Raw genomic sequence first — 115343 nt, 5'->3', positions numbered from 1 at the left:
CTTGAAATTCTCAATATCATACGGAGTTAAGTAGAATGCTCTGTTGTTATCCTGCTCCTTATCCTCACCGGGACTGACCAGATAACACTTATCATCGTCGTCGAAGAATATGGAGCAGTCAATATCCTGAATATCTGTAATGTAATGAGGCTGCGACCAAGGTCCCTTGGGATCCTTCGCTGTTACAATGAAATTACCCTTATCCCCAAAGTTACAATTTATAATATAGAATGTTCCCTTGTGGTAGCGTATTGTAGGTGCCATAACTCCGCCGGAAAACAGGTTTGCGTCAGTATAGAAGCCGTTCTCCGGCGTCATTGCATAGCCTATCTGCTTCCAGTGCGCAAGGTCCTTACTGTGAAAAATCGGTATTCCCGGGCACAGCTCGAAGCTCGAATTTGCTATATAAAAATCATCTCCCACTCTGCATATGGAAGGATCGGGATAAAATCCCGGGATTATTGGATTTCTGATTATTTTCTCCATAGTCTTTTCCCTTTTTTTTATCTAAACAACAAATCTTTATCTTTTTCTCTGTTTGTTGTTTGGTTTTTTCCTGATACAACAAATCTTTATTGTTCTGCCCTGTTTGTTGTTTAACTATTTTTCTGATACAACAAGTCTTTATTGTTCTGCCTTTTTTGTTGTTTAGTTATTTTCCTGATACAACAAGTCTTTATCGTTTTACCCTGTTTGTTGTTTAATTATTTTTCTGATACAACAAGTTTTTATCATTTTGCTCTGTTTGTTGTTTAACTATTTTTCTGATACAACAATTCTTTATCATTCTAACCTATTTGTTGTTTAGCTATTTTTCTAATGCAACAATTCTATATTAGTTTACTTAAATTGTTGTTTTACCCTTAAAGCATATGCAGCTATGTTTTTTGCAATTCTCAATATAGCCTATATTGAGCTCCAAAAATTAAATATTAGGTATCTTTGAAAGCTTCTCATCCATCTCGTCAAACTTATCAACATCGATATTTCTTTCAGCGAGAAGATCTCTCATCTTCATTTTTCCAAGGACTCCCATCATCATGTCGTCAAAGGTGAGATCAGGTGCAAAGGGAGGTATCTCCTTTCGCATTCTGTCGATAGTGTCAGAGAGCACTTTAACGGCCTCGGGATTACCAAAGATTCTCTGAAGTGTGCAGTCAAGTGAGAGCCACTGTTCACCGTCATCTGTCACATGCGCCTTGCATACAGGCTTTACAATACCGGTCTCATCAAAATCCCCAAGAACATCGCGGAGCCAACCGATACTGTCATCAACCCAGTTCTTTGCTCTCTCGGTGATAAGCACATTCTTAAATAACAGACTTGAATCGCAGGTTGAGAAGCCGTGCGGACCATAGTCGTAGACATGACACTCAAAGGATGTGTTGTACTTGTTCAGCGCACTCATCATGTCTATAGTATTCTGGATTGGCACCACATTGTCAGTCCTTGTTGCAAACAAGAAGCAGGGACAGGTCTTCTCATCAACAGCATCCACAATTGAAGGACCGTCTGTAATCTCATGTGCAGTATCTTCTCTTAAAACTGCATATCCAAGAATTGCTGCTGCGGGACGGTTCTTTGACATTGTCGCTGCTGCGCCCGCGAGGTGTCCGCCTGCTGAAAAGCCGATAACCGCAATCTTATCTGTCATTACGTTCCACTCATCAGCTTTTTCCTTGATATAATCCATAGCCTGATCGTAGTCATTCAAAGGATTGGGCCAAGCTGAATCCTCTTTAACAGAATATCTCAAAATAAAGGCATCATATCCAGCCTTGAGATACGGAAGTGCCACCGGATCTGCTTCCCTGTCGGAGCAGAACATATAACCGCCGCCGGGGATTACAAATACTGCAGGGCGCTTGGTCACTCCTCTGAATTCTCCGCCTACATCCTGGATCATTGCGGTTAAAGTTACGTTTCTTTCTTTATTAAGTGTTATTGTTTCTATTTTCATAATGATTCCTTTTATTATGTCGGAAAGTAAGTAAAAAGCGCCGGCATGTCTTTTCACATACCGGCGCGATTACATACCAAAATCGTTACCATTAGTTTTTTGAAAAATTACTTGTTCTTTCTTGCATCAAGCTCAGCGTAGATCTGCTTCATCTTCTTAGGTGTAAGATCATAGAAGAGAACAGAGATACCTGAAAGTGCGATTACTGCTGCAGGGAAGAGGTTAACAAGTGCGTTGATACCAACCTTAACTGCTTCAGTCTGCTCTGCATTGGGAACATAACCGATAGCTGAAAGAAGTGATACTGTTACAACACCTGTAACTGCTGTAGCAAGCTTAACTGAGAAGCTTACAAGTGAGAATGTAAGACCAACCTCACGTACGCCATACTTCCAGTCGCCATACTCGATAGAGTCGCACATCATACCGGGTGCAATGTTTGCGTTAGCCATTGTAAGACCGATAACTGCTGAAACTGCAAGAATGAATGCCATGTTGTTTACAGGTACAAGGAAGAGCAATACAAGTGCTGCAACCTGGATGAATGTTGTAAGAAGCATGTAGCCCTTCTTAGAGAATGTCTTTGTTCCCCAAGGAAGTGTCAGGTTACCAAGAAGCTGGCAAACTGTCATTGTTGTGAAGATAGGTGAAATCATCATCGGGTTTCCAATTACATAGATTACATAGAATGTAAGCATTGACATACGAGCCATACATCCCATAGCACCTGAGAATGTAGAGAAAACTGTGATCATGATGTTCTTGTTCTTAATAACATAAGGAAGAGCTTCCTTGATAGGTGTAGGCTTTACGTTCTCTTCCTTCGGAACTGCAACTTCCTTACACTTCCATGCGCAAAGGAGGCAAACAGGGATAAGAAGCAGTGAGAAAAGAACTGTTGTCTTGAAATAACCCTGAGCTGTAGGCGTTGCGCTGTGGCCGAAGTAAAGGATAAGAGGCATTGCAACAGCTGAAAGAATCATGCTGATAGCACCTGAACCGATACCTCTGCAAGAAGCATAGTCCATACGAACCTGTGAATCTCTTGCGATAAAGTTTACAAGTCCCTGGTAAGGGATGCAAAGTGCTGTGTAAGCCATACCTGCGCCGATGTAGCAGATCAGGCATACAAGAACTTTCATAGCGCCCTGAAGCGGGAATACTGTAAATGTCAGTATGTTAAAGATTGCCAGGAAAATAGGTGAGAACATGATGTAAGGACGGAACTTACCGAAGCGTGTCTTTGTCTTATCACATATAGCACCCATCATAGGATCGTTGATAGCATCCCACACACGAGCTATTACGAAGATCAGTGATATAGCTGATGCTGATAATCCAACGATATCTGTGTAGAAAATTGTGAGGTAGGTATTGATCATATACCATGAAAGCTGGCAGCCAACCTCACCCATTGCGTAGAAACCACCGGTGACCCAGTTAGTCTTTTCTTTTTTTTCATTATTCGAAGCATTGTTTACCGGTGTTAACACCCTCTCATCAGATGCCTCTGTCGTAGCATGATTTACCATTTTGTCGTTTCCTCCCAAGTCATGGGATGTAAATTTCGATCCCATACCTTTATACCTTCCTAAAAATATAGTATTGCGTTAAAAGTTTTTTCTTTGCCTAACCCTTAAGGACGGGTTAAACACGTGCACGTTTGTTATGTATATACTTTATCTTTTATATGCAATTCTCTCTTGCTATACATTCCACGATTTACTGCAAACGTTTCATATTTTGGGCCAAAAAATAAGAGTGATGCAACAAATGATAAACATCGTTGCATCACCCTTTTAATCCATTGAAAAGATATGAATCATGCACACTTCGTGCGGCTCAAGGCTTGCATTAACCAAAATCGAATGATCCGAATCCTCAAGCTCCGCCTTCTCCAAAGTGAGCTTCGGGACGCTTATTGACTCAAGGTATTTCACATCGCTCCTTGTAAGTCTTGTCTCATACTGGAACTTCTGCCACTCATCAAGTATGCTTCCATGATTTCTGTTAAGAATGCGCCTTTTTATATACCAGTTACCGGTACCCTGCAAATGCCTGATGGTTACTGAAAGCTCCAGCGCCTGTCCTACCGTATATGATCCGGAACCCATCCTTTCAAGTGGCACCTCCTCCGGTCCGAGGAAATATCCCGCAGAAAACCAGGAATCATTGAAAAGCAGCATCCTTATACTGCCGCTATCTGTTTTCGTAATAATGTAATGATCACCGTGTGCCAAAAGCTTGTGTCCCAGCGCATTCAGAAAATCAAAGGAATAATAAGCAGGTTTCAGAATTCTGTCAGTGGATATAAGTCCGATACTTCCGTTTAAAAGTCCGGTGGTATCCATATAATTACTGATCCAGTCCGTAGAGCTCATTATTGAAAGCGCATCAACATGTCCGAGAAGCTTCTCAGCTCTGCCCGCTATATATGAAGCTCTGAAGCAGCTGTCATTTACATAGTTTCTGTTAGAAATAGAAATATTCCACTCGGTTATGAAAAGCTTGCTGTCCGATAATCCGGACTGTTCCATCAACTCTCTTATCTGGCGTACCTGCCGCAGTTCATTCTCAGGATCCTTGCATACACGTCTGTCATAGTTCCCTTCGTCATCAACTGAATTCACATAGGGGAACAGCAGGAAGGACACAAAATCCGGCGTCTCATCCTTTGCAACGAGACTCAAATACAGTGATCGAAGCTGCTCCCAGTCATTCTCAACCGTTCCACCGAAACCGCCGACCATTGCATCCGGTATCTTCCTTTTAACAGTCTTATACAGAAAATCGTATGCCTCTTGTACGGAATAGGAATCCCCCTGCCATAATCTGATATTGTCCTCCTGAAGAATCGGTATGGTAGATAGCTCGAAAATCCAATCAGATACTTCCTTAAGTCCGTATCTGTCGACTATATGATTGAAGAATTCCGAAACGGCTGTCTCCCAGGCCTTCCTGGACACAAAAGGAATATAGTCGTCCATTTTATATATCTCACCCGTGGACATAGCCGCCATATCAGGCTTTCTGCCAAGGCTGAGAAATACTTTGATGTGATGTCTTACAAGGAAGTCAAGCGCAATATCCACCATGTTAAAGTTGCAGGCTTTCCTTCCGCTGCCATCCGTTATCATCAGTTTTGTTGAAAAAAGTGTCCAGATACGAGCCATATCAAAATGGAGCTTGTCATGCAGATATTCAGTGTGATACTGCATGTTTGCACGTGTAAGATCATTGACACTTCCTATATTAAGCATGCGGTTCCAGATTTTTTCATAATCCTCACCGTCATTTTCGGATAAATCCACCGAAATGCTGTCAGACACTCCGACGCTTCCGTGAATAGCAACGTTGTTCTCAAGCTTTTCCCTGATCTCAACGTCAATTTTCTTCTTCTCATCCTCCTCTTTCTTCGCATCCTCGCTGTGAAGCTCACGGTACTGTGAAGGAGACATATTCATCTCTTTTCTGAAGGCGCGGTTGAAGGATGAAGAGTTGGTAAAACCGCAGGACAACGCTATCTGCGTCATGTTCTGATCGGTTGATGACAGCAAAAGAAGTGACTGCTGAAGCCTTAATCTTGTTACATAATCAGCAAAGTATACGCCGGTATTTTTCTTGAAAATTCTGGAAAGCGTTGATGCGGATACATACATGCTCTCCGCAAGCTCGGTGAGGTTAACTTCCTGATCCAGATTGCCGATGATATACTGCATCATCTGCTGCATACGCACATCGTTGTCAGGATTACCCTGCGCCTCATTGAGGTTCTGTGTCTGATAGTTCTCTATAAGAGTATCAAGAATCAGGTACAGGTTGCTGTCAATACGGCAGTCCGACTGGCGCGATCCGTAGAGATACTCCTCCGTCATATGGTAAAAAATGTTTCTTAAATCCTCGTAGGACTTACTCTTATCAGCCACCGAGTTGCAGTAAAAGAGCACATTTTTGCCCTTCATTACACTTCCGATCATCTTCATGGAAAAAAGAGCACGTCCCACAATAGACTCGCCCACATCTCCAAAACTGTACTCAACGCCGGGATTAATCATGACAACATCACCCTCGTTAAGGACGAAGCTATCCTCAAGCACGTTGACGGTAACGCTTCCCTCAATTGCAAAAAGAAGCGTCAGGCTCATAATAATGTGTTTTTCATTCTTTTCCGGTCTTACTATTTCATAAGAGCATGTATCAAAATTCATAGAAACATCCTTTTTTTATTTATTGGTGAATATTAATTGTAACATTTTGAAGATTTTTACGCAAAAAACGCCCCGATAAAGCTTACTGTAAGCTCTATCGAAGCGCTCAAAATATTACAGATTAAACAATAAGAAGACGTCTCTCATTTACGTGATGACCGAACTCGGGCATGTAAACCATGGGCTCCTTGTCGGGATCAAGTCCGTCCTGGATGATGGGCGGCATATAAGATGATGTCCAGCAGAAACCATACTTGAGGTCGTGATAACCCTGTGCAAGGCCGCCTTCCTTCTTAACCTTCAGAACAGCGGGAACTGTTGTCATCCAATGTGTATGGAAGTCTGAAGCCATCTCTTCGTTTGTGAAATCCTCACCCTTGATGTTCCAGGTGATGTTTTCCTTCTCGATCTTCTCACCGTCAACGAAAAGTGTGCCGGGACGAAGCTGTGAAAGGAAAATTCCTCTGTAATAGGGCAGTCTTACCTTGAACTGGAAGCCTGTAACATTGCCCTCTGCGTCTTTTATATTTCTGAATCCAACTGACTGGATTACCTGTTTCTCCATTGTATTTCTCTCCTTCTCTGCAAATCGGTATTAGTCACCAAGCACATCCTTAAGTAAGATGTGGTGTTTTCTGAGTGTCTGGCCTACTTCGTAGCCATCGTCATACTTGTCAGCACCTTCATACTCACTAAGGAGATATCCTTCGTAGCCGTTTTCTGCCATTACCTTGATAACCTCGCGGTAAGGAATTGTTGTCTCCTCAAAGTCATCACTCATGTTGATGAACTTAGCGTGGCAGCAGTAAATGTAAGGAAGAAGCGGGATGATATCCTCAGGCTTGTTGGGTGTGAAGTTGGGATCTACCCACTCACCGGGCTTGAACTCTGTACGGAAAACAGAGAAGTCAATGTTAAGTCCGAAGTTCTTAGTTCCTGTCTCCTTTATGAAATCAACGAAATCTGTCACAAGCTTGCCCTTCAGGTTGGAAGGTGTGTGAATCTCAGGGCACATCTGGATTCCGAGTTCCTCAGCAAGCGGAAGTGCTCCCTTGATGATCTCTCTCCAGTTATCAACAGGCTCAAGAAGGTCGTTGATAACGGGCATCTTGGTTCTCATAACTGTAAAACCAAGGCGGTGTGCGAGACGGATGTCTCTCTTAAGCATCTCAACAGACTCTTCTGTTGTAAGATCTCTGTCACCGAGAACGTGGCTGTCGATCCAGTTACCATATTCAACAGGAACGATCTCATACTTCTCGCAGAGATGATGCCATTTCTCAACCCACTCATCTGTGGGATAAGGATAGTTTTCGATATGTGTATTTGCAAGAATCTCAATACCATGAGCTCCCATGTCATAGAGATCTTCGAAGCAATCTTCAAGTGTTTTGGTAAGGCCAAACTCTGCTGAATAGCTGTAAAGAGCTACGCCGCGCTTGGGGCCTTTTTTGTTATACTGATACATTTTGAATATTCCTTTCTTTAATGTTATATCCCCTCATCCGGCACTTCGTGCCACCTTCTCCCTTGGGGAGAAGGCTTAAGGTGTTTTTTATTCGGGCTTGTACTCGTCGAAGTCGTATGTGATTACGCCGAAGTCTGTCTTCTGCTCACGAAGAGCGATGGACTTGGACATCTTCTTGATCTCTTCAGCTGTTACGCTGCGGCCAAGTTCATTTGAAAGCATAACACCCTCTGACAGGAATGCTGTCTGCATTGCGATATAGGGTGAGTCAATTCTTGTCTCATCTGTAAGATCTCCGCGGAGGTATGAATACCACTGAAGCTGGTTGTCGTTGTACATAGCCATCTCAGGGTGAAGAGCGAGCTCCTGCATACCTGTAACGTCGTCGATTGCACACTCAAGCTTTGTATCAAAGAGGCGACCCTTTTCATCAACACCAAAGTATTGAAGTCTGGGCTTCTGAAGAGCACCGCCGCCTACGATCTGTCCGCCTTCCGGAACAGCCATAGGGCCACCTGTCTGGTCAACGTCTGTAAACTTAAGTCCGCCGAGTGAACCAGCAATGAAGCTTGTTCCGATCTCATCCATGTGAATAGCCCAGTCTTCATAGATATCCATTGAAAGGCCGTTCTTGAAGCGAGCGATTGCAACTGAAAGATCTTCAACAGGTGTGTGGCAGTCTACTGCATCGTCGATTGCCTTATCTCTCCAGTAATCACAGGTTGTTGTGCCGTATACGCTCTCGAGCTCAGGCATGCCCATTACATAGAGCATCTGTGCGATGTGATATATACCAAGGTCGAAAAGAGGTCCGTGTACGCCTACGTTAGGATCTACGAAATCACGGCTGAAGAAAGGCATATCATAGCCGGGACGTCCCTGACGTCTGTGTCCAACTGATCTGCAATGGTAAATCTTACCAAGCTTTCCGTCAGCGATCATTTCCTTAGCAATTCTTGTCTGAGGGTTGTAGATTGAGCTGATCTGGATAGCGAGCTTCTTACCATACTTCTTCTGTGCATCGTAGAGAATCTTTGCATCAGCATAGCTTGCTGACATGGGCTTCTCTGAATAGCAGTCAAAGCCTGCTGCCATAACAGCTGTTGCAACAGATGTGTGAAGGTTGTTGTGTACACAAACTTCTACTTCATCGATGTCGTCTCTCTTAAGCATTTCTCTGAAATCCTGGTAGAGGCAATCCTCTGAAAGGCCATACTTTTTGCCCCAAGCCATAAGCTTGTCCTTGTCAATTTCAGCAGCAGCTACTACGCGAAGATTCTGTCCTCTCTTGTTGAGGTTCTCGATAACTGTCATGTGACGGTGTGAAATCATTCCGCAACCGATGATTGCAATTCTTAATTCCTTAGGTGTGTTCATTGTTTTCCTCCCTTATTTAAATGGAAATTGTTTTTTCCGTGAATGTACTGTTTATTGTTTTATATAATTCGATTTACCATCCGAAGATCCTGAGGTACTCGCGGCTTCTTCTTGCACACTCAAGTACGTCTGCATCGTAGTGCTCATCCTGCTCAACGATTACCCATTTTGCATTAGCCTTAACTGATGCCTCGAGAACGGGCTCCCAGATCATCTGGCCGAATCCAACGGGGCGGAATCCGAAGTATCCTGTATCTCCCTCTGACTCCTCTTCCTCGATTCCGATGAGCTTGTACATGTTCTTAACTTCACCCTTCTTGATGTAGTCCTTAAGGTGTACGATCGGGATTCTGTTTGAATACTTCTCGATGAACTCAGGTGCCTGACCTGTTGCAACATCGCACCAGCAGGTGTCAAGCTCGCACATGAGGTTGTCGTGGTCAATTGCCTCGAACATTGCATCGTATCCGTATCTTCCATCAGGAAGCTTTACAAACTCGAAGTCGTGATTGTGATAAAGGAATGTCATTCCTGCATCATGGATTTTCTTTCCTACTTCATTAAGAAGGGGAAGGAACTTTTCAAATCCTTCGGGATTAACCGGTCTGTACTCCTCAGCCATGTAAGGCATTACAAGGTACTGAACTCCGATCTCCTTGTAGTCTGCGATGACCTTATCAAGATCATCCATCATGTCTGCGAATGCAACGTGTGCACTTACAGGGGTAAGGCCAACCTCTTTAAGAGTCTCTCTTACGAAAGCGGGCTCAAGTCCGTAAAGGCCAGCCAGCTCAACGCCGTCATAACCGAACTCCTTGATCTTTGTCATTATGTTCTTGAAGTTCTCAGGTGTGTTCTCCAGAAGATCACGAAGACCGTATACCTGGATTGCAACAGGAAGTTTGCTCATTTTTATATCCTCTCTTTTCTTATAAAATACTCTCCCGGTACCGCCTCGATGCGGTATCTTATGTGTTACATGCAAGGCTTTGTTCCTTGCGTTTTTGTTATCTTATGGTCTATATATTATCGTTTTGAAAAGAGCTCCTCTTTGTTCAGATTTCTAAAAAAGGCACAAATATTGCAATAAAAAAGTGCATGCAAAAAATGCATGCAACAAATGAGCAACATATGTTTCATTTAATAACAGAGATAAGACTCAGCAATCAGAGCAGCGGCTTACGAACTCCTTGAATATCCGTCTGCTGTTGTCATCCTTTTTATATGAAAATTCAGGGTGCCACTGCAATGCCCACACAAAGCGTTTTCCCGGTAGTTCCACAGCTTCTGTCAGACCATCCTCTGATACTGCCATTACTTTTAAAGAATCGGCGACTTCCTTTACCGCCTGATGATGATAGCTGTTTACGCTGATTCTATCTGACTGAATCAGCTTATGCAGCCCGGATCCTTCTATAATATTTACTTCGTGAACAGGCACATCATAAGGTGGTTTCTGGTGATGCTCTGTCTCTGAAGGATGCTGTTTCCCCAAATCCTGATAGAGCGACCCTCCCAGATATGCATTCAGAAACTGAATACCTCTGCAAATTCCGAGAATAGGAATGTCCTTTTCCAGAGCCTGAACCAACAGCTCTTTTTCCATGCTGTCTCTTGCCTCGTAGCAGACAACAGAACTATCAAGCTTCTCTTCTCCATAAATCTCCGGGGATACATCCTGTCCGCCCGTCAGAAGAATTCCATCCACGGTATCAAGAAGCTGACGAATCGTCTCTTTATCTGAAGTTAACGGCAGCATTATCGGTATTCCACCTGCCTGCGTTATTCCATCCATGTACCCCGGCAGCATCCATAAGCTATCTTTTTCATCATCAAAAAGCGGTGATATGCCAATTATTGGTTTTCTCTTATCTATCATCTCATTATCCCCTTTATCAATCCGTCCTGTCTTACTTCCTATTATAAATAACAAAAGGCAAAGACCACGTTCGTTCTGAAAGCGTCTTTGCCTCTTTTCATAATAATATCATATTTTTTGCATTGTTTGCATTTTCTTCACACGACTTCACAGAGAGTTTTTTATCGGGCATTTGTGTTCTTGACTTTTTCACTTATTCCGCAGATTCTTGTTATCATGCACATCTGTGTTTTCAAAGAAAGACATCCTTTCACAGATATCTAAGAATAATTCATCTGTGAAAATAGACAAATTATCCATTCCACAGATTCCTAATATTTTTTCATCTGTGAAACAATCAAAGTATTCATTAACACAGATTTCCTACCAAAAATACATCTGTGAAATCCGACCAATAAGCTTTTCCGCAGATTTCCACATAACAATGCCACACAAAAAGGACCAGGCATCTATAATTTGCAAATCATAAATACCAAGTCCTTAAGATAATTCATGTATTACACAGCTACGATCCCCAATCCCCATTAAGCTTTAATCTTAAAATGTCACAGTATTTCCTGCAGGAACATATACATTTTTCTCGCCATAGGAGAACCACAGTGCCTTGGAAGTCGGATTCTTGCACATAGTCATATCAGTGTTGAAAATAAGCTGACTGAACGCATGGCAGTAATCATATGCTTCGATGTTGGTACAATACCAGATATCGTCGCGGCCGCCAATATACTCAGCGAACTCCTCGATCACGTTCCAGTTGTCGAACTGTTCGAACTCATAGGTGTGTCCCCAGAGATAGAAGAACATCGGATCCCACCAGTCCTTGGTCTCGACAAACCTCTTTGCAAGATTCATAAGCTCCGGATCAGCGTGGTGGCAGGTTGCAGGCAGTCTCATCCAATCCTTGGGAAGATGGAAATCATGTGTTGCCTCCACCGTTCTCGCATAGCAAATGCCGCAATTCTTAAGAATCTCCACACTTGTATCATCATAAGCACCATAAGGATAAGCAAAGCCTCTTACGAAGGTTCCGAAAATCTCCTCAAGTTCCTTTCTGTCCTTTGCAATCTCCTCTGTCGCAATATTCCCGGGAAGTCCCACAAGCGATGCGTGAGTGTAGGCATGCGCTGCAATCTCCCATTTACTCTTAGCATAAACCTGCTTCGTACGGTTAAGAGGCATGCGTCTGTGAATTGTGCCGGGCTCGTACTTCACATCCTCCGGAGGAAAACAACCGCTGTTAAGGTTAAAGGTTCCCTTCAATCCGTTCTTTTCTACTATTTCAATAAACTTTTCATCCTGCTCTACACCATCGTCATAGCTTAAAGTAAGCGCCTTCGGAAGGCCTCCGGGAAAGCGCATTATCATATTTGCCATAGTTCCTTCTCCTTTTTTCTATATAATAGCAGCATATTCCAAATAAGAAAGAATGCCGCTTGCGGCATTCTCGCGCCGAGCGCGGTTGCATTTATGCAACATATTCCTTTCGCGCGAGTGCGCATCCTCACGGAGTGTTTTTATATCATAGGAAAGCAATTTCCTATGATATAAAAAAGCCATATATGCTACATATTAATGTAACATATACGGCTACTGTGTTCTTGGGCATTATTGTTATGATAATGCCAATTATTGCTTTTAAACTCCTTACTCTGCGAGCATCAGAACAAGCATCAGCATAACGCCGAAATACGTCATCATAGTTGCAGTCATAAGTATCGGAGCGAAGTATAGAATGCGATTGTGTTTCATGATATCCCCCTACTATTAACACTTTTTTCAAGCATCGCTACCCTTATAATTTATCACCCCGTGTCCTACAAAAAGTCGTCAAGACAATTACTTAAATTCTTTAACCCCAAAGGATGAAAAGACGCATTGTCTGAAGGCATTAAGATCAGCAAAAGTGCGGTCTGAGAGCATCTGCGCTCCGATGTTACCGATGGCTGTTGCTTCCGAAGGGCCTGCATAAATCGTCTTGCCGGTTGCCCCCGCTGTCAGCTTATTCAGATACTCTGCGTTTGATCCGCCGCCTACTATATTTATGGAGTCAAAATGCTTCCCCGTAATCTCTTCGATTTCTTCTGCTGCCTGTTTGTAGCACGCTGCGAGAGATCTGTAAATCACGCGCGAAATCTCCCAAGGCGTGACAGGCACCGGTTGACCAGTTCTGTAACACTCATCCTGAATCGCCCTTATCATGGACTTAGGCGCAAGGAAAAGTTCGGAGTTGGCATCAACTATGGAATCGATTGTCTCCTTTTCAGCTCTTGCACAGAGATTTGCAAAGGAATAATCTGCTGCCTCCGCGTTATCACTGCAACCATCCCCGGAAGTATAGTTGTAGCCTGCCTCAAACTCCTTCTTCACGGACTGTATCATCCAAAGGCCCATGATATTTTTTAGGAATCTGTATCTGTGATCGTATCCTCCCTCATTAGTAAAATTAGCACTGCGCGCTGTTTCCGAAGTGTTCGCTTTTTCCAGCTCACACCCAAAGAGCGACCACGTTCCGGAGGAGATGTATAGAACATCCTCCGAGGTATTCGGAACACTCATGACTGCGGCGCCTGTGTCATGCGTCGCAGGTAGGATGACCTTGCAGTTAAAGCCCACTTTTTCCTGAATCTCTTTTGAAAGGTCTCCCACTTCGGTTCCGGGCATGGAGAGCTTTCCGAATAATTTTTTAGGAAAACCGAGTTTTTCAATAAGTTCGATGTCCCACTCGTTGGTTTCCGGATTTACAAGCTGCGTGGTGGTTGCATTGGTGTACTCCTGCCTTTTAACCCCTGTCAGCAGGAAGTGCAGATAGTCGGGAATCATCAAAAGCGATTCTGCCTTTTCAAGATTCTCGGGCTCCTTGGTTTTGCAAGCCATAAGCTGGTAAATTGTGTTGAAAATAGCCTTCTGAATTCCGGTGCGCGCATAAAGATCTTTTTCGGAAATAATCTTATAGAGCTCGTCGTCCATCCCATCGGTTCGGCTATCTCTGTAGGCATAAGTGCTGCCAATGATGTTGTCGTTTTTATCAAGGAGAACGTAATCAACGCCCCAGGTATCGATTCCCATGGAGGCGGGTGCTTTGCCCATCTCATGACACTTCTTCATGCCGGTAAGGATCTCTTCAAAAAGCCTCCCTGTGTCCCAAACCTTGTGACCGCTTTCGTCATCCATACCGTTGTAGAATCTGTGTATTTCTTCATATTGAATTTTGCCGTCTTCGATCCATGAAAGGATATGGCGACCCGAGGAGGCGCCTATATCGACGGCTAAGTAGTATTTTATATTCATGTTGCTATACCCTTTGTTTAATGCCCTCATCCGGCGCTTCGCACCACCTTCTCCACTGGAGAAGGCTCTTATATGTTAGCGCTCCCCGATTATGTTGCTCTTTTTCTCGTAGAGGCAGTCTTCGTTTACCTTGATTCCGAAGGGTTCATTGAGAGCCCTGAAATCATCGGGTTCGATAGTCTGACGCTTTGTGTTTGTCATGGACATAACCTTGACAAGGACCTCTGCTGCCTTCTCTACTGTGTGCATAAGTCCGAAGGTGATGTCGAAATCAGTTCCGCAGGCGAACATGCCGTGGTGTGCCCAGATAGCTACGTCCTGCTTTTTCATGATGTCGGAGGTTGCAACCGCGATGTCGCGTCCGCCGGGTACCATCCACGGTACAACGCCGATTCCATCAGGGAATACAACGGGGCACTCTGTAGCCATCTCCCATATCTCTCTTGTGAAGACTTCACCGTCAAGAGGGAGTACATAAGTAAGTGCAATGGTATTTGCAGGATGGCAGTGGTAAACAACTCTGATATCTGCGTTTCTCTTCTTGCACACTTCGAGATTCATGAGGTGTGAAGGAAGTTCGGAAGTAGGTCTTCCACCGTTCACAAGTCCCCACTGGATCTGGTATTTCTCGCCCTTGTCGTCCACTTTGATGATGCAAATATTTGCTGCGGGATCGATCTCCACGTTTCTGAAATATTTGCCTGAGCCTGTGACCATGAAGTATTCACCTGCAAGATCAGGTACGGTGGTTCCGATTTCTTTCCACTCTCCGTCTTCCTTAAGGTCTTCCTTTACTGATGCGATTTCTTCATCTTTTATTCTGTAGCTAAGGTTACCGCCGTTTCTCTCGTGCCAGCCCTGGTAGAAACCGTCTACACACATGCGGCAGAAACCTTTTGCAAATTCTGAATTAAGTACTTTCATGATATATTTCCTTTCTTTATGCTCTTTTCGTGAGCACTTCGTCCTCGTATTTCTTGCAGGCGTCGAACCACTCGTCTTCTGTGGGAACGCCCATCTTCTCGCAGTAGTAATCCCAGACATCTCCGACAGGCATCATTTTGATGCGCTCCTGAAGTGACATGAGCTCTGTGAAGTTACGCTCATTCTGAAGTGCACACAGCTTTTCATTAGGCTGAAGCTCTGCGTTCAAAAGTGCCTTCAGGAAGTTTCTCATACCATTTGTCCATGCAGATACGCGGTTGATGCTGGCATCGAAATAATCCATCCCGATAAAGAAACGGTCGGGGCCGTTCTTAACGATTTCCTGCGCGATTTCCTTCGCGTCGTCATTGTATATAACAACGTGATCGGAATCCCAGCGAACAGGTCTTGTTACGTGAAGTGCCATCTTTTCATTGAAAAGGAGCATTGATGAAAGCTTGTCCGCAACATTCTCTGTGGGATGGAAATGGCCTGAATCGATGAGGCACATGATTCCGTTCTTAGCTGCATAGCTTAAATAGAACTCCTGTGAACCTACTGTTACTGATTCCATGCCGATTCCAAATACCTTGGACTCAACTGCAACATATACCTTACTCTTGTCATAAGGAGTAGCAAGAATCTGATCAAGTGAATCCTTCAGGCGCTTTCTCGGTGAGATTCGATCCGGAATCACATCCTTGAAACCATCGGGAATCCAGATATTCATCATGCAGGGTACGCCGGTTTCTGTTGCAAAGTACTCTGATATCTTAAGGCATGCAATGCAGTGATCTACCCAGAATTTTCTAACAGTCTCATCCTCGGATGAAAGTGTTGCATTCTCTGCCATAGGATGAGAGAACATTGTGGGATTGAAATCAAGGCCAATGCCATGCTTCTTTGCAAAATCCACCCAGGCCTTGAAGTGCTTAGGCTCTAATTTATCTCTGTCTACCCATTCATCACCTTCAAATACTGCGTAGCAGGCATGAAGATTGAGCTTATGTTTTCCGGGTACAAGTGTGAATACCTCATCTATATCCTGCATGAGCTGCTCAGGTGTTGTAGCCTTATACGGATAATTTCCTGTTGTCTGAATTCCTCCGCTAAGAGGTCCCTTCTGATCAAAACCTACTACATCATCTCCCTGCCAGCAGTGCATTGAGAGACTGATTTTTTCAAGTTCGCTGATAGCCTTATCTGTATCAACGCCAAGCTTTGCATAACGCTCTTTTGCTGCTTCATATCTTTCCTTAACTATCATTTTTTGTAACCTTCCCTTCTTTTTTTGCTATCCGTTTATAATCCGGAAAAATATTGGCCAAGATAAATCAATCGTGAAAAACTCTCGTCTTAAACATCTTGAAATTATATTAAAACTCCCAGACGAAATATTTAAGGTCCTACATTGAAGAAAAATAGGTCCTTTATTGCAAATAATAAACACACATGTTAATTTAAAGACATAATCCTTCACGGAGGTCCTAAATGAACAGAGAATTACTGCAAAAGCTCAGTATTATCACAGATGAGGAGCAGTCCATACTGGATGGAAAAGAATATATAAACCGTGACTTGTACTATAGTCCTCAAGCGTCCAAAAAATCAGATGAGATTGATTCTGCGAGGGTATTAAAAAACGGACGCCTTATAGATATGCGTCCGCATGTGCGCTTTATTCACTTTCCGAAGCATACTCACAACTATGTTGAGTTCATTTATATGTGCAATGGTACTACAAGACATATCGTGGATGGTCAGGAAATTATTCTGAAAGAAGGCGATCTTCTTTTCCTGAATCAGCATGCCACTCAGGAAATATATCCGGCAGGTGAGAATGATATTGCAGTTAATTTCATGATACTTCCGGAATTTTTTGATGTGGTGCTTCCTATGATGGGAGCTCAGCCAAGCGCCCTTAGAGACTTCATAATAAGCTGCCTCACCAGAAGGGATTTGACCAGCGACTACATGTATTTTAATGTTTCGGATGTTCTTCCCATTCAGAATTTAATGGAAAACCTGATATGGAATATGCTGAACTCCGACAAAAACAGCAGAACCATAAACCAGGCCACTGTGGGACTTCTTTTCCTTAATCTCACAAATCATTCTGAGCTTATTCATATTGCTTCGAATTCCTATGAACAGGAGATAACGCTTAAGCTCCTCTCCTATATTGATACATCCTACAAAACCGCATCTCTTAAGGATTTTGCAGCAACAGAAAAAGCAGATGTATACACAATTAGTCGCATAATAAAAAAAGAAACAGGCCACACCTTCAAGGATTTCCTTCAGGAGAAGCGCCTTGAAAGGGCCTGCTCTCTTCTTGTTCGTTCAAATGCACCTATTGCCGATATCGCTATCTCTGTAGGCTATGACAACACCAGCTTTTTCCATCGTCTGTTCCGCAGAATATATGGCTGCAGTCCCAGAGACTACCGACTGGCTAATCACAGTTTTATACAGTGATTAAATATCCCAAAATACATCTGCCTGTAGCTAATATCATATTGCATTTTCAATTCTCATAAGTGCCTTTACATCAGGATCATGAGGTGCTGCTGTAAGCGGGTCTGAAAAGAAAATAACAAAATCAATTTTCCCCTCTACTATCTTAGTGCCGATCTGCTGGTCACCGCCAAGGGGGCCTGAATTATAACCGCGTACAGGAAGATTTGTTGCATCAGTTATCATACGAGCCGTTGTACCTGTTCCGCATAAAAAGTGCTTTGAAAGAATATCTGCATTATTTTTTCAAAAGAATTTTAGTATGTTATGATATAGCCATGAAAAAATATACGACTTATGGAAAATTCCAAAATGAAATGAATTCATATTACAAGCGCACAGGTATGAAGCTTCAGTTTACCGAAATGATGCAGCGCATGAATGAAAAGGGGCTTCTTAGTACATCGCCATCTTTTTTCAGGCTTCCTGCAGATGCCCTGTCAGTAAGTGATGATGAATTTGATAAGCTTGTGGATAATATACCTCTTCATTATGATGTAGAGCATGCAATCAATTCCTATGTGGGTGAGGAAAAAATCATTCCTCAGTTTTATGATGTCTACACTATTCGTCATCCGCGATTTACCAGAAATTATGCTCACAGGCATAATTATTTTGAGCTGGATTTTGTGATAAAGGGTGCGGGCACTCTGTATTTTGAGGGAACTGCCCATAAGATGCACGAAGGTGAAGTATGTATAGTTGCTCCGGGCTCCAATCATGACTACATCATAGATGATGAAACCAGCATAGTTTATACCGTTTGCATCAGGAAAAGTACCTTCGAAAGTACCTTCACTTCACTTATGCTTCATCAGGATCTTTTGTCAGGATTTTTCAGGCACATCCTTAGAAATGATGATAGGCCCAATTACCTTATGCTCTTTACTGAAAACAATATGGAATGCAGAATTTTCCTTCGAAAGCTTCTGATCGAATCAGAGGCTCCTGACGGGTATAGTAACAACTGCTGTATTAACATAATCAATTTATTTTTTGCTAATCTTCTCCGAAACTACAGCAAGACAATATCCTTTTACAACTATGATATTGATTCTGATTTTTCACTTGTACTGCAATATATTCAGCACAACTATCAGACACTTTCGTTGTCCTCTCTTGCCGAGTTTTTTCACTATTCGGAGCCGCATCTTTGCACACTCATAAAGCAGAATACCGGAAAAAACTTCACGGATCTTATTAAGAATCTTCGTATGCGTGATGCAGTAAATCTGCTTATAAATACCGACCAGAAGGTAAATGAAATAGCTGAAGAAATAGGGTATAACAGCGCCGATCATTTTTCCAGGGTATTCAGAAAAACCTATGGCTGCTCACCGGCCGATTTCAGAAAGTCCAATAAAAAGGACAGCCCCTTCATTCCATTCTCACATGAGTAATGTAAATCAAACTTCACACACTGAAAAAGGAACCGAGACCGTATGCGGACTCAGTTCCCTTTTTTCTTATCAAACAGCCTTCTTCAGACTATTCTCACTGTCCTCAGCATGCATTTTGGACTTCATCTCTTCTATCTCTTTCTTGTAGTGCTTGATTGGTCCAAATACTACACAGAGAATAACAATGCTTCCTGTAATGCTGGGTGCTCCGAACTTGATGAAGTTAAGAGCAAACATAGCTGATTCGGGCTGTTGTCCAATGGCACCTGCCACATATCCTGATACTGCAAGGATTGCAAGTATGCCTGAGCTTGTAGCTGTATTACCGCACTTCTGTGCAAATCCCTTGATTGATGAAACAAGTCCGTTTGCTGTTTTTCCTTCCTTGTACATGATGAAATCAATAGTATCATTTACAAGAATATTAACCAGTGCGTTCTGCATAGCTCCTGTTACAGATGCGATGAAAGTGAGCACGCAAAGGAAAGTAAAGTTTGTCTTTCCGAAGAAGAAAAGAACTACATATAAAGCTATTGTTGTCACCTGAGAGAAGCAAAGTGCTCTCTGTCCACTCTTGAATATCTTAAGAACGATTGGCATTGCAACAACCATTGAAATAAGTGCGCCGATTGAAATAACACCCATGTATGCACCTATAAGGTCAGGTCTCTGGTAGTAATACATCATGTAGTAAACTGATGATGAAAACATAAGTCCATATCCCATTGAAGCCATTACCCAGGCAATGATGTTAGGATATACTTCCTTGTGCTTTAATACCATTCCAATTCCCTTAAGAGGATTCTTTTCAGGCTTTGCAAGATATCTCTCCTGTCCCTTTGAAGCCTTAAAAAGTCCCCAGAAGGAAATAAATGAAAGAATACCGCAAATGATCATGTAGGGCACATAGCCATTTGAAAATCCAAGGCTGTTAAAGAAGCCTGTGATGTTTGGAGTAAAGGTGTTACCTACTGTAAATGCTGCGGCACAACATCCTGCTCCCATTGTGATTATCTTATTTCTCTCGCCGTCATTCTTAACAGCTGCAGGAAGAATTGCCATCTGAGGCATTGTGTACATAGTAACTGTCATTCCGTAGCCGATGTACATAATAAGAATGTATGCAGCCTTAGCCGTAGTATTTGTAAAGCCCCAGTCTACCCAGACCATAGTTGCAAAGAATGTAAGCAGAACCGGTGCAAACAGGAAGTAAGGCCTGTAACGTCCCATCTTTGTATGTGTACTGTCAGCGATCACACCCATCATCGGATCGTTTATCGCATCCCAGAGAGTTGCTATAAACATTATTACTGAGCATATAGCTGCCGGAATCCCTAATGTATCCGTCATATAAACAGACAGATAACTTGCCAGTACTGCAGCTACCATCATCGCGCCGCCGTTTACGGAAGTAGCATGGAACCATCTAAAGGCACCACCGACTTCTGCTTTATTTGTAGAATTACTATTGTTCCCCATTGTCCTTCTCCTTTTCATGTTTTTTAAATGTGGTAAACAATGTTTTTTGCTTTGTGAGATTATAATAGCAAGGTAATACTTCCTGCTCCATGTAATATGTTTATCGATATCCGACATTTTTTAAGATGCATAAATATAAATAAAAATCCCCAATAATAATCCGGCCTAATATTTTAGATTCCGGACAGTTATCGGGGAAACTCCATTATATTACATGATATCTCGAATTATTTAATTTTCTATCACAGTACTATTTCAGTTTTAATACCTGAATCTATACCTGCCTTGAGAACGACTTTTTTTCCCGGTATCTTACGGACAATAGCCAGGGCACGTCCATTCCAGGTATTTGAAGTATTGCTACTATAAGGCTCCTGCTCTTTGGGATTACCTGATCCAAAGCCTAAAAGCTCAGCGTCACCTTCAAGCTCAAGCGTAATACTCTGATCAGAGTTTATGAAAACATCTCCATCAGAGTCCTGAAGAGAAAGATTCACGTATACTATCTCACTATCTTCCAATATATTTCCATCTACCTCAGCAAAAAGCTTCATATCTCCCACTGCAGTAGTTAGCTCATATTCGCCTATGTTCTCGCCATCTTTGTATGCCACAGCTTTTAATGTTCCCGGCTGATAAGTTGTTTCAAAAAGAGTTCTGCAGTTATCCTCTTCCACAACCTTTTTCTTTCCTATGGATTTTTCATCAAGTAATAATTCCACCTCATCCCCTGAAGAATAAACCTCAACCACAACCGGCTTATTTTCATATCCGCTAAAGGTCCATCCTGAAACAGTATCACTCATTACCCAGGGTGTCTTTATCAGTTTCTCGCCATAGTGTGCGGGATCCTGAACTGCTATATAAGGAGCTTTTCTTAGTCCGAAAACAATCTCCCTGTAATATGATAAAGGTCTTCTAAAGCCTGTGATATCAATATCTCCTGTATAAGCAAGCTTAGCAGGGAACTGTGCGCCAAAGCCGCCCTCACCGAATTTATATGCAGGAATTCCTACGCCTGCTTCTCCCAGGTAGTCCCAGCCTGTCCAGGTGAAATCTCCGATAACCTGAGGGTATTTTGTAACCTCTCTCCAGTTTACAGCAATCTCAGGAGGATAGGTTTCACTACCGACAATAACACGGTTAGGAGCCTTTTTGGCATCAAGGCTGTAACGTGCTGTCATGTAGTTATAACCTGCTATGTCAGTTGCTGCACAGGCCTTGTCCAGACGCTTTGTGATCTCAGGATGTACGACAATTTTATCCATGTACTTATCCATGATAGTCATGAAATCATTTACGTTTATGGAATCATCACCATCTTCTACAGATGCAGCAACATCTGCAGTAATCTTAGGCACAGCATCTCCTGCCGCAAACACTCCGTTTATTGAAGCAAGGGTATATCTGTTAGGATCCAGCTTGTGGCAAAGTCCGCTGATTTCTGCAGCAAGCCTTGCGCCTTCATCTGTTCCGATCTCAGGAATTTCATTACCGATTGAATACAGAATAACGGAAGGATGGTTGTAGTCCTTCATGACCATCGCTTCCACATCACGCTCCCACCAGTCCATGAAATACAGATTATAGTCATAGTCTGATTTTGCCCTGGTCCACATATCAAAGGCTTCATCCATGATATACATTCCGAGTTCATCACAGGCCTTTACAAGTGCAGGTGCCGCAGGGTGATGAGACATTCTTATGGCATTAAAGCCGGCTTTTTTTAATATAGCAACTCTTCTGTATTCAGCTTCATAAAAAGTCTTTGCCCCTAAGATTCCACTGTCGTGGTGAATGCAGGCTCCACGAAGCTTAACACTTTTTCCGTTCACTCTAAGGCCATGCTTTGCATCAAGTCTCAGCTTTCTGATACCGAAGATCTCCGCTTCATCATCCAGAGGTTCTCCGCAGCCTGTCTGCCCGTCATTCTCTTCCACTGCTTCGAACACCGTAACTTCAGCCTTATAAAGTGCAGGATTTTCATCAGACCAAAGTGATGGCTTGTCCACATATAATCTTGAAAAAACAGTCATCTCAGAATTAGCCTTAGCGCTGATTACCTTTTGATCGGAAGCAATAAGCTCTCCATTCCTGTCCAAAATTCCAAAGCTGATAACAAGGTCTTTGGGAGCAATATCCGCATTCCTTACAGATGCCTTAAGAAGTACTGTTGCCTCTTCTTCATTACATTCTTCAGTAGTTATCAGGAAGCTGTTTTCCTTTATATAAGTATTATCCGCTTCAAGAAGGTATACGTCTCTGTAGATTCCGGAGCCTGTGTACCAGCGGCTGTTCTGACATGCATTGTTTCTCACCTGAACGCGAATTTCATTCTCGCCCTCTTCCTTTAAAAACTGAGAAATCGGAACTGTGAACTCTGAATATCCATAAGGTCTGTTAGCAGCAAGCTGACCGTTAACATAGACAAAGGTATTCATGTAAGCACCCTCAAATAAGAGCATTATATTCCTGCTTCTGTCACCCTTTTTTGATTCAAAAAACTTCACATAAGTATAGGAACCACCATCATAGAATCCTGTATTGCCACCATTAAGCGAATCAGCATGGGTCTCTGTCTCTATCATCGCATCATGGGGAAGTGTAATTTTTCTCGCATTTTCAGGAATGCTCCACACTAGAGCAAAGGCATCCTTGCTGTTCCAGAAAAGCCAGTTATCGTTCCATTTTGTTTTTTTCATTATGTTCCACCTCTTAAATACTGCGTTATGCACAAATTAGTCTGTTCATAAGCAATTCTATAATTTGAGGTTTAGATGGAACACTTCTTAATTTGCGGAGAATCCGACATTTATTAATATAAAAATAACAAATAATTAATACACGATTTATCCTCCATTACGCTATATCGCTTAAAATATAATCATGTTACTACAATCTACAATGGAGGATTATACTATGGCGAATAACGAAAACGGCACTAAAGTAATGAGCAAGCATATTACCGGGCAACTACTTGCAATCCTGCTGCCTATGGTAATATCTGCAATTGCATTTGTTACTATTTTTCTGGCTTTTAATGCAAGAAATATCATTATTGATAGCGCGAAGAACGGACTACAGCAGGAAGCAAAAAAAAATGCGTCCGACATCTCCGGAATGATGGAGGGTATTGTTTCCTATTACAATGCGTATGCCGATACACTTCAGGTTTCAGACTACGCAGATGATGCTGCAATCTTAAAATCCTTGGAACCCGGAATGAAAGCCTATCCCGGAGTAGTCAGCGATGTATACCTTGCCTTTGGTAAAGATTACTTCTATGATGGCGGCGGTTGGGTTCCTGACGAAGGCTATGATCCGACAACCAGAGCCTGGTACCAGAACGGACAGGGAAAGTCCAGCATAGTACTCGGAGATCCTTCGGTAGATCTGACAACAGGGCAAATGGTTGTCTGTGGGTCTCGCGGTGTGACACTGACTGACGGAAGATCCGGTGTCCTCTCCACAGATATCGTATTATCCGGAATTTCCGAAACTGCCAGTGCCTATAAGCCACTTGGAACAGGTTCAACAATGATGTTTGATGGAACCATAATGGTTGCATCACCCACAACAGATCAGATAGGTAAGGATGTTTCAGAATATCCTAATGATAACTTTATTCAGGAGATTTCCAAGATAACAACCTCCGGCGGAAGAAGTGATGTATTCGTTCTTCACGGAACTGATGGTGCTGATTACTACGTTTCTATTGATGCGGTAAGCGGTACAAACTGGTATCTGGCATCCTTCGTAAAAGAGAGCGATGTACTGGCTGAATTAAACAAATTTATTATCATCATTGCTGTAATTGGGGTAATAATAATACTTACCGGCTCCGTTGTTATGCTCTTCATACTTAACGCAATGATTGCAAAACCTGTCAGCAGACTTACAGATAATATCACACGTATATCCCAGGGTGACTTCACTGTAGAGATAGCTAAAGGCACACGCGGAGGCGAAAATGAAATAGGCCTTATGAACAACAATATGGCTGATTATGTTGCTCAGATGCGTGATACCCTGATAAAGATGAAAGATGTAACCGAGAAGCTCTCGGGAGAAGCGAATAATTCCAAGAGTGCATCAAGCGACCTGAATTACCAGGCCGATGAACAGTCAAAGGCCATGCAACAGATACAGGGTGCTATGGATGATATGGCAGACGCTGTAACAGAGCTTGCCAATCAGGCAACAACCCTTGCCCAGGAGGTATCAGACCTCACAGACAAGAGCCAGCGGACAAGAGATGTCATGGATTCTCTTGTTACTAAGGCAAAAGACGGACAGCGAGACATGGAAATTGTCCAGAATGGTATGACCGGAATATCACAATCAATGTCAGATATGAACGAGGTTGTTTCGGTAGTTGGAGAGTCCGCCCAGAAGATTAACTCAATCGTAGATATGATCAATTCCATCTCCAGCCAGACTAATCTCCTGTCACTTAATGCATCCATTGAAGCTGCTAGAGCAGGCGAAGCAGGAAAAGGTTTTGCCGTTGTTGCACAGGAAATTGGACAGCTTGCGCAGAACTCTGCTGATTCAACCCAACAGATATCTTCCATCATAAAGGATATCACTATTCAGATTGAGGAGCTTTCACGCAAATCTCAATCCAACATGGATGAGATTCGCTCTAACATGGATGCTGTTGATACTGCAGGCGCTACCTTTGAAGAAATCTTCAAGAGTCTTGACGAAACCAGCGATATTGTTGGAGAAATGATATCCAAAGTCGGCAGTGTAGATGAAATTGCAACCTCTATGGCAGCCATTTCAGAGGAACAGTCAGCAAGTACTCAGGAAGTAAGTGCTACCGCAACACACCTCACATCCAGCGCTGAGATGGTTGCAGAGAATTCTAAAGGTGTTGATCACAGTGCTACCGCTGTAAGTGATTCTTCAGAAGAAATAGAAAACCTTATAAATGTATTTAAAGTATAAGAATGATTTATATCCTATTTAACATAAAAGTGCCTCGTTACCAGAATACTTTTAATGGTGACGAGGCACTTTATACTATAGTTTTACCATCTCTTAAAATTGAATATCTTTTCATTCACAGGGCCTACATTTTCAGGTGTAAAGCCCATAAAGAACAGGAATGGCAGCTCGCCCAAGGTATGATTGCCGTTTTCCTTATCATGCTTACGGATTATTCCGTAGGCAGGGGGAAGCTCCTTCTCAAGAAGTGCCATCACTTCTTCGTCCTTCTCAAGCTCGGAGAGCCTGGTTTCAGGTCCGTACACGCATCGATAATCTCTTGAAGGCACGTAGCTGATTTCATACTTTCCTGCAGGAAGTACCACTGCTCCGCCTTCATCAATAGTTTCTGCACCAAAACCTGTAACTGCAAGCTTTCTTCTACTAAATCTGGGAAGAGTTACTTTAGCACTTCCGTTAAACGGAACTTCAATATTTAATGTAAATATTCCGTCCTCCCCGATCTTCCAATTGGATACATATTTTCCTGCTGCAGTTACCATAGATGAATTAAAATGTCTGAATTTCATGGAAGGCTGCGGTGCAATTATTGCACTCTTAAAGCCTTCAGTGGCAGGACGAAGTCCTCCTATGTACTCATACATAAACTGCACGACCGTTCCGTATGAATAGTGGTTAAGGGAGTTCATTCCCTCATCACATATTGTTCCATCAGGCATAACCGAATTCCATCTCTCCCAGATTGTGGTAGCTCCAAGATTTACGCAGTAGAGCCAGCTTGGGAATCCTTCATTAAAAAGGAAATGATATGCCAGATCCATTCTTCCGATTTTTGCAAGAGTGGTACAAAGAAGAGGTGCTCCCACAAAACCGCATTTTATCTGGTAACAGTCCTTATTAAGTCTGTCAATGAACTGCTCTATGAGCTTATCCCTGTCCACATATACATCGAAGGCAAGTGCAACAATATATGCTGCCTGAGTATCACAGGCAAGACGTCCTGTCTTTGAGAAGTACTCATCAAGAATTGCGCTCTTTACCTTTTCTGCAAGGGCATCATATTTTTTCTTATCCTCTTTGAGTCCAAGCCTCTCTGCCATCTGTGCTGTTATGACTGTTGAGCGATAGTAATAGATTGCAGCAAGGTAGTCGTCATTGGTCCCTCCCTTGAAGCTCTGCTCAGTTATTCCATCAAGACCAAGCCAGTCGCCAAATTGGAAAGGCAAAATGAAGAACCCCTTGTCGCCATGCTCTGCATCATTTCGATGCATGTACTCTACCCAGCCCTTCATCATTTCATAGTGTTCTTTGGTATCCTCCAGAGAACCGAAGGTATTATAAAGTACATTGGGAACTATTGTGCTTACATCTGCCCAGATGCTTCCAACTCCCGCAAGGTTATTGGCTGTATTGGGCAGGAAGCTTGCAACGCCTCCCTCATGGCGCTTTGCATCAAGTGCAAGATCGCGAAGGAACTTCCTGTAGAAGGCACGGGTATCCATGTTGTAGCTGGCTGTCTGAGAAAATACCTGCGCATCACCTGTCCATCCAAGTCTCTCATTTCTCTGCGGACAGTCTGTGGGCATATCAAGGAAGTTGGATTTTTGACCCCATATGCAGTTTTCATAGAGCCTGTTGATTTTTTCGTTACTGGTCTCAATATATCCTGTGCGTTCCATATCTGAATACAGTACACGGGATCTTATCTTGTCAGTTGTAAGTACGGTCTCCTCCGGCCAACCTTCAATTTTCAGATAGCGGTATCCGAAAAAGGTGAACCTGGGATGTACTGTCTCTTTCCTTCCATCAGATATATAAGTGAACTGAGATCTTGCTTCGCGGTAATTCTTGTTGAAGAAATTGCCCTTCTGAAGTATCTCTCCGCAGGAAATTATTATCTTTGTACCTGCAGGAAAATCAGCATCAAACTCCATTACGCCTGCATGATTCTGTCCAAAATCAACTACAGTTTCACCCGCAGGAGTATGGATTATTTCTTTTGCGGGAAGTATCTCTTTTACAATTACCGGAATACTGTATCTGTCAAGAAGTGCTCTCTCTGCCTTTACTTCGACAGCATTACCGATTTCAGTTGTTCCTGCTGTTCTATCCAGATCTTCTCCGTAATAAATTCCGGATTCAATAACAACATTTTTCAGTACCTTCCAGGTATTGTCCGTTCCGATTACTTCATGGCTTCCATCAGCAAAGTCCACATGGAGCTCAGCAATGGCCTCCATTCTGTCACCGAAATTATGGCCGCCCTCAAGACCGAAGTTACTCATATACCAGCCCCTAGCAACCTGGATATCGAGCTGACTTTTTTCACCTATTTTGTCTGTCACATCAAATGCAATAATCTGCATTCCTGTTTCATAATCATTGATGTAAGGAGTCAGAACCTCATCTCCGATTTTCTCACCATCAAGATATGCCTCAAATACGCCAAGACAGCTCACATAAAGTCTGGCCTTCACAGGCTTTTCCCTAAGTTCAATGTCTTTTCTGAAAATCGGATGATATTTAGCACCATCCTCAGCTGCAATCCATTTTCCTGTCCAGGCTTCGTCCATCTTTCCAGTCTCAAAGTATTGCACATCTGAGACTGCAGTATCTCCGTTGTCGCCTGTAATCGTCACTCGCCAGAAATATCCGGTGCGGGGCTTTAAGTCAATATTTACCTTATCTCCATTGATAACTTCACCTGTCTGATCAAGGTTAGCAGCCTCTTTTCTGCAGAGAATCTCAGTAAAGTCCCTGTCTGCAGCCACCTCCAGCACGCCATTTTTTAATGTCTTCGCATCTGTCTCTTCCACATTCCAGGATGCTATAAGATTTTTAAAATCATATCCGATTGGGTTAATTATTCCATTAAGTTTTGCTCTTGTTATTTTCATAAATACCTCTTCTATTTTTATGTCATTTCATCACAGCACTTTATTCAGCCAGGTCACAAACAGATCTTTCCACTGTGAAACGGCTGTAAGATCCGGAGGTACAAAGCCGGGATAATATATTGTATCATTCGGCTTACAGCCACCAAAGCCATGTCCTCCATAGGGGAAAACATGCAGCTCGTGAGAAATTTTCTTATCCCTGAGCGCCCTTGCAAAATCCACCATATGGTATGCATCAATCACATCATCATCAGCTGCGTTACACATAAATATTGGGCATACCTCATCATTTACATGATCCTTTAATTCGTATCTGGCAGCAAAATCAGCTCTCCTCCCGGCATCATTATAGGTTTCAGCATCAGCCATAACCACCTGGATTTTGTCATTTGCAACAGTAACAGCCGGATATATCAATCCTGCTGCATTGGGCTTTCCGTCCACCTTATCGATCTCATCTTCCACATAATCGCTAATTCCTACTGCCCCGTTTTGAGTGATAACTGCCTGAACACCTACAAGATTTCCTCCTGCTGAAAAACCTACTGTAGCTATCTTGTCAGGATCAATCCCATATTCATCTGCATGGAATCTTACATATCTGATTGCACGCTGAAGATCAAGAAACATGTAAGGAGCCTTGTATGGATATGATCTGTACCAGAGAACAAAACAGCTTATTCCTGCTGCATTTAAAAACTCGGCTATATCTGTTCCCTCGCTATCAATACTCTTGGTAAGATATGCACCTCCCGGACAGGAAATCACGCACTTCTTACTTCCGGGAACAAGGAAGGGTACAAGAAAAGGCTCATCCACATAAGTCTCATTTGCATAACCATCCTTTATTTCTTCACGATATACCATGGTATCGTTGCCACGCATATCGCCAATTTTATCTGTGGTTTTATCCCATATTCCGGGATATTTAACAAACATATCCTCGAGAGAAAGCGAATCATCCCAGTTCATTCTGTCATGCTTGGACTCTCCGGTATTTCCCGGAATATTTTCACCCCATATTTTAATTATCTCTTTCTCTTTTTCAGGACTAAATCTCATTTTTAACCTCGCTTTATATCATCATTTAAATAGCCTCGATAATATCCAATAATATTGAACTTATCTCAGCCTCTGTACTTCCCCATGAGTAATTCCGTTTTCATTAACGGCATCGACCTGAAGGTATACCTCCTGACCTTTTATAAGTGCACCGATAGATCTCGTACCCTTAGATGAGCCTTTCTCCGGGTAGTACATGCAACTGTGATAGAGCTTATTCTCTGCATGTCCCCACTTAATGTTATAACCATCCGCGCCCTCGGAAGACATTGTTATACTCATATCCAATTCGCTCTCAATAGTAGCAGTAAATGTAACCTCTCCGGGAGCCCTTCCGTTACCTTTTCCAAATACGCGAATACCTGATACTGCTGCCTTTTGATTCATTGGAAGCTCCAGAATTGTGAGCTTTATAAAACGTAACCTTTTTCCATTTTCTATAAGCAAAGTATCATGAGGAAGATTGGTATCAGCCTTGGATTTATCGCTCAGAATCTCATAGTTTTCGCCATCAGATGATCCTTCCAGCACATATCTTGTCACATATTTTCTCTCATCAATGAGTCTTGCACCGAATCCGTTTTCAGGTATCTCTCCGGGCGGAAGTGCGTCAATACTGTCATCCGCGAAATTGATCTGAATAAATCTGACGTCCTTAACTTCGCGCATATCCATGAGAAGCCATTCGCCGGGCTTGTTGTCTGCTGCTCTCCACCAGGTTCTGGTATCCTCTTCACAGGCTCTCTCAGGATTGTTATCACCTACAGGTGAAACCGTATCCTCTTTACTTACAGATGATGCACTCATCTTTGCATTCCTGCTAAGAAGGAACCATTCAGGCTCAGCCCATGGATCCGGTTTCCCGTCATTTATGCTCCTTGGCCAGTCTCCATAGCCAGTATTACAGAACAGCTCACCATCATTATCAAAGCCTGCAGGCCATATACCGACTCTTCGCTCCATGGGATCATTAAGGCTTATTCTCATGGTTGATGTATGCCAGAAATTACCGTTTTTATCCTCCATAGTTGAGCCATGTCCTGCCCCAGGCATAAATCCTCCGGGCTGATAGGAATAGGGATTGTTCTTTGCAAGCTCAAAAGGTCCAAGGGGTGAATCGGATACATATACCCCATCGTTGTAAACATTATATTCAGCACCTGTCGCTGCATACTGAAGATAATATTTTCCATCATGCTTATTCATGTATGCACCTTCAATGAAAGGATTGTTGCTGAGCATACTCCTAAAGAAAGCCTTGTCTGTATCAGAGGCCTTACTAAATGCCTCTTCTCCCATATTCTTTTTAAATCCCTCAAATACTCTGTCCAGCTCCTCGCCTTCAATAAGTCTCTTTGAATGATTCTCACCGCATCTCTCATATCCAAGTTCCTTTGGACGTCCATTAATAAGCTCTATTCTCTCTGAAAGAGGCTTCATGGTCTCAGGGTCAAGCTCCACTCCCCAGATTGGTGTCATATTAGAGCATCCCCAATAGAAATAAACTCTTCCGTCATCATCCTGAAAAAGATTGGGATCCCAGAAGTCAAAAGTTCCTTCTATCTCCTCATATGGTCCATTCTCAATATCTCTGGTGCGATAGAAGTTGCAGATTTCTCCCCTTTTTGATGCACTAAAATATACATAGTCTCCGATGACTCTTACATCCGGAGCATAGTCAAGAAGCGGAAGGTTGTCGGGAAGACGCACGCTCTTCCAATTGATGAGATCATCAGATACCCACACTGACATATTCATGGATGCAAAAATATAGTATTTCCCCTTATAAAATAAAAATGTGGGATCAGCTGCTTCTCTGGAAATGTGCTGCTCGCCAGACATTCCGTCCTTTATGAATTGGTAATGGTAATCTATGTTTATGGGATTGCAAAGTATTTTTTTCACGTTATTCTCCTTAGTAATTATCCCCTCAAGAGGAAGACTTGATATTTGCAGCGATTAGAAGCGGTATCCTGCTCTCTTTTTATAGATTCTATTATTTGGGGAATAATTACTGAACAGTTTTTATTTTTGATAATCCGGCATTTAAAAGGGCCATCACTTTACAGAAATATTAAGAAGTTCGCAAAATCCGCTTATTTTGTAGTCTGTCTTTTCGTATGCTGCTGCGTCGCCTATTCCCGCAACTCTCATGCCGGCTCTTTTACCTGCGATAACTCCGGCAACAGCATCCTCAACAACTACGCAGTTATCGGGATTTTCACTTAAAAATTCTGCTGCCTTTGAGAACACCTCCGGATCAGGCTTGGATTTTGTAATATTTGTTCCGTCAGATATAGCGTCAAAATAATCTGTAAGTCCCACCCTTTCCAGGATGTACCTTGTATTTTTACTTGAAGAACCTATCGCAAGCTTGTGTCCTCTGTTTCTAAGTTCCGCAAGTGTATTCCTTACTTCAGGTGATACGTCTTCCGGTGTCATTGTTCCCAGAAGTTCCCTGTAATATTCATTTTTCTCAGCAGCAAGATCTTCCTTTTCTTCTTCGGAAAACTTTCTGACACTGTCTTCCAGAATAATATCCAGAGATTCCATTCTGCTGACACCGCGAAGTCTTGAATTCTTCTTTTCATCAAAGCCTATTCCCAGCTTATTCGCTATCATTTTCCATCCCTGATAGTGATATTTATCAGTAAAAACAAGAACCCCGTCAAGATCAAATATAAAAGCTTTCATAATATGTCATCCTCCCGCTTTAAAATCTCAAATCCATTTTTCCGCAGAAAGGATCAACAGGTGATTTTCCCTTAAATTCACTTCTGCCTAAAATCTTGTCAATTGCTGCATCCATAACGGATTCAGAATTACAGTAACAGTTGATAAAGGTCTTTATCATCGGTGCATCGAGAAGATGATACGGATTACCGAAGCTTATAAACATAACCGGGAGCTCATGTACCATCCAGGGCATGTTATTTCCAAGTCCGAACATTGTGTGCCAGTTCATTCTTGCTGTGGTTTTGTTGGATGCAGTTTCCACATTTCCAACATAGATGATTAGATCGTATCTGGATTTTATCTTTGACACGGAGTCGGTCATTACTTCAAAGCCTTCTTTTTCATACAGCGTCACATCAAAACCTTCAGCCTTAAGTCTATCCATTACAAATTTTGTTACGCGCTCGTCAGACTCAAAACCTCCCATCATTTCAAGAAGAACTCTTTTATGATTTTCATGCTTTATGGGAAGGAGCTTCTGTGTATCCTTTACAAGGGTAATTCCTTCATCAGCACACTCCTTTGCCCAGGTCACATGCTCCTCTGATGAGAGAATGTTAAGCCCTTCCTTAGCAGGAACCAGAGTACCGTTTGCCTTCTTTTCAGGAAGATTAAGAGCTGCCTTGGTCGCAAGAATTCGCTTAACGGCCTCCTCTAATCTCTCTTCGGACAGGATGCCCTTTTCATAGCCCTTGTGCATGTATTCGTAATCTTCATCGATGTTTCTGTTAAACAGGAACATGTCGCAGCCGTTTTCTATGCAAAGTGGAACAGCATGTTCTCTGTCCATTGCACTGCAAAAGCCCACCATAGGCGTGGCATCAGACACAATAAGACCGTTAAACCCGAGCTTTTCCCTGAGAAGTTTACCGAGAAGATTTTTAGACAGCGTAGCAGGAATAATCTTTTCAGGTGCTTTTCCATCAAAGAGTTCCTCATAGGCAGGCATTGCGATATGTCCCGCCATCACGCTAAGTGTTCCAGCATCGATCATTGCCTCGTAGATTTTTCCGTAGGTTTCGTCCCACTCTTCAACAGAGAGTGAATTGACACTTGTAAGAAGGTGCTGGTCTCTCTCGTCTATTCCGTCACCCGGGAAGTGTTTTACTGCTGTAGCAACGCCCTCTTCGGCTGCTGCCTTAAGATAACCTCTTCCCATATCGATGACTGTCTGCACATCATCTGAAAATGCCCTGACATTTATAATTGGATTATGGTAGTTTCTGTCGAGATCAACTACAGGTGCAAAGGACCAGTTATCTCCTACAGCTGCGCCTTCTGAGCAGCTAACCTTCCCCAGCTCATAACCGCGTCTGGCATTTCCTGTAGCACCAACAAGCATCTCTCTGCCATAGTAGGTTCCTTCAACTGCCGAACCATTTCCGCCATACTCGAGGTTTGCAGCAATGAGGAGTGGTATCTTGCTCTCCTTTTGTAAAAAGCTCTGAGCCTTCCATATTTCCTCGCCCGGTCCTTCTCTGTAAAGTAGTCCACCTATCTTATATTTATCGAGGGTCTCCTTTAATTCGTTCTCATCCTTGCTGAAAATAACCGGACAGAAAAGCTGTCCGATTTTTTCATCAAGCGTCATTTTTTCATATGTATCCTCAACCCATTTGATTTTCTCATCGCTTAAGTTAAAGGGTTTGTCTTTGTAATTGATCATAATCATGCTCCTATCTTTCGGCATTATTGCTATGCTTATGCATTTTGCCTCGCTTAAACAATTTCATGATTATGATTCTATTATTTGGGAAATAATTACTGAACAGTTTTTATTATTGACAATCCGACATTTTTTAATGTATTAGATTCAGTTTAGCTATGGATCCAATAGGCTGAATTTTCATCCGGGATTGTCCATTACTTTTGTTTTTCTGCCATAGTTTTTTCCTCGTATAAAATAAAAAAGTGCCCACAGCACTCTCATGCTGTGAGCCCTAAAAAATCTCTTAGTCCTCATCCCTTATTTTATCAAGCGCCTCAGATATAATCTTTTCATCATGTCTGAAAATCAGGTAGGTTCCAAACCAGGATCCGATGTAGATAATCACATAAATTATTGAGGTAACGATAAAGCCGAAGATTCCGTGATACCAGTAGCAGATACGCCCGAACGACATGATAACCGCGTAGAGCAGAATAAAATGCGCCACCGTTTTCAGTTTAAATTTCAAATCCGCATTTTCATTCTTGTCGCTGTCGTTGTCGCCATAATAAAACATCACGGTTACGAGACTGCACATAAAGCTGGCAACCACAATGGATCCAGGAATATACCAGTCAAAATGATAATCAAGCGGTCTCATTACCAGAAGGCCGTAGATACCGACATAGCACAGTACCATGAAGCTTACCATCATAGTCTGTTCAATTATAGTTTTCACCTTTTTCATATCATAACCCCAATCTGTTCTTCATCTCTTTGACGTAGCTTCTGGTGATAATGACGGGCTCACCGTTTAGCAGTGTTGCGCGCATCCTCGCATTGGATTCAGCCTTCACACTTTTGATCTTCCTGATATTGCAGATCATGGATTTGGAGCACCTGAAAAATCTGTAATCCAACTGTCCCTCCACCTCATATAGTCTGCTCTTTATCTCAAGACAGTCGTCCTTTGTGTAGGCAAAGCACTTGTCATCAACCGTTTCAAAATAGTAAATCTTCGAAATGGCACAGGGTACACTTTCGCCGTCCTTGTACCCCAGAATCATCTGCTCTCCGTTTTCAAGAAGTCCTATCACGGTATCTATGGAAGATGTGCGCTCGTGAGCATTGATCACCGCGTATTCAGTTTCCCCTTGCGGAATCTTATTAAAAGTAACCCTCAAAACTTTTCCCCTTTATCTCTTGTTGTAAACCTTGGGATATATGAGCCTTATGGCTGCAATGAATATAACTGTTACTATTATTATATATATGCACGACTGATTCAATGAAAAGGTTTTTCCGAAAGTGCATTGATTAAAAGAAAAGACTTCGCGCATGGCATCCATGAATGCACCGTTATCTACTCCACCTATGCTCTCATCCATGTGACGAAGCACGCCTCCGGTCAAATAATTTCTGATAAGAATTGAGATGCCTGTAGCAGGTACGAGGTTACATACATTCTGGATAGTTTTGTTAAACTCCGAAAGCGGAATATACGCGCCGATCACAAACCCCGATACCGCAGACAGAATTCCCATGAAGGCGCTGCAGGTTCCCATGTTTCTGAAGAACATCATAAACAGCATGAAAATTGCCGTTGAAGAAACCGTTCCGAGGAAAATAACTCCCACGAGTTTAACGATGTCGGATGCCACAAGATACATGGAGCCGTTTACCGCAAGGATTCCTATTCCGCACGCCAACACTATCATTGTCTGTAAAAAAGCGGCCGTCACTGCTGCAAGAAAATAAGAAAGGATGATCTCCCACCTTTTAACGGGAGTTGAAATCATATCGAGGTCAACCTTATCCTCTCTGTCCTTAACGATGATCTCCAGTGCGTTATAAGGAATTGTAAGAAGCGCGGTGCTTATTATTCCCGTGAGCAGAAGTCCGTTTACAAACTGGTCCACATCCGCTGCACTTATGAAATTCGAAAGCCCTGCCGCAGCTCCTTCAAGTGATGAAACAAAAGTGTTTTTAAGAAAAAGCAGATAAAGCGCAAGTATGATAATAGGTGTCAGCATCGAGAAAAATATCGCTCCTTTATCATTAAAAAATACCATCATATTTCTCTTTGTAAGTCCTAAAAGTCCTCTGAGTTTAGCCATTGCACTCCACCATTTCCTTTCCTGTAAGTGTTAAAAATACGTCGTCCATTGTTCCCTTGATAACTTCAAAATCCTTGATATAATCTTTGTTTCTCCAGACAAATTCGGATATTCCCTCATCCATCGCTATGTTGTAATGATCCGCTTCGTAGCGATATTTCTGCACATTAGGATTCTCCAGGATTCTCTTGTTCTCCTCAGATTCCTCAGCGTACCAGATGAGCTTTTTGCCCGTGTACCTGCTCTTAAGTTCAGCAGGTGTCCCCTCGGCAATGATGTTTCCCTTATCCATGATCACCACGTTGTCAGCTTCCGCCGTCTCCTCCATGTAATGAGTTGTGAGGAAAATTGTTAGATTCTCATGCTTTCTTAAGTGATTGATGTAGTCCCAAACCATCTTGCGTGACATCGGATCAAGTCCAGTGGTGGGCTCATCCAAGAACAAGATGTTAGGCTTGTGGATGAGAGATCTTACTATATCAACTCGTCTTCTCTGTCCGCCTGAGAGTCTTTCATATTTTCTGTTCCAGATTTCTTCCAGATTAAATTCTTCCCAGAAATCCTTGAGCCTCTCCATTATCTCGCTCTTGGTGTAGCCGTAGTAGGCTCCCCTAGTCATAAGATTCTGCTTTACCGTGAGCTTATCATCGAGAACCGAATTCTGAAAAACGATTCCGATTTCTTTTCTGATAAGATCATCCTCTTTTCCAAGTTCATGTCCCATGAGGATCGCCTGTCCTGAAGTTCTCGGAAGAATTGTACTTAGCATGTTTATCGTTGTGGATTTTCCGGCGCCGTTCTCTCCGAGGAAGGCGAACAGCTCACCCTGTTTTACCGAAAAAGAAATATTATTTACAGCTGTCATAGCTCCGTACTTTTTCTGCAGTCCTTTTACTTCAATTGCATTTTGCATACCGTACCCCTTTCGTCAAAGCTTTTATATTTTTTCTTTCAAATTTATTTCTGTGTTCTTTCTGAAAACGATATTAACGCATTTTTGACAGAAAAAAAGTGCAACTGCGGTGAGTTGCACTTTTCATTAGGTGAAATACATTTTTTCCTTTTTGCAACAACATTGCTCACTAAAGCTTTTAAATTACTTCCTTCCCATCCACCTTAAGCATTCGATAGCCTATTCCGACATGTGTCTGAATATAAGCAGAAGAATCATTTTTATCCTCAAGCTTTTTTCGGAGAGTGGCCATAAACACACGAAGCGATGCTACATTACTGTCCCAGGCACTACCCCATATTTTTTGTGTTATATATTTGTGCGTAAGAACTTTTCCGGTGTTCTTTGCAAGAAGACAGAGAAGTTTATACTCAATAGGAGTAAGCTTCAGTTCTTCTCCGTTTTTATAAGCGCAGCCTGCCGCCAGATCAATTTTCAGTTTTCCGTTTTCATAGACAGAGCTCTCGGAAGCATCATTATCCGGCTGTAGCATGGCTATTCTTCTTTGCATTACACGAAGTCTTGCCAGAAGCTCCTCCACAGAAAAAGGCTTTGTGAGATAATCATCTGCGCCAGCATCAAGAGCTTCTATTTTATCTTCGTCCTCACTCCTTGCGCTGATCACTATAATTGGCATATTTGACCATTCACGAATTCGTTTTATCACCTCAACCCCATCAAAATCCGGAAGTCCCAAGTCAAGAAAAACAACGTCAGGATTATGTGTTGAGGCTTGAAGAATTGCTTCTTCTGCGTCCTTCGCCAACAAGTATTTATACTCATGGGTTTTTAAAGTTGTAGCTATTAGGTTTCTGATCGGAGGATCATCCTCCACAACCAGAATCTGAAATTTATTCATTTATACACACATCTTTCTTTTTCAGATAAAAAGTTATAATACACCCCGAAGGATAGTTATCCCTGATTTCAATAGTTCCTCCATGAGCCTCCACTATTGATCTGCACAAGGCAAGTCCAAGACCCATACTTCTCTTACCATCCGCAACAGTGTTATGCCCGGTATAAAACATGTCATAGGCATGCTCCTTCATATTATCATCCATACCGGGACCATTATCTATAACATTCACATAAACAAGATCGTCCTTGACTCCATATGAAATATCTATCTCGGAGTCTTTCTGGGTATACTTTATTGCATTGTTTACGAGATTAATTATAACCTGCGTAATTAGTTTTGCATCCATTTCCGCAACGACAAGATCCTCAGCGCGACTTATCTTTATCTCATGATCTACCCTGTTCCTGTCAATGTGTTTAATAGCCTCATCAACAATATCATCAAGAACTTCCAGTGATTTATTCAGCTGCATCTCGCCATTTTCTATCCTTGTTACGGATAAAAGATTCTCAACCAGCTGTATAAGCCACTCGGAGTCATCATAGATGTCAGAAAAAATCTGTTCTCTGGTCTCATCATCAAGGTACTTATAATGGCTACAGAGATTACTTGCATTTCCGGATATTGATGTCAGCGGAGTCCGTAGATCATGCGATATTGTCCTTAATATATTTGCCCGCAGCTTTTCATTCTGCGCCATTAGTGCTGCTTCTTCCTTAGCTTTCTCGTTGTTGAGGTTTTCCAAAGCAAGTGAGCATTCGCCAAGTATAGATAGAAGAATACTGTATTCAAACGAACTCAGGACCTTTTTCCCGACACGTATTCCCATTATTCCATAAACAGTTCCATTTATTCTGATAGCAAGATACAGGCATTTTGCGCTATTGAAAACCTTGGTCGTAGCCCCGGCTCTTTTCTTATTTGCAAGAACCCATTTTATAACCTCGTCTTCATCATGATTCCGGAAAGGTGTCCCATTACCGTCACCATCGCTAAGATAAATGTACCCCTCCCCAAGTTCGTCGTTTTCCACAGGATATATGATTACGTCCTTATCAAGAAGCAGAATCACCTGATTTGCCATAACATTTAAAATATCATCAGCAGTTCTCCTTTTTTGAAGAAGTTGGTTAGTATCAAATAGCACTTTGGTATGAAAAGCAGACTGTGCAGATTCTCTGGCCACATCCTTTAATCTGTAAGCAAGCGATCCGGTCAACAAAGCAGCTACCAGCATAATTACGAAAGTGACAAAATATCCGGGTTCAAATACATGGAAAGTAAGCCTTGGTTCAGTGAAAAAGAAATTAAACAAAAGGACACTACAGAATGAACTGATCAGACTGCAAAAATGGCTCCTCGTAAGGATGGCACTGAGCAGAGCCCCAAAGATGTATACCGTTATAATATTGGATTCGGTGAACCCAAGCCTGCGGAAGCATATTCCCACCAGGGTCATTCCTACCAAAAGAGCAGTTGTGATCAGAAAATCTTTTCCCGTAGGAGCAATATGTTCTGCAAACCTGCTGCTTTGCTCAATTTTACTGTTAGTCTTTGAATCGGGAATAATATATATATCGATACCCGGAGCAATTGAAATAAGCTGCTCCGTGACAGTCTGTCTCTCCCAAAAATGGTATCTCTTGGTATTGCTTCGTCCTATAACAATTTTAGTAACTCCCGAAACCCTGGCAAACTCAGCAATTGCAAAGGGTATACTCTCTGCAATTACTGTGGTTATCGTCGCACCTATATCCTCAGCATGCCTTATATTATTTTGAAGTCGGACGGAATCCTCATCAGGCAGATTATCCTCCTGTGTTTTGGAGACATAAAGTGCCGTAAAATTTGCATGAAATGCTTTTGCCAGTTTTGATGCCTCATCAATGATTTTTCTGTTTGTTGGTGAAGGTGATAGGCAGACAAGTACATGCTCAGTAGGGATTGTGCCTTCGGTTCTTGTTTCGTAAGTCATGAACTATCCCTTTCTTTTTTCGTTCACCCTTAGACCCTTCAATACCCCAAATATAGGAAAAAACCTTATTTGTAATATAAAAGGCCCCGAGGAAAAATGGAATCATTGCCAAAAAAGCTATAACATCTATCATAATTATAACCCTCCGCTCAGATGTGAAAACATCTTTGTATCGCTTTATGTTCTCCCAGTACCAGTAAAGTCTGTCCCTCCTTAATTACATCATCAGGCGAAATAGTCAGATTCATGTCACCATTCTCTTTGATAGCCATAATATTTATTCCGAATTTTTGTCTGATGTTTATTTCTTTTATACTTTTCCCTATCCAGTCTCTTGGAAGTTTCACTTCAAAGATAGCGTGATTATCGTCCAGTTTGACATAATCCAGAATATGATTTGATGTGTACCTTATGGCAGTCCACTTAGCTATCTCCTTTTCCGGATTAACCACTTCATCCGCTCCGTTCCTTAGCAGGAACTTTGCCTGAACCTCCCTGTTTGCTCTTGAAACAACTTTTTTCCCTCCAAGCTCCTTTAAGAGTGAAGTTGTCTCAAGTGAACTCTGAAAATCATTTCCTATAGTTTCGATACACACATCAAAATTATTTATTCCTATAGACCGTAGAAAGTTCTCATTTGTACTATCTCCTATAAGAGCATTTGTAACGTAAGGAAGAACCTCGTTAATTCGCTCTTCATCCTTATCAATTGCCATGACCTGATGTCCAAGCTCATGAACCTGTTTGGCAATAAGCATTCCGAAATTGCCTACCCCGATTATTAGTATAGATTTCATTTCTTACTCCTTATCCCGCCATTATGTTCTCAGTAGGATATCTGAGAATACTCTTATCCTTGTGTGAAAAAGCGGCAAATACAATGGTCAAACCCCCGACTCTCCCAAAAAACATAAGTGACATCAGCAAAATGTGCGAAAAAAACGAGAGTGACGGTGTAACCCCAAGTGTGAGGCCTACTGTTCCGATAGCTGAAAAAGCCTCAAACATGCAGGTTTCCATAGGAAGATTTTCTGTCATGCTAATAATTGTTGCAGCACCGATTGAAAAGGTCACATACATAAAAAGAATAGTAGATGCACTTTTTACAATGCAGTCCTCAATTCTTCTGCCAAAAATGTTTGCATTTGGTTTACTTCCAAATACAGCAATGGCATTGGCATAAAGAATAGCCACCGTAGTTGTTTTCATGCCTCCGGCAGTTGATCCCGGGGCTCCTCCGATCAACATGAGAATCATTGTTATCCCCTGCCCCACATCTGTCATTTTAGTAAGATCAGCTGTGTTAAATCCGGCTGTTCTGGGCGTTATTGCCTGAAAAACAGACATATATATGCGCTCATCCATAGGAGCACTTGAAAATTCCGTAAAGAAGAAAATGATAGATGGAATGATTATAAGGATCGCGGTAGTCACTATAACCACCTTTGTCTGCATTCTGTATTCATTAAAAGCATTTTTTTTGGATATAACATCCTTCCAAGTAACAAAGCCGATACCACCTATTACTATCAGCATTGAAATAACTAAACTAAGATATCCGTTAGCGGAAAAAGATGTCAAAGAACTAAATTCGCCCGTTTTATTTCCCATCAGATCGAAGCCTGCGTTACAAAAGGCAGAAACTGCATGAAACAACGACATCCATATTCCTTTTATGCCATACACAGGCACAAATACTGGAAGCAGAAGAACTGTTCCTGCCATTTCAATCAGGAAAGATATCTTAAAAATAAACCTGGTAAGCTTTACAATTCCACCTACCTGCGGAGCAGAGATTGCATTCTGCATAGTTTGTCTCTGCATAAGACTGATTTTTCTTCCTGCAAGCATCACCATCAAAGATGCAACTGTAATAACCCCCAGCCCTCCGATCTGAATAAGAATCAATATCACAAGCTGCCCAAAAAACGACCAATAGGTGGCTGTATCAACTACAACAAGTCCCGTTACACAAACTGCTGATACGGATGTAAAAAGAGCCTTATCAAAAGGTGTAAGCACTCCAATTCTTGAAGCGATCGGCAGCATAAGCATAAAGGCACCCAGCAAAATAACGCCGGCAAATCCTATAATAATAATCTGAAAGGAAGTAAGTCTCTCCTTTACACTTTTTATTAATGTCATATATAAACTCCTGTTGACCTCTGTTTTTTACATAAAATTTCTGTGAGGTCTTATTACTTATCTAGATATTAACTCCGAATCAAATAAGACTATATTAAACATTGCTCTCTCGTATTAAGATTGTATAAAGATATCAGGGAGTGTTAAGGTTACGTTAAGATTCACTTCAATTTGCAGAAATAGAAGTGGTTTAATATGATATTTTAAAAACAAAAAGTGGGTTAGAGGGAGTTATTATGGCGGATAAAAAGTACAAAGTGCTGGTCGTTGATGACGAGCCGCAGATCGCAGGTCTTCTCAAGGTCTGCCTTGAAATGCACGGAATGACTGTAAAGGAAGAATATGATGGCAGCAAAGCTTTTGATTTATTTAAATCAGAACAGTTTGACCTTGTTATCACAGATATAATGATGCCCGTTATGGACGGCTATGAACTGGTTGAGAAGATCAGAAAAGAAAGCAACGTGCCGGTTCTGTTCCTCACCGCCAAGGGCGATGTTCTTGACAGAATAAAGGGCCTTAATCTTGGAGCGGATGATTATATCGTAAAGCCCTTCGATCCCATGGAGGTTGCTGCAAGAGTGCTGTCTACGCTCAGAAGATGCTACGGCTACGATCGTCAGGAGGAAGGAAAAGAGCTTATTTGCGGATCTCTGAGACTGAATCCCGGTCTGAAACGCCTTTATAAAAATGATGAATCCGTGGAGCTTACAGCTCTTGAATACAGGATGACCGAATTTTTCATGAGTAATATCGGGCAGGTTCTCACCAAGGATCAGATATATGAGGCAGCATGGGACAGTGATAAGTTCCCGGATGATAACAGCATCATGGTCGCCATAAGTAAACTTAGAGCTAAGATCTCTGACGGGGAAAATGATTATATTCACACCATCAGAGGACTTGGATATCGGATGGAAGAAAAATGAGACTGAAATACAAAAGAAAGCTGCAAACATTTCTGATACTTATTCTGGCTTACGTTTTTTTACTTATATTATTTCTGGATAAGATCAAGGATTTCGTGACAGGGGTCATAAACAATATATACGATAACCAGGGAGTTCCTAATGATCTGAGTACTCAGATCACTCTAGCCAGTATGATTGTGACCTATCTTCTCTTCTGGTTTCTCTCCAATATTCTGGAGAAAAACATTTCGGATCCCGCCAGAAAAATTGCGGACAACATGAATCTGGTAAGTTCAGGGAATCTCGATGTTCAGATGGAAGTAAAGGACAGTTTTGAATTCGCGGAGATGGAAGAAGCCTTCAATCACATGGTTTTGAAATTAAAAGAGGCTCAGAACATCAGAGAGCAAAACGAGGAACAAAACAGGCAGTTATATGCAGGTATCGCTCACGATCTGAAGACTCCCATGACTATGGTAATGGGCTATGCCAGGCTTCTCAAGGAAAAGGATATTCCAGAGGATGAGAGGAACCATTATCTGACTATCATCGAGCAGCAGATAAAGGCAGCCAATGTCCAATTGGAGGACATGCTTGAGTACGCAAAATACGGAAGTACCGACTATAAGATTTTTCCCGAAGAAGGCAATATCTCAGGGCTCCTTCGCGGGATTCTTGCAGATATGTTCTACAGATTTGAAGACAGAAAAATCATTCTTGAACCCGATATACCAGACAAAGTTATCTGCAGCTATGACACAGAACAGATGAAACGTATCTTTACAAATCTGATAAATAACGCCATCAGACACAACCCTGAGAATACTACCCTTAAGATATCGGTAAAGGAAGAAAACGATGTTGTTATCAGCTTTTCAGATAATGGCCCGTTTCTGCAGGATGACTTAAAGGACCATATCTTTGAACCCTACAAGAAGGGGAAAAGCGGTGGCAGCGGACTTGGATTGTCAGTAGCAAAAAGAATTGCCGAGCTTCATGGTGGAAGCCTTGAATATATTGAAAACACGGATGATGGCTACAAAAGCTTTGTAGTAACTTTACCCTTGAAAAAGGATTTAGAGAGGTAAAAGAATTATGGAAACAAAAAAGGAAAACAAGGTAAAAACAGTATTTGGAGCAGTAGGTATAGCGCTCCTTTACCTGTTGATTCAATTGGTGGTATCAATAATTGCCAGTATAATTATCTCCGTTTCTGTCCCACGTGAGAGTATGGATAATGAAGCCCTGACTGCTTTTGTGATGTCATATCAGCCAATAATGGTATTTGTTTCCAATCTGATAGGTACAATTCTTTTTGGAATTTGGTACTATCTGGGATATGTAAAAAAAGATCAACTTGCCGGAACTTATGTGCCTTGCCTTGATAAAATCTGCAATATCAATGCCATAGGTTTTATTGTTTTTTCAGCGCTTACAATCGGTCTTTTTGACAGACATGTTGCTGATCTGGTAATGATGCTTTCTCCCGAAAGCGGTGAATATTTCCACCGTATAATGGCAGGTGTTTCTGACCCAACCCCCATAAATCTGATTTCAATGATTTTATTATCCTCTATGGGAACTGCGTTTGCCTTCCCGGGCATTATGATGCAGAATTTAAAGAAAACTTTTGGAATAGCCGGATGCATAATCATACCTTCCATACTGCTTGCAATTATAATGCTCAACCCTGTGCAATCGATATATGGAATTCCCTTTAGCCTTGTTATGATGTTTGTTTCCTACAAATTCAGTTCTGCAATCCCCGGTATGATGATAGGTATTATAAACAATGCAGGCGCGGTAATACTGAATGAAATCCTAAAAAAGGAGCTTCCTCCTGCTATAAGTGCATGCTTTGTTGTAATATTCCTTGGGCTTTCAATTTTCTTTTACAGAAGATTGCCTTTTTCACATAAGGATGAGTCAGATATTCCTTCTCAAAGCGAATAGAATTATCTGATAAATAAACAAATAATGTAAAAATAAGGTTACGTTAAGATTTACTTCAATCTGAGGAAATGATTCCGAATTATCATGTTTTCATCGGGCAAGGGAACGACAGAAAACGCGATACGGAATCGCCCGTACGATTGAAGTTTTTTTATGTATTTTATTAAACAATAATTTTATGTGAAAAAAGGAGAAAGAGTATGAAAACAACAAAAGGAAGTAAAGCAAAAGCAATATTGGCAGCAATCGGAATTATGCTGCTCTTTATAGGAATCCAGGCAATCATAGGTGCTGTCGGAACTGTTGGAGCATCTGCATTACATTATGCACAGACCGGCGAAGCCTTTGCAACTAATGAAGAATACATGGAATACATTTCCGGAATCTTAACAGTATTACAGTTCGTTGGTGAGATTGCATGCATCGTAATATTCGGTCTCTGGTACTATCTCGGATCCGTTAAGAAAGATCAGAAGCTTGGAACCTATGAATCAGGTCTTAAAAAGATCTCAAATGTAAATGCTATCGCATTTCTTGTATGCATCTCACTTGGTTTCTATACATTTGATTTAATCATTTCCAAAATTACTACAGTTCTTATTCCCGGAAGTTCTGAGTTATTCAGTCAGCTGATGGGGCTTGTAACAGGCGGAAATCAAATTGTAGCAGTACTCACAGTCGCACTGTTTGCACCTATCGCTGAGGAATTGGCCTTTAGAGGAGTAATGCTCAAGAGTTCTAAAAAGGCCTTTGCAATTGTAGGATGTGTCATCCTCTCTGCGCTTATGTTCGCTATCATGCACATGAATCCCATGCAGAGCTTATATGCACTTCCCATTGGCCTTGCACTTGCTTTCGTTGCTTATAAGTTTAATTCAGTAATTCCTGCAATTATTATTCACATTATCAACAATACTGCTGCTGTTGCAATCCCTTCAGTTCTCGGAAGACCTCTCAGCATGGTTGAAGCTGTAGTTGTTTGTGCAATATTTATGGCACTTACTGTTTTCACTTACAAGAAGCTTTCCGTAAAGGATGAGCAGGTTGAAGCTACAGAGCTTTCTGCATAATAATATTGAGGCCGCTGCGTTTTGCAGCGGCCTTAAAACATGTCTATCACATATCTATACAATAAATTCTACATGATCTACTATTTTTGTTGTTTGGGGATGCATTGTATTGCAACAAATTCTTGGGAATCTTTTTATTTTATTGTACGTAGAATTAATCCTTGCAACAAATCCTGTGAATTCTGCTATATTCGTTGTCTTCTGAAATTATCCTCACAACAAATCAGCTAACTTTTTGCACTTTTATTGTTTACCTAAAATTCCCAGACAACAAAACAGACATTTTATCATTCTTTTGTTGTTCAACAAAAAATCCCAAACAACAAATCTTCTCCTATAAGTGCCTTAAACAACTATCTCTATAAATACCTTAAACAATTATCTCTACAAGTGCATCCTTCATCTTTTCAGAGATATCAATATTTCTTATCTCTTCCTCGAATCTGAGGCCACCCTGCAAGAAACTGTCGTAAATTCGCTGTTTCATGTCATAGCTGAACTTGCATCTCTTAAGAAGCTTAAACACTTCTTTTTCTCTGGCGTTGGAGCTTAACGCAACATTTTTCAGAACAAGCTTTGTGCCCTCTTTGGCAGCGACTTTTCCGAGAGAAACAATCGCCTGCTTTTTATCTTCATCATAGTCCAAAGTCTGCTGAGCATCAGTTCCGTTATTCTCTTCAGAGCTTTCAAGCGTTGCGCTATTCCCTTCAGAGCCTTCAAGTGTTACGCCATTTTCTCCAGAATCTTCAAGCATTACGCCATCCTCTACCCCGCAGAGCACAAGCGTAAATTCTCTCTGCTCGGTAAGGAGACTTGTCATCCCTTCAGCTCCGCTGATTTCGACGCAGAGCTCTCTCTTTTCATGGTCATAGGTCTGAGTTATCTTTGTGAAAACTCCCTCATCCTTCATGTATCCGTTAGTGAGTCCGTCGTCTTCAAAAAGTGTGTAACTTCCGTCTGCGCCGACGCCGAGGTAAATTCTAAGCTTTTCGGGAAGCTTATTTACGTCCGAAGTGATCTCATCCGCCATCGGAACAATACCGCCGGCTTTAACAAGCACAGGAATCTGCTCGATAGGTCTGTAGAGCTTTCTTAGCTTGTCACCCTCGTAGACATTGCCATTAAAAATATCTATCCATCTACCCTCAGGGATAAAAGCAAGTACCTCACCCATCTGAAGCTCGTCATCAAGCGGGCTCGTAATGGGATAAACTGCCAGTTCACTTCCAAAGTAGTAACCGTTTCTGGAACGATACGCCTTTTCGTTTTCGGGGCTTCCGTAGTAAAGTGGCTGCATCAGCGGTTCGTCATTTTTATATGCGTTGTAGTTCGCCGTATAGAGATACGGAATCATCCTGTGCCTTAGTCTCATGAAGTCCCCGACTACGCTCCTCATGGGCTGAGGAAGGTTCCAGGGCTCCTTGAAGAAGAACGGATTGCAGGAGCTGTGAAGTCTCATTATTGGTGAAAAGACTCCGAACTGAATCCATCTGCAGGTCCTTTCCGTGTCCTCCTCGCCGTGCATGTGTCCGCCTATATCATGACTCCACCAGCCATAGCCCACATTTGAAGCAGTCGATGTAAAAAACGGCTGAATATCAAGGCTGACCCAGGTTGCGCAGGTATCTCCCGAGAATCCAATAGGATATCTGTGGCTTCCTATTCCCGCAAAACGAGAGAAGATCATAGCTCTTTTATCTCTGCGGAGCTGATCAAGGAAGTGGTAGTGATTGAGAATCCACAAAGGATCCACACTTCCCGACTTAGCCTTGGTCCCCTGCTGCCAGTCAATCCACCAGAAGTCTACGCCGTCCTCTTCATAGGGCTGCATAACATCCTCAAAATAGGCGTCCACGAAGTCCTTGTTCATAAGATCGAACTCCACCGGTTTTTCTGATTCCGGATCAATGCCCATGCGGTTTGCAACCTTCTCGTACATCGACTCGAAAGCTCTTATACCGTCTGCGGGATGTAAGTTCAAGGTAACAGCTTTTCCTCTTCTGTGAAGTTCTGACAGGAATCTCCTGTAATCCGGGAAGTATTCCTTGTTCCAGGTATAGCCCGTCCAGCCTGTTCCGTACTTAGGATCAATCTCGGTGAGATGCCAGTCCATGTCGATTACGGCCACTGTGATCGGAACATTCTCCTCATCGAACTTATCCATTAGAGTAAGATAACTCTCCTCCGTGTACTTCTCATACTTGCTCCACCAGTTTCCAAGCGCATATCTGGGGATCATGGGCGCCGTTCCGCAAAGGTGATAGAAGTCCTTCAGAGCTTCCTTGAATCTCGTGCCGTAGCCCCAGAAGTAGACATCCTTCTCCGGATGCTCTCTATCGAAAATGTCCTCGCCGGACAGCTCGCAGCTTTCGCCATCATCGAACCAGGCGTAGCCTTCACGTGAAAACAGGCCCTTTTCATACAGAACCACTCCGTTGGTTTCATCCAACGTTCTCACGGTCCCGAAGAGATTTCTGCCGTTCTCTCCGTAGTTCCAGATGACGTTATTTACTTCAGAATTATTCTCCTGATTGCTGTCATCACCATTTTTTTCAGGGATATCAGAGCCGGATTTCATCGTTCCAAGGAGCTCTATCTGTAAACCTCTAGGTGTGAAATCCTTTTTGTCGTAGGTGACTTTCAGTTTCTTAGTCGTGAAAATCAGCTTCTCTTCGCTATCTTCGAGGACTTCGAATTCTGCCTTCGGGAAGTCTCTGTTAAGTACAACCTGCGTTGCGTTGTCTGTAAAATGTCCGTCTTTTTCATACTCAAGACGGAGCAAGCTATCCGTCAAAATGCTAATGCGATAGCTTGCTCCAAGAAGTATGTTTTCGGTCGGACAAAGTGGGTTAAAATTAAATGTTTTCATACTTGTCCTTCTTGCTTTTTATTTGTTTGCGTTATATGTGTTATAGGCGTCCTTCTGAATCTGAATGAAGTCGTTATAGCCCATGGTCTCAAGGGTCTTGATGTAACTATCCCACTGCTCTTCAATTCCGCCTTCTGTTACCCAGGTTGCCTGGTTGGATGTAACATAAGAATCAAGGTCTGTGAAAAGAGTTGCAAGTGTGGTGAGCTGGTCATTTGTGTAGCTTACGTTAGGGAATGCTTCCTTAGCATATTTTCCGAGTTCCTTATCAAGTGCAAGCTTACTTGCATCACCGTTTTCTGCCGCGTAGGAAACCTTATCGTTGAAACCGTCTGCTACATACTTGGGACCGAAGTCGCGAAGTGACTGAATCCATGCGAAGGTGTCTGCAGAGTTTCCGTCCTGAGGCTCAAGAACAGTGTATGTTCCATCGGCGTCATTCTTCTCAACACCAACTCCGAAGGAGCCATAGAAGTTCTGGATTGAAGCGTCCTCTGTGTAGAACTTATCCACCCATGAAAGGAGTGCTCCGGGATTTTCACAGGATGATGTTACAACAAACTCGTATCTGCTGTAGTTCCAGTGCTCGGGATCAGCAGAGATGTAGCTTTCACCTGAAGGTCCCTTAAGAGCGGGAAGTGCAACATACTGGTCGGAATTTGCTCCGAAGGTAGAGTCAGCTGTCCAGCCGGGAGCTGCGCCTACGATGGGTGTCTCATTCATGAGCTTCGCGTCACGCATGGAAGAATCCTCAGTGAAAAGCTCGGGGTCAATGAGCCCTTTTTCAAAGCAGCTGTGCATCCACTCGATGCCTTCCTTGTAGCCTTCTGTCACAGGAAGATATACAGGCTCGCCGTCCTGAATTGCCATCATGTATGTGCCGTCTGCTCCGATTGTTGTACCGAAGGGAAGGCAGAAGAACATTACCGAATCAGCATAACCCTGACCGAAAGGAATCTCATCGTTAGGGTCACCGTTGCCGTTGGCATCCTGCTCCTTGAATGCTGTAAGAACCTTTTCAAACTCCTCATAGGTTGTGGGAACCTCGAGTCCAAGGTTATCAAGCCACTTCTTATTTATAAACATCTGGTTTGCGACAGTAGGTCTGCAGGGCTTCTTGGAAGGAAGTCCGTAGATATGTCCGTCTGCTGAAGTTGCAAGAGCTTTCATGGTAGGATCACTCTCGATGATGCTCTTGAAGTTAGGCATATACTCATCGATATAGTCGTCAAGTGCGATGAAGGATCCTGTATTTGTCAGGACATCAGACTCTGAAAAGCAGATGGATCCCATAAACGCATCCGGAAGGTCGCCGCCTGCAAGAAGTACAGCCTTCTTATCAGCCCAGTCAGAATTGAGGATTGTATCCCAGGTTATGGAAATTCCTGCCTCTTTGGCAGCCTCATCCGGAAAACCTGTATGGTAGTCCTCTCCCCAGTCTGCCCATCTTACTGTAGCAACCTCATAAGAGCCGGCCTCTGCGCTCTTGGGTGTTTCAGTCTGTGCAATGTCTGCAGTGTCAGTTGCAGCCTTGCTTTGTCCGCATGCCGATACAAGTGCACTAAGTGCAAGAATACCTGCTGTCATCAATGCCGTCTTTTTCATATTTCTCTCCTTTTTTCCTTAAAAATATTTTATTACTTTGCTGATCAAATGTCGCTAAAGTAATTAGTTATTTATCCCTTCACTGCTCCTATCATCACGCCCTGGTTGAAGTATTTCTGCAAGAAAGGATAAAGGGCCATGATAGGCAATGTAGAAACCACAATTGAAGCATATTTCATCATGTCAGAGAGCTGCCTCAGCTCCTGAGCCATTGTTCCCGTCGCCGCTCCCAGCAAGGACTCATTGGAAATGAGAATTCTTCGAAGGAGGAGCTGCAGCGGTATGAGATCTTCATTTTGCAGATAAATCAGTGCATTAAACCATGAGTTCCAAAGTCCTACCGCGGTCCAAAGTCCGACTACGGCAATCACTGCTTTTGAAAGGGGCACTGCAAACTGAACAAAATATCTCATGGTGCTGCAGCCATCTATTTGTGCCGCTTCCCAGAGGGATTCCGGCAACGAGTTTTGAAAGAAAGTTCTCGCAACTATTATGTTGTAAGTGGATACCGCAAATGGAATCACCATTACGAAGAATGAATCAAGAAGTCCAAACTGCTTCACTACAAGGTAGGTTGGAATCAGACCGCCGCTTACAAACATAGGGATCAGGTAGAAAGTATTTATCCATTTTCTACCGGGCAGGTCTTTTCTTGACATAGCGTAACCGGCCGTTATATTAACGAACAACGAAACCAAAGTACCGGTGAGGGTATATATAATGGTGTTCCAATAACTTTTCCAAATCTGGCTCTGTTCGAAAAGCTTTTGGTATCCCCTTACATCTATAACTTTTGGCCATAACCAGACCTTACCGTTTGCCACATCCGCGGGATTACTGAAGGATGCGATTATGACAAACCAGAGCGGATACATTACCGCGATTATCATGAGGACCGCAATCAGATGAAAAATGACGTTTACCATGTTGTCTCCGGAAAATTTGCTTCGCTTTTTTATTTCCATCCGGGAGGTCTCGAATTTAAGTATGTTTTCCATAGATTTATTTCTCCTTTTCATTCCCCTCATCCGGCGCTTCGCGCCACCTTCTCCCATTGGGAGAAGGCATTGTCAAAACAGACTACTGTCTGTCAACTTCCTTGCCATGAAATTCACGAGCAAGAGAACTATCACATTAACTACCGTATTGAACAGACCGATCGCTGTGGAGAGGCTGTACTGCATGCTCTGCATACCCATCTTATATACGTAAGTTGAGATGATCTCACTGCTCATGATGTTCTGAACATTCTGAAGAAGGAACACCTTTTCAAAACCTATGCCTAAGATACTGCCAGCTCTCATGATAAGGAGCACCATCGCTGTCGGCATGATCATCGGAATATCGATGTATCTGATTTTCTGAAGGGTGCTCGCACCATCCACGGTCGCAGCTTCGTAATAAGTGGGGTCTATTCCTGCGAGAGCTGCCAGATATATGATGCTGTCCCATCCAAGGTGCTGCCAGATGTCGCTCCACACATATACGTGCTTGAAGCTTGCCGCGCTTGACATCACATTCGGAAATTCCTGACCGAAGAGCCTCCACAGATTGGCGAACAGTCCGCTGCTGGGTGATAAGAAGATCAGCACCAATCCGCACATAACCATGGTTGATATAAAGTGCGGAAGGTAGGTGATTACCTGGAAGACCTTCTTGAACATCTTTGTCTTCATCTGGTTACACATAAGTGCCAGCAGAATCGGAAGGGGAAATCCCACAGCTATGCTGTACAGACTTAGCAACAGCGTGTTCTTTATAGTCACCCCAAACTGATAGGACTTAAAGTACTGTATAAAGTTTTTCATTCCCACGAAGGGGCTGTGTAAAATTCCGAGTGCCGGCGAGTAGTTCTGAAAAGCGATTACAATTCCGACCATCGGAAGGTAAGCAAAGCAAAAAAGCAAAATCGCCGACGGCACAAGTAACAGATAAAGTTGATAGTATTTTTTGAAATTCTTAAGTGTTTTTTCTTTCATGTCGTTTCTCCTTACGTGCTAAATGTTATATTTTTCAAAAATCAAAAAATAGCACTTTTCAGATTTATGGATAGCACTTTTCCGAACAGGAAACGATTTAATGTGGTGCAATCTAAATCTTTTACTTATAATTAAGCTATGAAAACGAAAAGAAGAAATATGGGCTATCCGGTGGTGCAGATTTTAAGGAAAACACTTTGGACAGCTATCCCTGTAGTCATTATTTTTGTGTTCATAAGCGGCTACTCTTTTTGGGAAATAAGAAGACAGAACAATCTCGCACTGGAAAATGCCATAACAATTTATCAGAATGATCTAAGCCACCGGCTTGATGCCATCGCGCACTTCGTCCAATGGACAGTCGTGCACGATCCCATTCTTGATGCCTTCTCTTCGGAGAAGCACATGGGCGACTTCAGGCAGGCGGGTAATGATCTGCGCCTTCGAGTAAGTGATATGCAATATTCCACAGGCTCGGAATATATGTACTTTTTCTACTGGGATGAGGGCGATATTTTCATAAATGCCTCGGAACTTACAGTAAACTATGAGACCTATAAGAAGATAAAAAAGAAGGTAATTGATGATGTCGAAAAACCGGCCAGCGGCGACCGCTTTTCATGGATTCCAAGTGTTATAGACGGAAAGACTTATCTGTACTATCTGGTCACCTATAAACATAGGACCTTCATCTCGCTGGTTTCCATTGATGATATATTGTCTCCGCTCTTCACAATCAATCTTGGATCACACGGCAATATCACCTTCCAGGATCTTGTGGGAAATACTTACTATCAGAGCGCAAAGAGCCCCGAAGGGCTTATCGGTTATTACTACAACAGGCTCTATTTTCGAGGCGAGGACGCCGGTCTTCCCTTCACGCTGGTTATCGATTCGGACATGCTGGGCAACTACGGTAAGATATTCCTTCTTCAGTTCCTGGTGGTCCTGACCGCTCTGGCTCTTAGTTTAATTATGGGAGGCTACATACTTGTAACCTATAAGAGGGTGATTCTTCCGATCAAGATTTTTTCAAGTAATCTGTCAAAAATGGATTCCCTCTCCGACGCAGAGTCCGCAAGTCTCGATCTGACAGACAGCAAGATGCAGGAGCTCAACCAGATAAATGACCAGTTTAAAAGCCTCGTTCACGAAATAACAAGACTTCGAATAAACATATACGAAGCTGAGCTTGATCAGAATAAATTCAGGATCCTTTTCCTGCAGCAACAGATAAAACCACACTTTTATTTAAACTGCCTGACGACGATAGACAGTATGCTGAGTCTCGGAGATACCTCGGCAGCCAGGAAAATGCTGCAGTTCACATCTAAGTACTTCAGGTATTTATTCCAGGCGGACAAGGATTATGTGCCGCTTAGCAGTGAGATTGCGCACGCTGAGGATTATCTTGATATCCAGATGATGCGCCTTTCGGAGGACATCGATTATAGCTGCGACATTGATGAAAAGGATATGGACGTGATGATTCCGCCGCTCCTTCTGATCACTTTTGTGGAAAATATCATCAAGTACGCGGAGCCCTCCGGCGACTCTCTGAAGATATCCATCACGGGACATGACTATGTCAGAAACGATGAGGATTACATTGAGATCTGCATAAGAGATAACGGTCAGGGATTCCCTTTGGAAGTTATAGATAAAATAAGGGCCGGTGAGTACCTGACTACAGAAGACGGCACCCATATAGGAATCTCCAACTGCATCAGAAGACTTAAGCTTCTCTATGAGGATAGATTTGAGTTCACTTTGGAAAATGATGAATTAGGCGGAGGTGTCGTGAAAGTTGGTCTTCCGTTTTTGAAAGGAATTATGAATAATGCAAGTTCTGCTGGTAGACGATGACCGCTTTGTTATTGCGGCATTGCAAAAAGGAATAGCCTGGGAAAGCCTCGGAATAACCGAGGTTTTCACCGCCGGCAACATAAATACCGCCAAAGAAATTATGGCGAATAATAATATAGACCTGCTCCTTAGTGACATAGATATGCCACACGGTTCAGGTCTTGATCTGCTGAATTTTCTTCGCGAGCAGGGAAATCCCGTGCCCACAATTTTCCTGACAAATTATGCCGATTTTACTTATGCGCAAAAAGCCATCGAGCTAAAGAGCTTCCACTATTTCCTGAAGCCCATCGACTACGCAGAGCTAACAAGAATTATTAAGAAGGCTCTGAAGGAAGCCGAATCCTTGCAGGAAACCAGGGATCTCCGGGAAGCTTTTTCCGAAGCCGGTCCCACTATTCCCGAGATTCCTACCGATGCCTCCGAAAACGAATCCAATATCAAGGCGCTTCTTAAGTATGTCGATGATCATTTTCGTGAAGAAATAAGCCGCGAGCAGCTCTCAGTCATGTTCTTCTTCGATCCTGATTACATAACCAAAATCTTCAAGAAGGAGACCGGCATGAGCTACAAAAATTATGTGATTGAAAAGCGCCTGTCCCTTGCAAAGGAGCTGCTTACCGAATCGGACTATCCTATTCACGACATAGCACAGTACGTCGGCTACGACAATTACTCTTATTTCACGAGACTGTTCAAGAAGAGTTTCGGTGTAACCCCGATTGAGTTCAGGGGGAAATAATTCAGGCCTTAACAGCCCACCTCAGTTTTGTGGATTTACTGCGTGGATTGAGTCTTTGTTCCTCCGGTGAAGGTCTTGTGACATCCCTGGAGATATCGCTGTAGACTCCTTCCTTGAAGAGAGCTTTGAAGGACTGCTTCACAAGTCTGTCCTCTCCTGAGTGAAAAGTCAGAACCGCCACTCTTCCACCGGGACTAAGGATATTCGGAAGCTTTTCCAGGAATGCATAAAGCACCTCAAATTCCGAATTCACATCTATTCGAAGCGCCTGAAATACTCTGGCACAGCTCTTTTTTATCGCATCGTTTTTCTCTTCCTTTGGTACCTTCCACAGAGCAGATTCTATCGCAGCTTTGAGGGCTGAAGTCGTATCCATGGGATCGCCTTTTTTCATAAGGTTAAATACCTTGTCCGCAATCTCCTCCGCGTAGGGTTCGTCGGAGTTCGTGGCGAGCATGCCCACAAATTCATCTCTTGTAATACTGTGAAGTCTCTCTGCAGCGGATTGTCCGTGCTCCGGATCGAGTCGCAGGTCAAGCGGACCTTCGATCTTGTAGGAAAATCCCCTCTTGGGGTCATCTATCTGCATGGAAGAAACGCCGAGGTCCGCCAGTACAAAGTCAAACTTCCCGGCTTCTTTGCAGACTTCATCTATGTTGGCAAAATTGGTGAGTTTGAATTTAAACAGATTTTCATCAAAGCCGGCTTTGCGAAGTCTCTCCACAGTCTTCTTCGACTCAATAGGATCTACATCCAGACCATACACACAACCTTTTCCCTGAAGCTGCTCCAGCATCTTCCTGGTGTGACCGCCATACCCGAGAGTGCAGTCAAGTCCTTGCTCACCCGGCTGAATTTTCAGCACATCAAGAATCTCTTTTACCATGATGGAGATGTGCATCCCCGCGGGAGTCGAGCCCTTTGAAATTACATGAGCAACCGTATCCGCATACTTCTCCGGATTTTGTTCCTTATATTTTTCTTCGAATTTCCTGGGATACTTCCCGGAGTAATGAACTCTTCTCTTATGTTGTTCCATATTGTTGTCCTCATTTATTCTTTGTGGAAGCACAGCCTGCCCGGCATTTTATCAGTGCTTACAACTTCATCCCCGTAGGGAATGCCTCTTTTCGCATAAGTCCCCACATCTTATCGATGTAGGAAAGCGTGTAGTAGTTTTCATAATAATGGAAATAGAAGGCGCCTTTTTTTGTCAGCGTCAGCATACCATTTTCCTCAGTAATATATCCGAATAGCTTCGCCATGAAAATTTCAAAGCCATACATTTTCTTTAAAGGCACTCCGAAGAAATCCTCAAAATCCCGTATGTTCACTCTTGTGCTATATGATGTCCAGAACAGGTAATAGACCATGCGCTGTCTTTTCCTGAAACGGATGGTCAATGAAGTCGGAAGTTTTCCCTCTGTTATGCGCTTGCAGTACTCTTTAGTTGAAAAGGTATTAACCTTGAAGCTGTCCTTTAGAAGAGTTGTTGCAGAGCATCCAAAGCCAAGGAAATTCTCCCTGGTCATAGATGAATACTTCGCTTCCTCCTTAGTGGAAAAGGTCCAGATAGAGCTCCTGTAAAATCCCTTTTCCTCGAAATACTCAGTCATCTCATCCATGAGTTCTCGCTTTTGCCGCTTGGGCATCGCCTTGACCGGACTTTTCGTGAAGGTAAAATCAATGAAGGGATAAACTGCCACATGATTGGCTCCGGTCTCAAAGGCCTTATCTATATCTGACTTCAAATCTTCTATTGTCTGCCCGGGAAGTGCAAAAATAAGGTCCATGGAAACAGTATCAAAGGGCACCTCGTCCAAAGCCCTGTTCATTGCATCTATATCAATGCTTTTTCTTCCAAGTACGCTGCCGTATTTTTCCAGAAAGGATTGTATTCCTATGCTGATTCTTGTGACACCGGCTTCCTTCAATTTTCTTAGCGTTTGAGGTTCTACATTATCCGGATGAAGTTCTAAGCCAATTCCGTCCGTTATTACGAAGTGCTCCTTAAGAGCACCTACTATGTCGCCAATTCTGTCTGCTGCGAGCGCGGGTGTTCCACCTCCGAAATAGAGGCTGGTCACTGTCTTCTTTTCCTTATACCTGCTGCCCACAAGATGTATCTCTTTGATGAGAGCATCTATGTACTCACTCATTTTGTTCTCATCATAAATCTCTTTGCAGTAGGGACAGAAGTTGCAAATGGATCTGCAAAACGGAATGTGCACGTAGAGCCCCAATTGCTCGGCTTTTCCGTAATCCAGTTCGTTGTCGTATTCATTGGTAAAAGTAAATGGTTCAAGACTTCTGGTAAACCACATCCTTGTAAGTTCAGTTTTAAAGCTCATATAAAATCCTATTACACGTATTTCAAGTAAGTTCTAAACATCTCAAAAATAACTCTTAAGTTGCCGCCAAACAAAAGTGTGTACTCGGCAACGAAGAAGTAGCCGCACTCATCGCAAAGACCGGGCACATCGATGCATCGTCCGCACACTGATATCTTGCCGTTTTCGATTACAAGGCACTGCGCACAGGGTGTGGGAAAGCTGTTGTTTATGAGGTACGGAAATGCGCTCTTTAAATTAAAGACCGGAACTCCCTCATCCATCATCTGCGATATAACCTCACAGCACTGAGCCTTCTCTTCCTTAGACAGCGCAAGCTCCCTCGTATCGGGATAGGGCGTATGGAAATTGAAGGACACTGCACGGACATTTTTCATGTCTCTTGCTGTATAGCAGACGTCTCGAATAGCATCCTTATTTATCTGATTGACCGCCATGTAAAAACAGATGTTGTCCGAAGTCGCATTTTTAATATTCTCCATGATGGTATCGTAGGTGTCGCCTCTGACCGCGTTATGTCTCTCCCTGTCTCCGTCAAGACTTAGCAGTATCAGGTCCGCCTCCGGAAGATCAATCGGAAATGTCCCATTCGTAACCACATTTACTATGAGAAAACCCATGGCTTTAGCTTCATGAACAAGGTCTTTTATAGTCCTATCGCCATCTCTCCAGATAAAGGTCTCGCCTCCGCAGAAAAAGAGAATTTTTACGCCCATATCAAAGAGCTGCTTCATCTCACCTTTTATCTGTTCATAGGGATGCATCACCGCCGTTATGTTGTTTACCGAGCAGTGCTTGCACTTTAAGTTGCACTTATCTGTAACTATAACCGTCCCCAGGATTGGATCCTTTTTCTTAAATAATACTGTCTTTACTCCAAACCGCATAAGCGGCCAAAATGCTGATGCTTTCATGTCCTCCCCACCTTGCGTGCTTATTCTTCTTTAGTGGTGTTTTCTGTGCTTTTAGCTTTTCTTTTCATTTCACAGATGCGTTTTGGGGATAGTATCTGTGTTTTTTACTTTTCTTTCCATTTCACAGATGCTTTATAGGACAGCTTCTGTGTTTTTAAAATTTCTTTCTGTTTCACAGATAGTCCTCTAGAACAACGTCTGTGTTTTTCCGAGTTTTCTTCAAAACACAGATGATTCCCAAGTTGTCATCTGTGTTTTTTCTATTTTTCATCTAAGCACAGATATCACCCCATATAATCGTCTGTGTTTTCTTAATTTTCCTTCAAGACACAGATACAGCCAAAATTATCATCTGTGTTTTCCTTATTTTCCTTCAAAACACAGATACACTCATAACAATCATCAAATCACCTTGCAACGCGTACTTACCTCATAAAGTGATATCACCTGCTTAGCCGCAGCTTCCATATTCTTCATGGCAGTCTCTTTCTGCATTGCTTCTTCAAGCGTCGTGACACCTCTGACTATAGGAAAATAGGCATCAATTCCGGCTTTGTTGCAGGCACCGGCGTCCTCTGTAACACTGCCCGCGAAAGCGATTACGGTCTTGCCATACTTTTTTGCAAGTGCTGCTACACCGACAGGTGCCTTCCCCATCGCTGTCTGCGCATCCAGCATGCCCTCACCTGTTACGACGAGGTCTGCATCTTTTATATATTCCGCAAGCTTCGTCTCCTCCAGAACAAGCTCAATTCCGGGCTTCAGCGTAGCATTTGTAAAAACAAGAAAGGCAAAGCCCATTCCGCCGGCTGCTCCGGTCCCGGGATATTCAGCATCTGCACTAGTCCCCTGACACTTAGCATCTGCAGGGTATTTTGCCATAGCCAACCTTGCATAGTTCTCAAGCCACTTGTCCATATCCCCTATCATCTCAGGGGTTGCACCCTTCTGAGGTCCGTATATTGCACTGCAGCCGTTTGGTCCGCATAGCGGATTTTTCACATCACAGGCAACCAGAAATTCGCAGTCCTTAAGCTCCGGAAGTACATGCTCATCCGAAATTTCTGCAAGGTCTTTAAGGCCCTTTGCTCCGAGGGCTATCGGCTCTCCTTTTTTATCAAGAAATTCGTAGCCAAGGGCTGAAAGCATTCCTGTTCCTCCGTCGTTTGTGGCGCTTCCGCCGATTCCGACTATGAATCTCCTGCATCCCTTGCCGATTGCATCTCTTATCACTTCTCCGACGCCGTAGGTCGTAGTATCAAGCGGACTCAGCTCACTCTCTGAAAGCAGCGTAATGCCTGCTGCTCCGCTCATTTCAATTACTGCCAGCTTTTTCTCACTTATAATTCCGTAATCGCAAATGACTGGTTTACCTAAAGGTCCTGACACAGTCACTGATATCCGCTGTCCGTTCATGCCTTCTATAAGGGCGTCCACAGTTCCTTCGCCGCCATCCGCAAGAGGTCTGACTATAACTTCTATGTCTGGATCAACTTTCCTCGCTCCTTTTGCAAAGGCATTTCCTGCCTCGATTGAGGACATGCTCCCTTTAAAGGAATCTATGGCTGTCACTATTTTCATAAAGCCTCCTCCCGGTAATCCGGAATATTAAATTCCTCTGCCGCAAGTGCAAAATACTTCTCGTCAATCTCCGGCCACACGGTCTGTTCTCCGGCTTCCTCCGAGAGCTTTGCTGCCAGCGCTACCATCTCCGCTGCGCGGTCCTCTCCGGTTAAAAGGATCTTGATGTTGCAATTGATGAACCATTTTCCTTTCTCAAGAAGTCCAAATGAAACCATGTCGTGAACCACTTTTTTATTGTCATAAGGTATCTTCAGAAATGTCGGCTTCCATACAACTTTGCCATCAGATAGCTCGTCCTCCAGGATCATGCACTGAGCAAATCCTGCATCATTTATGGATATTCCGATGCATCCCGAGTTCATATAATGCTTGTCTTTGTAAACATATTCTCCGGGGAAATGGGTGTGCGCACATATCATGTAATCGCACAGAATCTTATCGAGCCAGGACCTTGCTTCATCACTTCCAAGCTGTATGAGTTCCCTGGAACTTACCGGCGATCCGTGACAGCACCTAATTGTGGGATAGCCGTTTTTTTCATAATCGAAAGTAATTGGTAATTTACTGAAAAAATCCAGGTCCTCATCAGTCAATTGTTCATAGGTAAAAAGCAGATTCCCACTTGCGGAATTGTATCTCCAAAACTGATCTCGCCTGCCTTCTTTTAGTACCTTCTGCTGCCCGAGCATGTACTCTTCTCTGTTCCCCCTTAGAAGGTGGCATGTATGCGAGCCGATAAACTCGTAGAGACAGTCCATTGTTTCCCTGGTGTAGGGTGTGTCAGACACATAGTCGCCAAGGAAAATATATTCATCGCAGCCTTCCTTCTCCAAATACTTTATGCATTCCTTAAAGGCCACTATATTGCTGTGTATATCGGATAAGATTCCGATTTTCATGGGAACCTCCTAATTTAAATAAATAATCACGTCGTTCAAACTATCGAGCACTGCTTCCGAAAGCTGTTTCATCTCATCATTCGCAGGCAGAAGATCCGGAACCATTATCGGATGAAGGCCGCCTCTGTGAGCGGCTCTTATGCCGTTGAAGGAGTCCTCGATCGCATAGGCATTTTCCGGTGCGACGCCTATTTTCTCACAGGCGAGCAGAAAAATGTCAGGCTCAGGCTTACTCTTTGAAACCATATCTCCCGTAACTATCTCATCAAAATAGTCCAGAATTTTCGCATCCCTTAGCTGGTTAACTACGGTCTGCCTTCTGGTTGATGATGCAAGGGCAATCTTTTTCCCATTATTCTTCAAAAAATCCAAAATCTCAAAAACTCCGCTTTTCATCGGGAGTCTTCCGCCATCATATTTTTCATGGTACATCTTCGAAGCTTCCTTCGCGTACTCATCATAAGGAAAATCCGGTCCATAGGCGTTCATCATGATTTCTCTTGTCTTTGCATCATTTGTGCCGGTGCACTCAAGATAAGGCTTCTCAATCCCTTCAATCCCGTACTTCTCAGCCAGCTCTATCCAGCAATACATTGTTGCTCTCTCGGAGTCGAAGATGACTCCGTCCATATCAAAAACTACCGCCTCAAATTTTTTCATAGCTGCAATATCGCCCATTTCATCTCCTCCGCAAAAGTCTTTTTTACATAGATACTATAATAAAATAAAAGGAGCGCATGCACAATGCGCTCCTTAAGCATCCTCACTATCTATCAGAAATTGTTTCCGTTCCATCCCCAATCATCAGATCCGAAATAGCGGATATACATATGATCAGGCGCTACCCCAAGAATGTCGCCGTATATTCCGGTCAGTTCCTTTGTCATCTTCCCATAGGTATCCGGAGATGCATTACCGTAAATCTTAACCTCAATGAATGCGGTAGGCGCAGAATCATCTCCCCTGAAGTACATCGGAATATCACCTTCAATGGCCAGCATGAGCCAGCTCTCGCTCTTTCCGGGGATGATTGAGATTGCCTTTCCAAGACGCTCTTTGAGCTGAACTTCTTTTTCTTTTGATACTGTTACATTTGTTTTTGTTGAAATAAATGGCATGACTTTTTCCTCCTATATCATTAAAATCTGAACTTCTTAATTCCCAATAACTTGATTTTCAATAGCATAATCACCAGAAAATAGCCCACCATATGAATGCAGATCAGTAGCATACCTGCAGGACTGAATATATCAGAATCTCCCACAAGCTTGAAGCTGTCCATAATCGGCGGAAGAAGTATGCAAGGCACCTTAAGAATCGGATAATTGTCAATCAGTCCGAGTTTGCATATCGCCAGGACCGACACGAATATTGCTCCTATTATGGAATCTCTTCTCTTTGTAAAAATTCTCGGATGAAAAAAGTCCCCGACTTCCATACCTGCAAGTCCGCTCACAAAGATAATCAGGCCGCCGAATATCACATCAAAAGCGGTCATGTTTCTTGTGAAAAAATTGTTGTCCGAAAGATATCTTATAATCGGATATCCAAGCAATATCAGCGTATAAATGCAGTTAATTCCAAACATTATAAGTTCTCTTGAAAGGTAGTAACTTTTTCCGGACTCGCAGTGCAAAAGAAGCGTTTCTTCAAAGACATCATTTTCTTTTGCCTGGAGCGTCATGGAAATAAATACGCCAATGATGTAGATAAAAAATGACGACATCAAAAAACTGCTGCAGATAAACACAGGCTTTACGGAATACATAGCTCCGATAAAAATCGCAGTTGCAACCGTAGGGATAACAAGGACTGAATTTTTAGCAAGGAGTTTGCGCCTTATATTGCAAAGGCTAAGTAATGTTTTCATACCTCACTCCCTCCTACAACTTTCGGCCTGTCATTCGCCACATCCGCTGACGCCTCTACAAGCTTTCCTCGGTCTATCATATAAACCTTATCCGACAATTCATCAACAAGTCTCTGCTCATGGCAGGACATGAAAACAGTAACTCCCTGCTTTCTGAGTTCATTTATCTTAGCTATGAAAACCTCCTGCGAATCCGTATCCTGTCCTGAAAGAGGCTCATCAAGCAAAAGAACATCGTGCTTTTTAATAATAGCCTGAATGACACCTACCTTTTGAAGGCTACCCTTTGAGAGCTTATCAAGCCTTGTATGTATCATCGATTCCAAAAAGAAATCATTTATCAGATGCATCACCTCTCCGGAGTCCACACCTTCCATAGCGGCTATGCCATTTAAATAGTCAAGCATCTCTATTTCCATTCCGGGAAATTTCTCGGGTACATATGAAAATCGGAGTTTTTGATGATAATTCACAGCCCCGCCGCTAAGTGAGATAAGCCCTGCAAGCACCTTTAACATCGTACTTTTCCCGCAGCCGTTGTGTCCAATAAATGCGACAGACTCCCCCCTGACAAACGAAAGTGAAATGCCATCCAGCACCGTGTTTCCGGCATATATTTTAGTCGCATTTTCAAGAGTTATGATTTTTTCACTGTCCTGCTTGTAAGCCATCCGTTCTCCTTTTTTCATACACATCCCGAAACTTCTAAGCCTTCTATTACAGCGCCTTCTCGTAGCATAGGAAGTCCTGATCGTACATGAAGCATTCGCCGACAACATTAAAATCAAAAACCGAGTAGCAACGTATAGCTTTTACATTGTACTTATTCACAAGAAAATGGATGCTCTTGTAGCCACGCGCCTTGAGTTCATCCATACCGCGCTGCATCAGCTTTCTTGCAATTCCCTTACCCTGCATAGACGGATCCACCGCAACACGTGCAAGCTCTCCCCCGGGAAAAAGTTCTTTATTCCAACATTCCAGGCTATCCACAGCTTCGTCTACTTCAAGAGAAATTGCAGCAATTACCTTATCATCTTCCTTTATAATAAACAGAGCATCTCTGGACAGATCAAAGTCAATCGTTTCATTCGACGGATAATCCTCATCCCACGCACAAAACTCCCTGCCCTTTTGCATCTCATATAATGCCAGTATCTGCTCTCTGTCGTTCTCCATTGCGAGTTCAATTTCCCCCACTTTATTACCTCCACATCAAAACCTTTTTCTCAACCTACGACATTCTTATTAGTATAGTTCAAACTTTTCACACTGAAATAGAAGCTATCGCCTCGTTCATAATTGCATCGACGGCTGCTCCCAGAACGTCGAGTCCGCTGGCCTTTATAAGGCTCACGTCCTTAATTCCGTAGTAACTCTCAGCGAGCGCTTTTATATAGCCATAGCCGTATTCATCGGGAACCACAGGGCCGCCGGCTGTCGTAACATAGTATAGTTTGTCAGCCTTGCACATTCCCTTGGGCATGCCCTCCGGGGTATATAAAAAGGTGATTCCAAGTACATTTATGGCTTCAATATACTGCTTCAATTTTGCAGGAAAAGACAGATCCCAATAAGGCGCAGCGATAACTATCGTATCCGCCTTGGCAAACTGTCTTGCAAGATCAAACATCTTATCATCGAAAGCGCACTGCTCAATGAGATTTTCTCTCTTAGTCAGATATTCTTCGCTTGTGGTCTCAAAACTGATATCTTCCAGCTTTACATACTTGACCTCTCCCGAGAGTTTTTCCATAAGAGCATCCGCAAGTCTCTTAGTTCTGGACTTTTCACGAACACACGCATCAATGTAAAGAATCATTTTATTCCTCCTTTTCTGATCCGGTCACGAATTATATCCCAGTCGGTGCAGCGATGATAGTTTGCACCGGGAAATTCTGCTTTGCTGTTCCAGGGTCTGTCAAACACCAGGACATTTAGATCCGGCAGATGATCGAAGAATCCGAAAGCCATGGGTGAATCCTCCACCGCATAATCAAAATGCATCTTGTAATAGTCCTCGAGTTCCAGATTGAACTCACCGCCTTTATAGAAAAAGTCCCTTCCGTATTTATTAAGGAAAAACAGCTTCGGGCGACTTAAATCATGCTCCTCAAGCCACTGTTTTGATGCCTCATAAGCTGCGAAAGGACGGCCTGTAATTACAAAAACTTCATGTCCCTCATCAATAAGTTCATTAAGAACCCTTGATGCTCCGGGCGTCTCTTCATAGGAAAGAAGAATCTCGGGGCGATGTCCCTCCTTCATCAGCTCAGCGTATTCTTCATCATTCAGTGAAAAGGACTCCTGAAGATTAAAGGAATGGAGCTCTTCGTAGGGGACATTTTTCCCAAAAAGTCTGGATGCGATCTCGACAAAAGATAGTGCCGTCTCGCATAGACAATCATCAAAATCTACGTAAATTTTCAGCGGTTCTCTGCTGTACATAATTATCTCCTTTTACCCCTCATCCGTCAGCTACGCTGACACCTTCCCCCTTTCATAGGGGGAAGGCATTATTGAAATTTTCTTCTGAAAAGCTTAAGCAACACCGCGCCCCATATTGCAAAAAGAACAGCTGCAATAAAAAGGCTTACGGGCGTCTCATCCTTCGACCACACACCCACATGATACATGGGAAATGGGATAAACACATATCTGACTGCTCCCTTTATGAAAAACGGAACAAAAAAGGTGATGCCAAACAGGCCGGACAACTTGCCAACTGCCATGCCCTCTACCTTGTTGGAAGATATGGCCACAACAAGAAAGGATGTGATTATTCCGCAAAGTGATGATGAAATAACCATAACAAAAATTGCGGGAATACTCAACTTTGTAAGGGCAAATACAGGAAGAATAACCGCTGTCATAGCTCCCGATATCACTCCTGGAAGAAGGATTCTTGATAGAAGATACCCGTTTTCTCCGGGCGGCGTCACCAGTATATATTTTGCGATCCCGTCGTCGATTTCTCCAAGAACCACAAGTCCTCCTATGAAGGCAAACATCATACCCGTGAGAATTGCAAGGAGCCAACTGAAAAAATCATAGTAGGGCACAAGAAAGCTGCCATAGCCAAACCCTGCAAGAATCTTTTCCTCAAAAATCGGTACTCCGAATCTGAAGATACTCCCCACCAAAAAGGGTGCGATGACCAGCATGATCATCATCATATCGCGGGTTATCTGTTTTACCATAAAGCCAAACATCTTACATGTAGCACTCATAATTTATTCTCCAACATTCTTATACATTCTAATGACGCATCTTTGTGCGATAAGATACAGAACTCCAATCCACGCAGCAAGGCTTATCAGTGAAAATGGCAGCATATCGGTATTTCCCTCAATCAGCCTCATAGCGGCGCATCCGGGGTGAATCAGCATCAGCGGATTGTCCCACATAATCCCTGCTCTATACACGATAACAGGCGCAAAACCTATAACTTCAAAGGGCACGGTACCCAGTATGTATTGATTGAGGTTACTGACCTTTGTTCCAACTATAACTCCGCACAGGCTAAAGAGAATCGATCCTGCGAGTATCCCCGCCATACACAAAAGCAGGTTATAGGTAGATCCAAAAAGGATCAACACAAGCCCCACAACCAGAGAGATTATCGCAAAGGAAATCACTTTTCCGAAGATATACTCTGTGGGTGTAACCGGCGAAATTACTATTGAGCTTGTGATATGCTGGCTCTTTTCAAGCAGGATCAACGCTCCCATAAAGAACATCCCCATTGCAGCCGGATCCGAATATACGCAGCAGGACACAATGATGTTCCTGATATTTCCTTCAAAGAATGAGAAGATTATCATGTAAACCAGAATTACGAGGACGTACAGAAAATAAAAGCCGTACTTCCACTGAAAGATGATGTCACCTTTTATTACATTCGCTTGTCTCATAGTAGTCACCCGTTAGTCCAAATGTGTGCCGGTTATCTCAATAAAAATATCATTGAGTGTGGGCTCCCCGCTGTGAATCGAGGTTAACCGGTTTTCATCAATAAGCTGCTTTAAAGTCTCGTCGCCACTGATGTCAGAAAGAATCGTGCTCACCATTCGCTCCTGTCCGTTCTCCATATAGGTGTAGGTCACTCTGGCTGCACCGCGACTCATAATGAAATTATGCGGAGTATCCACCGCCTTCATCTGGCCGTCCACGATAAACACAACTCTGTCACAAAGCTCGGTCGCATCCTGCATGTCGTGCGTAGTGAGAATGATGGTCTTACCCTTCTCCTTCTCTTTCCGGATAAGGTCCTTCATAATCTTGGCGTTATTGGGATCAAGGCCGCTGGTGGGCTCATCCAGAAACAGCACGTCCGGATCGTGGATCAGCGACTTGATGAAGTTCAGTCTGGATTTCATGCCCTTGGAAAAAGCTGAAACCTTCTTATCTGCGTGCTCATACAAGCCGACTTCCTTTAGAAGTTCATCGATATCCCTTTTGTTTCCGCTGTAGAGTGACGCGAAGTATTTGAGATTTTCCCTGGCGGAAAGCTTATCAAAAAGGCTCGGGAATTCAAAATCGACACCGATTTTCTCATAAAAATCCTTGCCGTGATTTTTGCTCTCGGTACCTAGAATGCTGGCGCTCCCCTCATAGTTTGTGCATATTCCGGTAAGCACCTTCTGCAGGGTGCTCTTACCTGCACCGGAGGGTCCGAGGAATCCGAAAATTTCTCCCTTATCTACAGAAAAAGTAATGTCCTTCAGAAAGGGAGTTTTACTGTAGCTGAAATAAACATTTCTAACATCAATCACCTTGTTGTCTGTCATAGCCTGATCTCCTCTTTTTTATGCTGTCCTAAAAATCGTACAGTTATTTGAATCCTGAGTTTTATTCCAAAATCTGTATAACCAGTCCTTTTACCAGCATGCGCATGCTCTCTCTGAGGTTCTCCTCTCCAATGACATGCTTGTACATAGAACCGAATAAAATCATTGAAAAGGATCCAACAACTGCCTCGACGTCGAGCCCCTTCCTTGCAGCCACTTTTGCTATAATACCTGCTCCCATACGGGTGTCCTGATCCCTGTGGTTTTGAAGCAGATCCTCCGGAAGCTTCGAAAGAACCTGGTTCATCGCCTCAGGCTCAAGCAGTACCTTGAGGCAGGAAGTGGTTGTAATTTCCATCGCCCCGAGGATCACCTCAGCGATCTCATCGATACATTCAGAGAAGGCTCCCTCCTCCTCGGGATCAATATTATGGCTTGCGATTATGGAAAGAAATCCCTTTGTAATATAGTCATCCACCTGCTCATGGAAATCCTGGGCCGCATCGAAAAACAGCACCTCTTTACATGGATAAAAAAGGTAGAATGTTCCCTTTGGAATTCCGGCAAGTTTTACCAACTCATCCACGGTAGTCTTCTTGACACCTTTTTTCATCAGCATCTCATTGGCTGCTTTCTTTAAGCGGATAATGATCTGCTCTCTTTCACTTTCTGTGTAGGTTTTTGGCATATACTTATCCTCTTTTTGACCAAATTTGTATTTTTAGTCATAATAACCCTTCTCATAAATCGATGTCAATACTTTTCTGACTAATTTTATATTTTTAGTCAAAAAATAATTCAGGGCATAAAAATACCCCTTTTACAGGACTATTTTCATCCTGTAAAAGGGGCATTTTATTATATTCTGCTCTTCACCTTGGAATTAATCTCTTCATAAAGAGAATCCATGAGCTTCTTGGTTTCAGCGATGATATCTTCTTTTTTCACAGAGAGCTGTACGCTCTTATCTCTTGTGCAGAGCTCAATCTCTCCGTTAGCAAGAGCCTTGGGACCAACAATCACGCGAACCGGAACGCCCAGGAGATCTGCATCGGCAAACATGACGCCGGCGCGGACATCTCTGTCATCGTAGATAACCTCTACGCCCATGTTTGTGAGTTCCTCATATATCTTGTCAGCTGCTTCTCTGCAGGCATCATCGTCCCTTCTCATGCAGCATACATGCACTTTCCAGGGCGCAACAGTGATGGGCCAGATAGGCCCCTTGTCATCGTGGCGGGCTTCCATGATACTTGCCGCAAGACGGCCAACACCGATTCCGTAGCATCCCATGATAGGTGTCTTGGAACTACCGTCCTCATCCGTATAGGTCATCTTCATGCTGTCTGAGTATTTGGTACCGAGCTGGAAAATATTACCGACCTCAATACCTCTGCTGATTCTTATGGTTTTCTTACCGCAGCAGGGACAGATGTCACCGTCACGAATTTTGCTGACATCAACGTACTCCACATCTCCAATATCTCTCTTGATGTTGAGACCGGTGTAGTGATAGTCTGTCTCGTTGCCGCCGCAACACAGGTTCTCAATGCCTTCAAGTGACTTATCATAAACAATCCTGCAATTGCCGTGCTGCTCGTAAGGTCCGCAGAAGCCGGCAACAAGTCCCGATTCCTCAGTGATCTCAGCCGGGTGAACCTCCTCATGAAGGTAGTTTACAAGCTTTGTCTCATTGACCTCGTAGTCTCCACGAATGAAAACAACTACATACTCGTCAGTCGCATTTATCTGATAAACAACAGCCTTACAGGACTCCTCAACCTTGCTCTTTAAGAAAGCGCATACATCTTCGATGGTCTTGCAATCAGGCGTGTAAACCTTCTTAAGCTCACCTGCAGGCGTGCATCCGGAATTGTCCACTGTTGTCTCCGCAGCTTCCATGTTTGCGCTGTAACCGCAGTCATCACACAGTGCAATGGAATCCTCTCCTGCGTCCGTAAGCAGCATATACTCGTGAGATACGCTTCCTCCTATCATACCCGAATCAGACTTAACCGAGATAACATCAGGAATACCTGCTCTCTCGAAAATTCTGTCATAAGCGTTTGCCATTCTGTCATAGTATTTCTCAAGGTCTTCCTGAGAAGTGTGGAAAGAATAAGCATCCTTCATTGTAAACTCACGTACTCTTATAAGTCCGGCTCTGGGACGGGCCTCGTCACGATACTTAGTCTGTATCTGATAAAAAGCGAAAGGATAATTTGCATAGGTGCTTCCGTACTCTCTCGCAAGATGGACAGCTGCCTCCTCATGGGTCATACCAAGTACCATAGGAGTATCATTACGATCCTTGAATCTCAAAAGCTCTTCGCCAACGCTCTCATAGCGTCCTGATTCCTCCCAAAGTGCTCCCGGAAGAACCACAGGAAACATGACTTCCTGGCAATCCACACCGTCCATTTCCTCTCTCAGGATCTTCTCGATGTTCTGAGTAACTTTCTTCATGGGCGTGTAAAGTGAAAAAATACCGTTTGATACACGCTTTACATAACCGCCGCGAAGGCTGTAAGTGTGACTGTCAATCACACAGAAAGCGGGCTTTTCCTTGAATCTCACTCCGACTAATTTGCTAAGTTTCATAATGCATAACTCCTTTCACAACAAATAATGAGGTTGTGTATGCCTGTTGACCTTTGCGTGTGAAGCAGACACGAACTCGAAAATGCTTCGCAAAAGAAAAGTCCTAAGCATACTTTATTTGTACACTTAGGACGAATAATGTTTTTATCCGCGTTACCACCTAAATTCAGGCCTGAAAACCTGCACCTCATTGCAAGCAAGCACTCGCATGTCTATGATCACGGTGACCTCCGTCAGAAGTTTCTGATTCTCTTGAATAAAATCAGTTTTCCCTTCTGCTGCTCCCAGACGGGTTCAATATCCGAAAACCGAAGCCTCTCACCAACCGGCTCCTCTCTGAAGGTCTCAAGATACCTACTATTTCTGTTCTTAGCATTTAACTGTTATTTTAATCCATATCAGAAAAAATACAAGCCCTTTTCTCTCAGCAAAGCCTGGTTTAATTTAGGAGCCTTGCATCTGTGAGTGTGCAGTACATCGCACCGTTCTCCTCATAGGTATTGAAAATTCCCTCCACTGTCACTTCCGGAACATCTGTCCCCGGATAGTTCCCATCTGCCAGTTCGAACTCAATTCCCTGGGCGCAGCAAGCGGTCGCGTCTGTAATTATGCAAGAGTGATAGTCCTTCCCGGTGTTGTCATCATGATAGATGTCATAAAGCCCCTGCATCTTAACCTTTCTTCCGACATACATGCCCGGAGTCATCATCATCTGATATACCTCCGCGTAGATCATGGTGGATGACATCGCTGTGAGATCAACCTCTGAGGTGTCGGTTGAATCTGTGCCTGCGGTTTGTGTTGATGCGTCTGATGCAGTTGTAGCAGTGGCTTCTGTTGGTGTGTCAGTTTCGTCTGCGGAAGAACTATCTATTAATGTGTCGATTTCATCTTTGGTAGCTGTCTCTGTTGATATATCGTATACGTCTGAAGTTAAGTCTTCCGTAATTTCCCCTTCTTCATTTTTGCTTCCACACGCTGTCGCAAGCACAAGCATACAGCATACTATCAGCAAGTTCCTTATCACATTTTTATTCATGCAAGCTTCCTCCCTGCTAGCGATCCGCCACAGCAGATTGCAAAGCCAACCACGTCGATAGCAACAATGGTTGAGCCTACAGGTGTACCGGCAAGTATGGAAACAATGATTCCCACAAGCGCACACACTACGGAAAATACTGCAGAAAAAACAGTCACATTTTTAAAGCTGGTAAACAGTCTCATCGCTGATAGTGCCGGAAAAATAATAAGTGCCGATATCAAAAGCGAACCCACAAGGTTCATCGCAAGAACAATGATAATTGCAGTAACCACCGCGATAAGAAGGTTGTAAAAATCCACTTTGGTTCCGACAGCCCTGGCGAAGTTTTCATCAAAAGTCACTGCGAAAATTCTGTTATATAGAAGCACATACGCAGCCACAACAAACACCGACATAACCACGCACAGCCATACATCAGTCATCGTGAGCGTCAGGATCGATGTCGATCCGAAAAGCGTCGTGCAGACATCACCTGTCAGGTTGGAACTCGTCCCGAACACGTTCATAATAAGATATCCGAAAGCCAGTGCACCGACTGATATCATGGCGATTGCGGCATCCCCCTTCACCTTCGCATTACGGCTTGTCCTTAGCAGAAAAATCGCGCTGATTATCGTTATCGGAAGAACCAGTGTCATTCTGTTTGTGAGATTCACTACGCTTGCCACCGCAATCCCGCCAAAAGCCACATGTGAGAGCCCATCTCCGATATAGGAATATCTTTTCAGGACGAGCGTTACTCCAAGAAGCGATGAACACAGAGCTATCAGAACACCGACAATCAGTGCATATCTTACAAAGGGATATTGCATATAAAATAAAAGCTTTTCCATGTCACACTGCCCTCCTTGTGTTAAGTTTTTCATACTCGATAAAAAGTTTACCTTTTTCGCTCGCCATGAATTCCTCGGCGGTTCCAAAGAAGATATCATCCGACATATACAGAATATGGCTTGCATATCTTATCGCTGCCTGAATATCATGGGATATCATGATTATCGTCATTCCGTCAACATTCAGCTTGCTTATAAGCTCGTACATCTCCCCTGTAATCTGCGGATCAAGTCCCGACACAGGTTCATCCAGAAGAAGAATTTTCCCTGCGGCACAGAGAGCTCTGGCCAGAAGGACTCGTTGCTGTTGTCCGCCGGAGAGTTCTCTGTAGCATCTGTCAGCAAGCTCTGTAATCCCCAGCTTTTCCATATTTTTAGCCGCAAGCTCTTTTTCTTTCTTTGTGTAAAAAGGTCGAAACCCAAGCCTATCCTGGCATCCGGAGATTACGATTTCCTTTACTGACGCAGGAAAGTCCCTCTGAACGATCGTCTGTTGCGGAAGATATCCTATTTCATTTTTTGTTATTCCGTTTCCAAAAATCACATCACCGGAGACCTTGTCGCAAAGGCCAAGGAGTGTTTTCATGAGAGTCGTTTTTCCGGAGCCGTTTTCCCCGACGATGCAAAGATAGTCACCCTCATTAACCTCAAAATGCAAATTCCTTGCCACTACTGCGTGGTCATAACCAAGAGTCAGGTTGCTGACAGATAATAACTTCATAATAATTCTCACTTTCTGAATGTGCTTCGTTACTCGAGCGCTTCCTTTAATACTTCAAGATTCTGCTCCATGGTTCCGAGGTAGGACACGCCGCCCTCAACATCCTCAGAGGTTGTGCTCTGCATGGAATCCATTGTCAAAATCTGCTGATTTTTATCTTTTGTATTGCTTATTATTGTTTCCGCAATCTTGTGATTTTGTCCCTCAATCGTAAGCACGCTCTTAAGTCCGAGCTCATCCACTTTTCCCGATAAGAAAGCTATAGTCTCAAAGCTCGCCTCAGTCTCAGCTGAGCATCCGACAAAGGCTGCGTAGTAATCAAGGCCGTAGTCATCAGTCATATATCTGAAGGGGAATCTGTCTCCGAACAGAACCGTCTTTACGGAAGCTCCGGATACCGCGCTTTCATAGGCAGAATCAAGAGAAGCAAGTTTTCCCATATAGTCATCTGCGTTAGCCTTGTAGGTATCTGCATTCTCAGGATCGATGGTTGCAAGAGCATCGGCGATCTTCTCAGTGATGACCTGCGCATTTTTCAGAGAAAGCCAGACATGTTCGTCGTATTCAACCTCTTCCTCGGTTTCTGAAGAATCGGCAGCGTTCTCATCTGCATCCTCGCTTTCCTCTTCCTCAGCCTGCATGCCTTCTACAACCTCTTCTTCCTTGACGGTATCTCCGAGAGCGTCCATCAGATTTATAACCACCATGTCATCATTTGTTCGCTCAGCAAGGGCATCATCCACCCACTCGTCAGACTCGCCACCGACATATACGAACAGGTCGCACTCCGATATTTTCATGATATCCTCAGCTGTTGGCTGATAGCTGTGAAGGTCTACGCCGTTATCAAGGAGCATGGTGATATCCGCATCCTCAGCCTTTTCTCCGAGAACTTCTTTTACCCAGTCGTACTCCGGAAAAATAGTGCAGACGATTTTCATCCCGTCATTTTTTGCAGCACCATCGTCTTCATCTACTTCGCTGCTTGTAGCAGTCTCTTCGTCAGTTATCTCCACATTTTCACTCTCCGGAGATTCAGCAACATTATCTGTCGCGGAAGTAATCACAGTCTCGTCAGAACTCTTTCCGCACGCACAAAAACAAAGCACCGCTGCCATTGCAGCCGCCGCAATCGAAAATTTTTTCATAGTAATGTCCTCTCTATTCACTTTTATTATGTTGAAAAATTACAGAATTATAGTGGGACAGACTATTTAATCATTCATTCGAACCATGGAACTTACAGGTGTTGAATACACCAGGACATTGTCTTTTAATTCAAGAATAGCTACAAAAAAGATTACAGCCAAAAAAGCTGCGTAAAGATTAGCGCTGCCATCTCCAAGTTGATTCAGGTTATTTTCACACTGCTGCAGCAGCGCACAGACAGGGCAGCTGTCTCCGTCACAGTTATGGAAAGTCTCAACGGATACAAACACCGCTGAAAAAAGCACAACAAAAAGCATCGCAAACGCAAAGTATGCGACTATCAGATTCCGTATACGATTTTTCTGATTCTTATTTTGCAGCATTTTTATAATCGTTTCCAAATTTCTTGTTAGCCATTGCTTAAATCAAACTGATTATATTTCCGTTTCTTTCTCATGTCAAACTGTATCACGGAATCATGATTGCTTTTTGTTGTGTAGATTACTTACAGAATATCTATATGTTCTCCTGCAAGTGCCTTATTCATGCTTCTAACTGCGCAGAATTTTCCGCACATGGAACAGGTATCATCAAATTCGGGAGCCCTGTCCTCTCGTATGGATTTTGCAGTTTCAGGGTCAATTGCGCACTCCCACTGGCCATCCCAATCAAACTCTTTTCGTGCGTCGGCCATCTTGTTATCAATATCCATGGCATGCGGTATTTTCTTAGCTATATCCGCTGCATGTGCTGCAATTCTTGAAGCAATTATTCCCTGCTTAACATCATCTACATTAGGAAGTGCAAGGTGCTCGGCGGGAGTTACGTAGCAGAGGAAAGCTGCACCTGCCGCGCCAGCGATAGCTCCGCCTATAGCTGAAGTTATGTGATCGTAACCGGGTGCGATGTCCGTAACAAGGGGGCCAAGAACGTAGAAAGGTGCTCCCATGCAGATAGTCTGCTGCATTTTCATATTGGCCTCTATCTGATCCATAGGCATGTGTCCAGGGCCCTCGACCATGACCTGAACGTCCTTCTCCCACGCTCTTTTTGTAAGCTCTCCAAGTCTCACCAGTTCCTCAATCTGGCACACGTCACTGGCATCCGCAAGACATCCCGGTCTGCAGGCATCACCGAGGGATATTGTCACATCATACTCTCTGCAGATATCAAGGATTTCGTCGTAGTATTCATAAAAGGGATTCTCCTCTCCGGTCATGCTCATCCAGGCAAACACAAGCGAGCCGCCTCTTGATACTATGTTCATTTTTCTCTTGTGCTTCTTGATCTGGTCGATAGTCTTCCTTGTAATTCCGCAGTGGATTGTCACAAAATCAACGCCATCTTCGGCATGAAGTCTTACTACATCGATGAAGTCCTTCGCAGTGAGTTCAGAAAGATCCCTCTGATAGTGGATGACGCTGTCGTAAACAGGCACAGTTCCCAGCATGACAGGACACTCTTCCACAAGCTTCTTCCTGAAGGGCTGGGTATTCCCGTGTGAAGACAAATCCATAATGGCATCCGCTCCCATGTTGACCGCCGCCATCACTTTTTCCATCTCGATGTCGTAGTCCTTACAATCCCTTGATACTCCGAGATTCACGTTGATCTTGGTCTTCAGCATCGAGCCCACCCCCTTTGCATCAAGGCACTTGTGATTTTTGTTAGCGCAGATCGCAACCTGCCCTTTTGCCACAAGTTCTCTGATTTCTTCGGGTGTTCTGTACTCGTCCTTTGCAACCTTCTCCATCTCGGGAGTGATGATCCCTTTTCTTGCTGCTTCCATCTGTGTTGTGTAATTTCTCACTTATGTCTTCTCCTTTTATTTGAGTTTCTTAGTAATTTATTTTCTTTGCTGGTGTTGCTTTTCCATATTTGTGCCAATATATTGGGAATTCATTGATTATCTTGGTATTAGTTCATCTTACTAGTGCCAAGATTTTTCTTTTTTCATTGCTATCTTGGTATGGGTCTGACTTACTTTTACCAATATTTCCTAGATTTATTGATTTTCTTGGTATTGTTTTATCTTACTTGCGCCAATATTTTTCGAATTTCTTTGCCATCTTGGTATAATTCTGTTTCCCTTGCGCCAATATTTTTCGAATTTCTTCTTTTTCTTGGCATAGCTCTGTTTTTCCCATGCCAAGATTTCCCTGTTTCTTTATTTATCTTGGTACAGCTATGTTTTTTCTATACCAAGATTTCTTATATTTCTTCTTTTTCTTGGCAGTTGCCATAATAGTCGTCATCTCAGTTGCCAAGGAAGTCACTGCAATAGTCATCACAATAATTGCCGTAATAGTCAGCTCAATAATTGCCACAATAATGCCAGAGTGGACCGCGGCCGTGACCAAGGTCGAGATCAGCGGCTATGCACTTTTCCATATACTCTTTGGCTGATCGTACTGCGGTTTCAAGATCATGCCCTTTAGCCAGGTTAGCGGCAATTGCACTTGATAGAGTGCAACCTGTTCCATGAGTGTTGGGGTTGTCTATTCTTGTGCCGGAAATCCATCTGACATCATCGTCTATGTAAGCATTTTCATCAGTAGCTCTACCATCTTCTTCATCCTTGACTTTATAAGCTTCCGCATCAGTATTTTCCACATTTGCCATATACAGCAGATCTGCTGTCACTCCGTGCTCTTCAAAAGTACTGTGTCCGCCTTTTAATAACACGTTACACCCGCAAGCATCTCCAAGCGTCTTTGCGGCAACTTCCATATCCTGCTCGGAAGAAATCTCTATCCCGCACAGTGTCTCTGCCTCCGGTATATTGGGTGTAACCAGAATGCTTCGTGAAAATAGTTCTTTCATCATGTATTCGGTAGCATCTTTTCTTGAAAGCTCAGTTCCGGAGGTTGAGCTAAGCACCGGATCAATAACCACATTTTTAAGGTCGTATTTATCAATAGCGAGCACCACCGCCTCCATTGCTTCTTTATTCGGAAGCATGCCTATCTTCACCGCGTCAGGCCTGATATCCTCAAGGACCGCCTCCAGTTGCTTATAGATGAAATCCTTCGGAACCGGCAGAACTCCGGTGATGCCCATAGTGTTTTGCGCTGTGAGTGCGGTTATCACACTCATTGCGAAAACGCCGTGCGATTCAATAGTCTTGATGTCCGCCTGGATTCCGGCTCCCCCGGACGAGTCACTTCCGGCAATTGTTAAAACCGTCTTCATTTTCATAAGTCCCCCAGTTCCTCAAAAGCTGCGACCAATTCTGCCGCTGCCTTTTCCGGATCTTCTGCCTTCATGATTGCAGACACAACACATATTCCTGCTATCGGGACACCTTTTAGAATCTGAATATTATCCTTATTGAGCCCGCCTATGGCATTTGCGGGTATTGGGACAGCTTCGCAGATACTTCGAAGCATATCCACAGAAGTCAAAACCGTCTTCACTTTGGTGGTGGTGGGATAAATTGCTCCTACTCCAAGGTAATCGGCACCGCTTTCATAAGCTTCCTTCGCCTGCGGCACTGTCTTTGTCGTGGCACCGATTATCATCTTGCCTCCCACAATTCTTCTTGCGACGCTGACCGGCATGTCGCTCTGCCCAAGGTGTACACCCTCTGCTCCTATCGCCATCGCCACATCTATCCTGTCGTCCACAATCAGCGGCACCTTGTACCTTGCCGTAATCTCATGAACCTTACCCGCAAGCTCCATGTATTCACGGGTGCTCTTTTCCTTTTCCCTGATCTGGACAATCGTGGCGCCGCCCCGTATGGCTGCCTCCGTCTTTCGAAGAAACGTCTCCTCATCCATTCCGGTGCTGTCTGTCACCAGGTAGAGCTTTAGCTGTTCTCTGTATATTCTTCCCATCTGTCTTGTACTATCCAATCCTATGACCGGACTAATCCTTTCTATGTTTTATGAAAAATGAATTCAGTTAGATGATTGTTTTTCTTCAGCGCATCTAAGCAAACTTTTTACAGTTTCTTCATCGATCATTGAAATTGCATTTAAAAGTTCAACAAGAAAACTTCCGCTTCCAACCATGCTTTCAGATGCTTCGCCATTTGTAAGCCTCTCCGTAACTGCTTCCTCTCTCTCATATGCAATTTCTCCGGCAATCCCGAAAAATCCGACAGCGCGGGTGACAGCTTCTATGCTCGCATTCCTTGCCAGAAACACGCCGCATATAGCCCCTAGCATGCACCCGGTTCCCGTAATCACCCCCATCATTGGATTCCCATTACTTATAAAAAATGTACGACTTCCATCTGATACGATGTCCTTCTCTCCGCTGGCGAGTCCGATCACTCCCAGATTCAAAGCCAGCATTCTTACAATATCAGCTATCTCTGAAGTTCCCAGACTTTCGTCTGCATCAACGCCAACTCCTCTATAGGTCTCATCAAAAATCGCCTTGATTTCAGAATAGTTCCCCTTTATTAAAAGGATCCCCTTTTCCCTCAAAGACAATTCCGGTTTCTGCGACCTCATCTTTAGAAGCCTCATCACAAAATCCCTGCGAAGCTTGGAGCAGGCTACGCCCACCGCATCTATCACAACCGGTATATTTTTCTCCAGAGCAGTCTCAAAAGATATCTCCATCGACTCCATTCTGGTGTCCGATATATTACCCAGATTAATTACAAGAGCAGAAGCGCTCTCAGTGATTTCCCTGACTTCCAACGGATGCTCAGCCATTATCGGCTTCGCGCCAAGTGCTAAAATTGCATTTGCGCATTGCATCATAGATATTGGATTTGTTATACAGTGAATTAGCTCAGACATTTATGACGCCTTTCTTTTTGTATTACTTTCGCTGTTTTCTTCAGTTGCCTCAACATCCCTAAGACTGTTCTGAATCCTTGAAAGCATACCCGTAGCCTTAAGTCTTAGAAGCAGCAAAAATGCGATGCTTCCCCCGATAAGGGTTCCGCAGATAAAGCTCGGAACGTAGAAAAACCAGGTCAGGCCCTCTTTCCCCCAGAGATAAGTCATAACAGGGTAGGATACGACAGAGCCGATAAGGCCCGTTCCGATGATCTCCCCAAGGACCGCTGCGAAGATTTTCCCTTTTGATAATTTGTAAAAAACTCCTGAGAGTGTTGCCCCGAAAACAGCTCCGGTCAGAGCAAGGGGCGGAATTCCCATAATCGCCATCCTGATGATGCCGATTAGAAGTGCACAGAGAAGCGCGTAAGCCGGTCCCATGAAGACCGCACAGGTTATGTTGATAAGATGCGCCATCGGGCACATTCCCTCAACTCTCAGAATCGGTGATATCACAACTCCGAGCGCCACAAACATGGCCAGCATAACCAGCCTCAACAAATAGTTACTTTTTTTCATACCTCATCTCCTATCCCAGACGGCTTGCAAAGAGACTCCCCACGGCATTCAACCACAAACCGGAAAACGATGCCCATTTTTCCAACAAAAAAGGAAGCAACCGTTCAGATTGCTTCCGCATACGTTCTTCCCATAATATCAGGCATCCCTACGTTGGCATTATCCAAATCAGGTTCTCGGTCGAAGGTCACACCTTCCTCTCAGCCTGTACTACAGGCTCCCGTCTGTTTAATTTTTCCTATTTTTTATACAACAAAATTCAATTACGCGCAATAGTTTTTAATCAATAATATCATTGTGATATCTCTGCAAAATCTTTAAAACCGTATCCCCCGAATACAGATAATCATTTAATGTGACCATCCTTCATCCCCCTTTCTCTTAAGGCAAAAAGAAAAGACAAAGACCGCCAATCTTTTGAAAAGCGTCTTTGCCTCTACTCATATATATTAGCATAATTTGAGGTTGGGTGTTAGCCCGACAAAATCAGTTCTGTATTATCCCCCGATAAAATAAAGCAATTTTAGCGTGTGATTACCTTGATTCCTGACTTTCTCTAGATTTCAAGGTAATAGAGAATAAAGGTTGACAACTTGGTCTATTCAGAGTAAACTCAGAATATGAAGTCTACACAGAATAGACCAGGGAGTTTGTAGAGGAAACATTTGGGGGATCCTTACCTGCTTTTCTTGCAGCTTTCACTTCTCGTCAGAAGCTCTCAAAAAAGGAGCTTGATGAGATTAGGGAAATCATTGATAAGGCGAAGGATTAAATGCTTGCTTTTGTTCGGATATGGTGCAGGAAAATAAATGAATTACAGAAATAGGTGCTTTCACAGTACCTGGATTACTTGAAAATTGGAGGGAAATGTATGGGGACAGTTTTTATTAAAATTCTTGAGATGAGCATAACAGCCTCATTTCTCATGATAGCAGTTATTCTTTTGAGGTTTCCTTTAAAGAAGGCACCTAAGTGGTTTATGGGTGTGCTTTGGGCTATTGTAGCATTAAAGCTCATCATGCCTTTTCAGGTTGAATCACAGTTTGGGATTTTCCCGGATGTGAATGGGGCAGTAGAATCTCTTTTGCTTGGAGATAACAAAGATGAAGAAGTGCCTGAGGCTACTTATCATGACTACACTCCGGCTTCTGAAGTGGGAGCTGCGTCTATAGGTGGCGATAATATGATAGTGCCTTCTGATGCAGAGTATGACTATCTGCCAAATGAACAGATCATAGCCACCAGCGCAAATAGTGGAGCGCTGGAGGTTTTGTCTGTAAGAAGTGAAATTCTTGCATGGCTTCGGATGGTATGGATTATCGGCGTTTTTGCAGTGGCTTTATATGCAGTTGTGAGCTTTATTTCAATTAAAAAAGATATAAATGTTTCTATTAAACTTGGTAAGAACAATGAGTGTGGGGATGGTGCAAAAGCAGCAGGGAAAGCACATGATGATGTTTTCGTGTGTGATGCTATAGATACTCCCTTTATTCTTGGATTTATAAAGCCTGCAATTTATCTGCCTTCAGGTCTTGATGAGGAGACTGTCGGTAATGTGCTTTTACATGAGAGAGCGCATATTGCAAGGTATGACCACATTAGAAAGCTTATAGGCTTTATTCTTCTTGGAATTCACTGGTTTAATCCTCTTGTGTGGATTTCCTTTACACTGTTTTGTAAGGACATTGAACTTGCCTGCGACGAGCGCGTGATAAAGAATATGTCACTTGAAGAGAAGAAGTCCTATGCTACATCACTCTTAAATTGCAGTACACATAGAAGATATGCCCTCACATATTCACTTGCTTTTGGAGAGGTGGGAGTAAAAACAAGAATTAAACAGATATTCAATTATAGAAAGCCTTCCTTCTGGCTTATCACAATGTTGATCGCGGTAAGCGGTGCTCTCTATGGATGCTTCTTTACAAGTGCTTCTGGTGGAAATGAAAAGAGTTATGATTACTCTGAAAGAGCGGCGTATGATGAACTGTTTTCTAACTGGATTAATGACTTCGAAGACAGGAATGCGGATGCAATTGTTTCTTATTCAAATGAGAAGGCAATGCAGAATCTGATGGACGAGGAGCTTTTGTTTTTTGATGCGGATGGATCCATATCCTTTGGATATTCAAGCCCATGGCCCAGTATGTTTGGAAGTGAGGAAATTCCCAATAAAACAATAATCATTACAAATGATTATAATAAGGCAGAGGTGCACTACTATGCTGCAGATTCAGAGCCTCACGTATATGTATGGCAGGAGACTTTGAAATTTGCCAAGGACAGAGAAGGTGTAGTAATGGTGGACTCCGAGGAAATGAACTTCTGCGAAAATATCGAATCAGTAAAGGATTTTAACAAAGCTTATTGCGAGCATCCTGAGGATTTCAATGCTGTTAATTACACTAAGAACGGCCTTGGTGAAATCCTTAACGGAATCGCAAAGCAGGATACAAACGGATACTACAGTAAGTTGTTTGATCCCAGTGCTTCTGCAAGATATCTTCTCAACCTTTCAGATGATGAAACAAAAGTTAAGATTGAGATTCAAGAGGAGACAGAACAAGGAGTTGTCATTAATCTGCTTTTCCCTGATGGTGCTATCTATGAAAGCTACGTCATGGTTCAACCTTGGGGCAGTGATGGCATCTATGTTCCTGTAATTACCGGTAGTTATGATTTAGGAGAGGAAGATGAATTCTAAATACCATAACATTTCAAGGATCCTTGTACTGATACCAATCATTGTATTCGTAGTTACCATCATATGTTGGGTACTTGCCAGTATGCTGGAGGCTCCCACTCACAGGGGCACAATATATTCAATATTTGCAATGGTCGGTCTCATAGGCATATTTCTGGCACCACTACCATGCTTGATTATTTCTGTTTTAGGTACAATCTTTGCTGTAAAGTCAGTAAAAGACGGAAGCAAACCCTCCAGAAAATATCTTTTCCTTGGGATCCTTGAAATCCTTGCTAATATCTGGGGAGGGCTCGTAGCAGTAGTTTTATTCATTGGTTCTATGAGTGTTTAAACTGTGATTTTTCCAATTTCACAGCCTTCCCATTATTAATACATAGTACATAATCACAACATAGCTCTATCAGTTCCGGATCATGGGTTGAGACAAGGACTGTTCGTCCGGAATCAGCAAGTTTCCTCAAAAGCTCAGAGACTTTCACCATATGAGAATAGTCCAGTCCCGATGTCGGTTCGTCAAACAAGAGAAGCCTTGCATCTGCTGCTATTGCTGAAGCTATGGCAACTCGCTGTTTCTGTCCACCTGACAATGCCATCGGATGCTTGTCCTTATATTCCAAAAGTCCGAGGCTATCAAGTATTTTGTCACATCGCTTCTTATCCTCATTTTTCATGGAAAGAAGCACTTCTGCTTCAACGCTGTCAGTAAAAAGCTGGTGGTTTACATCCTGCATCACCATATAGCTGATTCCGATGCGTTTCTTGCCCTTCAATGCCGCTCCGTCAGTAATAATCGATCCGCGGCACTCATTTTCAAGTCCACAGACACATCTTAGGAAAGTCGATTTTCCTGTCCCGTTTTTCCCTATAACACCTATCACTGCGCCTTTTGGCACGCTTAGCTCAGGGATATTTAAACTGAGAATATCCCCGTCCGCCTGCGATAGCTTTTTCTTTCTGAAAAGATATGGGCGCCTCTTATATGTGAAATAAAAATCCTTAAGCGTTATGTCACTTTCGTCCGTAGCTGAAATCTTCCTGCCTTTTCCTGCCTTTGAGGCTTCATCGTATTTCGCAATGAACTTCTCTTCAATTCGTACCGGTCTAAGCTTTAGATTCTTAATTTCTTTATCAGACAATGAGAAGAACTCTTTCCCCTGCCATTCCCCCGCAATGTCACCGTCCTCCATATAGATAACGCGGTCTATCACATCCTTCAGATACCACAATCTATGCTCGGATATCACAATAGTCTTTCCCTGTTTCTTCCAGTTCTGTATAGCAGTCCTGAGCTCATCTATTGCGCTCCAATCAAGGTTCGATGATGGTTCATCCAAAAGGATTATTTCTGGAAGCAGCGCTGAAACCGATGCACAGGCAATCTTCTGTTTTTCACCACCGGAGAGCTCAAAAAGGCTCCTGCCAAGAAGATTCTCCAAAGTCATTTCCTTAGTCACCAGGCCGGCTCTCTTTTTAATCTCGGAAGGTTCAAGTCCAATATTCTCAGGTCCAAATACTATCTCGCCATCTGTATCCACTGAAAAGAACTGGCTTCTCGGATTCTGAAAAACTGTTCCGACAATACCTGCAAGCTCGTATAGCTGTGTTTTGCTTATATCTTTTCCTGCGACTTTTACACACCCTTTCAGATCTCCCGGATAATAATGAGGTATGAGTCCATTGATAAGTCTTATCAGAGTAGTCTTCCCTGAGCCTGAAGCACCGCACAGAAGAAGGGTCTCTCCCTCCTTAACCTTTAGTGAAACATCTTTTAAAAGTCCCTCATCAGACCCCTTGTAATGAAAACTTACATTCTTAATATCTACAATATTTTTCATCATTTCACATATTTAAAGAACACGAAAACAATTGCTGCGGCTGAGAAACAAAAGATAAGCAGATAATCAGCAATATTCATCTTCAGTTCCACAACACTGGTTCTTTTCACATCTCCTCCAAGTCCTCTGGTAATAGCTGCCGCAGACAGCTCATCTCCTATGTTCACACAGGAAAAAAGCAGCGGAATCATCCTGTATTCGAGCATCTTTACAGCATTTCCGCCTGCAAGCGAAATCCCTCTCATTTTCATTGCATCCCTAATCGAAGCGTACTCTTCCTTGATTGTGGGGAAAAATCTCATGACCACCGCCAGTGAAATTGTTATTCCATCGGGCACATGCATTTTCTGCATCGCGGACATGAACTCATCTATCTTTGTAGTTCTCACTACGTACCAGGCAGTTATAAGCGCCGGAAGAAACTGAGCTACAATGCCGCAATAGCCGGTGAGCAGTGCCTTAAATATCCCCGTGGAGTCTGCTGACAAAAAATAAAAAGTAAGAATCAAAGCAACTGCGTATAGCACAAAGAAACGCAATGCGCTGGCATAGCGTTTCTCTGCTATCAAAAGCATGATCGGAATCATTGTCATGATAATCCTTAAAGCCCAAAGAAGAGGCGTTGTAGCACTCATCATGACTATTGCTGATACAATCAGGATCATGTACAGCTTTGTCCTTGGATCAAGTTTTAATTCCATCAAACAATTCCCGCCTTCTCAAAATGTTTTCTAACCACAGCTTTTCCCAGAAAAGCTCCGATAAAACCGAACAAGACACAAACCAGAAGAAGCACAGCTATCGTCTTGTAATTAATTGCTCTGAAAAGACTGTCCGCGTACTCTGATGAGAATCCGCCCTCAATAAGATCCTGTCTGTAGGACTCGGCTGTCACAATTACAGGAAAGAAATTAGCGCAAACCCACATGCAGAACACGCCATAGCTGATGACAATCATTTTAAAATTCTTATAGCCACCTGCCTTCGCAATAAGGTCTGCCAGGAGCCCTACAATTATGATAAGCGGTGCTCCAAGAAATCCCATTCCGGTCACAAACATAATGATTGCTATAAGGACTGACATGATAGTTATCATTCCAAACTTCTCTATCTTGCTGTAAAAGAGCATCATGGGAATTGCGCCTGCAAGCGGAAGCAAGATTACATAAGATGCAACTATATACGGATGAATATACCCGAGCATTCCGCATGCAAATTCAACCACAAACCAGATTGCTGTAAAAATTCCTATTGTAATAAAATCCTTTGCCGTTAATTTCTTCGTTTCCATTTTTTCCTCCAACAAAACTTTTTTCTTAGTAACCCCTCATCCGGCACCTCGTGCCACCTGTCTACGCTCCGCTTCGGTCCGCGCTGAACCGACGTCCCCCGGACGTCGAGCGCCCCCTCGGGGGGAAGGCATAATCTTTTTAAATCACGCTATCTTCCAGCTGACCGCCTGCTTCCTTCCGCTGACAAAATTCTTATAAATTCCATCCTGTTCCATAAGCTCATCGTGCTTACCCTGCTGAACAATTTTTCCCTTATCGATGACAATTATCTGATCCGCATTTCTTACTGTCTTAAGTCTGTGAGCAATCATTATAATGGTCTTTTCTTTTGTCAGATTCTCAATCGCCAAAGTGAGTTCCTTCTCATTCTCGGGATCCACATTTGCTGTAGCCTCATCGAGGATGATTATCGGTGCATCCTTCATGATCGCGCGGGCAATTGCAATTCTCTGCTTCTCACCACCGGAGAGTGTTGCACCGCCTTCGCCAACCACTGTCTCATAGCCATCGGGAAGTCCCATGATAAACTCGTGGCAGCATGCTTTCTTAGCAGTGGCTATAACATCTTCCATCGATGCTTCAGGTCGTCCAAAGCGAATGTTGTTGGCAATTGTGTCTTCAAAGAGATATACCCTCTGGAATACAAAGCTGAAGTTCTCCATCAGTGAGTCAAAACTGTAATCTCTTACGTCTCTTCCGCCAAGCGTCACTTTTCCTGACTTTACATCCCAGAATCTTGCGATAAGAGAAGTTATAGTTGTCTTTCCTCCGCCGGAGGGTCCAACAATAGCAGTAGTCGTATTCTCTTTAATATCAAGAGTTACATCATCAATGATTGTCCTGTTTTCATAAGCAAAGCTCACATGTTCAAGATGAATGTCTTTGTTTGCCGGGCGAATATCTTCGCCATTTATATCCATCTGCTCGATAGACATGATCTCATCTACAAGATCAACTCCCCTGCCGATGATTTTCAAAAGTGCTGTATATATTCCCGCCAAATCCAGAGCTTCAAATACCATAAATGAGCACAAAAGCATTGTTATGGTATAGGTGAGCTCCATGGTACCTGTCAAATAAAAGTAAACAGAAGATCCTGCTATTACAACGCCGATGAGCTTGCATATCAGCATCTGAACCCCGACTGCCGGTATTGCTGCAATTTCTGCGCCGATATCGGCTTTAGTCTTTCTTTCAATGGCTTTGGATAATCTGGTACTGTTCTGGGAAATGATGTTGTAATTTCGTATCTCGGCAATTCCCTGAATAAACTCCAAAACCACGCCAACCATGTCCTTATCGGACTCAAGCTTCTCGCCTGCAACTCTGGCAACACTATAGTTTGTGTACTTGTTAAACAGGAAGAAAATAAGTATTCCGATTACTGAAATAATGCCTATTCTCACATCAAAAATGAACATTCCGATTCCAATGACAACAGTTGTAATGCTTCCCTGAAGGACCATCATTATCGCACGTGTTGCAATATCGCCTGTCTGTTCAAGGGTATTCGTTGTTACGGAAGTGATGTGTCCGAGACTTGTATCATTAAAGTATCCCATTGGAAGGTATCTCAGATGCTCACCAATCTCGATTCTTTTTCCTGCACAGGTATCATATCCGCCTTCAGTCTGAAGCATTTGCGAAAACCTGTTTACAATCATTTTTCCGATTGTGCTGACAAGCATAAATCCCATGACAATAACAAAAGTGTTTACGTTAATGTCCTTATTTACCACTGCATTTATAGCAAAAAATGCAGCAGGTATTTTCATTGCTCCCAAAAGTGCATCAAACACACCCAGAATTGCCGATTTATAAAACTTTGCCCTATTCTCCGGACTGCAAAAGGCAAAAAACTTCCTAAGCATCTCAAGCATTAGCTGCCTCCTTTCTGGCTTCCGCCAAGTCCTCAGATTCCATGGCATCATCCTTGGCAATAGTATGTGCTTCCCACATCTTCCTGTAGAGAATGCAATTTGAAAGAAGTTCACAATGATTTCCGGATGCTTCAATCCGGCCGTCATTTATTACAAAAATCTTATCCGCATCTTTTATCGTTGAAAGTCTGTGTGCGATGACAATCAAAGTCTTACCCTGCACGAGTTTTGCAACGCTTTGCTGAACCAGTGCTTCGTTTTCAGGATCTGTATAGGCTGTAGCTTCATCAAGAATAACCACCGGTGCATTTTTCAGCATCGCTCTTGCTATGCATATTCGCTGTCTCTCACCGCCTGATAAGTGTCCGCCTGCACTGCCAACAACAGTGTCATAGCCATTTTCAAGACCTAGAATAAAATCGTGACAGCCCGAAGCTTTAGCTGCATTTATAACCTCTTCATCTGTGGCGCCTTCCTTACCCAGTCTGATGTTTTCCATAATGCTCATGTCAAAAAGATAGTTATCCTGTGCGACATAAGCTATCTGACTTGTATAGTAATCAAGCGGAAGCTCCTTTATATCTACGCCGCCATAGGTTATTGTGCCTTCATCCACATCCCAAAGTGAATCGATAAGTCTAGCTATAGTGCTCTTTCCCGAACCGGATGGTCCTACAAAGGCATTAACCTCTCCCTGCTTTATCTCCATATCGATTCCATGAAGTATCTCTTTATCCTTATATGAGAACTTCACCCCTTTTATTTCGATATCCGAACCATTAGGAGCCTTAGTAAGGACAGAAGGTCTTACCATATCCTTTCTTTCTAAGATCTCTGTAGCTTCACCAAAAATAGTCTGCATTTTCATAATGTCATCCATATATGAAAAAGCTACCATAAGCGGTGTTATGAGACCGGCGGATAATATTACACAGGTGATGAAGTTTTCAGGTGAAAGGCTTCCTTTCCATACAAGAAACAACCCAACAGGAAGAACCCCAAGGAATGTCGCAGGCATAAAAGTAGTAGTTCCTGCCTGCCACCAGATACATTTCCTCATCCAGTTAATGAAGCAGTCTGCGCCATCTCTTGCTGCAACCACGAATTTCTCGTATGAACTGCCTGTTTTTCCAAAGGCTTTAATAACCTCAATGCCATTGATATACTCAACAGCTGTATCATTCAGGTATTTGGTCTTTTGAACCGTAACTTCGAACTCACCCTGACTCTTAGCCATCATGACAGCCGCAAATCCAACACCTATAATCGCAGGAATGAGATTGGATAAACCAACTCTCCAGTCGAGGGTTAAAAGATATACAAACATAACTATGGGTAAAAGAATATTCGAAGTGAACTCGGGAATAATATGAGCAAGTGTAGTCTCCATCGCATCTACACGCTCAACAATGATGTTCTTATAGCTTCCGCTGTTATCATCCAGAACCGATCCAAGCGGAATTGTAGAGAGCTTTTTGCAAAGCTGTTTTCTGATGCCACCAAGAACGTTGAAGGTGGCCACATGAGATAGAGTTGTGGATACCGAGTGAAATGTCACTCTCAGCACCCAACAGAGTCCCATAAAGAGAGTTGCTTTCATATAATAGCTTAAGTCCCTGTTACCCGACAAAAGCTTCCCCACCATATCCGCAATAATAAGATACGGAACAAAGGATGCTGCAACACCAAGGATAGCGAGTATCACGCTTCCAAGGTAAAAACTCCTTTTCCTCCCGGCAAACTCTAAGACCCAGGAGAATGTACTTCTTTTTTTCATAAGCCCTCCTTTTTGCTGCATTTTTATGCGCCTTAAAAACCAAGAAATTTTCTCCATCCCTCTTTGAAGAAAGACGCTATAGTTTCGGCATAGTGCATTGCCTCATCATAAGTAAAATCATGGTCAACCATCTCAAGCATTGCTGAATACTGCGCACTCAAAAGCAGATGCATTTCCTTTCCATCAACCTGATTAATATGCACTCCTCTCTCTTCAAGCTCCTTCATGAACGAAAGCGTAGCCACCTGAATCTTTGTAACTACCTCATGCATATAATTCTCGTATTTTGTTCCTTTACTCCTGCAGAAAAGAAGCTTTTGGGCGTCGAAGTCTTTGTAGATCATATCCACGATAAACCTTGACTGCTCAGTATCCTGCCACATGGCATCGAGTCCATGTTCCCTTGCAGTACCGGTCTGCCTTATCTCTTCGGTTTTGCACATCGCATCCCAGGCGCTTACCGCAGGTTCAACAATCGCATCAAATATTTCTTCCTTGTTAGCGTAGTGCCGATATAAGGCGGTTGCGGTTATTCCCACTTTTGATGCAATTTTCCTCATGGAGGCTTCTTGAAAACCCATTTCCATGAACTCTGCTTTTGCAATAGTAATGATTTCTGATTTTGTATCCATATTTTCCTTAATGATGTTAACACTGTTAACAGGTTAGTCACAGCTAACATTCTATTCTCAATTCTTGCAGCAGTCAACGGTATTACGGGATTTTGAAATGATAAGATTTCTCAATAAATAAAGAGGGTGTTCCTTTCTGAACACCCCCAAAATAGTAAATTGTTAATGGTTTACGCAATACTCCAACCGGCACTGTCGCTCTGAAGCTGAGCCATACGCTTAAAGATTCCGTTTTCTTTTTTCATAAGATCAGCAGGATTTCCTTCCTCTGCAACCTTGCCATCTGCAAGAACTACGATCTTGTCTGCAGCCTCAACAGTACGCATACGATGGGCAATGACAAGGACTGTCTTTCCGGCAAGAAGACGTGAAAGCGCACCCTGAACTTTGGTCTCATTCTCAACGTCAAGTGAAGCAGTGGCCTCATCAAGAAGTACTATAGGTGCGTTTTTAAGAAGTGCTCTGGCGATGGAGATTCGCTGTCTTTCTCCACCGGAAAGCTTAGCTCCGTTTTCGCCGATTGGTGTGTCATAGCCCTGTGGAAGCTTTTCAACAAACTCGTCGCAGTTAGCTGCCTTTGCCGCTGCCCTAACTTCTTCATCAGATGCTCCGTGCTTACCAAGGCGGATGTTCTCCATTACCGTGTCATCAAAAAGCACTACATCCTGAAAAACCATGGAGTAATCTGTAAGAAGTACCTCGGGATCAACCGCTGCGATGTTGGCGCCGCCAACCCTGATGGTTCCCTCAGGAATATCCCACAACCTTGCAGCGAGTCTTGCACAGGTGCTCTTTCCGGAGCCAGACGGTCCGACCAGCGCAGTAACTTCACCTTCTCTGGCTGTAAAGCTGACACCTCTTAGCACCTGCTCATCATCGTAGGCAAATCCCACATTTTCGAATACAATGTCATGTCCTTTGGGTGAAAAAGAATCTGCTCCTTCCGCGGTCTTTGTATCATGGATCTCCATTAGACGGGAAGCTGAAATCTGCGACATAAGCATCTCCGCAATAAGAGCCAGCGCCTGATCAAAAGGCGCATATATCCTCGTGATAACAAGAAGGAACATGAACAGTACCATAAAATCAACCTGTCCCTCCAGAATCAGTTTTGTTCCGGTGAGGATTGTTGTTGCCACTCCAAGACGCATAATCACGCTGGCCGCATTTACAAAAATACCGCAGGAAAGCTCTCCGGAGAGCATGGTCTTCTCATGGTTATCAATCTTATCGTTAAGAACCTTAAGGAATTTCTCTTCCTGATTGGTTGCTCTGATCTCTCTGATGTTCTCCAGTGTTTCCTGAATGCCATCGGACACCTGAATTCCCGCCTGCTTTGTGATTTCAGAATTGCGTTTGTTGATCTTGCGACTTCCGAAAAGAAGGATAAATGCTACAGGAACTCCCCACAGACAGGCGATACTAAGTCTCCAGTCAAAAGAAAACAGCATGACCGCAACGATGGCCGTTGAAATATAGGAACCGTACAGATATCCCAGACAATGTGACCACACATGCTCAAGACGGTTTACGTCACCCATGATAGTCTCTGTAAGATCTGCGAGATCTCTTTTACCAAAATATCCAAGCGGGAGCTTTCTCATACGTTCTGCCAATGAGATACGTACACTCTTTACTTCTCCGTAAACCAGACCATAGGTCGCTCTATACTGCTGAAGATGCGTAATAAGTGAGAACACAAAAAAAGCAAGCACAAGCAGCAGGAAAAGCAAAGGACCCGGAAGCGGTGCTCCGTTTGTGAGAGTCTCCATATACTTCGACATCATCATGTACAGGATTCCCATTCCGCCCATTACCACAAGGTTTACTACTACTGTCCAAAAAGTTGCCTGTTTTGTATTCTTGATACCCTGATCTGTAAGGGCATATTTTCTCTGAAATTCTTTTCCGAACATTTACATCACCTCCCCTGCAGAAATGCGCCACTTAACAGCCTGATTGTAGTCAGCCCACATACGTGAGTACATTCCATTCTTCTGCTTTAATTCTTCATGAGTGCCTTCTTCTGTCACCCGGCCGTTGTCAAGCACGATTATCTTGTCGGCTCCGACAACTGTTGAGAGACGATGCGCAATCATTATAACGGTTCGGTCCTTTGTAAGTGCCTTAAAAGCTTTCTGGATCAGGGCTTCATTTTCCGGATCCGCAAATGCTGTTGCTTCATCAAGCACGACGATTGGTGCATTCTTGAGGATTGCTCTGGCAAGTGCAACTCTCTGCTGTTCTCCGCCTGAGAGATACGTTCCATCTGTTCCTATGATTGTGTCCATACCATTTGGAAGCTTATCAAGGATATCGTCGCACTGAGCAGCGGAAAGAGCCTTCTGAACTTCTTCTCTGGTAGCACTCGGCCTTGCTACATGGACGTTTTCATAGATGCTTGCTTTGAATAATCTGTTGTTCTGAAAAACAAATGCGATCCTGTCCATAAGAACATGGGGATCCGTCTCACGAACATCTACACCTCCAACACATACCGTTCCGTCTGTTGCATCCCAAAATCTTGGGATCAGGCTGGCTGCTGTTGTTTTACCTCCTCCGGAAGGGCCAACCAAAGCCACTGTCTGTCCGGGTTCAACTCTGAAGGAAACATGGTCTATGGCAGGGATATCAGCGCCTTCGTAGGTAAAGCTCACATCTTTAAACTCAATGCTGTTATCCTGCGGCTCCTTTGGATTGTCAGTTATTTCCAGCGTAGGTGCATTCATAACCTGAGCAATCCTTCCAAGCGCAGTGCTTGCAAGCATCATTCCGCTTGCAGCGAACATTATCTTTGCAAGTGCTGTTGAAACAATAGCGGAGAATACCGCATAGAACGCAAAGTTTGTAACAAAGGCAGCAAAACTGCCGTTTTTAAGTGCAGCCGGAGCTATAAAAACAGCCACGGGAATCATAAATACAAATGCGCCTTCAGTAGCTGTGAGATTTATTGACTGAGGTACCTGACATACTCCAACGGTATACAACTCGGCCTTTTTACTGTAATTCTCAATCGCCTCTTTAAAAGCCTTGAAGGAATAAACAGTCTGTTGGAAAACTTTTACTACAGGAATTCCACGAACATACTCGGTTCCTGCCTTACTCATATAATCCTGAGCCGCCTGATATTCCTGCATCAGCTTTGCGTTTTTACCACCCATCATGGAAAACATAGCTGCTACTGAAATTACTGCAGCCAAAAGACATGCTGCCCCCATTCTCCAATCGAACACAAACATCAGAACTATCATTCCCACAAACATGGTTGCGCTTCCAACAATATCAGCAAGATTGTGAGCCAGCAGAGTCTCTGTTTCTGCAGCAGCTCCATCAAGACGGTTTCTTAAAAGTCCCGATGCATTTGAATCAAAGAAGCCTAAAGGTGTCTTCATTAGATGCGCCATTCCCTGCTTCCTGATGTTTGATGCGGTTCTAAACGCCGCCAGATGCGTACACATAAGCGCCGCAAAATAGACAAGTATTCCTGCCAGTGCAAAAGCAAAGGCCAGCCACCCGTACTTACTTATACCTGACGCCATTGTCCAGTCAGGTGCAACTGCGATCAGATCCCTGGCCACCAGCCAAATACATATATATGGGAGCATTCCCAGAATCATTGCTATTCCGGACAGCACAAGCCCCAGGAATGTCAACCCTTTATAACCACCCGCGTACTCCAAAAGTACCGCTAGATCACTCTTTTTCTTTTCCTCCATCACTCGTCTCCTCCTACCTTACCACTTAAATACTTTTTCTTACTTTTTTATGTGAAAAGCATTCATTCCCGGATACACAGCGCTATCTCCAAGCTGCTCTTCTATTCTGAGAAGCTGGTTATACTTTGCCACACGCTCGGAACGGCTCGGTGCACCCGTCTTAATCTGGCAGGTATTAAGAGCAACAGCCAGGTCTGCAATAGTCGTATCTGCTGTCTCACCTGAACGGTGTGAAGAAATAGCTGTATAGCCTGCGTTGTGAGCCATCTTGATAGCTTCGAGTGTTTCAGAAACAGATCCGATCTGGTTGAGCTTGATAAGGATTGAGTTACCTGCTCCAAGCGAAATGCCTTTGCTGAGTCGCTCTGTATTTGTAACAAAGAGGTCATCTCCCACAAGCTGTACCTTGTTACCGATTTTAGCTGTCATTCTCTGCCAGCCTTCCCAATCCTCTTCATCAAGTCCGTCCTCAATTGAAATAATAGGATACTTATCAACAAGACTCTCCCAATGTGCAATAAGCTCATCTGAAGTAAACTCTTTTCCGGACTTTGGCTGCTTATAGAAGCCTTTTCCTTTTTCACTCTTCCATTCGGAAGCAGCTGCATCCATAGCAATCATGAAATCCTTGCCGGGTTCAAAGCCTGCTGCCTTGATAGCCTCAAGTATCTTCTCTATTGCTTCCTCATCGCTCTTAAGCTGGTTAGGAGCAAAACCGCCCTCATCACCCACAGCAGTCACGTCACCCATATCCTTGATTAGCTTTTTAAGATTATGGAATACCTCTGCGCACCAGCGAAGAGCCTCTTTGAAGGAAGGTGCTCCAACAGGCATGATCATGAATTCCTGCGTATCAACAGCACTGTCTGCATGTGCTCCGCCGTTAAGAATATTCATCATGGGAACGGGAAGTCTGTTTCCGGATACTCCGCCAAGGAATCTGTATAACGGAATACCCAGTGCCTGCGCGGCCGCTCTTGCTGTAGCTATTGAAACTGCAAGAATCGCATTTGCACCAAGCTTCGATTTGTCCTTTGTTCCATCTGCTTTTATCATGGCTGCGTCAACTGCGTAGGTGTCTGATGCGTCAAGTCCAACAATGGCATCGTTTATTACAGTGTTGATATTCTCTACAGCCTTCGTTACACCTTTTCCCAGATATCTTGATTTGTCGCCGTCTCTTAATTCAAGAGCCTCAAACTCACCTGTTGACGCTCCACTAGGCGCTGTACCGGTAGCAACAGTCCCGTCCGCAAGCGTAACCTCTGCCTCAACCGTCGGATTTCCTCTTGAATCCAGAATTTCTCTTCCTATAACCTTTTCAATTTCCAAGTATTCCATCTTAAGTGCTCCTTTCCTCTTAAACACAGAATTCCTCTTTTCACAGCCGGTCATAGGCCCCGGTATGAAAAAGAGGAACTCACATGATTTACTCAACATGTTAGCGTTTGCTAACATGGATTATTCTATTACTGCTATCCTACAGTGTCAATTACTCTAATTGAGTATTTTTCTCATATTGCTTTTTGACATCTTTTCAATCCGTCTTGAGTATACTGTAAAAGACAATACCTACAGCTAAAAGCAGCACCCCGGCTATCAGGCATGAGGTTGTCACAATATTGGAAATATCTGTCTGCGGAAGATATAATCCTCCAATAAGCAGAAACACACTAATGATCATTGTGATGATTCCAATCATCTTGCAGGTATTCTTGCTCATGCACTCAACACCTCCGCTTTTTTAATCATGCTTTGCTGAAGCATATACATGTGATAGTACAACCCCTTGGATGCAGGATATATATGCGCAGCCTTCAAGCCTCTTTCTTGCCTGTTCTATCATATCTACGCTGTAGTCCAGACATGTTATCTGAGCCTCTGAAAGAGACTTCCCTGAGTGAGAACATCGTCATAAATATTCTTAGATGCCTGATATGCTTCCTGAATCTTATCTGCCATTATAGGTCTCCTCCAAATTAAATTCCGCCTACTTTTTCTTATAACCACAGTCGCAGTACGGACCGCCTGATGCCAGAGTATACTGTCTCACAAATACAGTCGCACCGCCCATCTCACTCATGGTGTAATCCAAATGGCACATGGCAGGCACAAATTCATAAATTCCAAGTTCCTTCATAAGCGTGCAGATACCACATTTAGTGAATCTGGCTTCGTATCCGGATCCATCACCGTAATCAAGATATTCCATGTTCCAGGAATATGGATTCCTGTCCGCAGCTTTTAGTGCAGCTGTTTTCTTCATACCGTTTATGTCTGCGTCACTGAATTTCTTTTTTCCTGCCTGTCTGCAGAACCACTTTGTTGCAGGCGTTGTCATGGCCTGTGCGTAGTAATCAGTAAGTGCATCTACTGAAGGCTTCTTTTTCATACTGAGAATTACTGCTGAAAATAATGCGCAGTTCACGATGTTAGTTTTAAACCGATCATCTTTTTCAAACTCCGGAAGCTTTCCAACAATTTCCTTATACCTTTTCTTCGCTGAAGTCATGACTTCGTCAGCTTCCGATTCTGATAATCCAAGGACTCTTACAAGATTATTTCGAAAGCTCTTTTTGTATATAAGCCACATCCCTGCCGGCATTCCTGAATATTCCATTAGCCATCATCTCCCTCATAAATGTATAGTCTCATGATAGCACTTACCGTTAGTTATTGCTAACTTTTCTCAAATATTTTTCCCTATTTTAGTTTTCTCTAACAGGATCATACATGAAACTCTTTTCCCCAAGAGTCCTTGTACCAATAGATAAACTGACCGAGGAAACATATATCGCCAAAGGTACATTTTACAATCTGTTTGAAAGCAAGTCCGAGTTCATGTACCACATGATGATCCATGAGAGAACCCGTGCCAAGGAAAAACTCCTCTCCTATCTAAACAAATCCGGTAAATTAACAAGGGATTCCCTGCGCGACTACCTGAAGTGGTTGTCAGCAGAAAATCCCAATGTATTTGCCTATCTTACCGATGCTGAAAAGAAACGCCTCATTGCATCCTGGTCAGATAAATATATCGAAGACGAAGACAACGACAGTAAGACCATGCATATGTTGATCTCATTGCTGGAATCACCTTCAGATACCCCCGACTGGAAGCTTGCCTGCAACTATATGAAGCTCATCGCCATCAGCCTTGCCACAAAGAAGGTTTTTATAAAAGAAAACTATAACGCTATGATAGACTCTCTGATTGAGCAGATAGTAATTCTATTATGTGCCTAACTCCCTTGAGTCATCCTCTTATCCTTTTGACTGCCCAAAGAATATATCAGTGCCCCAATAGCAACTCCTATAGCACCGACAATAATTGTGAATGGCACATTTATTTGATCATCCAATATGCCAAATAGAATTTCACCGGCTGCAATCGATATTGAAGTCACCATTCCTATCACCGAAGTTACTCTTCCCAGATATTTTTCATCAATCCCGGTCTGGAGCAATATGCTTCCTGCCATCTGCATCGGTATGGCCTCTGCAATGGTCATACAATCCAGAATTGTAATAGCTATAACAGTTACATAAATAGGCAAAATATGTGCCACTCCCATATAGGCAAAGACTCCGATAAGTGCTATCTCTGCTGCTATAAGTTTTGTAGATGTTTTAAAAATCATATCAGGCTTAAGCTTCTGTACTATAGGAATTACCACTAACGGCACCCATATTGTGGTAGAAGCCGTGACAGAATTATATAAACCATACTGATATGTACCCAGTTGATACACTACCCTGAATAGATAGCAGATACTAACTGAAAATGTTGCTCCAAAAAAAGCATCAATAACAGGAAGCGCCACTATATATCTCCTCAAAAAGCTATTGCCTTTTATTACGTCAATTCCTTCTTTAAACTCATTCCAAAATGTAAATTCCTTCATTTCGCTTGTACTACTACAATCAGAGACAATACTTTTCTGTATCAGAGCTCCCAGAAAATCCAGAGTTCCAACTATAAGAAATGCCAGAGGCAAATTAAGCTTTGTATATATGAGCGCTGCAATCATTGGACTAAGCACAAATACAATGCCATCATCAGCTTTGGATACAGCAATAGCATCAGGAAGAATCTCCTTATCAACAAGCTTCGGGATTACAGCATTCTCTGCCGCTCCATAAAAAACTTCACCAATCTCCAATATAGTGACCAGTGCAAATATTCCTGCCACACTTATAGGCATGATTCTTGCTATCAGAAAAAATATAACCAAAACCACCGTTTCTCCAAGCAGAATGAAAGACATTGCCTTCATCCTATTGGCCCTATCTGAAATAACCCCTGCCAGAGGTGTGAGCAGCAGCCTTGGAAACAGTATTATTGACAGCATTGATGCAAATATTGTGGCTGAACCGGTTACATCCATGACGTATAATGCAAGAACATACTGCAAGATATTACTTGCAGCCATTGACCCTGCACTGGCAAACCAATATTTCCAATAATCCATCCCAAGTCTCTTAAGTTTTTTCATTACAAATCCCCCAACAATTTTAGAGCATGTTTTTCAGTTTTTCTCTAACTTAGCCTTCTTCGCCATAATCAAAAGTCCGGCAAACATCCACAAATTTCCTATACTGATCCAGGCAGCAGTAATTGCATTCCGAATTGCCGTTTCAGGAAGGAACTTAAACAGCATTACTGCAGCCATTCCAACCGCAGGGCAGAAAATCCAGCACCATTTAGGATATGGAGTCAGCCCTTTTGTGAAAGCTGCAATATGTGCCACATGTTGAATGATCCAGAATAGAAAGAACACTATCATTCCCGGCAAAAGAAAATATTTCCCGAATTTTACTGCTGCATCTACTGCAATCTCAGGTGCAGCATCGTTCATATACTTGTAAAAGAAGCAAGTGGACAAACAGGGAACGTGTACTCCACACCCTGCATATGCCAACACGCCTAGTATTCCTGTCCTGTACAGATGAGCATATTTCTGAGATTTAGTAACAATCAGCCGGTACACTCCAAAATAGCAAAGAGCCTCAAGCGGAATACCTATGAATCCTAAAAACGCTGACCAAAATATCCTGGCATCCGATAGTTGCAAATATGCCGATAGGAACCGTTCCATGCCTGTTTTAGAAGAGTCATGCAATCCATAACCTATAAGCACATCTCCCACAAGCACCATGCATGCAGCAAATATGCCAATTCTCATAAGCTTCTCTACTCTGTCCCAGTCCAACTTGTTATCAATTCCGATGTCATTAAACTTATCCATACATTCCGCCCTTAATGCTTTACCATTTAAATACTGCCAGTCTGTTGTTGATGTTCTTTCCAACGATAGCAAAAAGTTTTCCGCGTATTGAGTATTTCTTCATTTCTTCGTTATAATTCGTCTCAGACACAAGGCTCATCCTTGGTTCAAGATCCAGATATTCACGGCCTGACTTTGTTCCCCAGCCGAAAGAAGCATTAGTATGTTTCACAGCATCGTGATGGCTACCATTCTTTTCAAGGAACGGAGAATGAAGCTCCGCAAGAAGATATCCATGTTCGAAGCTGTCACAAAGCATGTTGATGCATGTCTTTACCTGGTCCTTGGAGAAATACTCGAGAACTCCTTCCATGACAACGATGGTCATATCTCTCTTAGGAAGCTGCCCGGTCCATGCTCCGTCAAGTGCACTCCCATTGAGCATTGTGCATCTGTCCCTGTCGGAGTATACCTTTCGCCTCTTCTCTATCTGATCCGGAAGATCCACGTCAAACCATGTGATCTTACCGTTATCTACCTGAGAGAACTTATCATCAAATCCGCAACCAAGATTTATGCAGAGAGCATTCGGGTACTTATCAATAAGCCTTTTCAACTCATTTTTGTATAGTATTGTTCTAGCCACTACGCCCTCATGTGATAAAAAGGGATCGTATTTACTAACATCAACTCCAAGCGCATCAATAATCTCTTTTGCCTTAAGATCGATTATCCTTGCGTTAGATCTTGCTGTCTCACTTGCCTTTATCGCAAGTGGAATAAGAGCTGTTTCCTGTACATCACCAAAAGTAAGTTCCATTGTCCACTCCTCCTTTTAAAATCGTTAGCTTTTGCTAACTCCAAATCATAGCATTCTCTTTCTCTCATGTCTATAGCCTTTACAACGACTTTGTGAGCCTGTAGTCACAACAGTCATCACCTTCAGCCACTGATTTAGTCCTTTTATAATCAACTCCCCTGAAGCCGTTCATGTATTCTTTATCCATGCAGCAGATCATCTGAACAGCTTCCGGAGTACCAAGTTCCCGTGCCTTATCATAAAGAGGACAGCTTACCACATCCATGAAGCACTGTTCTTTGGTAACTTTAAGGTTCTTTATTTCATATCCATCGCTCAGTTTTGCAGCAATTCTATCCATCCTATTCCACATGAGTGAAGGAATGCCCGGAAAAGCAGTAATCTTGCTAAAGATACCTTGTAGTCTGCGTCCCATCTTTGTTCCAAAGCCTCTTGTAACAGCCAAAGCTTCTTCGGGATAAAAATGTTCAACCGAACGATACAGTGCTACTGCTGGAAAGACATATGACACACTCGCCTTATCTGCGGTTGTTTCAGCATTCTTCAATCTGATAAATTCGCTTTCAGCATAATCCCATATGTCTTTAGCCTTAGCTTTTCCGTATTTCTCAGCCAATTCAGAATAAAAATGCTTGAACACAATAGATTTTTTAAGAGTATTGCTCATACAGACTGCTCTCCGTTGCTTCTTCATCCCCAACCTGTTACTTACTATACTTCATGATACTACTTATTGTTAGTTGTTGCTAACTTTTCTCAAAAATTTATCATTTCATTTTTCTCTTACAAGATCATACATAAAGCTCTTTTCCCCAAGCGTTCTTGTACCCACATGTTTCATGCCAATAAGGGCACCTTCTATAATCTGTTCGAAAATAAATCTGAATTCATGTACCACATGATGATTCACGAGAGAAACCGTGCCAAAGAAAAGCTCCTCTCCTATCTTAACGATTCCGGCAAACTAACAAAGGATTCTCTGCGTGACTACCTCAAATGGTTGTCAGCAGAAAATCCCAATGTGTTTGCTTTTCTAACCGATACCGAAAAAAAGCGCCTCATAGCATCCTAGTCAGACAAATATATAGAAGACAAAAGTAACGACAGTAAGACCATGCATATGCTGATCTCACTTCTTGAATCACCGGCAACGGAGCCCGACTGGAAGCTTGCCTGCAATTACATGAAGCTCATCGCCATCAGCCTTGCTACAAAAAAAGGTCTTCATCAAAGAAAATAACAACGTAATGGTTGACTCTCTGATTGAGCAGATCTTGAATATGCTATGTTCCTGACTTACCACTTACTCAAAGCTCTTTTCTTATTCAACCCATCAAACTTATGAACAGTCCTACAATCGCTGCCGGAATCAGTGCAAACAACAGCCCCGGCAAGCTTCGCGCATATGGTAAGAATAACTGTAAACATGATTATTCCACAGGACTTCGCCAGTACTACCTTTTTTGATTTATATGAAACATCCACTCTTTCATGTGTTTTGAAGTATTCTTCTTGAATATCAGACGGGTAATTATGGATACATGCCGGACTGTACATTTTTCCCCCATGAAAAGACACAAAAAGAATTGTTGTAAATAATACTGCAAATACTATCGCTTCAATTACCAATACATACCAAACCATGTTACCTGCTTCCCTCCCTCATAATACGACCATCATAATCCCTGCCAGTACAGCTGCAATAATAGGATTGCCTACAATTGTAATCAGCCACTTCACAATCTTCGTCTTTTTGGGGATGTAAGGCCTTAGATCTTCTGTTCCCGGAATAGCCCAGGCTTTTGTATGCTCTACCCAATACCAATCAATGAAGAATCTGTCGAACAGCCCTTCTGCCATTGTCATCGCATAAATTTGAAGAAATGGCACTATAAAACCTCTGGCTCCATTGATGCCATAAACTGACCAGAGCACAAAAGCAATCATTACTGTAAGCGTGCATAACTTGAATAACTTACCGTTCTTTTCAATCTGTGCCTTTGAGATAAGTCCCATCTCTACGACGCGATCCTGCACATCTTTTTCATATAAAAAAGCTCCCTGTTCTGTTCCATTTGCTATAACAACAACACATGGGAGAAATAGAATAAAGCAAACCACAATGCACTCTAATATTAGAACCATAGTCACCCCCATATTACCCTCAAACTGCCATTTCCCCATTCAAAATATTGTTTCCCTTAAAACAATGTACATATCCAGGCTGCAAGTGCTGATGCAGCCGGGAATATCACAAGAAGCTTCAGCAGCTGGCTCTTGATGTTATATCCATACTTTCTGTTCTTATAAACGCTTTCAACTTCCGGAAAATAGAACTGAAAAAACTGGAATTTCATGAGCAGGAAGTAGTCAAAGCAGATCATGTCATAAAGCTTGTAAACAGTGAATATAAAGACAAATCTGAAAAAGAACTGTCCAAACGTGTAACCACTCCTGAAACCGTCCCAGATTGAGATAAAGCCTACCCCCAGTATCATCAGAAAACTAAATATCATTAAAGTCCATCCGATTGTCCTGGCGCCGTAGAACAATTCTTTTTCCCTTGGCAAAATAGCCTCCTGCGCTTCTTTCGGTGCTGAAGAAAAGAACTTCTTATCCTGAATAAATGCTACGGCAGAAAACATCATCAGTGTTATAGCCACGCAGAATATTATTGTCAGAAATATAGTTAGAATCATCTCTTATCCCCCTGCCTTATGACCTTCTCAATCCCCCTCACAAACTTTTCCGGCTTAAATGGAGCCAGCCCTCCGTGGCCTGTGTCCTTGATCTTTCTAAATACTGTATGTGGAAAGATCTTTTTTATATATTCCACATCCCACTTTCTATCTTTTACCTCTTTTTCTGCAACCCAATATTCTATGTATTTACAGTCAGTATGGATATACTTCGGCATGGAATAATTGTTGCAGGATTCAAATGTCCTCCAGATTGTTTTAGCGCTAATCATCTTAAGGACCTTTGCTGCGTACTGCACATCTTCCTCTGACAGTTCATCAGTAGAAAAAGCTTTTTCCAACAGCTTTGTTCCACAAAGTTTTCCTGTGTATATCAACAAAAAATCCTTTATTGCTATCAATCTTGTAACGATCCAAGGAAGCTGATATGGAGTAATACCACCATCGATTACTGCACTCTGTATTGTCACTTTGTTGCCTGCAAGTATCCTGACTGCAATGCTTCCACCCATGGAGCAGCCGTAAAGACACGTCACATTGCTCAGTCCGTTCAGGTTCAGCCATTCTTCCAGTTCTGCTGAGATCTCTTCAACACTTGTGAAATCGCTCTTGTTGTCAGGGTCATACCCCGGAAGTGCAGGAATTATCAGATGGTATTTCTTTTCCAAAAGCGGAATCGTATACTCGAAGTAATCCCACATAACCACGGACGGATGTAGCAACACTATGACCTTATCATTATCTTTTCCAAATTCATGTATCGTCATTTTTCCTATCATTCCTCTCTTTTAAAGGTCACAAAGATGAGCCCTGCAAACAGAGCACATAATACTGCTCCTGTCAGCATCCATAGGGATAATCCATAATCAGTATTTGAAAGGATTCCATATATTGAAATAGGGATTCCAACTATTCCGCCCAGCGACAATGCTCCAAAGCCCCTGTGCAGCCTTGTCGCTGTAAGGATGCGGTTAAGCCCTGCCGCCCTCTCACTAATTAGTTCCAACACGCCAATCATCATGAAAATTGCTACTATGACAGAAAGTACGGCATACATATTCGCCTCTTGCCTCAAACATTTCACTGTACAAACGATCCATATTATCCAGCCTGCATTCCCCGGCAAATCATATATCATCCACTTAGCTGTGGATATCTCCGTTCTATATATCCCAATGCCAGGTTTCCACGGGATGCATCTGTTTACGTTTTTCTTATACTCAGCGTACTCCTCACCATATAAATCCAAAAGCCACTTCTCTTCCGTTTTTATAAGTGCAACTGTCATAATAATCCAGTCAACAATCGGAAAAAGTAGCAGCCATGCATTATGCCACATAAGGGTAATCCCAGATAGCGCAAACCACCAGCCGCTGTACATCGGGTTCCGTACCCATGAATAAATGCCAGTGGTCTGAAGCCTGTTCTCTGTTATAGAATCATCCATATCTGACCGGACAGCTCCTATATACCATACACCGATTCCCATTATTATGAGTAATGTACCAACCACTCGGAAAATAAGTATCCATGAATCATACAGAATTCCTATCTTAAGCACATAGCCAAACAAGATAATTCCTATTACATTGACCATAGCAATTCCATAAACAATATATGGCCCGACTCCAAAGAGCGGGAGTTTCTGCCCTTCCTTCATGTAGTTCTTTAACATTTTCTGATCACCTCATCATGACATGCAGGCCCATCTGATAAATCCGAATGTCTGATAAACTCTACATGCCGTGTAAGTCCCGAATAGGCTCTTGTATCTGTATTGCAGAATATTTTACAAAGCGGTCTTATCCCATAGGTTTCAAACATTTCGACATACATACACTTTGAAATTCTATATTCTACCTTGTCTCTGGTGACATTGAAATAATCATAGGTTATGCTGCCATCAGTCATTCGTTTTTCATGGTCGCCGATATTCCACTTTCTGGCAATATCAAAACTGTTCGGAAGTGCGTTGATTATTGCAATTATCACATTGAAAAATGTCCTTCTTGCTTCAAAACCAGCGTTTATATAATCCATGATATCTGTGTCAGAAAAGCCAAATTGCTTTAGTTCCAGACACATTGCAATTACCGCATATACATGAAGCGTACTTGTTGATGGATAAACATTGTGTTTCCTGAAATCATCAGAGGCATACATCTTAGAAAGTCGGACAGCGTATGCTTCAACTCTGTCATCGACATTATTAAGTCCAGTTTTTTCAATGGCCTTTCGATATATCTTTTTATAGGCTTTTATCTTTCTGTCCATCCCTTATCCTCCAACTTTACTGAGGATTCGCTATCTTATCAGGCACAATCCAGTAATCACAGATAAGTTCCTTTATACTTCATCATAAGATCATACTGCTCATTCATGTTCAGATTAGAAACGTCGCCCTGCTGAACCTTGCAGCGTCCCTTCTGTATCATGCCTGTGTTGTAAGCTGCTGCTTTTGCAACCGAAACATCTGAATAATCAATCGCCGTAACCTTAGAAGATGGATACTTCCGTAGCAACTCATGTGCATTTCTTCCACCACCGCATCCAACTTCAAGAATTTCTTCCGGTGCAATAGTTTTTAAATGTGCCATTCCCCAGTCGGCCATCTTCGCGTGCCCACTGTTCATGCCATTGACCATCATCTGTCCCAGGAAACCTTCTGGCTTTCTTATCTGACTTACAAAGTTTTTAAAAAGTCCCATAAATCATTTCCTCCCCATAAGAATCGCAGAACCTGTAAGAGCCATCCAGGTGGACTCACACTTGCTCATGAACATACCGTTAGTAGTATCAACAAGTTTTACTTCTTCGTAGCCCATATTTTTAAGCTTTTCTACAAAGCTTTCCATATCTCCATATTTTGCCTTGGACATAATATCGTGAATAGCAAATGTTCCGCCCTTCTTAAGGGTCCTTAGTGTTTCAAGAAGAATCGCCTGTCTGTCCTTACTTGATATGTTGTGATACACATAGTTACTTGTAACTGCATCAAAAGTCTCATCTGCAAAATCAAGCTTACAGGCATCCTCCTGCCTAAAAGATGTGTCATTTACACTTTCGGCAACAGAGTTACTTTCGCAGAGATTCTTACTGAATGAAGCATACTCTTTACCCCATCTGTCTATACCAATGATCTGAGCGCCTGGATTTTTCTTTGCACAGGCAATACTTAGAGCCCCGCTTCCACATCCAACATCAAGGCATTTACCGCCATCCGGGATTTTTACATAGGATGAAACACCTTCTATTATCTGCAATGACATCTGCAACTATCATTCTCTGTCTGGTTATTCTCATACCGCTCTCTTTTAAAGCCTCAACAATCTGCTCATTATTCATCATGCCATCACTTCCAGCCAAACATTATTTCGTTAGTTTCAACTAACCCATTCTCAAAAGAAAAGCCCGCACTAACCGGGTGTTTTTAATAGATATTTAATATCATGAAAATCATTATCAGTTATCTCAAATATTAGCATGCGCTAACTCCATTTTCAATAGTACTGCAGTATTTTTCTGTCTCATCTCCTATCCTTATTCAGCAAGATCTATTGCCCCACTCATCAAACCCGTCAGTAAGTGCATGGCTTGCTTTATCATATATACGCCATTCAACTCGATATTGATAATCTGCATCTCTAAGCACTTTTATCATTCTTGGAACAGCTTCATCTGAAGGCCACGCGTCATCATCTTTTGCTGCAAGAAGCGTGTAACCAGCCCCGGTCGATGCTGATGTCATGGCAATCTTATTGATGCCCTTTTCTTCTTTGAGCCATTTTACTGCTTTTTCCACATAATCAATCGGTATGGAAACAAGTTCTTTTGGAAGCCCCTTCCACATTTAGAACCCCAGCACAAGGACATTGTAACCCGCCTTGCGGAGGAATCTGCTCATGGATATACTTGTTTTTCACGTATAAATGTGACTTTTGGCACCTACATCATTCCATAATATCACTATTCGTTAGCATTAACTAACCCATTGTTTTGAAAAAAGCCAATATCAACGTTGATATATAGCTTTAATGATTTTATGTTATTCGAAAGCAGAAATCACAGCATTCATTTCCCCTGCCAAGTGTTCCTTTACGCTCAAAACAAACACCATTCTTCATGTTTCCAAATGATATATCATCCTGAACACAAACAGCAGGGCACACCTCTGGGCACCCAAGTTCACTGAAAACATTAACATATGGACAAGTCAAAAGATCATAACGTTTTTCATGATTATTATTACAATGCCACTTTCTCTTAAACCCCGCTTCCTCACTAAAAATCTTTCCTGTTATGAATCCTGCAACTTTCATAAAAACAGGCGCCGGTAATCTTTCTATTTTATTATGCTTTGAAATAGAAGCCGGTTTCATAGCTTCCGACAGAAGTTCAACAGCATCTTCTTTATTCATGAGTTTTACTAATTCCATGTAAAGAGACGATACAGCCACAGCTGCTAAAGTATGCTCTTTTTGTATCCCTCTTACTTGTTTAAATCGTTCTTTATATTTATCATATGACTCTGAAGCATTCTCGAACAGCTTCTCTGTCTGATCAAGCCCATACTTTTCAGATAATATTCTATATGTCTGCAACCATCCACAGGATTTTTGAATTGTATTAAATTTCCTAATATTCATCTTTTATTCTTTATACTGCTTGCGATAAGGCAGCTCAGATATTTTTAAATGGTTATCAGTCATTGCACAAGTTCTCCCTTATTATCGTCGATATCATAGATCGTACTCAAAGCGATTCGTTAATAACAGCTTTCAGCGTCTCAGAGGATTTCTCCAGTGCCTCTTTTTCCTGATCACTGAGCCTTATGGGCACAGCGCCTTCAACTCCGCTTCTTCCGACAATGGCAGGCATACTAAGAGCGACACCATCGATCCCGTTATCTCCATGCTGAATGCTGGAAATCGGAAGAATAGATTTTTCATCACGGATGATAGCTTCGCAGATACGCCTTACACTCATGGCAATTCCGTAATATGTAGCGCCTTTCTTTTCGATAATCTCATAAGCGCTGTTCTTTACATTCTCTGCGATCTCTTTCATGGCCTTTTCATGCTCAAAGTGCCCTCTCATCTCGCAGAAATCATGAATAGGAATTCCTGAAACATTAGCACTGCTCCATGCTGCAATCTCACTATCTCCATGCTCGCCTATGATAAATGCATGTACTGAACGGCTATCAACACTCAGATGCTCGCCAAGAAGATATTTAAATCTTGCTGTGTCCAGAACTGTTCCCGAACCAAAGACTCTGTTCTCAGGGAAGCCGCTCAGCTTGGCAGCGGCATATGTAAGAATATCAACAGGGTTCGCCACAATAAGGAGAATTCCGTCTTTATTGTATTTAGCTATCTCAGGTATAATAGCCTTAAAGATGCCAACATTCTTTTTCACAAGATCAAGCCTGGTCTCACCGGGCTTCTGTCCGGCTCCGGCAGTTACAACCACAACTGCAGCATCTCCGGCATCCTTATAATCTCCTGCATATATCTGCATTGGTTTTGCAAAAGGAAGTCCATGACTGATATCAAGGGCCTCTCCCTCGGCCTTCTCTCTATTCACATCGATCAGCACCATCTCTGAAAAGAGCCCACTCTCCATAAGGGCAAATGCCGATGCTGAACCGACAAATCCACAACCTACAACCGCTACTTTTCTTTCGTTTAATGCTGCCATCATGTACCTCCTTATTTTTCACTGCTTTCAGTATATACTCGCTCCTGTCATAAGCCCACGGATTTTCTGCTTGTTGGGAAATTTAATCAATTACCTCTCCGTTACGAGATATTGTCACAACCTGCCAGGGGAGGAACTTTCCACTGTTTCTTATAGCATTCTCTGCAGCTCTCTGGAGCCCGCCGCAGCAGGGTACTTCCATCCTTACGATAGTCACACCGGTAATATCGTTGTTTGAAATTATCTCTGTAAGCTTCTCTGTGTAATCACCTTCGTCAAGCTTGGGACATCCGATCATTGTAACCTTACCCTTCATGAATTCCTCATGCATATTTGCATAAGCATATGCTGTGCAGTCAGCTGCAATAAGGAGTTTTGCACCATTATAAAAATCAGCCTGCGTCGGCAGGAGTTTAATCTGACAAGGCCACTGCAGCAATCTTGAAGGATGTGAGCTCATCCCTGAGATCAAATCCTTTCCGGGATTACTGTTCTCCTGCGCGCTGCTCTTAAGCGTCATAAATCTTGAGCCGGGACAACCATGTCCTTCCAATCCTTTCTTCTCCTGTGCTGCCTTTACTGCTGCCTCATCATAAGCAGGGGCCTCCCTCTCTTCAAAAGAGATTGCTCCCATTGGACATCCCGGCAGACAGTCTCCAAAGCCATCGCAGAAATTCTCTCTTACAAGCTTTGCCTTTCCGTTTACAATATCAATGGCACCTTCGTGGCATGCATTAGCGCAGATGCCACAGCCGTTACATTTTTCTTCATCAATCTTAATTATCTTTCTTACCATCGTTAAACCTCTCTGTTTCATACTTATTTCTTGTTCCGATGGTGTCAGTATAATATACTGTTCATAACAAGTATGTTGTTTGAGCCACATTTGAGGTGATTTTTATGAACTATGAAGGAATAGAAAAAAGCAGACTTTTTCTGGGCATGACGGCAAAAGAGCTGTCTTCATGCCTTGCTTCTCTTGATGCTAATGAAAAGAAATATAAAAAAGATGATGTGATTCTCTACGCCGGAGAGCGCACCTCAAAGATAGGCATGGTACTCTCTGGCAGTGTAACTATCGAAAGTAATGACGTCTGGGGTAACTGCACTGTCTTAAGCCATGTTGGGCAAAATCAGTACTTTGCTGAAACCTATGCTCTTCTTGGCGAGGTCCTCCTGGTTGATGTCAGAGCAAATGAGGACTGCAGAATTCTCTTTTGCAATATCAAGAATCTACTTAACGATAATAAAAAGAGCTCTCCCTGGAAGGAAAAGCTCCTTAAAAATATCCTTATTATCTCATCTCAGAAAAACCTTGTCCTCTCCGGACGCAGCTTTCATACTTCTCCGAAAAGCTGCCGCGGACGTCTCCTGTCATACCTTAACGCTGTTGCGCTCCAGACCGGCACCAGAGAGTTTGACATTCCCTTCAACAGGCAACAGCTGGCCGATTACCTGAACCTTGAACGAACCAACATGTCAAAAGAACTATCTCACATGAAGGACGAAGGAATTATAGAATATAGGAAGAGTCATTTCAAACTTCTTGAGTCACCTTAATTTAGAAAAATGTTTTTGGAAATGTTCTCTTCTATATTCCTTTGGTGACATCCCTTCCTCTTTTGTAAAAAGAGTGGAAAAATGACTCTCATTGGCAAATCCCAGATACTCAGCAATATCCGTACATGAATACTCATTAAATGTCAGCAGATGTTTTGCTGCATTTAACTTCCTTGACCTGATGTATTCGGATACCGATACTCCGACTTCACGCTTAAAAACTGTTGATAGCCATGAAGCATTCATCTCCACCTCATCCGCGAGATCCTGAACCGTTATACGATCATGAAGATGATTATCGATGTAATTCATACATGCTATGACCTTCGGGGAAAGCTGCACACTTTTTGCCTTGAGTGCATGCATCCTCCTGGTATAATCGAGCATCATCTCCTCATAAACCTCTGTCACCTCATCAACAGTCTGGCATTTATCCATTTTCAGAATATAAAGATCAGATAATCCATATGATTCATCTGCCGGCATTCCTGCCTCTATACAGAACCTGCAGCAACTTGTAATGCTTGACACAAAAAGGTATTTTCTCTGCAACACCGGAGATTCTGACAGTTTGGGGAAAACTCTGCTTCGATGCTTTATCAGATTCTTTTTTACAGTTTTTATATCGCCATCTCTGACCGGTATGAAATCCCCCATTTCCTCATTAAGCGAAGGATGTACCACCCTGTTTTCCCTATTTTCAAATAAATACTGTGAAAGGGAACTATCCATTTTACTGAATACATTTTCATTCTGAAGCTTATCTTCATTTCTTCCCATATAAGACCTCATTTGCACCTGCAATCAGGCTCACCTCAACTTCCTATATGCCGTCTCAAGCATTCCTATATTCAATGCTGCAAACAAAAGCAGGTAAAAAGGCATGATCCATATGCCCATGAGCTGCTGCAGATGGCCGAATACCATAGGCATAAAAGTACTTCCAACGTACGCAGAAGCCATCTGAAGGCCTATTGCCGCTGCGCTGTATCTTTTTCCGAAGTTCGTCGGTGCCATGTGCTGGATAGCAGGATAAACCGGTCCCATTCCTGTTCCGATAACTACGAAACCGACAGCTGCAATCAAATACCCCGATGTCGGCATAAGGACTAGTAATATTCCGATAAGTTCTACTATTATCCCAATTCTTATAAGAAGCCTGTCTCCCAGCTTATTTGAAATAAAGCCTGATATAAGCCTTCCAAGCATAAGCCCACCAAAAATCAACGATCCAAAAGATGCTACCAGCTCCTTTGATAGTCCTGCTCTTGTTCCTGCAAAATAGCTTGGTGTCCAAAGAAAACATGTTGCCTCGCCTGAGCAATATGCAAAGAACGCAATCAATGTCAGAACCACTCCCGGAACTGTTAATGTTTCTCTTATCCCGGCACTGTTTTTGATTTCTTTTTCGTCACTTTCGGACTCATTCTTTTTCCAGAGAGGCAGGGACAAAATACATACAAGAAGTATTCCAATCTGAACAAAAGCAGTCCATCTGTATCCCTCATTCCATCTGGCATATTTAAGTGCAAGCGCCATGATGGAAGGGCTGATAACCGCTCCCACTCCATAGAAGCAATGAAGGAAATTCATCACCGATCCGGAAAAATTATTAGCAACATAATGATTTACAGAAGCGTCTATTGCGCCTGCACCAAGGCCATAGGGGATTGCAAACAAAAACAGCATATAGTAATGCCTTGAAACCGAAAATCCCAAAAGTCCAAAAACTGTCAGCAATATAGAAAAAATCACAATCCACTTCGTATGAAATCTCTTTATAATCTTGGGACTAAAAAGTGCTGAAATAATAGTCATAAAGGATATCGTCATCGACACATATCCCGCATATGACGAGGGAACACCAAATGCTCCCTGCATTACAGGCCATCCGGAACCCAAGAGCGAATCCGGAAGCCCGAGGCTTATGAAAATTAGGTAAATTACTGCCAGTAAAAGTGATGCCATATAGTTAATACTCCAAATCTGTTATCTCAATATTTTATATGCTCAAAATCCTGATTTTCTCTGAGCTTTGCCTCTTCCTCGAGGTCATCTTTTTCTATCTTTCTGTCTCTATAGTAGTACTCGTAGTCCTTATCGTCTATCTCACGAAGAGCCTTGCAGGGCCAAACATAAAACCCTTTTTTCAGAGCTTATCTACTTTACTTACTAACTCCCCTATTTTTTCAATGCAGCATTTTACTATATCTCCCTGCTGCAAAAACTTAGGAGGATTGAATCCCATCCCAACTCCGCCGGGAGTTCCTGTTGCAATGACAGTTCCTGCTTTTAGCGTCATTCCCTGGGACAATTCTGAAATTGCTTCTTCCACTGTCGTGATCATACATGCCGTATTACTGCTCTGTCTTTTTTCATCATTAACAAAGCATTCAATACTAAGATTATGGGCATCGCCAATTTCATCTGCAGTAACAATGCAAGGTCCCATTGGCGTGTAACCATCAAGGCTTTTTCCTCTATACCACTGTTGATGCTTTAGCTGTATATTTCTGGCACTTACATCATTAATTATGGTATAACCAAAAATGTAATCAGCCGCCTCTTCTGTTGATATTTGAAAAGCATCTATTTTCAGAATAACTCCAAGCTCTACTTCATAGTCCAGACTATCTACAAAATCATAGACAGGAATAGTTCCATCGGGATCATTACATCTGTTAACACGCTTAGAAAAATAAACCGAATCCTGTTTCTTTGTAAAATCCACTACATCCACAGTTTCATCAATATGTTCCTTATAATTTACCCCAAGGCATATGATATCCTGCTGTGGAACAGGAATAGGTGCCAAAACCCTATAATTTTCTAATTCTCTACCGATGCTGATATTTTTATCAATCTCTCCTCTAAGCTTATCAAATCTCTTAATAAGCTCATTGATATCTGAAATCTTAATCCCCATGGAATCAAGTGTAACAAGCTTTTTATCCTTGTTTTCTACCGCTACGTATTCGTTACTATTTACTTCAACTGTATATAATCTCATTACTGTCTCCCTTAAACTGTCATTTCCATAAATTCATCTATTGTCTTAAGCACAGGCTCTGCGTATTCTTTACCGCCAAACAGCCACTGTTCATGCTGCATGTTGAATTCCCTGATATCCGGATTATGGAAATACTTCTTATAACGTTTTAAGTACTTCTCCCCCATCTTGTTTGCATAGATAAAATGAGCTCTTGTATGCTCTACATTGATATCATCCTCAAGATGTGTCAGGAGGTCAGTGTAATACTCATTCTTAATGGACTCGGGATTGAACTTGGAAAAGCAGTTCATGAATTTCTCGGCATTTTCATCATCCATTTCGAATATCTTCTTTAGCTTTTCTTTTGATTTATATCGTTTCTTCTCACTGCCTGTAAAGCTGGTAAGAAGAGGTACAACAAGCATCGACTGAAGTTTCGCTGATACCTTACCGCTCTGATCGAGATCGGGGCTGCCAAAAATTGCATGGTCTATATGCACGTTCTTTCGCATCACAAGCTGACCCACAAAACTGGAACCAAGAGAAGATCCAATAGCTCCATCAAGCCTGCCATTATGTTTCTCAATGATATATTTCTCAATTTTCTCAGTCACTGTTATCATATCAGGAAAGATATCATCACTTCCATCAAAACCATCATAATTCACACATATAAGATGATACTTTTCAGATAAGCTATCGATTACCGTTCCAAAGTTTGTCTGCCAATCACAGCATGTTCCCGGCAGTAACATTAATGTCTTTCCTGACATATTCCCCATCTCTTCAAATTGCATTTATCTCTCCTCCTAATCAATTTCTCAAAATAATGAACATATCCAGGGGTGATACCACCATCTATTACGGCACTCTGTATTTTCACTATGTTGTTCGCAAGCATCCTAACTTTTTCATTCTCCTGCCCAAATTCGTGTATAGTCATTTTTCTACACCAATCTTACATTCTGCATACATTAAAGGTATCGTTGATGGTAACAGATTTGAGTAAACGGCTGTAAATCCATTGTCTCTGAGGAATTCCAGATATCCGTTTGTATCCTTTTCAAGGTCTATCCACGCTTGAGGAATATCGCCATATTCCTCAATGTATTCCTTGAAATCTCTGTTGAGTGCACTCATCTCATCGATTGCATTCATGGCATGATCTGAAGTGCAGAGTTTGCCAAGTTTTGTTGCGAAAATGAACTGGTAAAACGGGATATATTTCTTCTTGAACTTGGGATTTCTGAAGTCTTTATCTGAATCAGGCATTATTTCATGCCCGTTGTCTTCCAATATTGCGTAGGCCGCGATAGTTGCGTCCATGATCCTGTTGATGTAGGCTTTGTCACTCTTAAGTTTTTTAATGTCTCCGTTCGCATAATAGCAGGCAAATGCTATTGGAATAACTGATGCCGCATGGCACAGAAGCCAATCTGTCATGTTAGGTTCATAAACGACTTTGAAGTTTGTTCCGGAAAAGACATTTCTTATAAAAGCCTCCCCCGATGGATTTCCTTCCTATAATTTCAAGCTCAAATTTCAGTATTTATGAGCTTTTTGTTTGTTGATATACCTCTTTAACAGGAGCCAGAGGTGATGAATAGTCATATATCATATACTGAATAGCTGATTGAAGGTAGCACTAATAAAGCATCCCTTTGTTTGCTCTATAAAGGCTATTTTCCCTTTGATCAACCATGATGGTGAACCTTCCGTGTCTAAAGGGATCGTGTCCCAACTTCCTTCGTCCCACCTATTCATACACCAAGTGCCAGCAAAGCTTTCAAACAGGGTCTATGCCCTATGGAGAGAACTCCCGCCAGCTACAGCTCTTGTTTGTCTTTGGTACTTACTAACTGACCTATTATGTCTTGAATGGTACCGGCAAACGGTGGACGCAATCCATCAAAGACATATGTTGGTAGTTTTTGTAGGAGATTCCCCCTACTGTTAATGGGTTACCATCCGGAACCCTGCTCAGCTATCGAACTGTATTCAACAGCTCGGCAGGATTCCGGAAATGTGATTCTTACTTATGCAGCTACTATCTCAGCATTCTCAAATCTCTTGATATCATCAAGCATCTTTTGAGGGTCATAAGTAACGCCTTTCTTGAGGATTGCATATATAATCCTCAGAAGCTTACACGCTATGACTATCAGCGACTGCATCTTCTTTAGCGGATTCTTGGGCCGTGTAGTGTAGTACTCATGTATCAACTGGAATTCTTCAGCATGAGCCACAACTGATTTAGCTCCTTGGAACAGCCAGGTTCGCAGTTCTTTGCGTCCTCTGTGGCTTATCTTTGTTTCGCCATTATGCTTGCCCGAACTGCATGCAACAAGGTTTAATCCACTTAGTTTCTGTATTTCCTTAACATCGTCAAATCTATCAATATCCCCCATTGAAGATATGATCCCTGCAACTATGTTCTGACCCAGACCAGATATTTCAAGAATGTTTTCAGCGTGTGGTATTTCCATACACTTCGTATTTATAGCTGCCTCTATTGTGGTCAGCTTTTCATCTAGAGAGAGCATTTCTTCCACAAACCATCTGACAGCTTCTCTGTCGTATTCTGCGCCTTCATTTCTTCCCACGCTTGTACTGGCATATCTGAATAGTTCAGCTGCCCTGCTATAGCCGCGTCCTCTTAGCTTAGCATTGTGCCAAATCTCTCTTATGCCATCTTCACCCAATGCAACTATGTCCTTTGGAAATGGTGCAATCTTTAATACTTCTAAAGCAAAACTTCCATCCACTCTTCCAAATGCGTCCTTATATTCAGGAAAGTGTATTTTCATTAGCCTGTGCATCCTGTTTGCACAACGGATCCTATTCTCGGTAAGCTGACTCCTTAGAAGCGAGAGACTACGCAGATCTGCGTATATGCCCTCTGGAAGATATGGCATACCATAGTTTCCGTTCATTACCAGATTTGCTATTACTTTGGGATCTTTTCTGTCATCCTTTAACTGGCTGTTGTCTTCAACCTCCTTTGTCTGCTTGACTGCATATGGATTTACCTGTACAACACTGATACCATTGCTTATAAGCCATGTCGCTATACAGAACCAGTAATGACCTGTAGGCTCAAGTCCTAATACTATCTGCTTTTTGCCATTTACTGCAGCAAGCTCAACCATCCATGCCTTTGCAGCTTCAAATCCTTCTTCATTATTCGTGAATGAAAATGGTTTTTTGCTGAGTTCTCTGCCTCGTATATCTATAGCTCTCAGATAATGAGTTTCACTGCCTATATCGCATCCTACTATAAGCATGTCCTCCGATATAAAAGAGAGCTTGGCATTCTTATCAAACTTTCCTGATGCTTCCAGATCATGCCAGGTCTTAGCCTGCATTGTCTTGAGAAGATCATCGATTCTTGACTGTCTTTCTTCGGCTGATAAAGTGTTTATCACCGAGAAAGCTTTGTTTACTTGATTTTTGTTTTCATTTGCTTTAGCATTCATGTAAGATACCTCTTGTAGTTTTGGATTATTACCAACTGCCAGGTCAGTAACAATCCAACTTTACTTGAGGTATTCTTTTTAGGTCAATCCCTGTTTAAATCATACAGGAAGCTTT

Annotated in this window: 107 protein-coding genes, 2 pseudogenes, 1 riboswitch and 1 other annotated feature (1 of these 111 running past the window's edge); of the genes and pseudogenes, 16 read left to right on the top strand and 93 right to left on the bottom strand. The window is 42.7% G+C overall.

What is annotated here, in order from left to right; genetic code table 11:
* The 13 genes from G630_RS0105455 to G630_RS0105385 all read right to left on the bottom strand — a co-directional run.
* On the bottom strand, window positions 1-486 hold the start of the coding sequence (locus G630_RS0105455) for a glycoside hydrolase family 43 protein (protein ID WP_026497997.1). Its footprint begins 1155 nt before the window's first position; only the first 486 of its 1641 coding nucleotides appear in the window; the start codon lies at window positions 484-486; the stop codon falls past the left edge of the window.
* Between the two features lie 439 nt (window positions 487-925).
* On the bottom strand, window positions 926-1960 hold the full coding sequence (locus G630_RS23395; protein WP_049946107.1) for an alpha/beta hydrolase: 1035 nt from the start codon (window positions 1958-1960) through the stop codon (window positions 926-928).
* A 107-nt stretch (window positions 1961-2067) separates the two neighbouring features.
* Window positions 2068-3492, bottom strand: coding sequence for an MFS transporter (locus G630_RS0105445; protein ID WP_081667811.1), 1425 nt, complete (start codon window positions 3490-3492; stop codon window positions 2068-2070).
* 267 nt (window positions 3493-3759) lie between these two features.
* Complete coding sequence (locus G630_RS0105440) at window positions 3760-6168, bottom strand: GH39 family glycosyl hydrolase (protein WP_022762112.1); 2409 nt, start codon at window positions 6166-6168, stop codon at window positions 3760-3762.
* A gap of 121 nt (window positions 6169-6289) precedes the next feature.
* A complete protein-coding gene (locus G630_RS0105435; RefSeq protein ID WP_022762113.1) occupies window positions 6290-6733 on the bottom strand; it encodes a C-glycoside deglycosidase beta subunit domain-containing protein in 444 nt (147 codons plus the stop codon).
* Window positions 6734-6763: 30 nt separating this feature from the next.
* Window positions 6764-7636: a sugar phosphate isomerase/epimerase family protein gene (locus G630_RS0105430; protein WP_022762114.1), complete on the bottom strand. Its 873-nt coding sequence runs from the start codon at window positions 7634-7636 to the stop codon at window positions 6764-6766.
* 87 nt (window positions 7637-7723) lie between these two features.
* Window positions 7724-9013, bottom strand: a complete 1290-nt coding sequence (locus G630_RS0105425; protein ID WP_022762115.1) for a Gfo/Idh/MocA family protein — start codon at window positions 9011-9013, stop codon at window positions 7724-7726.
* Window positions 9014-9086: 73 nt separating this feature from the next.
* Window positions 9087-9923, bottom strand: a complete 837-nt coding sequence (locus tag G630_RS0105420; RefSeq protein WP_026497995.1) for a sugar phosphate isomerase/epimerase family protein — start codon at window positions 9921-9923, stop codon at window positions 9087-9089.
* 249 nt (window positions 9924-10172) lie between these two features.
* Window positions 10173-10892, bottom strand: coding sequence for a gamma-glutamyl-gamma-aminobutyrate hydrolase family protein (locus tag G630_RS0105415; protein ID WP_026497994.1), 720 nt, complete (start codon window positions 10890-10892; stop codon window positions 10173-10175).
* 537 nt (window positions 10893-11429) lie between these two features.
* On the bottom strand, window positions 11430-12266 hold the full coding sequence (locus tag G630_RS0105410; RefSeq protein ID WP_026497993.1) for a polysaccharide deacetylase family protein: 837 nt from the start codon (window positions 12264-12266) through the stop codon (window positions 11430-11432).
* Between the two features lie 462 nt (window positions 12267-12728).
* Window positions 12729-14180: a rhamnulokinase gene (rhaB, locus tag G630_RS0105395; RefSeq protein ID WP_026497992.1), complete on the bottom strand. Its 1452-nt coding sequence runs from the start codon at window positions 14178-14180 to the stop codon at window positions 12729-12731.
* Between the two features lie 75 nt (window positions 14181-14255).
* Window positions 14256-15104, bottom strand: a complete 849-nt coding sequence (rhaD, locus tag G630_RS0105390) for a rhamnulose-1-phosphate aldolase (protein ID WP_022762121.1) — start codon at window positions 15102-15104, stop codon at window positions 14256-14258.
* Between the two features lie 16 nt (window positions 15105-15120).
* The gene (locus G630_RS0105385; protein WP_026497991.1) at window positions 15121-16371 is read right to left on the bottom strand and encodes an L-rhamnose isomerase; all 1251 of its coding nucleotides are present in this window, start codon (window positions 16369-16371) and stop codon (window positions 15121-15123) included.
* Window positions 16372-16595: 224 nt separating this feature from the next.
* Here G630_RS0105385 and G630_RS0105380 point away from each other — a divergent pair, with 224 nt between their 5' ends.
* A complete protein-coding gene (locus G630_RS0105380; RefSeq protein WP_026497990.1) occupies window positions 16596-17582 on the top strand; it encodes an AraC family transcriptional regulator in 987 nt (328 codons plus the stop codon).
* A 51-nt stretch (window positions 17583-17633) separates the two neighbouring features.
* On the opposite strand, the pseudogene G630_RS20835 reads toward G630_RS0105380, so the two are convergent.
* Window positions 17634-17855 (bottom strand): annotated as a pseudogene (locus G630_RS20835) (methylglyoxal synthase); the annotation flags it as partial.
* 83 nt (window positions 17856-17938) lie between these two features.
* Between G630_RS20835 and G630_RS0105370 the strand changes: the two are divergent.
* Window positions 17939-19021 carry a helix-turn-helix domain-containing protein gene (locus G630_RS0105370; RefSeq protein ID WP_242829908.1) on the top strand — a complete coding sequence of 361 codons (1083 nt, stop codon included), beginning with the start codon at window positions 17939-17941 and terminating at the stop codon, window positions 19019-19021.
* A gap of 69 nt (window positions 19022-19090) precedes the next feature.
* On the opposite strand, the gene G630_RS0105365 is transcribed toward G630_RS0105370, so the two are convergent.
* Window positions 19091-20500 carry an MFS transporter gene (locus G630_RS0105365; protein WP_044958767.1) on the bottom strand — a complete coding sequence of 470 codons (1410 nt, stop codon included), beginning with the start codon at window positions 20498-20500 and terminating at the stop codon, window positions 19091-19093.
* A gap of 242 nt (window positions 20501-20742) precedes the next feature.
* Window positions 20743-23202: a glycoside hydrolase family 2 TIM barrel-domain containing protein gene (locus tag G630_RS0105360; protein WP_022762127.1), complete on the bottom strand. Its 2460-nt coding sequence runs from the start codon at window positions 23200-23202 to the stop codon at window positions 20743-20745.
* Between the two features lie 217 nt (window positions 23203-23419).
* On the opposite strand from G630_RS0105360, the gene G630_RS20830 reads away from it, so the two are divergent.
* Complete coding sequence (locus G630_RS20830; RefSeq protein WP_022762128.1) at window positions 23420-25453, top strand: methyl-accepting chemotaxis protein; 2034 nt, start codon at window positions 23420-23422, stop codon at window positions 25451-25453.
* Between the two features lie 83 nt (window positions 25454-25536).
* Here the strand turns inward: G630_RS20830 and G630_RS0105350 are convergent, their stop codons facing one another.
* The 13 genes from G630_RS0105350 to G630_RS0105285 all read right to left on the bottom strand — a co-directional run bounded on the left by G630_RS0105350 (window position 25537) and on the right by G630_RS0105285 (window position 41847).
* The gene (locus G630_RS0105350; protein WP_026497987.1) at window positions 25537-28350 is read right to left on the bottom strand and encodes an alpha-L-rhamnosidase; all 2814 of its coding nucleotides are present in this window, start codon (window positions 28348-28350) and stop codon (window positions 25537-25539) included.
* Window positions 28351-28380: 30 nt separating this feature from the next.
* On the bottom strand, window positions 28381-29412 hold the full coding sequence (locus G630_RS0105345; protein ID WP_026497986.1) for an alpha/beta hydrolase: 1032 nt from the start codon (window positions 29410-29412) through the stop codon (window positions 28381-28383).
* A 60-nt stretch (window positions 29413-29472) separates the two neighbouring features.
* Window positions 29473-31317, bottom strand: coding sequence for a family 43 glycosylhydrolase (locus tag G630_RS0105340; protein WP_026497985.1), 1845 nt, complete (start codon window positions 31315-31317; stop codon window positions 29473-29475).
* A gap of 153 nt (window positions 31318-31470) precedes the next feature.
* Window positions 31471-32106, bottom strand: coding sequence for a beta-phosphoglucomutase (gene pgmB, locus G630_RS0105335; protein WP_026497984.1), 636 nt, complete (start codon window positions 32104-32106; stop codon window positions 31471-31473).
* Window positions 32107-32125: 19 nt separating this feature from the next.
* Window positions 32126-33814: a glycoside hydrolase family 3 protein gene (locus G630_RS0105330; RefSeq protein ID WP_026497983.1), complete on the bottom strand. Its 1689-nt coding sequence runs from the start codon at window positions 33812-33814 to the stop codon at window positions 32126-32128.
* A gap of 286 nt (window positions 33815-34100) precedes the next feature.
* Window positions 34101-34544 (bottom strand): DUF3021 family protein, encoded by a 444-nt coding sequence (locus tag G630_RS0105320; protein WP_022762134.1) that lies wholly within the window; start codon window positions 34542-34544, stop codon window positions 34101-34103.
* Between the two features lies 1 nt (window position 34545).
* Entirely contained in the window at window positions 34546-34980 is a 435-nt protein-coding gene (locus G630_RS0105315) for a LytTR family DNA-binding domain-containing protein (RefSeq protein ID WP_022762135.1), read from the bottom strand.
* Between the two features lie 12 nt (window positions 34981-34992).
* On the bottom strand, window positions 34993-35913 hold the full coding sequence (locus tag G630_RS0105310; RefSeq protein ID WP_026497982.1) for an ABC transporter permease: 921 nt from the start codon (window positions 35911-35913) through the stop codon (window positions 34993-34995).
* On the bottom strand, window positions 35906-36826 hold the full coding sequence (locus G630_RS0105305) for an ABC transporter ATP-binding protein (protein ID WP_026497981.1): 921 nt from the start codon (window positions 36824-36826) through the stop codon (window positions 35906-35908). The genes G630_RS0105310 and G630_RS0105305 overlap by 8 nt, the downstream gene beginning before the upstream one ends.
* 178 nt (window positions 36827-37004) lie before the next feature.
* A complete protein-coding gene (locus G630_RS0105300; RefSeq protein WP_022762138.1) occupies window positions 37005-37724 on the bottom strand; it encodes a response regulator transcription factor in 720 nt (239 codons plus the stop codon).
* Window positions 37717-39702 (bottom strand): DUF4118 domain-containing protein, encoded by a 1986-nt coding sequence (locus tag G630_RS20825; protein ID WP_049946106.1) that lies wholly within the window; start codon window positions 39700-39702, stop codon window positions 37717-37719. Before G630_RS20825 ends, G630_RS0105300 begins: the two co-directional genes overlap by 8 nt.
* 149 nt (window positions 39703-39851) lie before the next feature.
* Window positions 39852-40499: a potassium channel family protein gene (locus G630_RS0105290; RefSeq protein WP_022762140.1), complete on the bottom strand. Its 648-nt coding sequence runs from the start codon at window positions 40497-40499 to the stop codon at window positions 39852-39854.
* A gap of 10 nt (window positions 40500-40509) precedes the next feature.
* On the bottom strand, window positions 40510-41847 hold the full coding sequence (locus G630_RS0105285; RefSeq protein WP_026497980.1) for a TrkH family potassium uptake protein: 1338 nt from the start codon (window positions 41845-41847) through the stop codon (window positions 40510-40512).
* A gap of 236 nt (window positions 41848-42083) precedes the next feature.
* Here G630_RS0105285 and G630_RS0105280 point away from each other — a divergent pair, with 236 nt between their 5' ends.
* From G630_RS0105280 to G630_RS0105265, 4 genes are all read left to right on the top strand, one after another.
* Window positions 42084-42776 (top strand): response regulator transcription factor, encoded by a 693-nt coding sequence (locus tag G630_RS0105280; RefSeq protein WP_022762142.1) that lies wholly within the window; start codon window positions 42084-42086, stop codon window positions 42774-42776.
* Window positions 42773-43846, top strand: a complete 1074-nt coding sequence (locus G630_RS0105275) for a HAMP domain-containing sensor histidine kinase (RefSeq protein WP_026497979.1) — start codon at window positions 42773-42775, stop codon at window positions 43844-43846. Before G630_RS0105280 ends, G630_RS0105275 begins: the two co-directional genes overlap by 4 nt.
* A gap of 7 nt (window positions 43847-43853) precedes the next feature.
* Window positions 43854-44711, top strand: coding sequence for a hypothetical protein (locus G630_RS0105270; protein ID WP_022762144.1), 858 nt, complete (start codon window positions 43854-43856; stop codon window positions 44709-44711).
* Window positions 44712-44911: 200 nt separating this feature from the next.
* On the top strand, window positions 44912-45781 hold the full coding sequence (locus G630_RS0105265; RefSeq protein WP_026497978.1) for a CPBP family intramembrane glutamic endopeptidase: 870 nt from the start codon (window positions 44912-44914) through the stop codon (window positions 45779-45781).
* 370 nt (window positions 45782-46151) lie between these two features.
* Here G630_RS0105265 and G630_RS0105260 read toward each other — a convergent pair whose 3' ends face one another.
* The 4 genes from G630_RS0105260 to G630_RS0105245 all read right to left on the bottom strand — a co-directional run bounded on the left by G630_RS0105260 (window position 46152) and on the right by G630_RS0105245 (window position 52234).
* On the bottom strand, window positions 46152-48650 hold the full coding sequence (locus G630_RS0105260) for a glycoside hydrolase family 31 protein (RefSeq protein ID WP_026497977.1): 2499 nt from the start codon (window positions 48648-48650) through the stop codon (window positions 46152-46154).
* An 18-nt stretch (window positions 48651-48668) separates the two neighbouring features.
* Window positions 48669-50255, bottom strand: coding sequence for an extracellular solute-binding protein (locus G630_RS0105255; RefSeq protein ID WP_022762147.1), 1587 nt, complete (start codon window positions 50253-50255; stop codon window positions 48669-48671).
* Between the two features lie 71 nt (window positions 50256-50326).
* A complete protein-coding gene (locus G630_RS0105250; RefSeq protein WP_022762148.1) occupies window positions 50327-51253 on the bottom strand; it encodes a carbohydrate ABC transporter permease in 927 nt (308 codons plus the stop codon).
* Window positions 51254-51325: 72 nt separating this feature from the next.
* The gene (locus G630_RS0105245) at window positions 51326-52234 is read right to left on the bottom strand and encodes an ABC transporter permease (protein ID WP_022762149.1); all 909 of its coding nucleotides are present in this window, start codon (window positions 52232-52234) and stop codon (window positions 51326-51328) included.
* Window positions 52235-52372: 138 nt separating this feature from the next.
* On the opposite strand from G630_RS0105245, the gene G630_RS0105240 reads away from it, so the two are divergent.
* Both G630_RS0105240 and G630_RS0105235 read left to right on the top strand, forming a co-directional pair.
* Window positions 52373-54100, top strand: a complete 1728-nt coding sequence (locus G630_RS0105240) for a sensor histidine kinase (RefSeq protein WP_081667810.1) — start codon at window positions 52373-52375, stop codon at window positions 54098-54100.
* Window positions 54075-54842 (top strand): response regulator transcription factor, encoded by a 768-nt coding sequence (locus G630_RS0105235; RefSeq protein WP_022762151.1) that lies wholly within the window; start codon window positions 54075-54077, stop codon window positions 54840-54842. The genes G630_RS0105240 and G630_RS0105235 overlap by 26 nt, the downstream gene beginning before the upstream one ends.
* A 1-nt stretch (window position 54843) precedes the next feature.
* On the opposite strand, the gene rsmH is transcribed toward G630_RS0105235, so the two are convergent.
* The 27 genes from rsmH to thiW form a co-directional block, all read right to left on the bottom strand.
* On the bottom strand, window positions 54844-55881 hold the full coding sequence (gene rsmH, locus G630_RS0105230) for a 16S rRNA (cytosine(1402)-N(4))-methyltransferase RsmH (protein ID WP_026497974.1): 1038 nt from the start codon (window positions 55879-55881) through the stop codon (window positions 54844-54846).
* A gap of 58 nt (window positions 55882-55939) precedes the next feature.
* Window positions 55940-57193, bottom strand: coding sequence for a coproporphyrinogen-III oxidase family protein (locus G630_RS0105225; RefSeq protein ID WP_026497973.1), 1254 nt, complete (start codon window positions 57191-57193; stop codon window positions 55940-55942).
* Between the two features lie 11 nt (window positions 57194-57204).
* The gene (locus G630_RS0105220) at window positions 57205-58107 is read right to left on the bottom strand and encodes a radical SAM protein (RefSeq protein ID WP_026497972.1); all 903 of its coding nucleotides are present in this window, start codon (window positions 58105-58107) and stop codon (window positions 57205-57207) included.
* 402 nt (window positions 58108-58509) lie between these two features.
* Window positions 58510-59688 (bottom strand): glycerate kinase family protein, encoded by a 1179-nt coding sequence (locus G630_RS0105215; RefSeq protein ID WP_022762155.1) that lies wholly within the window; start codon window positions 59686-59688, stop codon window positions 58510-58512.
* Window positions 59685-60590, bottom strand: coding sequence for a metallophosphoesterase family protein (locus tag G630_RS20820; RefSeq protein WP_049946105.1), 906 nt, complete (start codon window positions 60588-60590; stop codon window positions 59685-59687). Before G630_RS20820 ends, G630_RS0105215 begins: the two co-directional genes overlap by 4 nt.
* Before the next feature lie 9 nt (window positions 60591-60599).
* Window positions 60600-61268: an HAD family hydrolase gene (locus G630_RS0105205; protein ID WP_242829907.1), complete on the bottom strand. Its 669-nt coding sequence runs from the start codon at window positions 61266-61268 to the stop codon at window positions 60600-60602.
* Window positions 61269-61363: 95 nt separating this feature from the next.
* The gene (locus G630_RS0105200) at window positions 61364-61708 is read right to left on the bottom strand and encodes a phenylpyruvate tautomerase MIF-related protein (protein ID WP_022762158.1); all 345 of its coding nucleotides are present in this window, start codon (window positions 61706-61708) and stop codon (window positions 61364-61366) included.
* Window positions 61709-61728: 20 nt separating this feature from the next.
* Complete coding sequence (locus G630_RS0105195) at window positions 61729-62460, bottom strand: hypothetical protein (RefSeq protein ID WP_026497970.1); 732 nt, start codon at window positions 62458-62460, stop codon at window positions 61729-61731.
* Window positions 62457-63131: an ATP-binding cassette domain-containing protein gene (locus G630_RS20815; RefSeq protein WP_049946104.1), complete on the bottom strand. Its 675-nt coding sequence runs from the start codon at window positions 63129-63131 to the stop codon at window positions 62457-62459. Before G630_RS20815 ends, G630_RS0105195 begins: the two co-directional genes overlap by 4 nt.
* Window positions 63132-63177: 46 nt before the next feature.
* A complete protein-coding gene (locus G630_RS0105185; protein ID WP_026497969.1) occupies window positions 63178-63660 on the bottom strand; it encodes a GNAT family N-acetyltransferase in 483 nt (160 codons plus the stop codon).
* A 67-nt stretch (window positions 63661-63727) separates the two neighbouring features.
* Window positions 63728-64282 (bottom strand): NAD(P)H-dependent oxidoreductase, encoded by a 555-nt coding sequence (locus G630_RS0105180; protein ID WP_026497968.1) that lies wholly within the window; start codon window positions 64280-64282, stop codon window positions 63728-63730.
* The gene (locus G630_RS0105175) at window positions 64279-64908 is read right to left on the bottom strand and encodes a 5' nucleotidase, NT5C type (protein ID WP_022762163.1); all 630 of its coding nucleotides are present in this window, start codon (window positions 64906-64908) and stop codon (window positions 64279-64281) included. The genes G630_RS0105180 and G630_RS0105175 overlap by 4 nt, the downstream gene beginning before the upstream one ends.
* 68 nt (window positions 64909-64976) lie before the next feature.
* Window positions 64977-65690 (bottom strand): hypothetical protein, encoded by a 714-nt coding sequence (locus G630_RS0105170; protein ID WP_026497966.1) that lies wholly within the window; start codon window positions 65688-65690, stop codon window positions 64977-64979.
* 3 nt (window positions 65691-65693) lie between these two features.
* Window positions 65694-66374, bottom strand: a complete 681-nt coding sequence (locus tag G630_RS0105165) for a fluoroquinolone export ABC transporter permease subunit (protein WP_026497965.1) — start codon at window positions 66372-66374, stop codon at window positions 65694-65696.
* Window positions 66375-66386: 12 nt separating this feature from the next.
* On the bottom strand, window positions 66387-67235 hold the full coding sequence (locus G630_RS0105160) for an ABC transporter ATP-binding protein (RefSeq protein ID WP_026497964.1): 849 nt from the start codon (window positions 67233-67235) through the stop codon (window positions 66387-66389).
* Between the two features lie 76 nt (window positions 67236-67311).
* The gene (locus tag G630_RS23390; RefSeq protein WP_022762167.1) at window positions 67312-67938 is read right to left on the bottom strand and encodes a TetR/AcrR family transcriptional regulator; all 627 of its coding nucleotides are present in this window, start codon (window positions 67936-67938) and stop codon (window positions 67312-67314) included.
* 170 nt (window positions 67939-68108) lie between these two features.
* A complete protein-coding gene (locus tag G630_RS0105150; RefSeq protein ID WP_026497963.1) occupies window positions 68109-69851 on the bottom strand; it encodes a proline--tRNA ligase in 1743 nt (580 codons plus the stop codon).
* Window positions 69852-69975: 124 nt separating this feature from the next.
* Window positions 69976-70231, bottom strand: a binding site (T-box leader).
* Between the two features lie 59 nt (window positions 70232-70290).
* Complete coding sequence (locus G630_RS20805) at window positions 70291-70890, bottom strand: hypothetical protein (protein ID WP_049946103.1); 600 nt, start codon at window positions 70888-70890, stop codon at window positions 70291-70293.
* Complete coding sequence (locus G630_RS0105140; protein WP_026497962.1) at window positions 70887-71726, bottom strand: metal ABC transporter permease; 840 nt, start codon at window positions 71724-71726, stop codon at window positions 70887-70889. Before G630_RS0105140 ends, G630_RS20805 begins: the two co-directional genes overlap by 4 nt.
* A gap of 1 nt (window position 71727) precedes the next feature.
* Window positions 71728-72447 carry a metal ABC transporter ATP-binding protein gene (locus G630_RS0105135; RefSeq protein ID WP_026497961.1) on the bottom strand — a complete coding sequence of 240 codons (720 nt, stop codon included), beginning with the start codon at window positions 72445-72447 and terminating at the stop codon, window positions 71728-71730.
* A 29-nt stretch (window positions 72448-72476) separates the two neighbouring features.
* The gene (locus G630_RS0105130; RefSeq protein WP_026497960.1) at window positions 72477-73595 is read right to left on the bottom strand and encodes a metal ABC transporter substrate-binding protein; all 1119 of its coding nucleotides are present in this window, start codon (window positions 73593-73595) and stop codon (window positions 72477-72479) included.
* Between the two features lie 66 nt (window positions 73596-73661).
* Window positions 73662-73997 carry a hypothetical protein gene (locus G630_RS23385; protein ID WP_196805754.1) on the bottom strand — a complete coding sequence of 112 codons (336 nt, stop codon included), beginning with the start codon at window positions 73995-73997 and terminating at the stop codon, window positions 73662-73664.
* A gap of 104 nt (window positions 73998-74101) precedes the next feature.
* Window positions 74102-75406, bottom strand: a complete 1305-nt coding sequence (gene thiC / locus G630_RS0105120) for a phosphomethylpyrimidine synthase ThiC (protein WP_026497959.1) — start codon at window positions 75404-75406, stop codon at window positions 74102-74104.
* Between the two features lie 503 nt (window positions 75407-75909).
* On the bottom strand, window positions 75910-76788 hold the full coding sequence (gene thiD, locus G630_RS0105110) for a bifunctional hydroxymethylpyrimidine kinase/phosphomethylpyrimidine kinase (protein WP_026497958.1): 879 nt from the start codon (window positions 76786-76788) through the stop codon (window positions 75910-75912).
* Window positions 76789-76790: 2 nt separating this feature from the next.
* Window positions 76791-77435 (bottom strand): thiamine phosphate synthase, encoded by a 645-nt coding sequence (gene thiE, locus G630_RS0105105; RefSeq protein WP_044958764.1) that lies wholly within the window; start codon window positions 77433-77435, stop codon window positions 76791-76793.
* A 63-nt stretch (window positions 77436-77498) separates the two neighbouring features.
* Complete coding sequence (thiM, locus tag G630_RS0105100) at window positions 77499-78353, bottom strand: hydroxyethylthiazole kinase (protein ID WP_026497956.1); 855 nt, start codon at window positions 78351-78353, stop codon at window positions 77499-77501.
* The gene (gene thiW, locus G630_RS0105095; RefSeq protein WP_026497955.1) at window positions 78354-78914 is read right to left on the bottom strand and encodes an energy coupling factor transporter S component ThiW; all 561 of its coding nucleotides are present in this window, start codon (window positions 78912-78914) and stop codon (window positions 78354-78356) included.
* 127 nt (window positions 78915-79041) lie between these two features.
* Window positions 79042-79146: riboswitch (TPP riboswitch) on the bottom strand.
* A gap of 423 nt (window positions 79147-79569) precedes the next feature.
* Here thiW and G630_RS25800 point away from each other — a divergent pair.
* From G630_RS25800 to G630_RS0105080, 3 genes and pseudogenes are all read left to right on the top strand, one after another.
* A pseudogene (locus tag G630_RS25800) lies at window positions 79570-79686 on the top strand (BlaI/MecI/CopY family transcriptional regulator); the annotation flags it as partial.
* A 99-nt stretch (window positions 79687-79785) separates the two neighbouring features.
* Entirely contained in the window at window positions 79786-81618 is a 1833-nt protein-coding gene (locus G630_RS23380) for a M56 family metallopeptidase (RefSeq protein ID WP_026497954.1), read from the top strand.
* Window positions 81608-81952 (top strand): hypothetical protein, encoded by a 345-nt coding sequence (locus tag G630_RS0105080; RefSeq protein ID WP_022763417.1) that lies wholly within the window; start codon window positions 81608-81610, stop codon window positions 81950-81952. Before G630_RS23380 ends, G630_RS0105080 begins: the two co-directional genes overlap by 11 nt.
* Here G630_RS0105080 and G630_RS0105075 read toward each other — a convergent pair.
* The 11 genes from G630_RS0105075 to G630_RS0105015 form a co-directional block, all read right to left on the bottom strand.
* Window positions 81939-83459, bottom strand: a complete 1521-nt coding sequence (locus G630_RS0105075) for an ABC transporter ATP-binding protein (RefSeq protein ID WP_026497953.1) — start codon at window positions 83457-83459, stop codon at window positions 81939-81941. The genes G630_RS0105080 and G630_RS0105075 overlap by 14 nt on opposite strands.
* A complete protein-coding gene (locus tag G630_RS0105070; protein WP_044958761.1) occupies window positions 83456-84157 on the bottom strand; it encodes an energy-coupling factor transporter transmembrane component T in 702 nt (233 codons plus the stop codon). The genes G630_RS0105075 and G630_RS0105070 overlap by 4 nt, the downstream gene beginning before the upstream one ends.
* Window positions 84157-84747: an MptD family putative ECF transporter S component gene (locus G630_RS0105065; protein ID WP_026497951.1), complete on the bottom strand. Its 591-nt coding sequence runs from the start codon at window positions 84745-84747 to the stop codon at window positions 84157-84159. Before G630_RS0105065 ends, G630_RS0105070 begins: the two co-directional genes overlap by 1 nt.
* 144 nt (window positions 84748-84891) lie before the next feature.
* Window positions 84892-86628, bottom strand: a complete 1737-nt coding sequence (locus G630_RS0105060) for an ABC transporter ATP-binding protein (RefSeq protein ID WP_026497950.1) — start codon at window positions 86626-86628, stop codon at window positions 84892-84894.
* Complete coding sequence (locus G630_RS20790) at window positions 86621-88405, bottom strand: ABC transporter ATP-binding protein (RefSeq protein WP_044958759.1); 1785 nt, start codon at window positions 88403-88405, stop codon at window positions 86621-86623. The genes G630_RS0105060 and G630_RS20790 overlap by 8 nt, the downstream gene beginning before the upstream one ends.
* Before the next feature lie 32 nt (window positions 88406-88437).
* Window positions 88438-89037: a TetR/AcrR family transcriptional regulator gene (locus G630_RS0105050; protein ID WP_022763421.1), complete on the bottom strand. Its 600-nt coding sequence runs from the start codon at window positions 89035-89037 to the stop codon at window positions 88438-88440.
* Between the two features lie 170 nt (window positions 89038-89207).
* The gene (locus G630_RS0105045; RefSeq protein WP_026497948.1) at window positions 89208-90953 is read right to left on the bottom strand and encodes an ABC transporter ATP-binding protein; all 1746 of its coding nucleotides are present in this window, start codon (window positions 90951-90953) and stop codon (window positions 89208-89210) included.
* Entirely contained in the window at window positions 90954-92753 is a 1800-nt protein-coding gene (locus tag G630_RS0105040; protein ID WP_026497947.1) for an ABC transporter ATP-binding protein, read from the bottom strand. It lies immediately after the preceding gene.
* 39 nt (window positions 92754-92792) lie between these two features.
* A complete protein-coding gene (eno, locus tag G630_RS0105035) occupies window positions 92793-94094 on the bottom strand; it encodes a phosphopyruvate hydratase (protein WP_026497946.1) in 1302 nt (433 codons plus the stop codon).
* Window positions 94095-94290: 196 nt separating this feature from the next.
* Window positions 94291-94476 (bottom strand): hypothetical protein, encoded by a 186-nt coding sequence (locus tag G630_RS0105030; RefSeq protein ID WP_026497945.1) that lies wholly within the window; start codon window positions 94474-94476, stop codon window positions 94291-94293.
* A gap of 267 nt (window positions 94477-94743) precedes the next feature.
* A complete protein-coding gene (locus G630_RS0105015) occupies window positions 94744-95373 on the bottom strand; it encodes an L-2-amino-thiazoline-4-carboxylic acid hydrolase (protein ID WP_026497944.1) in 630 nt (209 codons plus the stop codon).
* A 113-nt stretch (window positions 95374-95486) separates the two neighbouring features.
* Here G630_RS0105015 and G630_RS0105010 point away from each other — a divergent pair, with 113 nt between their 5' ends.
* Window positions 95487-95999, top strand: coding sequence for a hypothetical protein (locus G630_RS0105010; RefSeq protein ID WP_026497943.1), 513 nt, complete (start codon window positions 95487-95489; stop codon window positions 95997-95999).
* Here the strand turns inward: G630_RS0105010 and G630_RS0105005 are convergent.
* The 4 genes from G630_RS0105005 to G630_RS0104990 form a co-directional block, all read right to left on the bottom strand.
* Complete coding sequence (locus G630_RS0105005; RefSeq protein WP_026497942.1) at window positions 95996-97249, bottom strand: MFS transporter; 1254 nt, start codon at window positions 97247-97249, stop codon at window positions 95996-95998. The two genes, G630_RS0105010 and G630_RS0105005, sit on opposite strands and share 4 nt — an antisense overlap.
* A gap of 33 nt (window positions 97250-97282) precedes the next feature.
* Window positions 97283-98002: a DUF6796 family protein gene (locus G630_RS0105000; RefSeq protein WP_026497941.1), complete on the bottom strand. Its 720-nt coding sequence runs from the start codon at window positions 98000-98002 to the stop codon at window positions 97283-97285.
* A 19-nt stretch (window positions 98003-98021) separates the two neighbouring features.
* A complete protein-coding gene (locus G630_RS0104995; protein WP_026497940.1) occupies window positions 98022-98801 on the bottom strand; it encodes a class I SAM-dependent methyltransferase in 780 nt (259 codons plus the stop codon).
* A gap of 79 nt (window positions 98802-98880) precedes the next feature.
* The gene (locus G630_RS0104990; protein ID WP_026497939.1) at window positions 98881-99468 is read right to left on the bottom strand and encodes an L-2-amino-thiazoline-4-carboxylic acid hydrolase; all 588 of its coding nucleotides are present in this window, start codon (window positions 99466-99468) and stop codon (window positions 98881-98883) included.
* Between the two features lie 165 nt (window positions 99469-99633).
* Here G630_RS0104990 and G630_RS25000 point away from each other — a divergent pair, with 165 nt between their 5' ends.
* On the top strand, window positions 99634-99873 hold the full coding sequence (locus tag G630_RS25000; protein ID WP_026497938.1) for a hypothetical protein: 240 nt from the start codon (window positions 99634-99636) through the stop codon (window positions 99871-99873).
* A 269-nt stretch (window positions 99874-100142) separates the two neighbouring features.
* Window positions 100143-100268 carry a hypothetical protein gene (locus tag G630_RS25580; RefSeq protein ID WP_256379735.1) on the top strand — a complete coding sequence of 42 codons (126 nt, stop codon included), beginning with the start codon at window positions 100143-100145 and terminating at the stop codon, window positions 100266-100268.
* A gap of 195 nt (window positions 100269-100463) precedes the next feature.
* Here the strand turns inward: G630_RS25580 and G630_RS0104970 are convergent, their stop codons facing one another.
* The 11 genes from G630_RS0104970 to G630_RS0104920 form a co-directional block, all read right to left on the bottom strand.
* Entirely contained in the window at window positions 100464-100946 is a 483-nt protein-coding gene (locus G630_RS0104970) for a hypothetical protein (RefSeq protein WP_242829906.1), read from the bottom strand.
* 56 nt (window positions 100947-101002) lie between these two features.
* A complete protein-coding gene (locus G630_RS0104965) occupies window positions 101003-101500 on the bottom strand; it encodes a hypothetical protein (protein WP_026497936.1) in 498 nt (165 codons plus the stop codon).
* Complete coding sequence (locus G630_RS0104960) at window positions 101497-102279, bottom strand: alpha/beta hydrolase (protein ID WP_330363762.1); 783 nt, start codon at window positions 102277-102279, stop codon at window positions 101497-101499. Before G630_RS0104960 ends, G630_RS0104965 begins: the two co-directional genes overlap by 4 nt.
* Complete coding sequence (locus tag G630_RS24125) at window positions 102276-103175, bottom strand: methyltransferase family protein (RefSeq protein WP_081667807.1); 900 nt, start codon at window positions 103173-103175, stop codon at window positions 102276-102278. Before G630_RS24125 ends, G630_RS0104960 begins: the two co-directional genes overlap by 4 nt.
* Window positions 103169-103774, bottom strand: coding sequence for an L-2-amino-thiazoline-4-carboxylic acid hydrolase (locus G630_RS0104950; RefSeq protein WP_026497934.1), 606 nt, complete (start codon window positions 103772-103774; stop codon window positions 103169-103171). Before G630_RS0104950 ends, G630_RS24125 begins: the two co-directional genes overlap by 7 nt.
* Window positions 103775-103830: 56 nt before the next feature.
* Window positions 103831-104208 carry a class I SAM-dependent methyltransferase gene (locus tag G630_RS20775; protein WP_049946101.1) on the bottom strand — a complete coding sequence of 126 codons (378 nt, stop codon included), beginning with the start codon at window positions 104206-104208 and terminating at the stop codon, window positions 103831-103833.
* 3 nt (window positions 104209-104211) lie between these two features.
* Window positions 104212-104769 (bottom strand): class I SAM-dependent methyltransferase, encoded by a 558-nt coding sequence (locus tag G630_RS20770; protein WP_081667806.1) that lies wholly within the window; start codon window positions 104767-104769, stop codon window positions 104212-104214.
* Window positions 104770-105044: 275 nt separating this feature from the next.
* Complete coding sequence (locus G630_RS0104935) at window positions 105045-105350, bottom strand: hypothetical protein (protein WP_026497933.1); 306 nt, start codon at window positions 105348-105350, stop codon at window positions 105045-105047.
* Between the two features lie 190 nt (window positions 105351-105540).
* The gene (locus G630_RS23375) at window positions 105541-106146 is read right to left on the bottom strand and encodes an L-2-amino-thiazoline-4-carboxylic acid hydrolase (RefSeq protein ID WP_081667805.1); all 606 of its coding nucleotides are present in this window, start codon (window positions 106144-106146) and stop codon (window positions 105541-105543) included.
* Between the two features lie 106 nt (window positions 106147-106252).
* Window positions 106253-107200, bottom strand: coding sequence for an L-lactate dehydrogenase (locus tag G630_RS0104925; RefSeq protein WP_026497932.1), 948 nt, complete (start codon window positions 107198-107200; stop codon window positions 106253-106255).
* An 82-nt stretch (window positions 107201-107282) separates the two neighbouring features.
* The gene (locus G630_RS0104920; RefSeq protein ID WP_022763422.1) at window positions 107283-107996 is read right to left on the bottom strand and encodes an ATP-binding protein; all 714 of its coding nucleotides are present in this window, start codon (window positions 107994-107996) and stop codon (window positions 107283-107285) included.
* A gap of 104 nt (window positions 107997-108100) precedes the next feature.
* On the opposite strand from G630_RS0104920, the gene G630_RS0104915 reads away from it, so the two are divergent.
* Window positions 108101-108760: a Crp/Fnr family transcriptional regulator gene (locus G630_RS0104915; protein WP_026497931.1), complete on the top strand. Its 660-nt coding sequence runs from the start codon at window positions 108101-108103 to the stop codon at window positions 108758-108760.
* Here G630_RS0104915 and G630_RS20760 read toward each other — a convergent pair.
* The 7 genes from G630_RS20760 to G630_RS0104885 all read right to left on the bottom strand — a co-directional run bounded on the left by G630_RS20760 (window position 108752) and on the right by G630_RS0104885 (window position 115228).
* Complete coding sequence (locus tag G630_RS20760) at window positions 108752-109540, bottom strand: helix-turn-helix domain-containing protein (RefSeq protein WP_049946099.1); 789 nt, start codon at window positions 109538-109540, stop codon at window positions 108752-108754. The two genes, G630_RS0104915 and G630_RS20760, sit on opposite strands and share 9 nt — an antisense overlap.
* 30 nt (window positions 109541-109570) lie before the next feature.
* On the bottom strand, window positions 109571-110728 hold the full coding sequence (locus G630_RS0104905; RefSeq protein ID WP_026497930.1) for an MFS transporter: 1158 nt from the start codon (window positions 110726-110728) through the stop codon (window positions 109571-109573).
* Window positions 110729-110909: 181 nt separating this feature from the next.
* Complete coding sequence (locus G630_RS0104900) at window positions 110910-111770, bottom strand: fumarylacetoacetate hydrolase family protein (RefSeq protein WP_022763426.1); 861 nt, start codon at window positions 111768-111770, stop codon at window positions 110910-110912.
* Between the two features lie 11 nt (window positions 111771-111781).
* Window positions 111782-112549, bottom strand: a complete 768-nt coding sequence (locus G630_RS20755; protein ID WP_044958757.1) for an alpha/beta fold hydrolase — start codon at window positions 112547-112549, stop codon at window positions 111782-111784.
* Window positions 112507-112695: a hypothetical protein gene (locus G630_RS24995; protein WP_196805752.1), complete on the bottom strand. Its 189-nt coding sequence runs from the start codon at window positions 112693-112695 to the stop codon at window positions 112507-112509. The genes G630_RS20755 and G630_RS24995 overlap by 43 nt, the downstream gene beginning before the upstream one ends.
* A complete protein-coding gene (locus G630_RS20750) occupies window positions 112692-113195 on the bottom strand; it encodes a hypothetical protein (RefSeq protein ID WP_049946098.1) in 504 nt (167 codons plus the stop codon). Before G630_RS20750 ends, G630_RS24995 begins: the two co-directional genes overlap by 4 nt.
* A 593-nt stretch (window positions 113196-113788) precedes the next feature.
* Window positions 113789-115228 carry an IS110 family transposase gene (locus tag G630_RS0104885; protein ID WP_081667803.1) on the bottom strand — a complete coding sequence of 480 codons (1440 nt, stop codon included), beginning with the start codon at window positions 115226-115228 and terminating at the stop codon, window positions 113789-113791.
* Window positions 115229-115343: the final 115 nt, after the last annotated feature.

Origin of the sequence: Butyrivibrio sp. WCD2001 (assembly GCF_000424485.1) — a bacterium.
In the GTDB taxonomy this organism is placed as follows: domain Bacteria; phylum Bacillota; class Clostridia; order Lachnospirales; family Lachnospiraceae; genus Butyrivibrio.
The sequence above is the reverse complement of the archived record's forward strand: the minus strand, read 5'-3'. Positions and strand labels throughout refer to the sequence as shown.

Coding starts and splice junctions, on each gene's coding strand:
- G630_RS23395 (WP_049946107.1), bottom strand. CDS start 1,960: ATGAAAATAGAAACAATAACACTTAATAAAGAAAGAAACGTAACTTTA.
- G630_RS0105445 (WP_081667811.1), bottom strand. CDS start 3,492: ATGGTAAATCATGCTACGACAGAGGCATCTGATGAGAGGGTGTTAACA.
- G630_RS0105440 (WP_022762112.1), bottom strand. CDS start 6,168: ATGAATTTTGATACATGCTCTTATGAAATAGTAAGACCGGAAAAGAAT.
- G630_RS0105435 (WP_022762113.1), bottom strand. CDS start 6,733: ATGGAGAAACAGGTAATCCAGTCAGTTGGATTCAGAAATATAAAAGAC.
- G630_RS0105430 (WP_022762114.1), bottom strand. CDS start 7,636: ATGTATCAGTATAACAAAAAAGGCCCCAAGCGCGGCGTAGCTCTTTAC.
- G630_RS0105425 (WP_022762115.1), bottom strand. CDS start 9,013: ATGAACACACCTAAGGAATTAAGAATTGCAATCATCGGTTGCGGAATG.
- G630_RS0105420 (WP_026497995.1), bottom strand. CDS start 9,923: ATGAGCAAACTTCCTGTTGCAATCCAGGTATACGGTCTTCGTGATCTT.
- G630_RS0105415 (WP_026497994.1), bottom strand. CDS start 10,892: ATGATAGATAAGAGAAAACCAATAATTGGCATATCACCGCTTTTTGAT.
- G630_RS0105410 (WP_026497993.1), bottom strand. CDS start 12,266: ATGGCAAATATGATAATGCGCTTTCCCGGAGGCCTTCCGAAGGCGCTT.
- rhaB (WP_026497992.1), bottom strand. CDS start 14,180: ATGAATATAAAATACTACTTAGCCGTCGATATAGGCGCCTCCTCGGGT.
- rhaD (WP_022762121.1), bottom strand. CDS start 15,104: ATGAAAGTACTTAATTCAGAATTTGCAAAAGGTTTCTGCCGCATGTGT.
- G630_RS0105385 (WP_026497991.1), bottom strand. CDS start 16,371: ATGATAGTTAAGGAAAGATATGAAGCAGCAAAAGAGCGTTATGCAAAG.
- G630_RS0105380 (WP_026497990.1), top strand. CDS start 16,596: ATGAACAGAGAATTACTGCAAAAGCTCAGTATTATCACAGATGAGGAG.
- G630_RS0105370 (WP_242829908.1), top strand. CDS start 17,939: ATGAATTCATATTACAAGCGCACAGGTATGAAGCTTCAGTTTACCGAA.
- G630_RS0105365 (WP_044958767.1), bottom strand. CDS start 20,500: ATGGGGAACAATAGTAATTCTACAAATAAAGCAGAAGTCGGTGGTGCC.
- G630_RS0105360 (WP_022762127.1), bottom strand. CDS start 23,202: ATGAAAAAAACAAAATGGAACGATAACTGGCTTTTCTGGAACAGCAAG.
- G630_RS20830 (WP_022762128.1), top strand. CDS start 23,420: ATGGCGAATAACGAAAACGGCACTAAAGTAATGAGCAAGCATATTACC.
- G630_RS0105350 (WP_026497987.1), bottom strand. CDS start 28,350: ATGAAAATAACAAGAGCAAAACTTAATGGAATAATTAACCCAATCGGA.
- G630_RS0105345 (WP_026497986.1), bottom strand. CDS start 29,412: ATGAGATTTAGTCCTGAAAAAGAGAAAGAGATAATTAAAATATGGGGT.
- pgmB (WP_026497984.1), bottom strand. CDS start 32,106: ATGAAAGCTTTTATATTTGATCTTGACGGGGTTCTTGTTTTTACTGAT.
- G630_RS0105330 (WP_026497983.1), bottom strand. CDS start 33,814: ATGATCAATTACAAAGACAAACCCTTTAACTTAAGCGATGAGAAAATC.
- G630_RS0105320 (WP_022762134.1), bottom strand. CDS start 34,544: ATGAAAAAGGTGAAAACTATAATTGAACAGACTATGATGGTAAGCTTC.
- G630_RS0105310 (WP_026497982.1), bottom strand. CDS start 35,913: ATGGCTAAACTCAGAGGACTTTTAGGACTTACAAAGAGAAATATGATG.
- G630_RS0105305 (WP_026497981.1), bottom strand. CDS start 36,826: ATGCAAAATGCAATTGAAGTAAAAGGACTGCAGAAAAAGTACGGAGCT.
- G630_RS0105300 (WP_022762138.1), bottom strand. CDS start 37,724: ATGAATAAATTTCAGATTCTGGTTGTGGAGGATGATCCTCCGATCAGA.
- G630_RS20825 (WP_049946106.1), bottom strand. CDS start 39,702: ATGACTTACGAAACAAGAACCGAAGGCACAATCCCTACTGAGCATGTA.
- G630_RS0105290 (WP_022762140.1), bottom strand. CDS start 40,499: ATGAAATCTATACTAATAATCGGGGTAGGCAATTTCGGAATGCTTATT.
- G630_RS0105285 (WP_026497980.1), bottom strand. CDS start 41,847: ATGACATTAATAAAAAGTGTAAAGGAGAGACTTACTTCCTTTCAGATT.
- G630_RS0105280 (WP_022762142.1), top strand. CDS start 42,084: ATGGCGGATAAAAAGTACAAAGTGCTGGTCGTTGATGACGAGCCGCAG.
- G630_RS0105275 (WP_026497979.1), top strand. CDS start 42,773: ATGAGACTGAAATACAAAAGAAAGCTGCAAACATTTCTGATACTTATT.
- G630_RS0105270 (WP_022762144.1), top strand. CDS start 43,854: ATGGAAACAAAAAAGGAAAACAAGGTAAAAACAGTATTTGGAGCAGTA.
- G630_RS0105265 (WP_026497978.1), top strand. CDS start 44,912: ATGAAAACAACAAAAGGAAGTAAAGCAAAAGCAATATTGGCAGCAATC.
- G630_RS0105260 (WP_026497977.1), bottom strand. CDS start 48,650: ATGAAAACATTTAATTTTAACCCACTTTGTCCGACCGAAAACATACTT.
- G630_RS0105255 (WP_022762147.1), bottom strand. CDS start 50,255: ATGAAAAAGACGGCATTGATGACAGCAGGTATTCTTGCACTTAGTGCA.
- G630_RS0105250 (WP_022762148.1), bottom strand. CDS start 51,253: ATGGAAAACATACTTAAATTCGAGACCTCCCGGATGGAAATAAAAAAG.
- G630_RS0105245 (WP_022762149.1), bottom strand. CDS start 52,234: ATGAAAGAAAAAACACTTAAGAATTTCAAAAAATACTATCAACTTTAT.
- G630_RS0105240 (WP_081667810.1), top strand. CDS start 52,373: ATGAAAACGAAAAGAAGAAATATGGGCTATCCGGTGGTGCAGATTTTA.
- G630_RS0105235 (WP_022762151.1), top strand. CDS start 54,075: ATGCAAGTTCTGCTGGTAGACGATGACCGCTTTGTTATTGCGGCATTG.
- rsmH (WP_026497974.1), bottom strand. CDS start 55,881: ATGGAACAACATAAGAGAAGAGTTCATTACTCCGGGAAGTATCCCAGG.
- G630_RS0105225 (WP_026497973.1), bottom strand. CDS start 57,193: ATGAGCTTTAAAACTGAACTTACAAGGATGTGGTTTACCAGAAGTCTT.
- G630_RS0105220 (WP_026497972.1), bottom strand. CDS start 58,107: ATGAAAGCATCAGCATTTTGGCCGCTTATGCGGTTTGGAGTAAAGACA.
- G630_RS0105215 (WP_022762155.1), bottom strand. CDS start 59,688: ATGAAAATAGTGACAGCCATAGATTCCTTTAAAGGGAGCATGTCCTCA.
- G630_RS20820 (WP_049946105.1), bottom strand. CDS start 60,590: ATGAAAATCGGAATCTTATCCGATATACACAGCAATATAGTGGCCTTT.
- G630_RS0105205 (WP_242829907.1), bottom strand. CDS start 61,268: ATGGGCGATATTGCAGCTATGAAAAAATTTGAGGCGGTAGTTTTTGAT.
- G630_RS0105200 (WP_022762158.1), bottom strand. CDS start 61,708: ATGCCATTTATTTCAACAAAAACAAATGTAACAGTATCAAAAGAAAAA.
- G630_RS0105195 (WP_026497970.1), bottom strand. CDS start 62,460: ATGAAAACATTACTTAGCCTTTGCAATATAAGGCGCAAACTCCTTGCT.
- G630_RS20815 (WP_049946104.1), bottom strand. CDS start 63,131: ATGGCTTACAAGCAGGACAGTGAAAAAATCATAACTCTTGAAAATGCG.
- G630_RS0105180 (WP_026497968.1), bottom strand. CDS start 64,282: ATGATTCTTTACATTGATGCGTGTGTTCGTGAAAAGTCCAGAACTAAG.
- G630_RS0105175 (WP_022762163.1), bottom strand. CDS start 64,908: ATGTACAGCAGAGAACCGCTGAAAATTTACGTAGATTTTGATGATTGT.
- G630_RS0105170 (WP_026497966.1), bottom strand. CDS start 65,690: ATGAGTGCTACATGTAAGATGTTTGGCTTTATGGTAAAACAGATAACC.
- G630_RS0105165 (WP_026497965.1), bottom strand. CDS start 66,374: ATGAGACAAGCGAATGTAATAAAAGGTGACATCATCTTTCAGTGGAAG.
- G630_RS23390 (WP_022762167.1), bottom strand. CDS start 67,938: ATGCCAAAAACCTACACAGAAAGTGAAAGAGAGCAGATCATTATCCGC.
- G630_RS0105150 (WP_026497963.1), bottom strand. CDS start 69,851: ATGAAACTTAGCAAATTAGTCGGAGTGAGATTCAAGGAAAAGCCCGCT.
- G630_RS20805 (WP_049946103.1), bottom strand. CDS start 70,890: ATGAATAAAAATGTGATAAGGAACTTGCTGATAGTATGCTGTATGCTT.
- G630_RS0105140 (WP_026497962.1), bottom strand. CDS start 71,726: ATGGAAAAGCTTTTATTTTATATGCAATATCCCTTTGTAAGATATGCA.
- G630_RS0105135 (WP_026497961.1), bottom strand. CDS start 72,447: ATGAAGTTATTATCTGTCAGCAACCTGACTCTTGGTTATGACCACGCA.
- G630_RS0105130 (WP_026497960.1), bottom strand. CDS start 73,595: ATGAAAAAATTTTCGATTGCGGCGGCTGCAATGGCAGCGGTGCTTTGT.
- thiD (WP_026497958.1), bottom strand. CDS start 76,788: ATGAAGACGGTTTTAACAATTGCCGGAAGTGACTCGTCCGGGGGAGCC.
- thiE (WP_044958764.1), bottom strand. CDS start 77,435: ATGGGAAGAATATACAGAGAACAGCTAAAGCTCTACCTGGTGACAGAC.
- thiM (WP_026497956.1), bottom strand. CDS start 78,353: ATGTCTGAGCTAATTCACTGTATAACAAATCCAATATCTATGATGCAA.
- thiW (WP_026497955.1), bottom strand. CDS start 78,914: ATGAAAAAAAGTAACTATTTGTTGAGGCTGGTTATGCTGGCCATGTTT.
- G630_RS23380 (WP_026497954.1), top strand. CDS start 79,786: ATGGGGACAGTTTTTATTAAAATTCTTGAGATGAGCATAACAGCCTCA.
- G630_RS0105080 (WP_022763417.1), top strand. CDS start 81,608: ATGAATTCTAAATACCATAACATTTCAAGGATCCTTGTACTGATACCA.
- G630_RS0105075 (WP_026497953.1), bottom strand. CDS start 83,459: ATGATGAAAAATATTGTAGATATTAAGAATGTAAGTTTTCATTACAAG.
- G630_RS0105070 (WP_044958761.1), bottom strand. CDS start 84,157: ATGGAATTAAAACTTGATCCAAGGACAAAGCTGTACATGATCCTGATT.
- G630_RS0105065 (WP_026497951.1), bottom strand. CDS start 84,747: ATGGAAACGAAGAAATTAACGGCAAAGGATTTTATTACAATAGGAATT.
- G630_RS0105060 (WP_026497950.1), bottom strand. CDS start 86,628: ATGCTTGAGATGCTTAGGAAGTTTTTTGCCTTTTGCAGTCCGGAGAAT.
- G630_RS20790 (WP_044958759.1), bottom strand. CDS start 88,405: ATGAAAAAAAGAAGTACATTCTCCTGGGTCTTAGAGTTTGCCGGGAGG.
- G630_RS0105050 (WP_022763421.1), bottom strand. CDS start 89,037: ATGGATACAAAATCAGAAATCATTACTATTGCAAAAGCAGAGTTCATG.
- G630_RS0105045 (WP_026497948.1), bottom strand. CDS start 90,953: ATGTTCGGAAAAGAATTTCAGAGAAAATATGCCCTTACAGATCAGGGT.
- G630_RS0105040 (WP_026497947.1), bottom strand. CDS start 92,753: ATGGAGGAAAAGAAAAAGAGTGATCTAGCGGTACTTTTGGAGTACGCG.
- eno (WP_026497946.1), bottom strand. CDS start 94,094: ATGGAATACTTGGAAATTGAAAAGGTTATAGGAAGAGAAATTCTGGAT.
- G630_RS0105030 (WP_026497945.1), bottom strand. CDS start 94,476: ATGAGCAAGAATACCTGCAAGATGATTGGAATCATCACAATGATCATT.
- G630_RS0105015 (WP_026497944.1), bottom strand. CDS start 95,373: ATGGAATATTCAGGAATGCCGGCAGGGATGTGGCTTATATACAAAAAG.
- G630_RS0105010 (WP_026497943.1), top strand. CDS start 95,487: ATGAAACTCTTTTCCCCAAGAGTCCTTGTACCAATAGATAAACTGACC.
- G630_RS0105005 (WP_026497942.1), bottom strand. CDS start 97,249: ATGAAAAAACTTAAGAGACTTGGGATGGATTATTGGAAATATTGGTTT.
- G630_RS0105000 (WP_026497941.1), bottom strand. CDS start 98,002: ATGGATAAGTTTAATGACATCGGAATTGATAACAAGTTGGACTGGGAC.
- G630_RS0104995 (WP_026497940.1), bottom strand. CDS start 98,801: ATGGAACTTACTTTTGGTGATGTACAGGAAACAGCTCTTATTCCACTT.
- G630_RS0104990 (WP_026497939.1), bottom strand. CDS start 99,468: ATGAGCAATACTCTTAAAAAATCTATTGTGTTCAAGCATTTTTATTCT.
- G630_RS25000 (WP_026497938.1), top strand. CDS start 99,634: ATGTTTCATGCCAATAAGGGCACCTTCTATAATCTGTTCGAAAATAAA.
- G630_RS25580 (WP_256379735.1), top strand. CDS start 100,143: ATGAACAGTCCTACAATCGCTGCCGGAATCAGTGCAAACAACAGCCCC.
- G630_RS0104970 (WP_242829906.1), bottom strand. CDS start 100,946: ATGGTTCTAATATTAGAGTGCATTGTGGTTTGCTTTATTCTATTTCTC.
- G630_RS0104965 (WP_026497936.1), bottom strand. CDS start 101,500: ATGATTCTAACTATATTTCTGACAATAATATTCTGCGTGGCTATAACA.
- G630_RS0104960 (WP_330363762.1), bottom strand. CDS start 102,279: ATGATAGGAAAAATGACGATACATGAATTTGGAAAAGATAATGATAAG.
- G630_RS24125 (WP_081667807.1), bottom strand. CDS start 103,175: ATGTTAAAGAACTACATGAAGGAAGGGCAGAAACTCCCGCTCTTTGGA.
- G630_RS0104950 (WP_026497934.1), bottom strand. CDS start 103,774: ATGGACAGAAAGATAAAAGCCTATAAAAAGATATATCGAAAGGCCATT.
- G630_RS20775 (WP_049946101.1), bottom strand. CDS start 104,208: ATGGGACTTTTTAAAAACTTTGTAAGTCAGATAAGAAAGCCAGAAGGT.
- G630_RS20770 (WP_081667806.1), bottom strand. CDS start 104,769: ATGTCATTGCAGATAATAGAAGGTGTTTCATCCTATGTAAAAATCCCG.
- G630_RS0104935 (WP_026497933.1), bottom strand. CDS start 105,350: ATGTGGAAGGGGCTTCCAAAAGAACTTGTTTCCATACCGATTGATTAT.
- G630_RS23375 (WP_081667805.1), bottom strand. CDS start 106,146: ATGAATATTAGGAAATTTAATACAATTCAAAAATCCTGTGGATGGTTG.
- G630_RS0104925 (WP_026497932.1), bottom strand. CDS start 107,200: ATGGCAGCATTAAACGAAAGAAAAGTAGCGGTTGTAGGTTGTGGATTT.
- G630_RS0104920 (WP_022763422.1), bottom strand. CDS start 107,996: ATGGTAAGAAAGATAATTAAGATTGATGAAGAAAAATGTAACGGCTGT.
- G630_RS0104915 (WP_026497931.1), top strand. CDS start 108,101: ATGAACTATGAAGGAATAGAAAAAAGCAGACTTTTTCTGGGCATGACG.
- G630_RS20760 (WP_049946099.1), bottom strand. CDS start 109,540: ATGGGAAGAAATGAAGATAAGCTTCAGAATGAAAATGTATTCAGTAAA.
- G630_RS0104905 (WP_026497930.1), bottom strand. CDS start 110,728: ATGGCATCACTTTTACTGGCAGTAATTTACCTAATTTTCATAAGCCTC.
- G630_RS0104900 (WP_022763426.1), bottom strand. CDS start 111,770: ATGAGATTATATACAGTTGAAGTAAATAGTAACGAATACGTAGCGGTA.
- G630_RS20755 (WP_044958757.1), bottom strand. CDS start 112,549: ATGCAATTTGAAGAGATGGGGAATATGTCAGGAAAGACATTAATGTTA.
- G630_RS24995 (WP_196805752.1), bottom strand. CDS start 112,695: ATGACTATACACGAATTTGGGCAGGAGAATGAAAAAGTTAGGATGCTT.
- G630_RS20750 (WP_049946098.1), bottom strand. CDS start 113,195: ATGACAGATTGGCTTCTGTGCCATGCGGCATCAGTTATTCCAATAGCA.
- G630_RS0104885 (WP_081667803.1), bottom strand. CDS start 115,228: ATGAATGCTAAAGCAAATGAAAACAAAAATCAAGTAAACAAAGCTTTC.